Source organism: Oerskovia jenensis (genome assembly GCF_016907235.1).
GTDB classification, from domain to species: domain Bacteria; phylum Actinomycetota; class Actinomycetes; order Actinomycetales; family Cellulomonadaceae; genus Oerskovia; species Oerskovia jenensis.
This window is the reverse complement of sequence record NZ_JAFBBO010000001.1, coordinates 3,830,362-3,945,704: the sequence shown is the minus strand read 5'-3', so window position 1 is coordinate 3,945,704 and position 115,343 is coordinate 3,830,362. Positions and strand designations below refer to the sequence as shown.

The 115,343-nt window shown below is 71.5% G+C and carries 73 protein-coding genes and 3 rRNA genes (2 of these 76 only partly in view); 29 read left to right on the top strand and 47 right to left on the bottom strand.

The window, feature by feature from the left end; genetic code table 11:
- Nucleotides 1-225, bottom strand: the 5' portion of a protein-coding gene (gene ilvD / locus JOD49_RS17605; RefSeq protein ID WP_205308320.1) for a dihydroxy-acid dehydratase. The gene continues 1,476 nt to the left of window position 1, outside the view; 225 of the gene's 1,701 nt are visible here — the first part of the coding sequence; the start codon lies at nucleotides 223-225; its stop codon lies off the left edge, out of view.
- 80 nt (nucleotides 226-305) lie between these two features.
- Here ilvD (JOD49_RS17605) and JOD49_RS17600 point away from each other — a divergent pair, with 80 nt between their 5' ends.
- A complete protein-coding gene (locus JOD49_RS17600; protein ID WP_205308319.1) occupies nucleotides 306-902 on the top strand; it encodes a hypothetical protein in 597 nt (198 codons plus the stop codon).
- Nucleotides 903-1,031: 129 nt separating this feature from the next.
- Here JOD49_RS17600 and ilvD (JOD49_RS17595) read toward each other — a convergent pair whose 3' ends face one another.
- Nucleotides 1,032-2,894 carry a dihydroxy-acid dehydratase gene (gene ilvD / locus JOD49_RS17595; RefSeq protein ID WP_205308318.1) on the bottom strand — a complete coding sequence of 621 codons (1,863 nt, stop codon included), beginning with the start codon at nucleotides 2,892-2,894 and terminating at the stop codon, nucleotides 1,032-1,034.
- A gap of 399 nt (nucleotides 2,895-3,293) precedes the next feature.
- On the opposite strand from ilvD (JOD49_RS17595), the gene JOD49_RS17590 reads away from it, so the two are divergent.
- On the top strand, nucleotides 3,294-3,896 hold the full coding sequence (locus JOD49_RS17590) for a DoxX family protein (RefSeq protein ID WP_239525251.1): 603 nt from the start codon (nucleotides 3,294-3,296) through the stop codon (nucleotides 3,894-3,896).
- Between the two features lie 74 nt (nucleotides 3,897-3,970).
- Here the strand turns inward: JOD49_RS17590 and JOD49_RS17585 are convergent, their stop codons facing one another.
- Nucleotides 3,971-5,533: a peptide MFS transporter gene (locus tag JOD49_RS17585; RefSeq protein ID WP_205308317.1), complete on the bottom strand. Its 1,563-nt coding sequence runs from the start codon at nucleotides 5,531-5,533 to the stop codon at nucleotides 3,971-3,973.
- Nucleotides 5,534-5,630: 97 nt separating this feature from the next.
- On the opposite strand from JOD49_RS17585, the gene JOD49_RS17580 reads away from it, so the two are divergent.
- Nucleotides 5,631-7,019: a cryptochrome/photolyase family protein gene (locus JOD49_RS17580; protein ID WP_205308316.1), complete on the top strand. Its 1,389-nt coding sequence runs from the start codon at nucleotides 5,631-5,633 to the stop codon at nucleotides 7,017-7,019.
- A 69-nt stretch (nucleotides 7,020-7,088) separates the two neighbouring features.
- Here JOD49_RS17580 and JOD49_RS17575 read toward each other — a convergent pair whose 3' ends face one another.
- From JOD49_RS17575 to JOD49_RS17550, 6 genes are all read right to left on the bottom strand, one after another.
- Nucleotides 7,089-7,661: a GNAT family N-acetyltransferase gene (locus tag JOD49_RS17575; RefSeq protein WP_307822614.1), complete on the bottom strand. Its 573-nt coding sequence runs from the start codon at nucleotides 7,659-7,661 to the stop codon at nucleotides 7,089-7,091.
- 32 nt (nucleotides 7,662-7,693) lie between these two features.
- Nucleotides 7,694-9,202 (bottom strand): Asp-tRNA(Asn)/Glu-tRNA(Gln) amidotransferase subunit GatB, encoded by a 1,509-nt coding sequence (gene gatB / locus JOD49_RS17570; RefSeq protein ID WP_205308315.1) that lies wholly within the window; start codon nucleotides 9,200-9,202, stop codon nucleotides 7,694-7,696.
- On the bottom strand, nucleotides 9,199-10,716 hold the full coding sequence (gatA, locus tag JOD49_RS17565; RefSeq protein WP_205308314.1) for an Asp-tRNA(Asn)/Glu-tRNA(Gln) amidotransferase subunit GatA: 1,518 nt from the start codon (nucleotides 10,714-10,716) through the stop codon (nucleotides 9,199-9,201). The genes gatB and gatA overlap by 4 nt, the downstream gene beginning before the upstream one ends.
- Nucleotides 10,716-11,012 (bottom strand): Asp-tRNA(Asn)/Glu-tRNA(Gln) amidotransferase subunit GatC, encoded by a 297-nt coding sequence (gene gatC / locus JOD49_RS17560; protein WP_030152198.1) that lies wholly within the window; start codon nucleotides 11,010-11,012, stop codon nucleotides 10,716-10,718. Before gatC ends, gatA begins: the two co-directional genes overlap by 1 nt.
- A gap of 72 nt (nucleotides 11,013-11,084) precedes the next feature.
- Nucleotides 11,085-11,753: a DUF4166 domain-containing protein gene (locus tag JOD49_RS17555; RefSeq protein WP_205308313.1), complete on the bottom strand. Its 669-nt coding sequence runs from the start codon at nucleotides 11,751-11,753 to the stop codon at nucleotides 11,085-11,087.
- Nucleotides 11,750-12,376, bottom strand: a complete 627-nt coding sequence (locus JOD49_RS17550) for an SRPBCC family protein (RefSeq protein ID WP_205308312.1) — start codon at nucleotides 12,374-12,376, stop codon at nucleotides 11,750-11,752. The genes JOD49_RS17555 and JOD49_RS17550 overlap by 4 nt, the downstream gene beginning before the upstream one ends.
- 558 nt (nucleotides 12,377-12,934) lie before the next feature.
- On the opposite strand from JOD49_RS17550, the gene JOD49_RS17545 reads away from it, so the two are divergent.
- From JOD49_RS17545 to JOD49_RS17520, 6 genes are all read left to right on the top strand, one after another.
- Nucleotides 12,935-14,323, top strand: a complete 1,389-nt coding sequence (locus JOD49_RS17545; protein WP_205308311.1) for an ABC transporter substrate-binding protein — start codon at nucleotides 12,935-12,937, stop codon at nucleotides 14,321-14,323.
- Nucleotides 14,320-15,480 carry an ABC transporter permease gene (locus JOD49_RS17540; RefSeq protein ID WP_205308310.1) on the top strand — a complete coding sequence of 387 codons (1,161 nt, stop codon included), beginning with the start codon at nucleotides 14,320-14,322 and terminating at the stop codon, nucleotides 15,478-15,480. The genes JOD49_RS17545 and JOD49_RS17540 overlap by 4 nt, the downstream gene beginning before the upstream one ends.
- On the top strand, nucleotides 15,474-16,424 hold the full coding sequence (locus JOD49_RS17535) for an ABC transporter ATP-binding protein (RefSeq protein WP_205308309.1): 951 nt from the start codon (nucleotides 15,474-15,476) through the stop codon (nucleotides 16,422-16,424). The genes JOD49_RS17540 and JOD49_RS17535 overlap by 7 nt, the downstream gene beginning before the upstream one ends.
- A complete protein-coding gene (locus JOD49_RS17530; protein ID WP_205308308.1) occupies nucleotides 16,421-17,974 on the top strand; it encodes a PLP-dependent cysteine synthase family protein in 1,554 nt (517 codons plus the stop codon). The genes JOD49_RS17535 and JOD49_RS17530 overlap by 4 nt, the downstream gene beginning before the upstream one ends.
- A gap of 101 nt (nucleotides 17,975-18,075) precedes the next feature.
- A complete protein-coding gene (locus JOD49_RS17525; RefSeq protein WP_205308307.1) occupies nucleotides 18,076-18,939 on the top strand; it encodes a YcnI family copper-binding membrane protein in 864 nt (287 codons plus the stop codon).
- Between the two features lie 71 nt (nucleotides 18,940-19,010).
- Entirely contained in the window at nucleotides 19,011-20,693 is a 1,683-nt protein-coding gene (locus tag JOD49_RS17520; protein ID WP_205308306.1) for a copper resistance CopC/CopD family protein, read from the top strand.
- Nucleotides 20,694-20,847: 154 nt separating this feature from the next.
- Here the strand turns inward: JOD49_RS17520 and rrf are convergent.
- The 6 genes from rrf to JOD49_RS17490 form a co-directional block, all read right to left on the bottom strand.
- Nucleotides 20,848-20,964: ribosomal RNA gene (gene rrf, locus JOD49_RS17515) — 5S ribosomal RNA — on the bottom strand.
- An 88-nt stretch (nucleotides 20,965-21,052) separates the two neighbouring features.
- A 23S ribosomal RNA gene (locus tag JOD49_RS17510) occupies nucleotides 21,053-24,158 on the bottom strand.
- A gap of 397 nt (nucleotides 24,159-24,555) precedes the next feature.
- Nucleotides 24,556-26,076, bottom strand: a 16S ribosomal RNA gene (locus JOD49_RS17505).
- The 16S, 23S and 5S rRNA genes sit together here, the layout of an rRNA operon.
- Nucleotides 26,077-26,618: 542 nt before the next feature.
- Complete coding sequence (gene pxpB / locus JOD49_RS17500) at nucleotides 26,619-28,250, bottom strand: 5-oxoprolinase subunit PxpB (protein WP_307822613.1); 1,632 nt, start codon at nucleotides 28,248-28,250, stop codon at nucleotides 26,619-26,621.
- Nucleotides 28,247-29,032: a LamB/YcsF family protein gene (locus tag JOD49_RS17495; protein ID WP_205308305.1), complete on the bottom strand. Its 786-nt coding sequence runs from the start codon at nucleotides 29,030-29,032 to the stop codon at nucleotides 28,247-28,249. Before JOD49_RS17495 ends, pxpB begins: the two co-directional genes overlap by 4 nt.
- 82 nt (nucleotides 29,033-29,114) lie before the next feature.
- Nucleotides 29,115-29,306, bottom strand: coding sequence for a DUF1059 domain-containing protein (locus JOD49_RS17490; protein ID WP_205308304.1), 192 nt, complete (start codon nucleotides 29,304-29,306; stop codon nucleotides 29,115-29,117).
- Nucleotides 29,307-29,486: 180 nt separating this feature from the next.
- Here JOD49_RS17490 and JOD49_RS17485 point away from each other — a divergent pair, with 180 nt between their 5' ends.
- Nucleotides 29,487-30,068 carry a GNAT family N-acetyltransferase gene (locus tag JOD49_RS17485; RefSeq protein WP_205308303.1) on the top strand — a complete coding sequence of 194 codons (582 nt, stop codon included), beginning with the start codon at nucleotides 29,487-29,489 and terminating at the stop codon, nucleotides 30,066-30,068.
- Between the two features lie 177 nt (nucleotides 30,069-30,245).
- Here JOD49_RS17485 and JOD49_RS17480 read toward each other — a convergent pair whose 3' ends face one another.
- The 16 genes from JOD49_RS17480 to JOD49_RS17405 all read right to left on the bottom strand — a co-directional run bounded on the left by JOD49_RS17480 (nucleotide 30,246) and on the right by JOD49_RS17405 (nucleotide 63,789).
- On the bottom strand, nucleotides 30,246-35,765 hold the full coding sequence (locus tag JOD49_RS17480) for a ThuA domain-containing protein (RefSeq protein WP_205308302.1): 5,520 nt from the start codon (nucleotides 35,763-35,765) through the stop codon (nucleotides 30,246-30,248).
- Between the two features lie 179 nt (nucleotides 35,766-35,944).
- Nucleotides 35,945-36,751 carry a hypothetical protein gene (locus tag JOD49_RS17475; protein WP_205308301.1) on the bottom strand — a complete coding sequence of 269 codons (807 nt, stop codon included), beginning with the start codon at nucleotides 36,749-36,751 and terminating at the stop codon, nucleotides 35,945-35,947.
- Between the two features lie 157 nt (nucleotides 36,752-36,908).
- A complete protein-coding gene (locus JOD49_RS17470; RefSeq protein ID WP_205308300.1) occupies nucleotides 36,909-43,004 on the bottom strand; it encodes a ThuA domain-containing protein in 6,096 nt (2,031 codons plus the stop codon).
- A 109-nt stretch (nucleotides 43,005-43,113) separates the two neighbouring features.
- On the bottom strand, nucleotides 43,114-43,977 hold the full coding sequence (locus JOD49_RS17465; protein ID WP_205308299.1) for a sugar phosphate isomerase/epimerase family protein: 864 nt from the start codon (nucleotides 43,975-43,977) through the stop codon (nucleotides 43,114-43,116).
- A 218-nt stretch (nucleotides 43,978-44,195) separates the two neighbouring features.
- Nucleotides 44,196-45,416: a substrate-binding domain-containing protein gene (locus JOD49_RS17460; RefSeq protein WP_205308298.1), complete on the bottom strand. Its 1,221-nt coding sequence runs from the start codon at nucleotides 45,414-45,416 to the stop codon at nucleotides 44,196-44,198.
- 105 nt (nucleotides 45,417-45,521) lie between these two features.
- Nucleotides 45,522-46,631 carry an ABC transporter permease gene (locus JOD49_RS17455; RefSeq protein ID WP_205308297.1) on the bottom strand — a complete coding sequence of 370 codons (1,110 nt, stop codon included), beginning with the start codon at nucleotides 46,629-46,631 and terminating at the stop codon, nucleotides 45,522-45,524.
- Nucleotides 46,628-47,755: an ABC transporter permease gene (locus JOD49_RS17450; RefSeq protein ID WP_205308296.1), complete on the bottom strand. Its 1,128-nt coding sequence runs from the start codon at nucleotides 47,753-47,755 to the stop codon at nucleotides 46,628-46,630. The genes JOD49_RS17455 and JOD49_RS17450 overlap by 4 nt, the downstream gene beginning before the upstream one ends.
- Nucleotides 47,752-49,365, bottom strand: coding sequence for a sugar ABC transporter ATP-binding protein (locus JOD49_RS17445; RefSeq protein WP_205308295.1), 1,614 nt, complete (start codon nucleotides 49,363-49,365; stop codon nucleotides 47,752-47,754). Before JOD49_RS17445 ends, JOD49_RS17450 begins: the two co-directional genes overlap by 4 nt.
- Nucleotides 49,362-50,624 (bottom strand): Gfo/Idh/MocA family protein, encoded by a 1,263-nt coding sequence (locus JOD49_RS17440; RefSeq protein ID WP_205308294.1) that lies wholly within the window; start codon nucleotides 50,622-50,624, stop codon nucleotides 49,362-49,364. Before JOD49_RS17440 ends, JOD49_RS17445 begins: the two co-directional genes overlap by 4 nt.
- 275 nt (nucleotides 50,625-50,899) lie before the next feature.
- Entirely contained in the window at nucleotides 50,900-51,904 is a 1,005-nt protein-coding gene (locus JOD49_RS17435; protein WP_205308293.1) for a sugar phosphate isomerase/epimerase family protein, read from the bottom strand.
- A gap of 77 nt (nucleotides 51,905-51,981) precedes the next feature.
- Nucleotides 51,982-52,677 (bottom strand): hypothetical protein, encoded by a 696-nt coding sequence (locus JOD49_RS17430; RefSeq protein WP_205308292.1) that lies wholly within the window; start codon nucleotides 52,675-52,677, stop codon nucleotides 51,982-51,984.
- A gap of 383 nt (nucleotides 52,678-53,060) precedes the next feature.
- Nucleotides 53,061-58,592, bottom strand: a complete 5,532-nt coding sequence (locus JOD49_RS17425) for a ThuA domain-containing protein (protein ID WP_307822612.1) — start codon at nucleotides 58,590-58,592, stop codon at nucleotides 53,061-53,063.
- 160 nt (nucleotides 58,593-58,752) lie between these two features.
- Nucleotides 58,753-59,928 carry a Gfo/Idh/MocA family protein gene (locus JOD49_RS17420; protein WP_205308291.1) on the bottom strand — a complete coding sequence of 392 codons (1,176 nt, stop codon included), beginning with the start codon at nucleotides 59,926-59,928 and terminating at the stop codon, nucleotides 58,753-58,755.
- Nucleotides 59,929-60,015: 87 nt separating this feature from the next.
- Nucleotides 60,016-61,077, bottom strand: a complete 1,062-nt coding sequence (locus tag JOD49_RS17415; RefSeq protein WP_205308290.1) for a substrate-binding domain-containing protein — start codon at nucleotides 61,075-61,077, stop codon at nucleotides 60,016-60,018.
- Between the two features lie 133 nt (nucleotides 61,078-61,210).
- On the bottom strand, nucleotides 61,211-62,266 hold the full coding sequence (locus JOD49_RS17410; RefSeq protein WP_205308289.1) for an ABC transporter permease: 1,056 nt from the start codon (nucleotides 62,264-62,266) through the stop codon (nucleotides 61,211-61,213).
- Nucleotides 62,263-63,789, bottom strand: a complete 1,527-nt coding sequence (locus JOD49_RS17405) for a sugar ABC transporter ATP-binding protein (RefSeq protein WP_205308288.1) — start codon at nucleotides 63,787-63,789, stop codon at nucleotides 62,263-62,265. Before JOD49_RS17405 ends, JOD49_RS17410 begins: the two co-directional genes overlap by 4 nt.
- A 429-nt stretch (nucleotides 63,790-64,218) precedes the next feature.
- Between JOD49_RS17405 and JOD49_RS17400 the strand changes: the two genes are divergently transcribed.
- Together JOD49_RS17400 and JOD49_RS17395 are read left to right on the top strand one after the other, a co-directional pair.
- A complete protein-coding gene (locus tag JOD49_RS17400) occupies nucleotides 64,219-65,352 on the top strand; it encodes an ROK family protein (protein WP_205309070.1) in 1,134 nt (377 codons plus the stop codon).
- A 17-nt stretch (nucleotides 65,353-65,369) separates the two neighbouring features.
- The gene (locus JOD49_RS17395; RefSeq protein ID WP_205309069.1) at nucleotides 65,370-66,035 is read left to right on the top strand and encodes a ThuA domain-containing protein; all 666 of its coding nucleotides are present in this window, start codon (nucleotides 65,370-65,372) and stop codon (nucleotides 66,033-66,035) included.
- A 168-nt stretch (nucleotides 66,036-66,203) separates the two neighbouring features.
- On the opposite strand, the gene JOD49_RS17390 is transcribed toward JOD49_RS17395, so the two are convergent.
- Nucleotides 66,204-67,322, bottom strand: a complete 1,119-nt coding sequence (locus JOD49_RS17390; RefSeq protein ID WP_239525250.1) for a hypothetical protein — start codon at nucleotides 67,320-67,322, stop codon at nucleotides 66,204-66,206.
- Between the two features lie 80 nt (nucleotides 67,323-67,402).
- On the opposite strand from JOD49_RS17390, the gene JOD49_RS17385 reads away from it, so the two are divergent.
- Nucleotides 67,403-68,398, top strand: coding sequence for a dihydrodipicolinate synthase family protein (locus JOD49_RS17385; RefSeq protein WP_205308287.1), 996 nt, complete (start codon nucleotides 67,403-67,405; stop codon nucleotides 68,396-68,398).
- Nucleotides 68,399-68,506: 108 nt separating this feature from the next.
- Here JOD49_RS17385 and ligA read toward each other — a convergent pair whose 3' ends face one another.
- Both ligA and adhE read right to left on the bottom strand, forming a co-directional pair.
- Nucleotides 68,507-71,050 carry an NAD-dependent DNA ligase LigA gene (gene ligA, locus JOD49_RS17380; protein WP_239526660.1) on the bottom strand — a complete coding sequence of 848 codons (2,544 nt, stop codon included), beginning with the start codon at nucleotides 71,048-71,050 and terminating at the stop codon, nucleotides 68,507-68,509.
- Between the two features lie 451 nt (nucleotides 71,051-71,501).
- Complete coding sequence (gene adhE, locus JOD49_RS17375; RefSeq protein ID WP_205308285.1) at nucleotides 71,502-74,231, bottom strand: bifunctional acetaldehyde-CoA/alcohol dehydrogenase; 2,730 nt, start codon at nucleotides 74,229-74,231, stop codon at nucleotides 71,502-71,504.
- A 188-nt stretch (nucleotides 74,232-74,419) separates the two neighbouring features.
- Here adhE and JOD49_RS17370 point away from each other — a divergent pair, with 188 nt between their 5' ends.
- Nucleotides 74,420-76,585, top strand: a complete 2,166-nt coding sequence (locus JOD49_RS17370) for a prolyl oligopeptidase family serine peptidase (protein ID WP_205308284.1) — start codon at nucleotides 74,420-74,422, stop codon at nucleotides 76,583-76,585.
- A gap of 171 nt (nucleotides 76,586-76,756) precedes the next feature.
- Here the strand turns inward: JOD49_RS17370 and JOD49_RS17365 are convergent, their stop codons facing one another.
- From JOD49_RS17365 to JOD49_RS17340, 6 genes are all read right to left on the bottom strand, one after another.
- Nucleotides 76,757-79,234, bottom strand: a complete 2,478-nt coding sequence (locus JOD49_RS17365) for a glycoside hydrolase family 65 protein (RefSeq protein WP_205308283.1) — start codon at nucleotides 79,232-79,234, stop codon at nucleotides 76,757-76,759.
- Nucleotides 79,234-79,974 carry an HAD family hydrolase gene (locus JOD49_RS17360; RefSeq protein ID WP_205308282.1) on the bottom strand — a complete coding sequence of 247 codons (741 nt, stop codon included), beginning with the start codon at nucleotides 79,972-79,974 and terminating at the stop codon, nucleotides 79,234-79,236. The genes JOD49_RS17365 and JOD49_RS17360 overlap by 1 nt, the downstream gene beginning before the upstream one ends.
- A gap of 194 nt (nucleotides 79,975-80,168) precedes the next feature.
- The gene (locus JOD49_RS17355; RefSeq protein ID WP_068707225.1) at nucleotides 80,169-81,359 is read right to left on the bottom strand and encodes an ABC transporter permease; all 1,191 of its coding nucleotides are present in this window, start codon (nucleotides 81,357-81,359) and stop codon (nucleotides 80,169-80,171) included.
- Nucleotides 81,356-82,045, bottom strand: a complete 690-nt coding sequence (locus JOD49_RS17350; RefSeq protein ID WP_205308281.1) for an ABC transporter ATP-binding protein — start codon at nucleotides 82,043-82,045, stop codon at nucleotides 81,356-81,358. Before JOD49_RS17350 ends, JOD49_RS17355 begins: the two co-directional genes overlap by 4 nt.
- The gene (locus JOD49_RS20850; RefSeq protein ID WP_205308280.1) at nucleotides 82,042-83,145 is read right to left on the bottom strand and encodes an efflux RND transporter periplasmic adaptor subunit; all 1,104 of its coding nucleotides are present in this window, start codon (nucleotides 83,143-83,145) and stop codon (nucleotides 82,042-82,044) included. The genes JOD49_RS17350 and JOD49_RS20850 overlap by 4 nt, the downstream gene beginning before the upstream one ends.
- Nucleotides 83,142-83,624, bottom strand: a complete 483-nt coding sequence (locus JOD49_RS17340) for a hypothetical protein (RefSeq protein ID WP_205308279.1) — start codon at nucleotides 83,622-83,624, stop codon at nucleotides 83,142-83,144. The genes JOD49_RS20850 and JOD49_RS17340 overlap by 4 nt, the downstream gene beginning before the upstream one ends.
- 195 nt (nucleotides 83,625-83,819) lie before the next feature.
- Between JOD49_RS17340 and JOD49_RS17335 the strand changes: the two genes are divergently transcribed.
- Both JOD49_RS17335 and JOD49_RS17330 read left to right on the top strand, forming a co-directional pair.
- On the top strand, nucleotides 83,820-84,485 hold the full coding sequence (locus tag JOD49_RS17335; protein WP_205308278.1) for a response regulator transcription factor: 666 nt from the start codon (nucleotides 83,820-83,822) through the stop codon (nucleotides 84,483-84,485).
- Entirely contained in the window at nucleotides 84,475-85,746 is a 1,272-nt protein-coding gene (locus JOD49_RS17330; RefSeq protein WP_205308277.1) for a sensor histidine kinase, read from the top strand. Before JOD49_RS17335 ends, JOD49_RS17330 begins: the two co-directional genes overlap by 11 nt.
- A gap of 82 nt (nucleotides 85,747-85,828) precedes the next feature.
- Here the strand turns inward: JOD49_RS17330 and JOD49_RS17325 are convergent, their stop codons facing one another.
- Nucleotides 85,829-86,893: a uroporphyrinogen decarboxylase/cobalamine-independent methonine synthase family protein gene (locus JOD49_RS17325; protein WP_205308276.1), complete on the bottom strand. Its 1,065-nt coding sequence runs from the start codon at nucleotides 86,891-86,893 to the stop codon at nucleotides 85,829-85,831.
- Between the two features lie 217 nt (nucleotides 86,894-87,110).
- Between JOD49_RS17325 and JOD49_RS17320 the strand changes: the two genes are divergently transcribed.
- Nucleotides 87,111-87,671 carry an ester cyclase gene (locus JOD49_RS17320; RefSeq protein WP_205308275.1) on the top strand — a complete coding sequence of 187 codons (561 nt, stop codon included), beginning with the start codon at nucleotides 87,111-87,113 and terminating at the stop codon, nucleotides 87,669-87,671.
- A gap of 22 nt (nucleotides 87,672-87,693) precedes the next feature.
- Here the strand turns inward: JOD49_RS17320 and mnmA are convergent, their stop codons facing one another.
- Nucleotides 87,694-88,983: a tRNA 2-thiouridine(34) synthase MnmA gene (mnmA, locus tag JOD49_RS17315; protein WP_205308274.1), complete on the bottom strand. Its 1,290-nt coding sequence runs from the start codon at nucleotides 88,981-88,983 to the stop codon at nucleotides 87,694-87,696.
- A complete protein-coding gene (locus JOD49_RS17310; RefSeq protein WP_205308273.1) occupies nucleotides 88,980-90,254 on the bottom strand; it encodes a cysteine desulfurase family protein in 1,275 nt (424 codons plus the stop codon). The genes mnmA and JOD49_RS17310 overlap by 4 nt, the downstream gene beginning before the upstream one ends.
- A 258-nt stretch (nucleotides 90,255-90,512) precedes the next feature.
- Between JOD49_RS17310 and JOD49_RS17305 the strand changes: the two genes are divergently transcribed.
- Nucleotides 90,513-91,586 (top strand): phosphotransferase family protein, encoded by a 1,074-nt coding sequence (locus JOD49_RS17305; RefSeq protein WP_205308272.1) that lies wholly within the window; start codon nucleotides 90,513-90,515, stop codon nucleotides 91,584-91,586.
- Nucleotides 91,587-91,766: 180 nt separating this feature from the next.
- Here the strand turns inward: JOD49_RS17305 and JOD49_RS17300 are convergent, their stop codons facing one another.
- Together JOD49_RS17300 and JOD49_RS17295 are read right to left on the bottom strand one after the other, a co-directional pair.
- A complete protein-coding gene (locus JOD49_RS17300) occupies nucleotides 91,767-92,744 on the bottom strand; it encodes an electron transfer flavoprotein subunit alpha/FixB family protein (protein ID WP_205308271.1) in 978 nt (325 codons plus the stop codon).
- An 11-nt stretch (nucleotides 92,745-92,755) separates the two neighbouring features.
- The gene (locus JOD49_RS17295; RefSeq protein WP_205308270.1) at nucleotides 92,756-93,565 is read right to left on the bottom strand and encodes an electron transfer flavoprotein subunit beta/FixA family protein; all 810 of its coding nucleotides are present in this window, start codon (nucleotides 93,563-93,565) and stop codon (nucleotides 92,756-92,758) included.
- 182 nt (nucleotides 93,566-93,747) lie between these two features.
- Here JOD49_RS17295 and glgX point away from each other — a divergent pair, with 182 nt between their 5' ends.
- A complete protein-coding gene (glgX, locus tag JOD49_RS17290) occupies nucleotides 93,748-96,075 on the top strand; it encodes a glycogen debranching protein GlgX (RefSeq protein WP_205308269.1) in 2,328 nt (775 codons plus the stop codon).
- A gap of 89 nt (nucleotides 96,076-96,164) precedes the next feature.
- Nucleotides 96,165-97,937 (top strand): FAD-binding dehydrogenase, encoded by a 1,773-nt coding sequence (locus tag JOD49_RS17285; RefSeq protein WP_205308268.1) that lies wholly within the window; start codon nucleotides 96,165-96,167, stop codon nucleotides 97,935-97,937.
- 43 nt (nucleotides 97,938-97,980) lie between these two features.
- On the opposite strand, the gene JOD49_RS17280 is transcribed toward JOD49_RS17285, so the two are convergent.
- Complete coding sequence (locus JOD49_RS17280; RefSeq protein ID WP_205308267.1) at nucleotides 97,981-98,742, bottom strand: hypothetical protein; 762 nt, start codon at nucleotides 98,740-98,742, stop codon at nucleotides 97,981-97,983.
- 64 nt (nucleotides 98,743-98,806) lie between these two features.
- On the opposite strand from JOD49_RS17280, the gene JOD49_RS17275 reads away from it, so the two are divergent.
- The 3 genes from JOD49_RS17275 to JOD49_RS17265 all read left to right on the top strand — a co-directional run bounded on the left by JOD49_RS17275 (nucleotide 98,807) and on the right by JOD49_RS17265 (nucleotide 101,501).
- A complete protein-coding gene (locus JOD49_RS17275) occupies nucleotides 98,807-99,970 on the top strand; it encodes a hypothetical protein (RefSeq protein WP_205308266.1) in 1,164 nt (387 codons plus the stop codon).
- Nucleotides 99,967-100,401: a hypothetical protein gene (locus JOD49_RS17270; protein WP_205308265.1), complete on the top strand. Its 435-nt coding sequence runs from the start codon at nucleotides 99,967-99,969 to the stop codon at nucleotides 100,399-100,401. The genes JOD49_RS17275 and JOD49_RS17270 overlap by 4 nt, the downstream gene beginning before the upstream one ends.
- 173 nt (nucleotides 100,402-100,574) lie before the next feature.
- On the top strand, nucleotides 100,575-101,501 hold the full coding sequence (locus JOD49_RS17265; RefSeq protein WP_205308264.1) for a hypothetical protein: 927 nt from the start codon (nucleotides 100,575-100,577) through the stop codon (nucleotides 101,499-101,501).
- 54 nt (nucleotides 101,502-101,555) lie between these two features.
- Here JOD49_RS17265 and glgP read toward each other — a convergent pair whose 3' ends face one another.
- Entirely contained in the window at nucleotides 101,556-104,141 is a 2,586-nt protein-coding gene (gene glgP / locus JOD49_RS17260; RefSeq protein ID WP_205308263.1) for an alpha-glucan family phosphorylase, read from the bottom strand.
- A gap of 190 nt (nucleotides 104,142-104,331) precedes the next feature.
- On the opposite strand from glgP, the gene JOD49_RS17255 reads away from it, so the two are divergent.
- The 6 genes from JOD49_RS17255 to glgB form a co-directional block, all read left to right on the top strand.
- Nucleotides 104,332-106,473, top strand: coding sequence for an alpha-1,4-glucan--maltose-1-phosphate maltosyltransferase (locus JOD49_RS17255; protein WP_372441335.1), 2,142 nt, complete (start codon nucleotides 104,332-104,334; stop codon nucleotides 106,471-106,473).
- Complete coding sequence (gene treS / locus JOD49_RS17250; protein WP_205308262.1) at nucleotides 106,470-108,323, top strand: maltose alpha-D-glucosyltransferase; 1,854 nt, start codon at nucleotides 106,470-106,472, stop codon at nucleotides 108,321-108,323. The genes JOD49_RS17255 and treS overlap by 4 nt, the downstream gene beginning before the upstream one ends.
- A gap of 33 nt (nucleotides 108,324-108,356) precedes the next feature.
- Entirely contained in the window at nucleotides 108,357-109,922 is a 1,566-nt protein-coding gene (locus JOD49_RS17245; RefSeq protein ID WP_307822611.1) for a phosphotransferase, read from the top strand.
- Nucleotides 109,923-109,992: 70 nt separating this feature from the next.
- Nucleotides 109,993-110,682: a leucine-rich repeat domain-containing protein gene (locus tag JOD49_RS17240; RefSeq protein WP_205308261.1), complete on the top strand. Its 690-nt coding sequence runs from the start codon at nucleotides 109,993-109,995 to the stop codon at nucleotides 110,680-110,682.
- A gap of 89 nt (nucleotides 110,683-110,771) precedes the next feature.
- On the top strand, nucleotides 110,772-113,537 hold the full coding sequence (locus tag JOD49_RS17235; RefSeq protein WP_205308260.1) for a glycoside hydrolase family 2 protein: 2,766 nt from the start codon (nucleotides 110,772-110,774) through the stop codon (nucleotides 113,535-113,537).
- A 72-nt stretch (nucleotides 113,538-113,609) separates the two neighbouring features.
- On the top strand, nucleotides 113,610-115,343 hold the 5' portion of the coding sequence (glgB, locus tag JOD49_RS17230; protein ID WP_205308259.1) for a 1,4-alpha-glucan branching protein GlgB. 561 nt of this gene lie beyond the right edge of the window; the window shows 1,734 of its 2,295 coding nt (coding positions 1-1,734); its start codon is at nucleotides 113,610-113,612; its stop codon lies off the right edge, out of view.

Below are 115,343 nucleotides of genomic sequence, written 5' to 3'. Positions count from 1 at the left end.
CCCGCCGCCGGCGTGCACGCCCTCCTTGGCTCCCTGCGCGAGCCGGTCGAGCGAGAGGTTGCACGGCGTGATCTCGTTCCACGAGCTCGCGATGCCGATCTGGGGCTTGACCCAGTCCTCGTCTCCCATGCCGACGGCGCGGAGCATGCCGCGCGAGGCCGTGGCCTCGATGCCGTCGGTCACGGTGCGGGAACGGGGCTTGATGTCGATGTCGTCGCTGGCCATACCCGAGTATCGCGCCGCACCGCGCGGCAGGCCACAAGACACCCGGAGTGGCGCCGCAGCACGTGTGGCAGGATGCCCGCGTGACTGCAACGACGCCGCACCGCGCTCGCGCCGACGCCCGCGCTCGCCGCCCCCGTCCGTGGGCCGTCCTCGGGCTGCTCCCCCTCACGCTCGCCCTGGTCGCGTGCTCCGGGGACGCGTCACCCGACACCGGCTCGACGGACGGCGCCGGAGGTGGCACGGAGCGCTCGACCCCCTCGGCCACCGCCCCGGACGCCGCTGCCGAGCCCCCCTCCCCCGGTCCCGCGGCCCCGCCCGTCCCGCAGGGAGCCGAGTCGCCGCAGGATGCCTTCCGCGCATGGCTCGCAGCGAGCCGCGCACCTGACGTGGAGAGGGCCTGCGGGTATCTCGCGCCGGCGCTCGTCGACCGGATGGTCGCGGAGATGACGTCGCAGGGGTGGCCCGGCATCACCGACTGCGCGTCGATGATCACGACCACGGCTGCGCTCTACGCCGCGGCCGGTGACGTCGCGGAGGTCGAGCTCACGGTGCGCGAGGAACGCTCCGACGCGACCGTCCTCGCGGTCGCCTACGCGGGAGGCGACTGCGGCACAGCAGTCATGGTCCCGGCAGGGTCCACGTGGGTCGTCACGGAGCAGTCCGAGGAGCAGTGCTGACCCGCCCGACCCAGCCCGCCACCACCTGTCGCCGGCCCGCCACCGCCCGTCGCCAGCCCGGACCAGCCGGTACGACGACGGGCCCGCACCCACCAGGGATGCGGGCCCGTCGTCCGAGGGGCGGCCGGGTCAGCGGCGCTTGAGCAGCGACACGTCACGCACCGCGCCGCGGTCCGCGGACGTCGCCATGGCGGCGTACGCCTGGAGCGCCGGGGACACGTAGCGGTCGCGGTCCAGCGGCTGCCACGGGTTCTCCGAAGCCTCCATCTTGGCGCGGCGCTCGGCGAGGACCTCGTCGGAGACGTTGAGGCGGATGAGGCGCGTGTCGACGTCGATCTCGATCTCGTCGCCGTCCTCGACCAGGCCGATCACGCCACCGGCCGCGGCCTCGGGCGACACGTGACCCACCGAGATGCCGCTCGAACCGCCCGAGAAGCGGCCGTCGGTGATGAGCGCGGTGACCTTGCCCAGACCCCGTCCCTTGATGAAGGACGTCGGGTACAGCATCTCCTGCATGCCCGGCCCGCCTGCGGGGCCCTCGTAGCGCACGACGACGACGTGGCCGGGCTCGACCTGCTTGGTGAGGATCTTCTCGACGGCCTCGTCCTGCGACTCGCAGACCAGCGCCTTGCCGACGAAGTGGAACACGTCGGGGTCGACGCCCGCGGTCTTGAAGACCGCCCCGTCCTCGGCGAGGTTCCCGCGCAGCACGGCCAGGCCACCCTCGACCGTGTAGGCGTTCGCGAGGTCGCGGATGCACCCGTTCTCGGCGTCGGTGTCGAGGGTCTCCCACCGGTTGGACGTGGAGAACGCCTGCGTGGTGCGCACCCCGCCGGGGGCCGCGTGGAACAGCTCGACGGCCCGTTCGGTGGCCTGGCCACCACGGATGTCCCAGTCGTCGAGCCAGGCGCGCAGCGTCGGGGTGTGCACCGAGGTCACGTCGTGGTCCAGGAGCCCGGCACGGTCGAGCTCGCCGAGCAGCGCGGGGATGCCGCCCGCACGGTGGACGTCCTCCATGTGGAAGTTCGGGTGGTTGGGCGCGACCTTGGACAGGCACGGGACCTGACGACTGATGCGCTCGATGTCGGTCAGGTCGAAGTCGATCTCGCCCTCCTGCGCGGCGGCCAGGACGTGCAGGACCGTGTTGGTCGAGCCCCCCATCGCGACGTCGAGCGTCATGGCGTTGGCGAACGCGGCCTTGGTCGCGATGTTGCGCGGTGCGGCCGAGTCGTCCTCCTCGTCGTAGTACCGGCGGGCGAGGTCGACGATGGTGCGGCCGGCCTCGAGGAACAGCTCTCGGCGCGCCGAGTGCGTCGCGAGCGTCGAGCCGTTGCCGGGCAGCGACAGGCCCAGGGCCTCGGTGAGGCAGTTCATCGAGTTCGCGGTGAACATGCCCGAGCACGAGCCGCACGTGGGGCACGCGTTCTCCTCGACCTCGGCGAGGGCCGCGTCGCTCACGTTGTCGTCCGCGGCGTAGTTGATCGCGTTGACGAGGTTGAGGGGAGTCTTGGCGACGCCGTTCGCGACGACGGCCTTGCCGGCCTCCATGGGGCCGCCCGAGACGAAGATGACGGGGATGTTGAGGCGCAGCGCGGCGTTGAGCATGCCGGGCGTGATCTTGTCGCAGTTGGAGATGCACACGAGTGCGTCCGCGCAGTGCGCGTTGACCATGTACTCGACCGAGTCGGCGATGAGGTCGCGGCTGGGCAGCGAGTAGAGCATGCCCGCATGGCCCATCGCGATGCCGTCGTCGACCGCGATGGTGTTGAACTCCTTGGAGACGCCGCCGGCCTCGCGGATCGCGGAGGCGACGAGGTCGCCCATGTCCTTGAGGTGGACGTGGCCGGGTACGAACTGCGTGTACGAGTTCGCGATCGCGATGATCGGCTTGCCGAAGTCCTCGGAGCCCATGCCGGTGGCGCGCCAGAGCGCGCGGGCACCGGACATGTTGCGGCCGTGGGTGGACGTCCGAGAGCGCAGGGGGCGACTCATGGCGGTTCAGCTCCTTCACGTGGTGCTGCGGCCTGGGAGGTGACCGCCCGGACACAGTACGCCCGCCGCGCGAGCGGGACGTCGGAAGTCCGGCTCGTGGTCCGGCAGGGAGGCAGCGCTCCCATGCGACCGGCATGTGCGATCCCCCTACGTAGCACCACCCATACGGGAAAACCCGTCAATCTGCTCAAAAGGTTGCAGCAAACTTCACCCCGGTGGGAGGTTGTCAGGGCTGCCCCGGCCGTGCTGAGACGTGCAGACGTGTCCGTCGCACGACGAATCCCCCTCGGGCACGAGGGGGCCACGGCCCCTCGCAGGCAGACCACGTTCCAGACCCCGGCGGCACCGGCGCCCCGCGCCTCCACCGGACGACCCATCATCGATCAGGGAGACCAGACCATGAGCCAGGCCACCGCTGCACCGAACAGGAACTCTCGCTCCACCCCGACCGACACCGCTGCGGGCACGGGCCCCGCCGAGGGCGCCCCGACCGACCCCTCGCTGCGCGAGCGCGTCGTGACGAGCGCCGGGGCGCGCGGCGCCCTCGCGGTCCTGCGCATCGCGATCTCGTTCGTCTTCCTGTGGCCCGTGCTCGACAAGACGCTGGGTCTGGGCTACGCGACGCCGTCCGAGCGCGCGTGGCTCAACGGCGGCTCACCGACCACGGGCTACCTGTCGTCGCTCGAGGGGCCGCTCTCCGGACCGTTCGTCGAGATGGCGGGCCCGGCGACCGACTGGCTCTTCATGCTCGGCATGGGCCTGACCGGCCTCGCGCTGCTGCTGGGTGTGGGGACGCGCGTCGCCGCGGTCTCGGGCACGCTCCTCATGGCTCTGCTGTGGCTCACGACGTGGCCCCTGGCCGCGGGCTCGAACAACCCGGTCGTCGAGGACCACGTCGTGACGGCGCTCGTCGTGATCGTCGTGGCCGCGACCCGCGCGGGCGAGACGTTCGGGCTGGGCGGGGTCGCGGCGCGCGTGGGCGTGCCGGCCTGGATGCGCTGAGCCCCTCCCGCACGACGGCGCCGCGCGCCCGGGTGCGCGGCGCCGTCGGGCACGGGCGTCACGCCGCGCGACCGTCAGGCGAGGGCCGCCGCCTCCTCCTGCTCGTCCGCGTGGCGGATGTGGCGCGTGACCCACGGGGCGATCGCGAAGAGGATCAGCGCGAACGCCATGGTGATGCCACCGACAGCGCCGAAGTACGCGGTGTCCGAGGCCCCCTCGGTGACCTGCACGATCTGGGCCGTGATCGCCTGCCCCGCGGCCGGCGCGAGGAACCACAGCGCCATGGCCTGGCTCCGGAACGCCCGGGGCGCGAGCAGCGTCGTCGCGGCCAGTCCCACGGGAGACAGGCACAGCTCACCGAGCGTCTGGATGACGTAGACCGTGACGAGCACCCAGGCGGGTGCCTTCTGGTCCGCGAAGATCGCCGAGGCGCCCGCGAGCCACACGAACGACAGGGCCGCCAGGGTCAGGCCCATGGCGAACTTCACGGCCGTCGGCGGGCGGTCCTTGGTCTTGACCCAGATCCACGCGAACACGGGTGCCAGGATCACGATCGAGAACGGGTTCACGGACTGGAAGAAGGCCGGCTCGATCGGGATCCCGAAGAACGAGAGCTCGGTACGGTTCTTCGCGAAGCTCGAGAGCGTCGTGGCCGCCTGCTCGAAGATCATGAAGAACAGCATCGCGGCGACGAACAGCGGGATGTAGGCCGTGAGCCGCGAGCGCTCGGGCGCGCTGACCTTGGGCGAGCGGAACATCACGATGAAGTAGGCGATGGGGGCCGCGAACGCGACGTAGGACAGCGTGTCGATGAAGGTCGAGATCCCGAACGACCCCGAGACCGCCCACGCGACGAGCGTCGCGACCACGAGCCCCGCGAGGATGACGAGCCCGATCCGGACGAGCTTCGGGTACTCGTCGGAGCTGATCGGGTTCGGCACCGAGTCGCCCGCGCCGCCGAGGTACTTGCGCCCCGCGACGAAGAAGACCAGGGCGATGGCCATGCCGACCGCGGCGACCGCGAAGCCCGCGTGGTAGCCCCACTGCCGGTTGACGAACCCGACGATGATCGGGGAGACCAGCGAGCCCAGGTTGATGCCCATGTAGAAGATCGAGAAGGCCGAGTCACGCCGCGGGTCGTTGCGCGCGTACAGCTCGCCGACCATCGAGGACACGTTGGGCTTGAGCAGGCCCGTGCCCAGGGCGACGAGCGCGATGCCGAGCATCGAGAAGCCGGCCCCCGGGATCGTCAGCGCGACGTGCCCCGCCGCGATGACGATGCCGCCGTAGAGCACCGAGCGTCGCGAGCCGATGACGCGGTCCGCGAGCCAGCCGCCGACGACCGAGAGCAGGTACACGCCCGTGCCGTAGATCGAGACCAGCGCGAGGCCCGTGACCTCGTCGAGGGCCAGGCCACCGTTCGCGATGGTGTCCGTCAGGTAGAACAGCAGGATGGCGCGCATCCCGTAGTAGCTGAACCGTTCCCACAGCTCGGTCGTGAAGAGCGTCATGAGCCCGATCGGGTGCCCGAAGAACGCGTGGTCGCGTGGGACCCTGCCTGCCACGGGGGCCGTCTGGGCCTCGAGCCGGGGATCCGGGAGGTCGGGCTGGACGGGCCTCTCGTCGTTACCGCTCATGGATCGATGCTGCCACCGGCGGTGGCCACCGGCGAGCGCTGGGCGCGCGACGAGACGCATCTGCGCAGGCCCGTGAGACACGGGCTAGCGTGGGCGGATGTCCTCCCCCGCACCGACCGTCCTGTGGTTCCGTCGCGACCTGCGCCTGGCCGACAACCCCGCTCTCGGCGAGGCCGTGGGCGAGGCGCGCGCGCAGGGGAGCGACGTCGTCGGGCTGTACGTCCTGGACCCCGCGCTGTGGGCGACCGCAGGGCCCGTGCGGCAGGCGTACCTGGCCCGCAGCCTGCGTGCGCTCGACGCCTCGACGGGCGGTCGGCTCGTGGTGCGCCACGGCGACCCGCGCGAGGTGGTGCCCGCGGTCTGCGCCGAGGTCGGCGCGCGGAGCGTCCACGTCGCCGCGAGCTACGAGCCGTACGGTCGCCGCCGGGACGACGCGGTCGAGGCGGCGCTCGCCGCCCAGGGGGTCCGGCTGTGTCGCACGGGCTCGCCGTACGCGGTCGCGCCCGGGCGCGTCGTGACCCGGGGCGGGACGCCGTTCCAGGTCTTCACGCCGTTCCGCACCGCCTGGCTCGAGCACGGGTGGCGCGCCCCCGCTCCCCTGCCCGACGACGTCGCGTGGGCCGCGCTCGCATCCGACGGTCTCCCGGACGCGCCCGAACCGGGGGCGCGGCTGCCCGAGGCGGGCGAGGCCGCGGCCCTCGACCGCTGGCACGCGTTCCTTGCCGACGGCCTCGCGGACTACCCGACGGACCGCGACCGCCCGGACCTCGCCGGGACCTCGTACCTGTCCCCCGCGCTCAAGTGGGGAGAGATCCACCCGCGCACGCTGCTCGCGGACCTCGCGTCGGCGGCGCGCTCGGGTGCGGTGCCCGAGGAGGCCGCCGCGTCGTACCGCTCCGAGCTCGCGTGGCGCGAGTTCCACGCCGACGTCCTGTTCCACCACCCCGGGGCCGCGAAGCGGTCGCTGCGCGCGGTGGTCCCCGAGGACGCGTGGGCGACGGGGCCCGACGAGGACGCGCTGCTCGACGCGTGGCGCGCGGGCCGCACGGGCTACCCCGTGGTCGACGCCGGGATGCGCCAGCTCCTCGGGACGGGCTGGATGCACAACCGCGTGCGCATGATCGTCGCGTCGTTCCTCGTCAAGGACCTGCACGTGCGCTGGCAGCGCGGGGCCGAGCACTTCATGGCGCACCTCGTCGACGGCGACGTGTCGCAGAACCAGCTCAACTGGCAGTGGGTCGCGGGCACCGGGCGCGACGCCGCGCCCTACTTCCGGATCTTCAACCCCGTGACGCAAGGGCAGAAGTTCGACCCCGAGGGTGCGTACGTGCGCGAGTGGGTGCCCGAGCTGCGCGGCATCGCGGGCAAGGCCGTGCACGAGCCCTGGAAGCTGGCCGGTGCCGCGCCGGAGTACCCCGGGCGGGTCGTCGACCACGCGGTCGAGCGCAAGGTGTCGCTCGAGGACTTCGAGCGCGGCCGGAGGTGATCCCCCGGACGTGTCAGAACGAGCGTGACCCGGAGGTCACGCTCGTTCTGACAGACGGTGGAAGACGGCTCAGAGCCCTGCGCGGAACTCGTCCTCGAGGATGCTCATGACGACCGCGTCCGCCCAGCCGTCGCCGTCCCGGAACGCGTCCCGGAGACGGCCCTCCTCACGGAAACCCAACGACTCGTAGAGCATGCGTGCCCGCGGGTTGATGCTGAGCACGTCGAGGCTCACCCGGTGCAGGTGCGGCCCCTCGGGGTGGTCGAACGCGAAGCGCAGCACCTCGAAGATCGCCTCGCGCCCATAGCCGCGCCCACGGTAGTTCGTGAGCAGGACCAGGCGCAGGTTGGCCGAGAGCGCGTGCTCGTCGATGTCGTTGAGGACGATCTCGCCGATCATCTCGTCGCTCACGAGCTGACCGTCCCGCTGGGCCGCCGAGGTGATGGCCCAGTCGTAGCGGCCCTCGCGGTCGCTGATCGTCGCGGCCCACTCGTCGATCTGCTCGCGCGTGAACTCCGCCGTCGTCCCCGTGAGCCGGTTCGACTCCGGGTCCTGGACGGACTCCCACATGCGTTCGGCGTCGCGAGCCTCGATGGGCCGCAGCCGCATCATCTCACCGACGAGCTCCGGTCCGCGCGTCACGCGACCACCTCCGTCGTCCTCCGGGGCACGGATCAGCCGATCCGCTCGATGACCAGCTCGCGGACGCGACCGGCGTCGGCCTGCCCCTTGGTGGCCTTCATGACCGCACCGATGATCGCACCGATCGGCCCCAGGTTGCCCGAGCGCACCTTCTCGACGATGTCGGGCTGCGCCGCGAGGGCTGCGTCGATCGCGGTGAGGAGCGCGCCGTCGTCCGACACGACCTCGAGCCCCCGCGCGACCACGACGGCCTCCGGGTCCCCCTCGCCCGCGAGGACGCCTTCGAGGACCTGGCGAGCCAGCTTGTCGTTGATCCGCCCCGAGTCCACGAGGGCCTGGAGCTGAGCGATCTGCGTCGGCGTGACCGCGATCTCCGCGAGCTCGGTCTCGCTCGTCTTGGCGTAGCGGGCGAGCTCGCCCATCCACCACTTGCGCGCGGCCGCGGGGCTCGCACCGGCCGCGACCGTCGACTCGATGAGGCCGAGCGCACCCGCGTTGACGACGTCGCGCATCTCGGCGTCGGCGTAGCCCCACTCGCCCTGCAGGCGGTTGCGGCGGGCCACGGGAAGCTCGGGCAGCGTCGCGCGGATCTGCTCGACCCAGTCACGGCTCGGCGCGACGGGCACCAGGTCCGGCTCCGGGAAGTAGCGGTAGTCCTCGGCGTCGGACTTCACGCGACCGGCCGTCGTGATCGAGGTGTCCTCGTGCCAGTGGCGCGTCTCCTGGATGACCGTGCCGCCCTCGTCGAGGACCGCGGCCTGGCGCGAGACCTCGTAGCGGACCGCGCGCTCGATCGACCGGAACGAGTTCACGTTCTTGGTCTCGGTGCGCGTGCCGAGCGGCGACTCGGGGGTCGCGCGCAGCGACAGGTTCACGTCCGCGCGGACGTTGCCGCGCTCCATGCGCGCCTCGGACACGTCGAGCGCACGGAAGATGTCGCGCAGGGTCTGGACGTATGCGCGAGCGACCTCCGGGGCGCGCTCGCCCGCGCCCGTGATGGGCCGCGTGACGATCTCCACGAGCGGGATGCCCGCACGGTTGTAGTCCACGAGCGAGTACTCGGCACCGTGGATGCGACCGGTCGCACCACCCACGTGGGTGTTCTTGCCCGCGTCCTCCTCCATGTGCGCGCGCTCGATGTCGACGCGGAAGATCGTGCCGTCCTCGAGCTCGACGTCCAGGTAGCCGTCGAACGCGATGGGCTCGTCGTACTGCGACGTCTGGAAGTTCTTGGGCACGTCCGGGTAGAAGTAGTTCTTCCGGGCGAAGCGGCACGACTCGGCGATCTGGCAGTTGAGCGCGAGCCCGATCTTGATCGCGTACTCGACGGCCTTGCCGTTGACCACGGGCAGGGCGCCGGGCAGGCCGAGGCTCACCGGGGTCACCTGCGAGTTGGGCTCGCCGCCGAACTCGACCTCGGCCGCGCAGAACATCTTGGTCCTCGTGCCGAGCTCGACGTGCACCTCGATGCCGATGACCGGGTCGTAGCGGCGGACGGCCTCGTCGTAGTCGACCAGGTCCACGGTTGCGTGTGCGCTCATCGCGCGACCTCCAGCTCCGGGGCCTTGGCCAGCAGCGGCCCGCCCCACGTGTTCTCCAGGGCGGCCTCGAGGGCGGCACCCACGCGGTACAGACGGTCGTCGGCCTTGGCCGGCGCGAGGATCTGGAAGCCGACGGGCAGGCCGTCGTCCGAGAGTCCGTTCGGCAGCGACATGCCCGGGACGCCCGCGAGGTTCGCGGGGATCGTCGCGACGTCGTTGAGGTACATCGCGAGCGGGTCGTCGAGCTTCTCGCCGAACTTGAAGGCCGTGGTGGGGGCCGTCGGGGAGACCAGGACGTCCGCCTGGGCGAACGCCGCGTCGAAGTCGCGCTGGATGAGCGTGCGGACCTTCTGCGCGCTGCCGTAGTAGGCGTCGTAGTAGCCCGCCGACAGGGCGTACGTGCCGAGGATGATGCGGCGCTTGACCTCGTCGCCGAAGCCCTGGCCGCGGGTCGCGGACATGACGCGCTCTGCGGTGATCGGGCCGTCCTCGGGCTCGACGCGCAGGCCGAAGCGCATGCCGTCGAACTTGGCGAGGTTGCTCGACGCCTCGCTCGGCATGATCAGGTAGTAGGCGCCGAGCGCGTACTTGAAGTGCGGGCACGAGACCTCGATGATCTCGGCACCGAGCGAGCGCAGCAGGTCGAGCGACTCCGCGAAGCGCGCGCTCACGCCCTCCTGGTAGCCCTCGCCCGAGAGCTCGGAGACGACGCCGACGCGCAGGCCGCGCAGGTCGCCGATCGCACCCTGGCGGGCCGCGTCGACGAGCAGCGGGAGGTCCTCGTTGATCGAGGTCGAGTCGCGGGGGTCGTGGCCGCCGATGAGCTCGTGCAGGAGCGCCGAGTCGAGGACGGTGCGCGTGACGGGGCCCGCCTGGTCGAGCGAGGACGCCATGGCGATGAGGCCGTAGCGGGACACGCCGCCGTAGGTGGGCTTGACGCCGACCGTGCCGGTCACGGCGCCGGGCTGACGGATCGAGCCGCCCGTGTCGGTGCCGATCGCGAGGGGGGCCTCGTACGCGGCGACGGCCGCGGCCGAGCCACCGCCCGAGCCGCCGGGGATGCGGTCGAGGTCCCACGGGTTGTGGGTGTTCCCGTACGCGGAGTGCTCGGTCGAGGAGCCCATCGCGAACTCGTCCATGTTGGTCTTGCCGAGGATCGGCAGGCCCGCGGCGCGGATGCGCTCGACGATCGTCGCGTCGTACGGGGGGATCCAGTCCTCGAGGATCTTGGAGCCGGCCGTCGTCGGGAGGCCCTTGGTGACGACGACGTCCTTGACCGCGATCGGCACGCCCGCGAGGGGGTGCAGGTCCTCGCCCGCGGCGCGGCGCGCGTCGACGTCACGAGCGGTCGCGAGGGCGTCCTCGGTGCTCACGTGAAGGAACGCGTGGACCGCGGGGTCGACGTCGCCGATGCGGTCGAGGTGCGCCTGCGTCGCCTCGACGCTGCTCACCTCGCCCGAGACCAGGTGCGCGGCGAGGTCCGCGGCGCTCAGCCGCGTCAGGTCGTTGCTCATCATTCCTCCCCGAGGATCTGCGGGACGCTGAAGCGTCCGTCTTCGCTGGCCGGTGCTGCGGCGAGGACGTCCTCGACGGGCAGGGGCGGCACGGGGACGTCGTCACGGAAGACGTTGGTCAGCGGCAGCGGGTGGCTCGTGGCGGGGACGTCGGGAGTGGCGACCTCGCTCACCTGGGCGATCGCATCGACGATGACGTCGAGCTCGCCGGCGAGGCGGTCGAGCTCCTCGGGCCGGAGGTCGATGCGGGCCAGCACGGCGACGCGCGCGACCTCATCACGGGAGATGGTGGACATGCCCGCCAGTCTAGTGCCCGACGACGGCGCTCACCGGGGTGTCCCGGCCCACCTTCCGGCGGGTCGGGCGGGTCAGGCCCGCTGCTCGTGCCGCCGGGGCTTGAGCCGGTCCGGCGCGTCGTGCGCGGAGGTCCACTCACACGTGAACGACCCTCGGTACCCGAACAGGAACCCGAACCGGTCGTTGGTCACCTCGAGGTCGACCCGGAAGACGTCGTCGACCTCGTCGTACCACTCGTGGAGGCGGGCGCGACCGCTCAGCAGCAGGGGGAACCGGAACCCGACGGGGCCCTCGTAGAACCGTTGCGCACCGGACGTGAGGATCAGGCCGCCGCGCTCGTCGGCCCGCAGGTCGAGGTCGACCGCGAGGTGCTGGTGCGTCCCGAGGTAGTCGACGACCGTGTCCCCCGCGAGGACCATCGTGGCGTCGAACCGTCTCCGGCGACCCCGGATCGCGTACTCCCGGACGAACGTCACGGTCTCGCGGCCGAGCGGGTCCCGGTACGGGTAGTTCTCGATCGTGAACGGCACGTCCGTGCCCGTGTCCGGCACGAGGATGTTGCGGAGCCGGCCGAGCTGGAGGAACGGCACGGTCCACCACGGACCACGACGGACCTCGGACATCACGCCACGGCCCGTGCACGCCTGGCCGCTGTCGAGCCCGACCGAGAACCGCCGCTGCAGCATGGGGTGCAGGCGCTCGAAGTCGGGGCCCATGGCCTCCTGGAACATCGACGTCATGGGGTCCTTCCCGGTGCGGGGAGCGTGGCCAGGGTCGCGGGCGCGTCGCGCAGGTGGTCGTCGCGGCGTCGGCCGCCGTCCGGTGCCCGACGGCACCGGGCGGCACGCGGTCGCTCGGGGCGCCAGAACCACAGGACGCTCACGAGCGGCCACCGCTCGGGTGGTTCGTCCCGCTCGGCCCAGATGCGCAGGCGGTCGAAGCTCCACGCCGTGGCCCAGCCCAGCGCGGGGCGCGCGAGACGGTCCAGGGCGCTCCCCCAGCCGGGGGTGTAGTCGTAGCCCGTGACGAAGCGGACGCCGTCGCCGTCCGGCACGTAGCGCCAGTAGCCGCGACCCGAACGGATGGGGGACACGGGGTCCGACGTCGCGAACCGCAGGGCCGAGGTCCGCGAGCCGTCACGACCCCCCGTCTCCCCGAGGCTCACGCCGTCCCCGGCGACCGTGCGGAACAGGACGCGGCGGGTGTACGTGAACCGGGTGGCGCCCGACTCCGTGGTCCCGGTCGGCACGATCCGCGAGAACCGGACGTCCCACCGCACGTGCTGCTCGGGGTCCTGCGTGAGCGACCACACGACGTCGAGCGAGGCGGAGATCGGAGTCTCGACGTAGATCCCTCGTGCCATCCGGTCAGGCTAGCGGGCCCGGCGTCGAAGCTCTTCCTGCCCCGCGGCGCGTCCCGGGTGACTCTCGCAGGACCGTGGTGACGCCCCGCCCGCCATCGAGACCGGACCGCTGTGCGGAACGACCGGCGGAACTCCTTGCGGAACCGACGTGCTGCCCCTACTCTCTGCGGCATGTCGGCCACGACCACTCCTCCTGGCCGGGCACAGAGCCCGGTCCACGCCCCCTGCGCTGCGACGTCGGCCGTGGGCGCGCGCTGTTGTCGCGGCTGACCGCAGGCGCCTGACGCCCTTGGCGTGACCCGACGCGTCGGGTCCTTACCCTGTGACACCGGCCGCGTCGTCGACCCCGGGACGAACCGCCGACGGCGCGCACCCCGCGACAGCGACCGCGCCGACGAGCGCGGCCGCACACCGTCTGCCATCTCGCACGGTCCCCTTCCTCGACGTCTGCAGCCCGCTCCCGCGCGGTCGGCTCCTGGCGTCACGCGTTCTCCCGATCTCCTTCTCGACGCACCTGCGCCCGTGCACGTCCTCGACCACCCTTCCGAGAGGCCCCTCATGACCGACCGCACCTCCCCCGACCAGCCGGGCACGCCCGACGACGCCCCGACGCCGAGCGCACCGGCTCCCCGGACGCCCGCGCCCGACCCGGCCACGGGTGAGCGCCAGGACGACCGCACGGCGCAGGCTCCGCCGTCGGGCGTCGACGACCTGCGGCACGAGACCCCGGGCGACAGGCGTGCCACGCCCGCCGCGGTCGGCGGGCCGGTCGCCCCCGGCGCCGACGACACCGACCTCCCCGCCGGACAGCCGCACCCGGGCCCGCCCGCCGAGCCCTACGACCCCTCACTCCTCCACGACGACGACGCGACCGACGGGCCCCTGATCTCCCGGCGGCACCTGCTCGTCGGCGGCGTGGCCGTCGGCGCGCTGCTCCTGGGCGGCGCGGGTGGCTACCTCCTGGGGGCGTCCCGGTCGGCCGCGGTCTCCCCGGCGGGGGCCGTGGCCGGGGGCGCCTCACCCTCGCTCGGCCCGACCCTCCTGACCACGAAGGTCCTGCGGATCGTCGAGGGCGGCGGCATCTGCGAGGCCCCGCTGTACGCCGCGCACCACCTCGGGATCTTCAAGGACTACGGCCTGAACGTCGAGGTCGTGCGCAGCGCGGCGGGCGAGGACACCAAGGACGGCATCTCGTCCGGGACCTACGCGGGCGGGCCGGGCATCTTCTTCAGCTGGCTCAAGCCCATCGAGCAGGGGCTCGACGTCAAGCTCACGACGGGACTGCACGAGGGCTGCCTGCGCCTCGTGGTGCTGAACGACTCGCCGTACGACGACGTCGCGCTGCTGCGGGGCAAGAAGATCGGGGTGTCCTCGATCGGGAACTCCGCGATGTCCTTCTTCTCGCTCGACCTGCTCGACGCCGGGATCAACCCCGACCCGGCGGCCGGTGAGGTCGAGTGGGTCGTGTACGACAACGACATCCTGCCCCAGGCCCTGCAGGACGGTGAGATCCAGGCCATCGCGGCCTCCGACCCCGTGGCCCTCCTGCCCACGCTCGGTGGCTACGCCCACGAGCTCGCGAACAACCAGCAGGGCCTCAACGCCCAGACCTACTGCTGCGCGACGGCGATCAACGGCGCCCTCGTCCGTGACGAGCCCGAGGTCGCCAAGGCCCTCACCGAGGCGTGGGCCGAGGGCGCCCGGTACGTGGGTGCGAACATCGACGAGATCGCCCAGCTCGAGGTCGACAAGCAGCTCGTCGCGGCCGACGTCGAAACGGTCAGGTCGGTCCTCACGACCTACGGCTTCAGCCCGTCGGCCGTGGGGCTGCGACAGGAGATCGAACCGGGGATCGCGAAGTTCGCGAAGACCGGGTACCTGGACCAGGGCACCGACCCCAAGAAGCTCGCGGACCTCGTGTACGCCGACCTCGGGCTCACCTGGTGACCTCGTTGACGCGCGTCCCGGGCAGGCGTGCCACGGGCACGCCCGCCCGCGGGAGCGCAGACCGCCAGGACGGGGCAGGCGGGCCCGAGGGTCACGCCCCGGCCGCCCAGGACGGCTCCTCCGTCGCCGAGGGTCACGGACCCTCCGCCGAGGGTGACGAGGTCCCCGGTGACGGGGGCGCCACCCGCACAGCGACCCCACGTCCGACGACGCTCCGGCGCGGACTGCTCGTCGTCGCGTCGTGGATCGTCGTGCTCGCCGTGACCTGGTGCGTCCCCGACGTCCCCGACCTCTCCCCGCTCGCCGGCAGGACGGCCTTCCTCGCGGTCCTGGGTGGTGTGGTCCTCGTGGTCTCCGTCTGGCTCGCGCTCGCGCTGAGCGTCGCGGGGGCCGCGACCCGGCTCCGCCACTGGTCGTGGTGGTACGTCGCCGTCGCGGCGTGGTTCGTGGTCTGGGAGGTCACGACGGCCAAGACCGGCTGGCTCCACGCGCCGCACTTCGCGCCGCCGGAGACGCTCCTGTCCGACTTCTGGGAGGACCGCAGCCTGCTCTGGGGCAGCTTCTGGGCCTCGACCCGGCTGCTGCTCGTCGGTTTCGCGGTCGGTGCGGTGAGCGGTTTCTTCACGGGCCTCGCGATGGGGTGGAGCAAGGTGGCCAACTACTGGATCCACCCGGTGCTCCAGTCGATCGGCCCCGTGCCCGCGGGCACGCTGCTCCCGCTCGTCTTCGTCATCGTCCCGACGCCGCAGCTCGGCTCGATCTTCATGATCGCGTTCGGCGTGTGGTTCCCCATGGCGGTCCTGACCCGTGCGGGGATCGCGTCGGTCGCCCGCGGGTACTTCGACGTCGCGCAGACGCTCGGCGCGAAGGCCCGCTTCCTCGTGTGGCGGGTCGCGATCCCGGGGGCGCTGCCGAGCATCTTCACGGGTCTGTTCATGGGCCTCGGCGCCTCGCTCGGGGCGCTCGCGCTCGCCGAGCTGCTGGGGGTCCGCAGCGGTCTCGGCTGGTACATCTCCTGGGTCAAGGGCTGGGCCGACTACCCCAAGATGTACGTCGCCATCCTCATCATGGTGCTGCTGTGCCGCACCCTGATCGTCCTGCTGTTCCGGGTCCGGAACGCCGTGCTGTCCTGGGAGAAGGATCTGGTCCGATGGTGAGTCCTGCGCAGCACGCCCCCGCCCCGGCCGCGGCCCCTACGGACGTCCGGCCTGCGGCACCCCTGCGCGGCGGGCACGTGCGGATCGAGGCGGTCAGCCATCACTTCGACCTCGCGGGTCGCCGCGAGCGCGGCTGGGCGAGCCGCGCACTGGGTGCGGTGACAGGACGGGGCGCGGGCCGCCGTCGGGCAGGCCGGGATGCCGGCGAACCCGCACGCACGACCCTGCCCGTGCTCGACGACGTGAGCCTCGACGTCGCCCCGTCCGACTTCGTCGCGCTCGTCGGCCCGTCCGGCTGCGGCAAGTCGACCTTGCTCCGCCTCCTCGCGGGGCTCGCGGACCCGGCCGCGGGGAGCGTGTCCGTCGACGGGACCCCGATCGTGGGTCCTCACCCGAGCCGGGCCCTGGTCTTCCAGGACCCGAACCTGTTCCCGTGGCGGACCGTCCGCCAGAACGCCGAGCTCGGTCCTCAGGCTCGCCACCGGTCCCGGCTCGACGCCGACCGGGTCGACTGGGCGCTCGACCTCGTGGGGCTCACCGACTTCGCCGACGCGCTGCCCGCCACGCTCTCGGGGGGCATGGCCCAGCGCGCGGCCCTGGCCCGCGGGCTGGTCAACCGGCCGCGGGTCTTCCTGCTGGACGAACCGCTCGGCAAGCTCGACGCCCTCACGCGCCTGACCATGCAGGACGAGCTCCTCCGCCTGTGGCAGACCGAGCGGTTCACCGCGCTCCTCGTCACGCACGACGTCGACGAGGCCCTGCGCCTCGCGAACCGCGTCGTCGTCTTCTCCGACCGGCCCGCGCGCGTGCTGGCCGACCTGACCGTCCCGTTCGACCGACCCCGCGACCACGCAGCGCCCGAGTACCTGGCGCTGCGCCGCCAGATCCTGCACCTGCTGGGCCAGGACGGCGCAGCAGGGACCCTTCCTGGAGGAACCTCATGACCGCCTACGACTCCCTTCTCGACGCGGTCGGCGGTACGCCGATCGTGCGGCTGAACCGGCTGGGCGCGGATCTCGCGCCCACGATCTACGTCAAGCTCGAGTACCTCAACCCGGGCGGTTCCGTGAAGGACCGCGCCGCGCGCTGGATGGTGCTCGGCGCGATCCGCTCGGGTGCCCTCGCCCCCGGTGGGACCATCGTCGAGGGCACGTCGGGCAACACGGGCATCGGTCTCGCGCAGGCCGCCGCCCAGCTCGGGTACCCGATCGTCGTCGTGCTGCCCGACAAGACGAGCCAGGAGAAGCTCGACACGCTGCGCGCGTACGGGGCGCGCGTCGTGGTCACCGCGTCCGGGCTGCCGCAGGAGCACCCCGAGTCCGTCAAGCGCATCGCCGAGCGCCTCGTCGCGGAGATCCCGGGGGCCTGGCTCGCGGGGCAGTTCGTCAACCCCGACAACCCGCAGGCGCACCGCGAGTCCACGGGCCCCGAGATCTGGGCCGACACGGCCGGGCGCGTCACGCACCTCGTGGCGGGGATCGGCACGGGCGGGACCATCACGGGCAACGGCACGTACCTCAAGGAGGTCAGCGGCGGTCGCGTGACCGTGGTCGGCGCCGACCCCGAGACCTCGGTGTACTCGGGCGGCGACGGCTCGGCCTTCTTCGTCGAGGCGACCGGCCGGTACCGGCACCCCGAGACGATCGACGACGCCTGGCCCGAGACCTTCGTGCCCGAGGTCGTCGACCGCTTCGAGCGCGTCGGCGACCGCGAGGCCATCCACGCGGTGCTGCGCCTCGCCCGCCAGGAGGGCATCCTCGTGGGCGGGTCGTCCGGGCTGGTGCTCGCGGCGGCGCTGCGGACCGCACGCGACCTGGGACCCGACGACGTGGTCGTCGCCCTCCTGCCCGACTCGGGCCGCGCCTACCTCTCCAAGTACCTGAACGAGGACTGGGTGCGCCGGTTCGGCTTCGTGGACGAAGAGGTCGAGGGTCTCGGTCCGCGCCCGGTCGCGGCGATCGTCTGGGACGTCGTCGGTGACGCCCTCTCCCGCCCGACGACGCCGCTCACCCTGAGCGCCGACGTCCCCGTGGGCGTGGGCCGGGACACGCTCGAGTCCGCCCGGCGGGACGGCCGGCTGACCGCCGAGTCCGTGGTGCCCGTGCTCCTGCCGCGCGCCCGTCGCGACCACGAGCCGTCGGTCGCCGAGGTCCTCGGCGTCGTGGACCTCGCGACCCTGCGTGCGGCCGCCACCGGTGCCCGGGCAGGCGTCGCCGTCGGAGACGTCGCCGTCCGCGGGACACCCGTCGTCGGCACGGGCGAGATCCTCACAGACGCCCTGGCCAGGTGGGACGCCGACATCGCCGAAGGACTCGTGCTGCGCGACGGGCGGGTCGTGGCGGTCGTGCGACGCGAGGTGCTCGAGGCGGCCGCTGCGACTCCGGTCACGGCTGTGGCTCCGGTCACGGCTGTGGCTCCGGTCACGGCTGTGGCTCCGGTCACGGCTGCGGCTCCGGTCACGGCTGCGGACGACTCCGCGCTGGTGACGGCGTGAGCGCCGCGGCCGCCCGGTCGACGCCGACGCGTCGTCGGCGACCCGGGCGGTCCAGAGCGGGTGGGACCGTCCTGGCCGGTACGCGCGCAGGAGGCTGGGCGGTGCGCATCGGTGTGGTCGGCCTCCTCGCCACGGCGTCCTCGCTCGTCGCGACGCCTGCCGGAGCGCACGCGACCGCTGTCGCGGAGACCCCCGTGCAGGGAGGGTGGAGCATCGTCTCGGTACGCGTCCCGACCGAGTCCGAGACCGCCTCGACCGTCCGGATCGAGGTCGCGTTCCCGCTCGACACCCCGGTACCGGCCGTGCGGACCTCGCCGCTCCCCGGCTGGACGGCCACCGTGAGGCTCGAAGACCTCCCCGAACCCGTCACGAACCCGCACGGCGGGCAGTACACGCAGGCCGTGAGCCGGGTCGTGTGGGAGGCGACCGACCCGGCCGCCGCGATCGGCCCCGGCGAGTACGGGGAGTTCACGGTGCAGGCCGGTCCGCTCCCCGCGGTGGGAGAGCTCGTGCTGCCCACGATCCAGACGTACGACGACGGGACCGAGTCCCGGTGGATCGACCGGTCGACCGACGGCACCGAGGCCGAGCACCCGGCGCCGAGCATCGCGCTCGCCGCCGAGGTCGGCCCGCCGGGCACGAACGGTGCGGCAGGTGCGGCTGGGGCGGCTGGGGCGGCGCACCACGTGAGCACAGGACCCGACGGACTCGCCGGCGACGAGGTGGCCTCCGTGGCCGGGATCGCGGTCGTCGCTCTCGTCGCCCTCGCAGGAGCCCTGGTCGCCCTGGTGGCCGTGGCCCTGGTGTGGCGCAGGTCCGAGGCGGGGACGACGCCGTCGGGCGGGAGGCCTGTGGGTCCCGACCCCGGCGCCGCGCCCGACCACGACGGGCTCGGCGAGGACCCCGCGAGCCGACCGCCGAGCCCCCGCACCGCGCACAGCCCGATCGGGCTGCCCCCGCTGTGACCGCCCTGCCCGTCCGGTCCGGCCTCCCCCCGAGGCCGGACCGCTCCGGTCAGCGGCTTCGCGCCGCGGCCATGCTGCTCGTGCTCCTGGCAGGGCTCGGGACGGGCGCGCTCGCCGGCGCCGCCCCGGTCGCTGCGCACGCGATCCTCGTCGACACCTCGCCACGCCAAGGGGCGACCTCGGACACCTCCCCCGAGCGCGTCGTCCTCCGCTTCGACGAGCCCGTGACCGTGCTGGACGGCTCGCTCGTGGTCTCGGACCTCCGGGGCGAACGGTGGGACCTCGAGCAGGTCACCACGACCGACGGCGGGCACACCGTGAGCGTCGCCCTCCCGCCCGATCTCCCGGACGGGCAGTACCTGGCCTCGTGGCGGCTGCTCTCCCTCGACACGCACGTGACGGGTGGCTCGATCGACTTCACGGTGGGAACGAGGCACGGCGCACCAGGGACGCACCCGACGGGCCCCGAAGCCCCCGGGACCTCGCCCCTCGGTGCCTCGGCCCGTGGGATCGTCGCCGTGGGAACGAGCCTGCTCGCCGGGGTCGCCCTGAGCGTGCTGGCCATCGGCCGGGGGCGTGCCTCAGGGCTGGCGGCGAGTCCGAGGATCCGGCGGCTCGAGGTGGCCGGCCTCGGTCTGCTCGTCCTCGGGACGGGGCTGGGTCTCGCGACACAGGTCGCCGACCTCTCGGACCGGCGACCCGTCGACCTCCTGGACACCGAGGCGTGGGCGGGCGTGCTCGCCTCGAGCGGACCCTGGCTCCTCGCCAGGTCGGCAGCTCTGCTGGGTTGGGTCGGGCTGTGGATCTGGCAGTCCCGATCAGGTCGCGGCCCCCGCGACGGTCGCGACGCGACGGGGTCGCCCGCGCGACTCGCGACCGTCGCCCTCGCCGTCACGCTCGCCGCGAGCATCGCGGCAGGCGGCCACGCAGGGGCCGAGCCGGACCCCTGGCTGACCCTCACCGTGACGACAGCCCATGTCCTCGCGGCCGGGATCTGGGTCGGGGGGCTCGCGCTGCTCGCGACCCACCTTCGCGGCCCGTGGCGCACAGCGCTGGTCACGGCACTGCCTGCCTGGTCGACGCTCGCCCTGATCACCGTCGTCGTCCTCGTCGCCACGGGAACGCTGCAGGCCGCCCGGGCCCTGGGCCCTGTCGCGGCCCTCTGGTCCACCGGCTACGGCCGGCTCCTCCTGGCCAAGGTCCTGGTCGTGATCGGGCTGCTCCTCGTGGCGAACGTGGCGCGCCGAGCGGTGCCCGCGGCACGGCGGTCCGCAGGGCCCGTCGTGCGGGTGCACCGGACGGTGCTCGTCGAGATGCTGCTCGTCGTGCTCGTCTTGGCGCTCAGCGCCGCTCTGGCCGCGACCGCGCCGGGGCGCGCGACCTACTCGCCGCCCTGGGCCGGGACCGTGCAGCTCGGGCCCGTGACCGCGGCACTCTCGATCGAGGAGACGCGCAGCGGACCCCAGGTGATCAGGATCGACCTCAGCAGCGCGGACGGCACCGAGGTGCTGCCGGACTCGCTCGACCTCACCGTCACGCAGAGCGAACGGGGGATCGGGCCGCTCCCGGTCGTCCTGCGTCGCGACTATGCCCGCGCCCCAGCGACAGTGGACACCGCTGACGACGTGCCCGCCACCGTGTACGTCTCCGAGCCGACCGTCGTCCCCGCACCGGGAACCTGGGAGATCGACGTCCTGGTCACGCTCGACGAGGTGACGGCGTACTCCGCGAGGGTCACGTACGTGGCCTGGTGAGACGCGAACGTGCGCGCAGGCGTCCGGCCTGTTCGACGAAAGAGCCCCGGCACGGGTGGGTGCTGGGGCTGAGGGGGCTGGTGCGTGGCTCGCGTGAATGTTGTGGATACGCCAAAGGCCCACCCCGTGAGGGGTGGGCCTTTGGTGAATGGTTGTCCGGCGGCGACCTACTCTCCCACCCCGTCTCCAGGGCAGTACCATCGGCGCTGAGAGGCTTAGCTTCCGGGTTCGGAATGGGACCGGGCGTTTCCCTCTCGCTATGACCGCCGTAACTCTATGGAGATGTCGGGACCCTGGTTACGAAGGGTGTGCCCGTATCTCGGGAACCGCACAGTGGACGCGTAGCAAAAAGTTTGAGTGTTATCAAGTTGTCGGCTTATTAGTACCGGTCAGCTTCAGCAGTCTTTAGTCCTGCCTTACACATCCGGCCTATCTACCCAGTGGTCTAGCTGGGAGCCTCTCCCCCTTGCGGGGATGGAAACCTCATCTTGAAGCAGGCTTCCCGCTTAGATGCTTTCAGCGGTTATCCCTTCCGAACGTAGCTAACCAGCCGTGCTCCTGGCGGAACAACTGGCACACCAGAGGTTCGTCCGTCCCGGTCCTCTCGTACTAGGGACAGCCCTTCTCAAGTTTCCTGCGCGCGCAGCGGATAGGGACCGAACTGTCTCACGACGTTCTAAACCCAGCTCGCGTACCGCTTTAATGGGCGAACAGCCCAACCCTTGGGACCTACTCCAGCCCCAGGATGCGACGAGCCGACATCGAGGTGCCAAACCATGCCGTCGATATGGACTCTTGGGCAAGATCAGCCTGTTATCCCCGGGGTACCTTTTATCCGTTGAGCGACGGCGCTTCCACAAGCCACCGCCGGATCACTAGTTCCGACTTTCGTCCCTGCTCGACCTGTCAGTCTCACAGTCAAGCTCCCTTGTGCACTTGCACTCGACACCTGATTGCCAACCAGGCTGAGGGAACCTTTGAGCGCCTCCGTTACATTTTAGGAGGCAACCGCCCCAGTTAAACTACCCACCAGGCACTGTCCCTGATCCGGATTACGGACCGAGGTTAGATATCCAGAGCGACCAGAGTGGTATTTCAACGTTGACTCCACACACACTGGCGTGCATGCTTCACAGTCTCCCACCTATCCTACACAAGCCGCACCGAACACCAATACCAAGCTATAGTAAAGGTCCCGGGGTCTTTCCGTCCTGCTGCGCGTAACGAGCATCTTTACTCGTAGTGCAATTTCGCCGAGTTCGCGGTTGAGACAGCGGAGAAGTCGTTACGCCATTCGTGCAGGTCGGAACTTACCCGACAAGGAATTTCGCTACCTTAGGATGGTTATAGTTACCACCGCCGTTTACTGGGGCTTAAATTCTGAGCTTCGCCCGAAGGCTGACCCGTCCTCTTAACCTTCCAGCACCGGGCAGGCGTCAGTCCGTATACATCGTCTTGCGACTTCGCACGGACCTGTGTTTTTAGTAAACAGTCGCTTCTCCCTGGTCTCTGCGGCCGTCAACGCTCGGGAAGCTAGTTCCGTCACGCATCGGGCCCCCCTTCTCCCGAAGTTACGGGGGCATTTTGCCGAGTTCCTTAACCACGATTCTCTCGATCGCCTTAGTATTCTCTACCTGACCACCTGAGTCGGTTTAGGGTACGGGCGGCTAGAACCTCGCGCCGAGGCTTTTCTTGGCAGCATAGGATCACCCAATTCGCGCATACGCGCTATCTATCAGTTCTCAGGCTATGTGAACAGCGGATTTGCCTACTGTTCGCCCTACAACCTTGGACACGGTCAACCATCGCCGTGCTGGGCTACCTTCCTGCGTCACCCCTGTTAATACGCTTACCTAGTACCGGTTCGGGTCGCGCGCCGCTCCAGCGATGTCTCCCGAAGGAGACGGTGCTGGTTAAGGGCGCTTAGCATCACCGGGTTCGGTATGGGCGGTTCTTCGCCGGTAGGAGAATATCAACTCCTTGTCCATCGACTACGCCTGTCGGCCTCGCCTTAGGTCCCGACTTACCCAGGGCGGATTAGCCTGGCCCTGGAACCCTTGGTCATTCGGCGGACGGGTTTCTCACCCGTCTTTCGCTACTCATGCCTGCATTCTCACTCGTGTAGGCTCCACCGCTGGGTTACCCCGCGACTTCACTGCCCACACGACGCTCCCCTACCCATCCACACGCCTGGACCACGAAGGCCTAGCGTTTGTGTGAATGCCACAGCTTCGGCGGTGTACTTGAGCCCCGCTACATTGTCGGCGCGGAATCACTTGACCAGTGAGCTATTACGCACTCTTTCAAGGGTGGCTGCTTCTAAGCCAACCTCCTGGTTGTCTGTGCAACTCCACATCCTTTCCCACTTAGCACACGCTTAGGGGCCTTAGCTGGTGGTCTGGGCTGTTTCCCTCTCGACTACGGAGCTTATCCCCCGCAGTCTCACTCCCGCGCTCTCACTTACCGGCATTCGGAGTTTGGCTGACGTCAGTAACCTTGTAGGGCCCATCGGCCATCCAGTAGCTCTACCTCCGGCAAGAAACACGCGAGGCTGCACCTAAATGCATTTCGGGGAGAACCAGCTATCACGAAGTTTGATTGGCCTTTCACCCCTAACCACAGGTCATCCCCCAGGTTTTCAACCCTGGTGGGTTCGGTCCTCCACGTAGTCTTACCCACGCTTCAACCTGCCCATGGCTAGATCACTTCGCTTCGGGTCTAGACCCAGCGACTCATTCGCCCTATTCAGACTCGCTTTCGCTACGGCTTCCCCACACGGGTTAACCTTGCCACTGAGCACTAACTCGCAGGCTCATTCTTCAAAAGGCACGCTGTCACCCCTGCTAGGGAGGCTCCAACGGATTGTAGGCACACGGTTTCAGGTACTATTTCACTCCCCTCCCGGGGTACTTTTCACCTTTCCCTCACGGTACTGGTCCGCTATCGGTCACTAGGTAGTATTTAGGCTTAGCAAGTGGTCTTGCCGGATTCACACGGGATTTCTCGGGCCCCGTGCTACTTGGGATCCCCTTCGGGAGGCCGCGTCATTTCGTCTACGGGGGTCGCACCCTCTGTGCCGGGCCTTTCAATGCCCTTCGACTATAACGCGGCTTTCTGACTCCCTGACCAGGTACCAGCCCGGTCTGAAAGGTCCCACAACCCCGCCCATGCAACGCCTGGTAGCTATCACACATGAACGGTTTGGCCTGTTCCGCTTTCGCTCGCCACTACTCACGGAATATCTCTTCCTGTCGGTACTGAGATGTTTCACTTCCCGACGTTCCCTCCACACACCCTATATATTCAGGTGCGGGTCACTGGACATGACTCCAGCGGGGTTTCCCCATTCGGAGATCCTCGGATCACGGTTCGTTTGCCAACTCCCCGAGGCTTATCGCAGGCTACAACGTCCTTCATCGGCTCCTAGTGCCAAGGCATCCACCCTGTGCCCTTAAAAACTTGACAACAAAAAATTGCAGAGAACAAAGATAAATCTTTGATCTTACAAAGATGCTCGCGTCCACTGTGCAGTTCTCAAGCTACGGACGATCCCACCCGCTCCCACGGCCTACCAACACAACGGTTGGCGGTTCACCCAGGAGACGCGATGGCCCGTTCAGAGCGACCCCACCCATGCGGGCGGTTCCCTCAGGACCCAACAGTGTGCTTGGCAAACCCATCCCCCGTACCCGTGATGTTCCACCACCCACACAAGGTGGGCAGGTACTGACACGAACCGTCATGGACGAGCTCTTCGTTAATGTTCCACCCTTGAGCAACCATCCACCCACGCGTTCGGCGGGTGCCATGGCCTCTGCACAACCAGCCCCCGAGGGCGCCGGCTGTGAGTGATGCTCCTTAGAAAGGAGGTGATCCAGCCGCACCTTCCGGTACGGCTACCTTGTTACGACTTAGTCCCAATCGCCAGTCCCACCTTCGACAGCTCCCTCCACAAGGGTTGGGCCACCGGCTTCGGGTGTTACCGACTTTCGTGACTTGACGGGCGGTGTGTACAAGGCCCGGGAACGTATTCACCGCAGCGTTGCTGATCTGCGATTACTAGCGACTCCGACTTCATGGGGTCGAGTTGCAGACCCCAATCCGAACTGAGACCGGCTTTTTGGGATTCGCTCCACCTCGCGGTATCGCAGCCCTTTGTACCGGCCATTGTAGCATGCGTGAAGCCCAAGACATAAGGGGCATGATGATTTGACGTCATCCCCACCTTCCTCCGAGTTGACCCCGGCAGTCTCTTATGAGTCCCCACCATGACGTGCTGGCAACATAAGACGAGGGTTGCGCTCGTTGCGGGACTTAACCCAACATCTCACGACACGAGCTGACGACAACCATGCACCACCTGTACACCGACCTTGCGGGGCAACCATCTCTGGAAGTTTCCGGTGTATGTCAAGCCTTGGTAAGGTTCTTCGCGTTGCATCGAATTAATCCGCATGCTCCGCCGCTTGTGCGGGCCCCCGTCAATTCCTTTGAGTTTTAGCCTTGCGGCCGTACTCCCCAGGCGGGGCACTTAATGCGTTTGCTGCGGCACGGAACTCGTGGAATGAGCCCCACACCTAGTGCCCAACGTTTACGGCATGGACTACCAGGGTATCTAATCCTGTTCGCTCCCCATGCTTTCGCTCCTCAGCGTCAGTTGCGGCCCAGTGACCTGCCTTCGCCATCGGTGTTCCTCCTGATATCTGCGCATTCCACCGCTACACCAGGAATTCCAGTCACCCCTACCGCACTCTAGTCTGCCCGTACCCGATGCAAGCTCAAGGTTGAGCCTTGAGTTTTCACACCAGACGCGACAAACCGCCTACGAGCTCTTTACGCCCAATAATTCCGGACAACGCTTGCGCCCTACGTATTACCGCGGCTGCTGGCACGTAGTTAGCCGGCGCTTCTTCTGCAGGTACCGTCACTTGCGCTTCTTCCCTGCTGAAAGAGGTTTACAACCCGAAGGCCTTCATCCCTCACGCGGCGTCGCTGCATCAGGCTTTCGCCCATTGTGCAATATTCCCCACTGCTGCCTCCCGTAGGAGTCTGGGCCGTGTCTCAGTCCCAGTGTGGCCGGTCGCCCTCTCAGGCCGGCTACCCGTCGTCGCCTTGGTAGGCCATTACCCCACCAACAAGCTGATAGGCCGCGAGTCCATCCCAGACCGATAAATCTTTCCAGACACTCCCCATGCAGGGGCGTCTCGTATCCAGTATTAGACCTCGTTTCCAAGGCTTATCCCGGAGTCTGGGGCAGGTTACTCACGTGTTACTCACCCGTTCGCCACTGATCCGCCCAGCAAGCTGGGCATCACCGTTCGACTTGCATGTGTTAAGCACGCCGCCAGCGTTCGTCCTGAGCCAGGATCAAACTCTCCGTAAATGTTTGCTATCAACCCCGAAGGATTAACAACCATACGAAGCGGACCCGAAGGTCCATAATCATGGCTACAAACCGAAAACATGACGTTTTCAATTCATACCAAATAAGTAGTCTCAACACGAACACACAACACACACCGAAGGTGCGCGCCACACGCCCATGCAGGACAATTGGCATTAACTATCAAGCACACTGTTGAGTTCTCAAGCAACCGACACGCACCGACTCCAACCCCTCAGGGGCCTTCACTCGGGGCAACTTCTCCAACCTACCAGACTCATTCCCGCGTCTCAACTTCACCGTGTCCGGTCGAAGTGATCCGCCTGAGCCGGCCGCCCCGGACCGCTCTCCCGGCACACAGGTGCCTGGAGAAGGACTGAAGGGGTGGCCACCCGGGGGATCCAGCCACTTCGCGGCGGCTCCGAAGAGCTTCGCAGTGGTGTCTGTTCCTCCCTGCCGGGCTGACTTCGAGAACATTACGCGGCACCCCGCGGCTGCGTCAACTCTCGTCCCCGCGGTCGGCTCCCGACGCCGTCGGGAGCTCAGGAACGGTCCCGGCCGATCGTCTCCCGGAATCGCAGCCGGTCCCCCGGCCTGAGCTGCGCCGCGAGGTCGAGCGCCGCCGACGCGACGACTCCGATCACGGGATACCCGCCCGTGACCGGATGGTCGCGCAGGAACAGGACGGGGTGTCCGTCGGGCGGCACCTGGACAGCCCCAGGCACGAGCCCCTCGCTCGGCAGCTCACCGCTGCGTCGTGCGACCCTCCCACCCGACAGCCTGAGCCCGACCCTGTTGCTCGCGTCCGACACCTCGAACGTGGTGTCCACGAGGTCGCGCCACGCAGCGTCGTCGAACCACTCACCCCGCACGCCGCGGCGGGTCGCGAGCTCGACGACCTCCGTCGTCGCGGCGCGGGGCGGCACGAGGTCGACCACGGGCAGTCGCGCAGGACGCGGACCGATCGCCAACCGATCCCCCGCGCGCAACGGAGCGGGCCCCAGACCGGCGAGGACGTCGAACGATCGCGAGCCCAGCACGGGCGCCACGGCGAAGCCCCCGCGCACCCCCACATAGGTCCGCGTCCCGCGCGGGGCGAACCCGAGGCGCAGCTCGGCCCCGGGTCGGACCTCGAGCAGCGCCTGCATGCCGACGGGCGTCCCGTCGAGCGTCGCCGACGTCGCCGCGCCCGCGAGCGCGATCGTCGCCCTCTCGTGGAACCTCAGCGCCGACCCGCCGAGCGTGATCTCGAGCGCTGCGGCGCCGTCCTCGTTGGCGAGCAGGCGGTTCAGCAGGCGGAACGCTCCCTGGTCGGCGGCCCCCGACCTCCCGACCCCCGACGCGGCCCAGCCAGGACGCCCCCCGTCCTCGACGAGCGCCAGCGGTCCTGTGGCGAGGACCTCGGCGCCCCCGGGGAGCAGCACGTCTCCCCCGGCGGACGTACCGTCGCCCTCGGCAACCTGCCCGTCCGCTGCTGCGGACGTCCGGTCGACCGCACGAAAGCGCACCCTCGTCCCCGCGGTCAGCAGTGCGGGCGGGTCCCGGTCGACGTCGAACAGCAGGGCGTCGGTCCGTCCCAGCAAGCGCCACCCGCCCGGCGTGGCCCGGGGGTAGACCGCCGTGAGGTCGCCCGCGAGCGCGACCGAACCCGCCGGCACGCGGGTCCGCGGGGTCGCGAGGCGCGGCGCGGCGATCGTCGGGTCCACCTCGGTCAGGTAGCCGAAGCCCGGCATGAAGCCCCCGAACCCGACCACGTACTCCCGCCCGCTGTGGCGTGCCACGACCTGGGCGACGGACAGGCCGGCCCACGCGGCGACGTCGGGCAGGTCCTCGCCGTCGTAGACGACCGGGATCTCGACGAGGTTCCCCGCCCCTCGCACCGCGTCCACGGTCCGCGACGCCCACGCGCCCCGGACCGCGTCCTCGACCCGGGTCAGGTCGGCCGACGTCGCCGAGTCGTCGAGGACCACGAGCACCGTGCGGGCCGCGGGCACGACGTCGACGACGCCCGGCACGTCCGCGAGGCGCAACGCGGCGGCGAGCGCGTGCACGTCGTCGAGGGACGCGACGTCGACCAGGAGCGCGTGGTCGCCGTACGCCTGGACGCGGGGCTCGTCGGGCGCGCCGGCGGGCTCTCCCGTGGCCGGCTGCCTCTCCCCCGGCGGCACGGTCACCGCCCGATCGCGCGCACGACGACGCCGCTCGCCTCGAGCGTCCGGCGTACCGCGGTCAGGAGCGCGACCGCGCCGGGGGTGTCGGAGTGGACGCAGACCGAGTCGGCCAGGACCGTGACCTCGCTGCCGTCGGACGCGACCACGACGCCCTCGGTCACCAGGCGCAGCGCGCGGTCGGCGACCTCGGCCGGGTCGTGCAGGACCGCACCCGGCGTCCCGCGGGGTACGAGGGAACCGTCGGGCGCGTAGCCGCGGTCCGCGAAGACCTCGTGCACCACGGGCAGCCCCGCTTCCGCGGCGAGCCGCAGCACGGCCGACCCGGACATCCCGACGACGGGGAGCGTCGGGTCGTACCCCACGACCGCTTCCACGACGGCGCGCGCTTGCTCCTCGTGCCGGACGATCGCGTTGTAGAGCGCGCCGTGCGGCTTGACGTACCGGACCCGGTCCCCCGCGAGGCGCGCGAACGCGTCGAGGGCACCGAGCTGGTAGACGACGTCCGCGGTCAGCTCGGCGGGCGGCACCGCGAGGAAACGTCGCCCGAAGCCCGCGAGGTCGCGGTACGCGACGTGCGCGCCGATGCTCACCCCGCGCTCGACCGCCGCGCGCGTGGTCGCGCGCATGATCGTCGGGTCCCCCGCGTGGAAGCCGCACGCGACGTTCGCGCTGGTCACGAGGTCGAGCAGGGCGTCGTCGTCCGCGAGCGCCCACGGCCCGAACCCCTCGCCCAGGTCCGCGTTGAGGTCGATGCGGCGCGCGCCGGGCGCCGGGTGGTGTGCCATGACCTCATCATCGCCGAGAAGACGCAGGTCGGCCGTGACCTGCGCGGTCACGACCGGCTGTGCTCCAGGGCCTCCGGCCTCCTCAGGCCATCGACGGCTCGGCGTCGACCAGGTCGGCACGGATGTCCTCCCGCAGCTGGGGTGTGGGTTCGTGACCGTGCTTGCTGACCATGTGGTCGTACGCGGCGTCGAGGACTTCCTCCTCCTCGCCGGCGATCGTCAGCGTGCAGTTGATGACGCTGGGCGTGGTCCGGCAGTCGACCATCTTCCTCATGTGTTCTCACCTCCCCTCACGCGGTCCCCGTCGTCGGGGCTCCGGGCGGGGGCGGCGTCCGTGGGCTGGGCGGGCGACGTCTCCGGTCCTTCCACCGTCCTCCGGCCGGTGCGGGGTGTCAACGGCCCGACGGCGGCACGCCCCTCCCGCTCGTCGGTGCCGCCGGGTAGATTTCCGCGGGTGACGACCTCCCTGCGCACCGCGACCCCTGCCGACGCCGACCGCCTCGCGGCCCTGGCCGCGATCACGTTCCCGCTCGCGTGCCCGCCGGGTTCCGACCCCGCGGCCGTCGCCGAGCACATCCGCACGCAGCTCTCCCCGGAGAAGTTCGTCGCGTGGACCGCGAGCGCCGACCACGCGTTGCTCTTGGCCGAGTCGCCCGGGTCGCCCGCCGGGGCCGAAGGTGCCGACGAGCCCGGCGGCGCCGGCGACCTGGTCGGCTACGCGCTGCTCGTGCGCGGCGTGCCCGACGACGCGGACATCGTGGGCGTCGTGGGCGACGAGCCGACCGTCGAGCTGTCGAAGATCTACGTGCACCCCGCGTCCCAGGGCACGGGGGTCGCGAGCGACCTCCTGCGGGCCGCGCTCGACGCGGCACCGGCCCTCGTCCCGGACAAGGCCGTGTGGCTCGGCACCAACGGGGAGAACGCGCGGGCCCAGGCGTTCTACCGCAAGCACGGGTTCGCGTTCGCGGGCACGCGCACCTACGTGGTGGGCGGCGAGGCGCACGACGACGTCGTGATGGTGCGCCCGCTCGACTGAGCCCACTCTGGTCGCGTGCCGGGTCCGTTCCGCTCGCCGAGGCGCGCGGCGCCGTCGGGCAGGGGCGCGTCCCACGTGCCCGCCGGACGACGGACGGGGCGGGAACCCGAAGGATCCCGCCCCGCCCGCTGCGGTCACACCGCTGACCGGGCGCACCAGCTACCGGTCACCACCGGGTCACCCGCAGCTCGTGGCCCCGTAGGCGACGTCGAAGGTCGTGGTCCGACCCCCGGCCGTCGCCGTGACCTGAGCGACCCCTGCCTCCAGCGCGCCGGCACGCGCGCTGAAGGACTGGTGCGCGGACTTCCCCGGCAGGACGCCGAGGAAGGTCTTGGTGCCGAACGGCGTGGTCACGACGATGTCCGCGGGGACGTCCTCGTCGTTGACCACTCGCACCGAGACGTTGGCCGTGCGCCCCACGCACTGGGACTTCACGGTCGAGGTGACCTCGACCTCGGGCTCCGGCTCGACGGTCAGGTCCTTGACCTGCACGTCCCGGAACGAGACGTCGTCACCGTTGCCGTGGTTCTGCAGCCCGATGAAGCCGGACGACAGGTCGCGGGACGGCTCGGTCGAGGTAAAGTCGTTGATCAGCGTCCCGTTGAGGAACACCCGGATCCGCTGACCCTCGACCCTGATCTCGTACGCGTTCCACTCCCCCGGCGCCTTGAGGACGGCGTCGCGGGCGGCGAGGTCGGCGCTCTGGAACGTGTAGATCGCACCGGTGGTGCGGTCGTCGGCGTCCGTCGCGTCGATCTGGATCTCGTACCCCTGGTTGACCGCGACCCACGGGTCGTTCCCCGGGTCCGGGAACCCGACGAAGACGCCCGAGTTGTCGTCCCCGGCCATCTTCCAGTCGAGCGTGAGGCTGTACGCCTCGAGCTCCTCGGGGTACCAGAGCAGGCCCATGCCCCCGGTGGACCGCATCGAGCAGTCCTCCTGGAGCTCGAACCCGCCCGGGCCGGCCATCTTCCAGCCGGCGAGCGACTCGGCCGTGCCGTCGAAGAGCATGCGGTAGCCCTCCGCGGGCGTGGCCGGCTCGCAGACCTCGGGCTCGTCCTCGACGAACGTGACGTCGCCGAACGCGACCGTCGTGGGAGCCGTCTGGTTCTTGCCGAGCGCGAACGGCCCCGGCGCGATGCCCGCGAGCGTGTCGTTCGTGACCGGTGCGAGGTCCGTCCAGGTGACGCCGTCGAGCGACCAGGAGCCCGTGAAGGTGTTCCCGTCCCGCGCGAGGCGCACGTGATAGTTCTTGTCGGCCTCGCGCGGCAGGTCGGACACGCCGGGCTGCGGGTCCTGGACCACGTCGCCCTTCTCGCTGCGTGCCTCGAAGCCCACGGTCCCGGCAGCCGCCCCGTTGTGGATCACGCCCACCTTGACGTAGTTGGCCTGGTCCTTGAAGACCATGAGGCCGCCCTGGTGGTAGTTCTGCGTGAGGTCGGACGTGACGGTCGTCTCCACCGTCCACCGGTCACCCGTGACGATCTTGTTGCGCAGGATGTTCGGCACGGTCGAGTTGGTCGCGCCGAACACGTCGTCGTCCGTGGTGGTCAGGCGCAGCGCGCCGTCGCTCACCGCGAGCCTGGACGCGTCGGGGTTGACGACGTACCAGCGGCACGCGTCGAGCTCGGTGCCCTCGAACGTGTCGCTCGCCGTCGTGCCCTCGCACGTGGGCGGCGTGGTGCCGTCCACGAGACGCACGTAGTCGAACGCGACGTCGATCTGCGCCGCGCCCGCGAGCTTGCCGAGCGCGAAGACACCGACCCCGGCGTCCTTCGCCGCCGGGTTCGTCACGCCGCCCGGCAGCGCTGCCCAGGTCTGGCCGTTGTCGACCGAGACCTGGCCCGTGAACGTGTCACCGGCACGGGACAGCCGCAGCTGGTACTCGCCGTAGACCGGCTTGGCGAGGTTGTCGATCCCCGGCTGCGGGTTCTGCGTGACGTCCCCGACCTCGCTGCGCAGCTCCGCGCGCACCGAGCCGTCGTCGTTGCCGACCACGTCGAGCTTCACGTAGTTCTTCTCGTCGAGGTAGACGATGAGTCCGCCCTGCTGCGCGGACCGGGCGAGGGGCGCCGTGAACGACGTCTCCACGGTCCAGGTGTCGCCCGGCTGGTCGGTCGTGACGATGTTCGGCACGGGCGAGTTCGCCGTGCCGTAGAAGTCGTCGTCGGTCGTGGTGACGACCCACTTGCCGTCGCGCACCTCGGCGAGGTCCGGGCGGTAGCTGTGGACGTCCCAACGGCACGCGTCGATCGACGCACCGAGGAACTCGTCCTCGGGCCCGCGCTGCGGGTCCGGCTCGGTGCACTCGAGCGCACCGAACGTCGTCACCTTCACGGTGCCCGACGCCGAGGCGCCAGCCAGGTCGGTCACGGTCACCGTGGCCGTGAACGCGCCGCCCGTCGTGTAGGTGTGCGCGACCTGCGCCCCGGTACCGGTGCCGCCGTCGCCGAAGTCCCACGCGTACGTGAGGGCGTCGCCGTCGGCGTCGGTCGCCGCGGCCGTGAACGTCACGTCGAGCGGGGCGTCGCCCGTGGTGGGCGTGCCCGTGACCGACGTGATCCTCGGTGCCACGTTGTTCGCCGCACCCTTGCCCGCGAAGTGGAGCGAGTCGACGTCGAACATGTCGCCCGTGCCCCCCGACGCCGAGCGCGCCACGAAGAACAGCGTGCTGGTGCCGCCCGGGTCGGTGATCGGCACGACGTCGGACGACGCGTGCGTCTCCCAGCTGCCCGTCGAGCCCATCGTGATGGTCCCGAGGAGCGGTCCGTCCGACGCTCCGACGCGGACGTCGATCAGGCCGCCCGCGTTGCCCGACGTGTAGCGCGCCGAGATGCCCGTGATGTCCTTGAGGTTCATCCGGTCGAACGCGAACCAGTCGCCCGGGGCGATGTAGCCGAGCTGCTTGGCGCCCTCGGCCGCGGCCTTGTCGACGACCTGCACGCCCTGCTGGGCCGTGAAGTACTCGGCCTGCTTGGTGCGCGTGTGCAGCACTGCCTCGTCGTCGCCGGTCAGCGAGGGCACTCCCTCGGCCCCGCCGTCGGTGTAGGTCGCGTTGACCACGCCGAAGATGTTGGCGTCGAGACCGTGGCCCTCGTCCTTGACCGTCGTGAGGACGCCCTCGCAACCGGTCGCGCTCGAGAGCGGGTGCCCGTGGTTGTCGTGGCCGAGGATGTACTCGACGACGACGGAGTCACAGTTGACCTGCGTCCCGTCCTCGGCGTCCGTGACCGTGACCTTGAAGGGCACCTGGTCGCCGAAGTCGAAGAACTGCCCGTCCTGCGGCAGCTCGAGCGTGACCACGGGAGCGGTGTTGCCGACCGTGACGGTCGTGGTGGACACCCCCGTCTTGCCGTCGGGGGCCGTGACCGTCAGGCGGGCCGTGTACTGGCCCTTGGCCGTGTAGGTGTGGGTCACGACGGGCTCGGTCGAGTCGACCGTGCCGTCCGAGTCCACGTCCCACGCGTACGTGAGCGGCAGGTTCTCGGGATGCTTGGACCCCGAGCCGTCGAGGACGACCTCGAGCGGCACACCGCCGTTGGTCACCGACGCCTCGATCTCCGCGACCGGGGACCGCGAGCCCTTGACGTAGTCGATGCGGTAGACCGCGGAGTCCGCGGCGCCGCCGAAGTAGCCGCTGCCGTAGTCGAGCACGTACAGCGAGCCGTCCGGACCGAACTCCAGGTTCATGGGACGACGGATGTCCAGCCCCGTCAGCGCCGGGGCGAAGCCCGCCGGGCTGCCGTCCTCGTCGAGCACGGCCTCCTTGATCCAGCGCCGCTCCCACTCGTACAGCAGGGGCTTGCCGTCGTAGTACTCGGGGAACTTGGTCTCCGAGGCGAGCTCGGGGTCGTAGTCGTAGACGACCGCACCCATGGGCGACTCGCCGCCCGAGCCGAAGGCCGGGACGTTGCCGCCGTCGTAGGGCTGCCAGGCAGCGATGGCCGGAGGCAGGTCCACGAGCCCCGTGTTGTTCGGGCTCGTGTTCTTGGGGGCGGCGCAGTCGAACGCCGCGCCCGAGGTGCCCGTCGCGAAGTCGTGGTCGACGTAGGGGACGTTGTCCCCCACGCAGTACGGCCAGCCGTAGTTGCCGGGCTCGGTGATGACGTTGAACTCGACCGAGCCACCGGGGCCGCGGTTCGGGTTCGCCGCGCCCGCGTCGGGCCCGTAGTCACCGAGGTGCACGTACCCCGTGGCCTTGTCGACCGAGAACCGGAAGGGGTTGCGGAAGCCCATCGCGTAGATCTCGGGACGGGTCTTGTCCGTCCCGGGAGCGAAGAGGTTGCCATCCGGGACCGTGTACGTCCCGTCGTCCTTCAGGGTGATGCGCAGGAGCTTGCCGCGCAGGTCGTTGGTGTTGCCCGAGGAACGCTGGGCGTCGTAGGCCGGGTTGCGCGTCGCCCGCTCGTCGATCGGCGTGTAGCCGTCCGAGGCGAACGGGTTCGTGTCGTCACCCGTCGACAGGTAGAGGTTGCCCTCGGCGTCGAAGTCGATCTCGCCACCCGCGTGGCAGCACGTGCCGCGCGAGGCCTCGACCTCGAGGATCTTCTTCTCGCTCGCCAGGTCGATCGTGTTCTGGTCCGTGAGCGTGAAGCGCGAGAGCTGGTTGTGGCCGTCGAAGGCCGCGAACGACTCGGGGCCCGTCCCGTTCTCCGGGGCGTCGCCCGCGGGAGTGCTCAGCCGCGGCGCGTAGTAGAGGTAGACCCAGCGGTTCTCGGCGAAGTTCGGGTCGATCGCGACTCCCTGGAGGCCGTCCTCGTCGTGCGAGTACACCGGGATGGTGCCCGCGAGGGACGTCGACGCGTCTGCGGTCGTGTACCAGACCCGTCCGTCGCGCGAGGTGTGCAGGACGTCGCCACCCGGCAGGACCGCGAGCGCGATCGGTTCACCGGTCTTCTCGGCGCCCTTCGCGAGCGTGATCTGCTCGTACGAGCTCTCGACCGTCGCGCCGCACTCCGCGTCGACCGCTCCCGCGGCGGTCTGGATGCCGCCCAGCAGGTGCTGGACGAACGCCGGGTCGGCGTACGACTCCTGCGTGTGGCCACCACCGGTGTACCAGGAGCGGCCCCCGGCCACGTCCTGGCACCAGGCGGTCGGGTGGTCGGCACCCATGGCGCCTCCGCCCGGCGAGTACGTCGACTCGTCGAGCGTCGCGAGCACGTGCACGTCGCCGCGCGGGTTCTCGCGGAAGTTGTACCACTCGTCGTACCGCTCCCACGAGGAGGGCAGGTGCGCGGTCGAGGGGTGGTCCTTGTCGGCGACCACGACGGTCGCGGTCTGGTTCTGCGGGTGCGCCGAGAAGTACGCGCCCACGAGGTCGCCGTACCAGGGCCAGTCGTACTCGGTGTCGGACGCCGCGTGCACGCCCGCGTACCCGCCGCCGTCGGCGATGTACGCCTCGAACGCGGCCTGCTGGTCGGCGTTCAGCACGTCGCCGGTCGTCGAGAGCCACACGACCGCGTCGTAGCCCGCGAGGTTCTCCTCGGTGAAGGCCCCCGCGTCCTCGGTCGCCGTCACGGCGAAGTGGTTGTCCTCGCCGAGCTGCTTGATCGTCGCGATCCCGGCCGGGATCGCGTCGTGCCGGAACCCGGCGGTCTTGGAGAAGACGAGCACGGAGAACTCGTCGTGGGCAGCGGCGGGGGTCGCCGTCAGGGCCAGGGTCGGGGCGGCGAGCGTCAGCGCGACGAACGCGCTCACCCCTGCCCGTCTTCTTCGGTGTCGTACGGTCACAGCTTTCTCCCTTGAAAGTCGATCGTCGTCCTCCGCGGCGGCGGGGCCGCCGGTCCTGCGTCCGTCCTCACCTCCTCGTGCGCACGGTGCCCCTGGGCGCCCGCCGGGACTCGGCCCACCCGCAGGTGGTCCCGGCGGGCACCGGTCTAGTGGTCGCTCCCGCCCAGGCTCGCGGCGCCGTCGCCCGCGTCGTCCGGGTGGAGCGGGAGGAACACGTGGACGTGCCCCTGGTCGGCGCCGACGCTCAACTCGTCGAGCTGGGTCGCGGCCATGCTCCACGTGTCCGCGGCCCGCAGCCGCAGGTCGGCCGCGAGCGCCAGGAGCTCGGCGCGGGCGGGCTCGGCCGCGCCCTCGGCCAGGACGAGCGTGTCGACCGTGTCGCCCAGCAGCGCGATCGAGACGCCCAGGCCGTTGCGCGTGACGTTGTACCCCGACGCGCCGGCGGGCAGCGCCTCGGCCTCGGTCGTCAGGCCCGCGAGCGCCTCGCGCCAGGCCCGGACCTGCTCGGGGGTCGCAGGGGTGCCGGGCGAACCGTCGAGCGGCAGCGCCACGGACAGGTCGTTCATGGTCGGGACGAGGCGCTCCTGGGCGGAGAGCGCGAAGTCGGTCACGACGCCCAGGTTCTCCGCGTCGCGCGCGGCCTCGGCGGCCTCGAGCTCGGCCACGCGCGCAGGGTCCACGGCATACGCGCCGGACGCTCCGTCGTCGGGCCCTCGCGTGAGCGCCCAGACGACGACCGCGACGATCGTGGCCCCGACCAGCAGAGCCGCGGCGGCCAGCAGCGCGCGGCGGCCGCGCGAGAGGTTCCGCGGCCACCGGGCGCGCTCGCGCTCCGGCGGCCGCGGGCGGGGACGGCCGGCACCGTCCCCGGTCTGGTGGCCCGCACCCCGGGCGGTCGCGGAGCGGGCGGCGCGCTGGGCCTTGGTGCGCTGCGCGGACGTGGTCTGTGCCACGGGAGGACTCCTGGCGTCTCGGGGGCGGGAGGTCTGTGGGACGTCGAGTGCGTGGTCCTGCTGCGGCTCGCCGGGCGTGCCGCGGCCGAACCACGCACTCGACAGGACGTGCGCGGCAGGCGCCGCCCCCTGGGGGGCGACGCCTACCGTTCGTGCATCAGCCGCAGGACGCGGCCGCGTAGTCGACCGTGTACGTCGACGTCCGGTCCCCGATCGTCGCGACGACCGTGGCGGAACCCGCCTCGACCGACGTGGCGCGCGAGGCGAACGACTGCGACGCGGACTTGCCCGGGGCGACACCCGTGAAGGTCTTCGTCCCGAACGGCGTGCTCACCTTGATCGTCGCGGGCGCGTCGTCGGTGTTGACTACCCGCACGTTGACGAGCACCTTGCCCGCCGTGCACTGGGTCTTGGCCACGACCTCGGCCGTGACCCCGCCCTCGACCGGCGGCACCGAGAGGGTGAGCGGCTCGCTCACGTTCCCGGCGACGTCGACCGCGCGGTACGAGACCTCGACGGCCCCGTCCCCGACGACGACGGGCTCGGTGTACTCGAGCCACTCGTCCGCGGGGGTGTCGGCGAGGCGGTACTCGACCCGGGCGAGGCCCGAGCCGGTGTCCGCGCCGGCCAGGGTGACCGTGCGCTCGGACAGCTCGGCCGTGGCGGTCGGTGCCGTGGCGTCGATCTTCACCACGTGCACGACCTCCTGCGACACGTTGCCGGCCTCGTCGCTCGCGCGGAAGGCGAGCGAGTGCTCGCCGCCCGCCGTGAGCGCGATGGCGCCCGTGTACGGGGCCCAGTCGGCGCCCGCGACCTTCACCTCGATCGACGGCGCCTCGGAGACGTCGTCGGTCGCGGTCGCGGAGACCGTCACGGCCCCGGTGTTCCAGCCGGACGCGCCGGCTGCCGGGTCCTGGGCGACGGCCACGACCGGTGCCTGCGTGTCCTCGTCACCCGTGGTGACGTGGAACCAGTCGAACGCCACCGTGACCGGGACCTCCTGCTCGGGGCCGATGGCCACGAGACCGAAGGACGTCAGTGCGGCGTCGTTGGTGACGGGCGCCCCGAGGGACGTCCAGTTCACCCCGCCGTCGCTGACCCAGCCCTGGTAGGTGCTGCCCACCTTCTCCATGCGCAGGTACCAGTAGCCCGACTCGGTCGTGTCGGCGATCTCGAGCTGGCGGTTGCCGCCGCTCGAGGCCGCGTTCTTCTCCGACGCGAGCTCCGCACCCAGGTTGAGCGGGGTGCCCGGCTGGTTCTTGGCGACCACGTCGAGCTTGACGTAGTTGTCGTCGTCGCCGTAGGCCATCAGACCGGCGTACTGCCAGCGGTGCAGCAGCGGTGCCTTGAAGCGCGTCTCCGCGACCCAGTCGCCCTCGGGGGCTGCCTGGAGCACGAAGTTGCGCGGGCTGATCGGGTTGGTGTTGTTGATGTCGCCCGGCTGCGTGGTGATGCGCAGCTCGCCACCGGCGACCTCGACCTTCGAGGCGTCGTAGCGGACCACGTCGTTCCAGCGGCAGCCGTCGAGCGCGGTGCCGTCGAACTCGTCGGACGGCTCTCGGGTGCCGTCGTCCTCGGAGTCCGGCGTGACCTTGAACCAGTCGACCAGGGCGACCGAGTCGGCCGTCCCCGTGTCGCCCGCGGCGATGACGCCGAAGGTCGCGTTCGCCTTGACCGGGGCGGAGCCCGCGATCGCGGTCCACGTCTGGCCGTCCGCGGAGTACGCGGCCGTGATGGCCGTGCCCGTGGAGGTCAGCTTGAGGTACACCGACGACGGGAAGTCCGCGGCGACGTTCGTCTGGCCGTGCCACGTGCGCGCACCGCCGGTCTCGGTCTGGAACTCCAGGAAGCGGTTGCCGTTCTGGTTCTTCGTGAACGCGAACTTGGTGTACTCGTCGTCGTTCACGTGCACGAGGAGACCCGCGTGCTGCCAGTGCCGTGCGAGCGGGACCTCGACCTTGGTCTGGATCTCCCACGCCCCGGCGGGTGCCGGCTGGCCCAGGTAGCTGATCGGGCCCGGGACCGCCTCGTTGATGTCGCCCTGGACGACGGGCAGGACCGCCTTGCCGTCCGCGACCGTGATCGACGTCCCGGGTGCGGTGCGCACCACGGTCCAGCGACCGGTGTTGATGTCCGCGGCGTCGAAGTCGTCCGACTTCTGTGCCGCGCACTGCGGCGGGGTGTCCGTCCCGGGCTCGGTCGGGTCGACAGGGTCGTCGTCGAACGAGAAGTCCTGGAACTCGACCGCGCTCTGGTTCGAGCTGTGCGCCGTCACGAAGAGACCGACGTCCTGGACCGACGCCGCTCCCGGCAGGGACACCGGGTCGCCGATCTGGGTGAAGTTCTCGCCGTCCTTGCTCCACGACGCGGTGTACAGGTCACCGTCGCGCTCGATCCGCACCCACGCGGGGTAGCTCGTCGAGCTGGCCGCCGAGGAGGTCACGAGCTGCCCCGCGGCGTTGCCGCGCAGCCACTCGAAGCCGCCGCTCGGGCGGATGCCCAGGGCCGCGTAGCCCGGCGACTTGCCCGGCTGCGTCACGTCGTTGCGGACGATGAGACCCGCCTTGGCGGACCCGTTGGTGTTGCCCTGGCTGTTGACCTTGACCGTCGCGGACCACTTCTCGTCCGCGCCGGCCTCCTTGTAGATGGCCGAGTACTCGTCGGTGCCCTGCCACATGTTGGCACCCGCCGAGCTCACGAGGTACTTGCCCTCGGAGAGCTGCTCGAACGTGCCGTTCGCGTTGGTGAAGGTCTTCATGCCGGCGAACAGGTCACCGACCTGCGCCATGACGATGCGGGACTTCGTGGTGAGCCCCTTGTCGTTCGTGGCGACCGCGGTCAGCTTGTAGTAGTTGTCCGCCGTGGCGTTCCACGTCGTCGTGTACGGCGCGGACGTGTCCGTGCCGATCGACTGGCCGTTCACGAAGAACTCGACCTGGGTGACCGTGTTCTCTGCGTCGGTCGCGTCCGCGGTGACCGTGATCGGGCCCTGCTCGAGCTGGACGCCCGCCTCGGGAGCGGTCACGACGACCTCGGGACGGGTCGTGGCCGAGATGCCCTTGCCGTGCGCCTCGATGAAGTTCAGGCGACGCTCGCCCGCACCGGGGAACACGACGTACAGCGTGAAGCTCTCGCCCGGGTCCGCCACGTCGACGCGCACGTCGGTGAAGGTACCCAGCCCGGTCTCCGGGACGGAGGCCGTGGCGAGCAGCTCGCCGTCGGGAGCGTCACGACGCAGCTCGACGGTGCCCGCCTGGGCTGCCGAGACGCGCAGCGACAGGGCGCTGATCTGGTGGAGGTTGAACGGGTCGTACGAGGACCAGGCCCCGTCCTTGCCCGTGATGACGGACCCGCCGCCCTCGACGTCCCGGCTGGGGAGCTGGGTCGTGCCCTGGGTGGCGGTCTGGAACTCGGCCTCACGCTTCTTGCCGAACACCAGCGTCGTGTCGGAGCCGGTCAGCGCGGGCACGTCGCCCTCGCCGCCGCCGTCGGTGTACCGGGCGTCGAGCACGTAGAAGACGTTCATGTCCTCGCCGTGGCCACCGCCCAGGCCGGTCTCGACCGAGCCGGTCGTCCCGTGGAGCGGCTCCGAGGGGTGCGCGTGGGCGTCGTGCCCGAGCGCCGGCTGGATGATGACGTTCTCGTCGACGATCGAGGAGTCCTCGGCGTCGCTGACCTCGACGTCCCAGTCGATCCGGTCGCCGAAGTCGAAGAACGACCCGGTCGGCGGCAGGTTGAAGTCGACCTCGGGGCGCGTGTTGCCGACCGTGATCGGGACCGTGGCGGTACCGACCTTGCCCGACGGGTCGCTCACCGTGAGGCGGGCGTCGTAGACGCCGTTCGCGGTGTAGGTGTGGCTCGGGGCCGCCTCGGTCGAGTCGGTCGTGCCGTCACCGTCGAAGTCCCACGCGTACGTGAGCGTCTCGTTCTCGGGGTCGGTGCTCGCGGCGCCGTCGAACGTGACGGTGAGCGGGGCCGTGCCCGAGTCCGGCGTGGCGGCCGGCTTGGCGACCGGGGAGCGCGAACCGGAGATGTAGTCGATGCGGTGCAGGCCCGAGTTCGGGTTGTCACGCCCGAAGCCGCCGCCCCAGTCGAGCACGTAGAGCGCACCCTCGGGGCCGAACGTCGAGTCGATCGGTGCGAGGAACTGCTCGTTCGACAGGAACGGGTTGACCTTCTCGACAGCAGCGCCCTTGGGCGTGGCGTCCTTCAGGTCGATCGAGTACATCTTGTTGCGCGCCCACTCGTAGAAGAAGGGCTTGCCGTCGTAGTACTCGGGGAACTTGGTGTCCGACACGAGGTCGGCGTCGTAGCTGTAGAACGGGCCACCCATGGGTGCGAGCCCGCCGCCGGCGTTGATGACACCGGGGGCCGACGTGCGCTGGTAGCCGTAGTACATGTCCGCGGGCTGGGCCGCGGGGAGCTGCGTCAGACCCGTGTTGAGGATCGAGTCGTTGACGGGGTTCGCGCAGTCGAAGTTGGCGCCGACCGTGACCGGGTTGGTGCGGTAGTCGACGTCACGGAAGGGCTCGTTCTTGCCCATGCACAGGGGCCAGCCGAAGAAGCCCGGCTCCTGGATGTAGTTCCACTCGGCGATGCCCGCGGGGCCGCGGTTCGCGAGGTTGTCGGACCCGTTGTCCGGGGAGTAGTCGGCCACGCCGAGGTTGCCCGTGGCGGGGTCGATCGTGAACCGGAACGGGTTGCGGAAGCCCATCGCGTAGATCTCGGGCAGCGTCTTGTCGGTGCCCGGGGCGAACAGGTTGCCCTCGGGGATCGTGTACGTGCCGTCGGCCTCGGGGTGGATGCGGAGCACCTTGCCGCGCAGGTCGTTGGTGTTGGCCGACGTGGCGCGCGCGTCGTGCAGGCGGCCGTCGCGCTCGGAGAGCGGGGCGTACCCGCCCGAGGGCTCGGAGTGCGGGTTCACGTCGTCGCCCACGCCGATGTACAGGTCACCGGTGCGGTCGTCGAAGATCAGGCTGCCGCCCGTGTGGCCCGGCTCGTCGGGCAGACGCCCGGCCGGGACCTCGATGAGGACCTTCTCCGAGGCCGGGTCGATCACGGTGCCACCGGGACCGCCGTCGGTCACGGTGAAGCGCGAGATCCGGTTGAAGAAGTTCTCCGGGTTCGTGTCGTCGGCCGAGGCCGGCGAGTAGTACTGGTACAGGTACCCGTTGGTCGCGAAGTCCTTGTCCAGCGCGATGCCCAGCAGGCCGTCCTCACCGCCCGAGTACACGGGGATGGTGATCGCGGTCGAGGTGTTCTGGGTGCGCGGGTCGTAGACGCGGATCTGTCCGCGCACGAGCTCGGTGAAGAACACGCGGCCGTCGGGCGCGACGTCCATGCCGAACGGTGCGCTCGTGTTGGTGTCGAGCGCGACCTTCTCGAACTGGCCCCAGTCGGTGCCGCCGCAGTCGCCGGCCACCTGGCCCGACGCCCACTGGACGCCGCCCACGATGTGCTGGACCAGGTCCGGCTCGCCCGTGAAGTGCGCCCCGAAGTGACCCATGCCGGTCATCCAGGCACGTCCGCCGTCGTAGGGCTTGCACCACGAGATCGGGTGGTCGGCGCCCATCTTGTTGCCGCCGGCGTCGTAGGTCGACTCGTCCATCGTGGCGAGGACGTGCGCGCTGCCGCGGACGTTGGCCGAGTAGTTGTACCACTCGTCGGCGCGGTTCCAGCGCTGGTCGAGGTGGCTCGTCGAGGGGTGGACCCGGTCCTCGACACGGACCGTGCCCGGCAGGCCGGGGCTGTTGCCGGTCGCGGCGTGACCGGGCATGAGCGCCCCGATCATGTCGTCCCACCAGCCGTAGTTCCCGCGCATGTCGGTCGCGTTGTGGATCGCGACGATGCCGCCGCCGGCCTGCTGGTAGCGCTCGAGCGCAGCCTTCTGGTCGGCGTTCCACGGGTCGCCCGACGTCTGGAACATCACCAGGGCGTCGTACTCGGCCAGTCCCGCGTCGGTGAAGACCGAGGAGTCCTCGGTGTGGTCCGAGGCGATGCCCACGTCGGCGAACGCGGCCTCGAGCACCGGGGTGCCCTGCGTGATCGCCTCGGAGTGCCGGAACTGGGTCGTCTTGGTGAAGATGAGGACCTTGCGGTCGTCACCGGGAGCATGTGGTCCGTCGTGGGCGGCAGCCATGGTCGCGGGCGCGAGAGTGAACGCCAGAGCTCCGATGGTCAGCGCCGCGACGGCTCTTCCCCGCAGGGGAAGTCGCGCAGCCTTCATGTGTCTTGCCTCCAGGGCAGTCGGCACGTGGCGAGAGTCCGTGCCCCGCTCGTCGGTGAACGGGGCCGCACGTGCTGTGAAGAGTTACGTCGTCCCACGGCGTGCCGGCGCCGTCGGTCCTGCACCTACCGAACGGTCAGCCGCGCATCAGTCCTCTCAGGAAGTCCAGGCCATCGACAGCGATGGCGTCCTGGGTGGGGGCGAGCGGACGCCAGATCGAGGCGGCCGTCGCGATGGTCGCGTTGTCGGCGGTGAACGACTCGATGCACAGCGAGCCGTCGTAGCCGCTCGCGTCGAGCGCGCCGAGGAACGCGGTCCAGTCGAGGTGGTCCGCGCCCGGTGCGCCGCGGTCGTTGCCGCAGACCTGCACGTGCGCGATCCGGTCCCCGGCGCGCGTCACCGCGGCGGCCAGGTCCGTCTCCTCGATGTTCATGTGGTAGATGTCGAGCATGAGCCCGATCCCCTCCGAGGGAAGGGGGGCCACGAGGGCGAGCCCCTGGTCGACCGTGTTGACCAGGCTCGTCTCGTAGCGGTTGAGCGGTTCGAGCCCGATGCGCACCCCGGCGGCCATCGCGTGCTCGACGACGGGGGCCAGGTGGTCGACCAGCTCGGCGTTCGCGGCCTCGCGCTGACCGGCGGTCATCCGCCAGGTGCGCCCCACGGACGCGTACGCAGGGCCCCCGACGACCCGGGAACCGACCGCGTGCGCCATGTCGACGACCTGGCGCAGGTAGTCCTGGGTCCGGCGGATCGTGCCGGCGTCGGCCGCGACGAGCTCGCGCCCCGGGCCCATGACGAGCGAGACCGACGCGCCGAGGCCGAGGTCCGCGAGGACGCCCGCGGTCTGCTGCGGGTGCCAGTCGGTCACGTCCTCGACGGGCAGCTCGAGGACGTCGAACCCCCAGCCGGCGACGCGCGGGGCGATCTCACGCAACGAGGCGTCGGTCAGGGGCGAGGTCCACACCCAGGTGTTGACCCCCAGGGGGCGCGTGCGAGCCACGGTGCTCTCTTTCGTCGGTGGGAGTGCTGCCCAGGGCGCCCGACGCCGGAGCGCACCTTCGCGGGGAAGGTGGGCTCCGTCGTCGGGCCCCGAGGTGATGCTGGGCGCCGACCGGTCCCCCGAGGAGAGCGGGAGACCGGCCGGGCCGCTACCGGCGGCGGCGCCGGGACGAGCCCGACGTCAGCGGCCGGGGTCTGGCGCGGGGTACGCGAACCGGGTCAGCGGTCCGTCCACGCGTCGGGGAAGCCCGGCAGGTCCTCGCCACCGAACTTGGCGTAGTGCAGCGAGGGCATGTCCTTGTTGGCGTCGAGGTAGGCGTCCAGGTCCTCGCCCGTGATGGGCGACTGCGGCAGGACCCACTCGGCCGGGACCTGCTCGCCGTTCCAGATCATCTGGGCCGCGAGGATCGGGGTGCGCCACTGGAAGTTGGAGTACACGGCGCCCAGGGCGGTCATGTCCGTCTCCTTCCACTTGCGCATGAAGCTCAGCTCGTCCTCGCCCATGAACACGGGGTAGGGCTTGCCGGCGTCCTCGAACGCCTCGACCGCCGCGACGGCGCCGTCGCCGGCGTCCATCCAGATGCCGTCCACGTCACCGCGCTGCAGGTACTGCGTCACGATGTCCTTGATCTTCGCGCCGTCGCCACCCGTGAACTCCTGGCCCACGACCTCGATGTCGCTCTCGGAGAAGATCTTGTCGGCTGCGGCCCACCGGTTCTCGAGCACGTCGACACCGGGCAGGATGCGCAGCGCGAGGACCTTCGAGCCGGGCTCGAGGTTCTCGACCAGGAACTCCGCGCCGTCGGCGCCGTACGCGTAGCCGCCGATCGGGTGGATGTAGGTCACCATGCAGTCGGAGTTGACGCCGCGGTCGAACACGATGACCGGCTTGCCGGACTCGCACGCCGCCTCGACCGCGGGGGTCAGGGTCGCCGTGGTCGAGGGCGAGATGATGATCGCGTCGCAGTCACCGGCCTCGACGAACGCCTGGATGTCGGAGATCTGCTTGTTGTCGTCGTCCGCGGCGTCCGAGACGCGGAACTCCGAGATGTCGCCCGAGGCCTTGAGGACCTCGACCTGCTGCTGCATCGTGATGAAGCCCGTGACACGCCACGGGTTGGAGACCGAGGCGTTGGAGAAGCAGAGCTTCTTGCCGCCCTCCTTCTTGTACTGCGCGGTGTCCACGTACTCGGGGTCGATCGCCTGCAGCCACGGCTGCTCGCCCGGCCCCTCGGGGACCGCGGTGCGCTGCGCGAGCTGACGGTCGTAGTCGGCCTGCACGAACCACTGGCTGTTCGCGCCCGACTCGTTCGACTCCTCCCCCGCCTCGGCAGCGGTCTCGCCCCCGGCGGGGGCGTCGGGCACGTCGGTGCTGCACGCAGCGGTGAACAGCAGGGCCGCGGTCGCGGCCCCTGCCATGAGAACTCGAGAGCGTCGCATGTTCCTTCTCCTGTGATCGGAAGACTTCGTTGTCCTGCCCGTCGCGACTTCGCGACGGTCTGTCGGGGACGGATCTGTGTGGCGTTCCGGGTGGTGGCCGGAGGACTAGGGCGCTGCTGGCTGGGGCTCCTTCGGGACGGTGGGTTCGGTGACCCCTGCCGGGGTGGTGGGAGGGTGCGGGCTGCCCGTGGGAGCGGCCCTGGACCGGCGCGGCATCGCGGCGTAGGCCACCGCGGCGATGATGATCACGCCCTGGACCGCCGGGCGGATCGTCGACGGCAGGCTGAGCTGGTTGAACAGCGTGAACAGGGCCTCGAGGGTCAGGGCGCCGGCCATGGCCGCGACCACCGAACCCCGGCCGCCGCCCAGGACGACACCGCCCAGGACGACCGCGGTGATGGCCATGAACTCGAGCCCCTCGCCCACCTGGGCCGTCACGCCGGCGTAGCCGCCGATGAGGATGCCCGCGACCGTGGCCATGAAGCCGGAGAACAGGAAGGCCCGCGTACGCACCCACCAGACCGAGGCGCCCGAGAACGCCGCGGCCACGTCGTTGTCGCCCGTCGCGACGAGCGTGCGTCCGAACGGGCGCCGCATGACGACCACCGCGATCACGCCGAGCACGACCGTGATGAGCACCGCGTACGGGACCTGGAACTGCCCCGGGGTGTCGGGCAGGCCGCCCCGGCCCCACTGGCGGAAGCCGTCCGTGAGGGACCCCGTGGGCGCCCCGCCGGTCCAGAGCCGGATCGCGCCGTAGAGCACGAGCATCATGCCGAGCGTCGTGATGAACGACGGGACCTTGAGGAGCGTGACGATCAGGCCGTTGACGAGACCGACCGCCAGGCCGAACAGGACCATGAGACCGATCACGGGCCAGGTCATGGAGTCCTCGCCGTCGATGAGCTTGGCCGCGATGACGACCTGTGCCCCGACGAGCGAGCCGACCGAGAGGTCGAACTCCCCCGACACGATGACGAAGTACTGCCCGATCGCCAGCACGATGAGCGGCGCTGCCTTCTTGAGGAAGGCCATGAGCGACATGGGCTCGCCGAACGACGGGTTCATCACGAGGATCGCGACGAACACCACGATCAGCAGCGCGTAGACGGTCCAGGTGCTGCCCGAGGTGACGCGCCGGACCCAGCCGGAGAAGCTGTTCCGTGGGGCGGCCTGCGTGCCGCCGGGGCGTGTCGCAGACGTGCTCTCGCTCATCGGGTGGCCTCCTTGCCGGTCGTGGCGGACGGGTTCTGGGGGTCCGCTGCGGGCGCTCGCCCCGCCGGGCCGGAGCCCGGGCGGACCGACTGCGCCAGCGCGCGGAACCTCGCCCTGCTGCTCGCGGGGTCGATCTGACGGCGGGCGTACATGGCGACCGCGGCGATGATGATCGCGCCGCGCAGGACGTCCTTGAAGAACGGGCTGACGTCGAGCACGTTGAACACCGTGTCGAGCGAGGCGAGGATCAGGACGCCCGCGATGGTGCCGAGGATCGAGCCGCGGCCTCCCATGAGCAGCGTCCCGCCGAGCACCACGGCCGCGATCGAGTTGAGGTCGTAGCCGTAGGTGTAGACCAGGGCGTTGCCCGTGCCGAAACGTGCCGCGATCAGGAGGCCGGCGACCCCCGCGCACAGCGAGCACAGGACGTGGGCCAGGATGATCGACCGGTCCGTGCGGATCCCCGAGAGGCGGGCGACGTCGATGTTCCCGCCCACCGCGAACATGTGATAGCCCGGGCGGGTACGGGTCAGGAGCACGACGCCGAGCACCATGACCACCGCGAGCACGATGACCGAGACGGGCACCGGGCCGATGCGCGTGTACCCGAACCCCTGGAAAGCCTTGGGGACCTCGCCCGACGGACCCTTGAACTGCGTGTCGAGGTAGCCCTTGATGATGAGGCCGACGCCGAGGGTCGCGATGAACGAGTTCACGCGGAGCTTCGAGATGACGAGCCCGTTGACGAGCCCGACGCCCGCGGCGACCGCGAGCGCCGCCACCACACCGAGCCAGATGCGCGACGGGTCGCCGGCCATCGTGGTGGCGGCGACCAGCGAGGACCAGGCCACGACGTACCCGACCGACAGGTCGAGCGACTTGCACAGGATGACGAACGTCTGGCCGATCGCGACGAAGCCCAGCAGGCTCGTCTGGGACAGCAGGTAGAACAGGTTCCCCTGGCTGAAGAAGCTGCCGCCCTGCGCCGCGACGAGGCCGGCCGAGACGACCAGGATGCCCACGAGCGCGAGGTAGACGATCCCCGTCGAGCCGAGCCGGCGGCGTCGGGGGCCGGAGGTCGCGCTCCCTGCCCGGGGCGAGGTGGTGCTCACCGCGGTGCTCATTTCTCCTCCTGAAGGGTGTCGCTGTGCGCGGGGCGGGGTGGTCGGATGGTCGAGCCGACGGGGACGTCGAGCGCGGAGAGGTCGACCTCGACGTGCTCGGAGGTGTCCCCCGCCCCGGTCGCGAGCGCCATGATGGTCTCCTCGTCGCTGCCTGCGGGGAGCTCCCCGGCCAGGCGGCCGTCGCGCATCACGAGGATGCGGTCGGCCATCGCGACGACCTCGGGGAGCTCCGAGGAGATGAGCAGGATCGCGACCCCACGGGCCGTGAGGGTGCGCATGAGGTCGTACACCGCACGCTTGGCGCCGACGTCGATGCCGCGCGTGGGTTCGTCGAGGACGATGACGGACGGCTCGGTCACGAGCCACTTGGCCAGGACGACCTTCTGCTGGTTCCCGCCCGAGAGGTACTGGACCTCGGCGTCCTTGGAGCGCGAGACCAGGTCGAGCGACGACAGGATGCCGGGGATCGCCTTGGCGCGGCGGTCGGAGGATCCGGGGGTCACGGCGTCGAGCACGAGCCGCGCGTTCGCGGAGATCGACTGCTCGAGGGCCAGGCCCTCGGCCTTGCGGTCCTCGGTCACGAGCGCGAGCCCGAGGCGGACGGCCTCGCGTGCGGAGGTGACCGTGACGGGCCTGCCGTCGAGCTGGACCGCCCCCCGCGTGAAGGGGGCGACGCCGAACACGCCGTGCGCGATCTCGGTGCGCCCGCTGCCCTGGAGCCCTGCGAGCGCCACGATCTCCCCGGCGCGGACCTCGAGGTCGATGCCGTCGACCTGGGTGTTCCCGGCGCCCGAGAGCGCGAGCTTGACCTCGCCGGGCACCGTGCCCGGGTCCTTGTCCGGGTAGTAGCCCGCGAACTCGCGGCCGACCATGGTCCGCACGAGCTGGTCCGGGCTGATGTCGGCCGTCGCGGTCGTCAGGACGAAGTCGCCGTCCTTGAGGACCGTGATGGTGTCGCAGAGGTCGAAGATCTCCTTGAGGCGGTGCGAGACGTAGAGGATCGCGACGCCGCGCGAGCGGAGCTGGGTGACGAGCGCGTAGAGCAGCTCGACCTCCTGGTCGGCGAGCGCCGCGGTCGGCTCGTCCATCGAGATGATGCGGGCGTCGTAGGATACGGCCTTGACGATCTCGACGATCTGCTGCTCGGCCACCGACAGCGACCCGACGCGCATCCACGACGCGAGGCCGTGCAGGCCGAGGTCGGCGAGCAGCGCGTCGGTGTCGCGGGCCATGCGTCGGGCGTCGACGATCCCGAACCGGCGCGGCTCACGCCCGAGGTACACGTTCTCCGCGACCGTGCGCTCGGGCAGGAGGTTGAACTCCTGGAAGACGGTCGAGACCCCGGCGGCCTGCGCCGCGAGCGGGGACGCGAACGTCGCGGGCGCGCCGTCGAGCTCCATGGTGCCCGCGTCGGGCTGGTGGACCCCGGCGATGATCTTCATGAGCGTGGACTTGCCCGCGCCGTTCTCCCCGACGAGGGCGTGGACCTCGCCGGGTCGCACGTCGAGGTCGATGCCGCGCAGGACCGAGTTGCCGAAGAAGACCTTGCCGATGCCCCGCAGCCGCAGGAGGGGCGCGCTCGCGCCCTCGCCCGCCGTCGGTGCTGTCATGCCTCTACCTCCACCCAGGTGCCGGTGCGTGCGGAACGGGCCACGGCCTCGGCGAGGTGAGCGGCCCGGAGACCGTCGGCGAACGTGGGCAGCCCGTCGGGCGTGGGCCCGGCGATGGCTGCGGCGGTGTCGCCGACGAGAGCGTTGAAGCAGTCCTGGTATCCCTGGGGGTGTCCTGCGGGGAGCCGGGAGTAGCGCGCGGCTGCGGGCGCGAGGGCGCCGGGGTCGCGGACGAGCAGCCGGCTCGTGTCACGGCGGCCCTCCCAGAGGCTCTCGGGGGCCTCCTGGTCGAACGCGAGGGTCGACTCCGAGCCGGAGATCTCGAGGAAGAGGCGGTTCTTGCGGCCGGCCGAGACCTGGCTGATGACGGCCGAGCCGAGCGCTCCGCCGTCGGTCTCGTACTGGAGCGTCACGGCGTCCTCGGTGCGGACCGCGGTGGGCCGCCCGTCGGCGCCGAGCCGCTCGGCGTTGACGGTCGCGGTCTGCGCCACGAGGCGCACGATGCGCTGGCCGGTCGTGAACTCCAGGAGGTCGCAGAAGTGCGAGCCGATGTCGCCGAACGCGCGGCTGGCCCCGCCGAGCGCGGGGTCGACGCGCCAGTTGTCGTCGCTCGCGCGCAGCAGCCAGTCCTGGAGGTAGGACCCGTGGACCAGGCTGATCGTGCCGAGCGCACCGCTGCGGACCCGCTCGCGCGCCTCGCGCACCATGGGGTGGAAGCGGTAGGCGAAGGGCACGACGGCGACGCGGCCGTCGGCGGCGGAGGCCCGCGCGGCGAGCTCGGCGAGCGCGACGGCGCCGGCGAGGTCGGTGGCGAGGGGCTTCTCGCACACCACGTGCTTGCCGGCCGCGAGCGCCGCGGTCGCGAGGGGCACGTGCAGGAAGTTGGGGGTGCACACGTGCACGACGTCGATGTCCGGGTCGTCGATGAGCTCCTGCGCGGTGGCCGCGTAGCCCTGGGCGCCGAGGTCGGCTGCTGCCTCGCGGGCGACGTCGGGGTCGATCCCGGCGACCGAGACGAGCTCTCCCCCGGCGGTGCGGATCGCACGGGCGTGGACCTCGCCGATGAAGCCGGTGCCGATGATCCCCGCGCGGTAGCCCGCGGCGGGCAGGCGACTGGGCAGCAGGTCGGTCGCGGAACGGTCAGGGACGGGGGTGGTCGCGGCCCCCAGAACGGCTCGGCCGTTCAGGTCGGACGGCTCCGTCCTGGTGGTGAGGGCGTCGATGGCCCCGTGGTCTCGCGCGACTTCTTCGGCTCGCATGTCCCATACCGTAGGGGGACTTATGTCGAGGGTCAAGCAAAAGCCGAATGTTAGATGTCACCGTTTAGTAACTCCATCGGTTAAACAATTGCCGAGGCCCGTCGTTCCGCGGCATACCGTCTCCCGCCCGCCACAGCACCGCGCCCTGCGGGCCGCAGGACGGCGCCTCGGACGCGCCCCAGGACGACCCCGCAGCCTCTGTCACCGGCGCCGCGTCGCGCACGCCGAAGGGCGCCCTCCCGGGTGGGAGGACGCCCTCACGGTGAGCTCCGGGACTACTCCTTGGTCGAGAACGCCGCGTCGAACGCGGCCTCAGGAGCCTCGAACGCGTACTGCTTGACGAAGGCCAGCGCCTCGGGCGCACCCACGAGCCGGTCCATGCCCGCGTCCTCCCACTCGACCGAGATCGGCCCCTCGTACCCGATGCTGTTGAGCATCCGGAAGGCGTCCTCCCACGGCACGTCGCCGTGGCCGGTCGAGATGAAGTCCCACCCACGGCGCGGGTCCGCCCACGCCAGGTGCGACCCCAACCGCCCGTTGCGACCGTTGTGCATGCGCTTCTTGGTGTCCTTGCAGTCCACGTGGTAGATCCGGTCCTGGAAGTCCCACAGGAACCCGACCGGGTCCAGGTCCTGCCACACCATGTGGCTCGGGTCCCAGTTGAGGCCGAACGCCTTGCGGTGCCCGATCGCCTCGAGCGTGCGCACCGTGGTCCAGTAGTCGTACGCGATCTCGCTCGGGTGCACCTCGTGGGCGAAGCGGACCCCGACCTCGTCGAACACGTCGAGGATCGGGTTCCAGCGGTCCGCGAAGTCCTGGTAGCCCGCGTCGATCATGTCCTGGGACGCCGGCGGGAACATCGCGACGTACTTCCAGATCGACGAGCCCGTGAAGCCGACCACGGTCTCGACGCCCAGCTTCGCCGCAAGTCGCGCGGTGTTCTTCATCTCCTCGGCAGCGCGCTGCCGCACGCCCTCGGGGTCGCCGTCGCCCCACACACGGTCCGACAGGATGTCCCGGTGCCGCTGGTCGATCGGGTCGTCGCACACCGCCTGCCCCTTGAGGTGGTTCGAGATCGCGTAGACCTTCAGCCCGTGCGCCTCGAGCAGCGCGAGCTTGCCCGCGACGTACTCCTCGTCGTCCCAGCGCCACGGGTCCAGGTGGTCGCCCCAGCAGGCGATCTCCAGGCCGTCGTAGCCCCAGCCCGAGGCGAGTCTCACGACCTCCTCGAAGGGCAGGTCGGCCCACTGGCCGGTGAACAGGGTGATGGGTCGTGCCATGTCGATGTCTCCTTCGTTCCGACGCCCGTGGTTCGGGAGGTCTGGGTGGTTCGCTGGGGCCCGGTGGGTGCGCGGGCTCAGGGACGCCTGGCGGCCGTCGCGCGGCGACGGACCACGAGCACGGCCCCCGCTGCGAGGAGCAGGACCGCGCCGCCCACGGCGAGCGCCGTCGTCGGGATCCCTGATCCCTCCTCGTCCGCCCCCGCGGCCGAGGTGCCCTCCCCCGAGCCGTCGCCCTCGACGCCGTCTTGGCCGCCGTCCTGCGCGGGATCGGGCGCGGGCGCGGCGGGCGGCGGGACCACGTCGATCTGCGAGGTCGCGGTCGTCGCGACGGGCGTGGTCGTCGTCGCGGTCACGGTCCAGTGGCCGTCGGTCAGGACGTCGGGGGCGGACGTGTACCAGCCCACGCCCTCGGAGGCCGACGAGAGCTGGAGGGGGCCGATCTCCGTCCCGGCGTCGGACACCGCCGTCACCATGACGTCGACGATCGCCTCGACCGGGTGCCCGTCCGTCTTGTAGGTGACGTTGACCGAGATGCCACCGGCGCCGTCACCGCCGATCGACAGGATGATGTCGCCTCCGTGCGCGCTCGCGGGGACCGCGCCGAGCACGGTCGCGAGCAGCGTCCCGAGCAGCAGGGCCATGCCGGCGGCCGCGGCCGTGCGCACGCGCCCGAGGGCGCGGGTCAGGGGGCCCGAGCGGGCGCGAGGGCGCGGGGTGCGCGCCCGGTCGGGACCGGGGTGCCGGTTCTCCTGCTGAGTCATGTCGCTCATCACCTCGTCGTGAAGAAGGGTCGTGCGTCGGGCTGCGCGGCCCGGTGGGCCGAACGGTACTGCTGGACGTGCGGTCGTGCGTGGACGTGCGGTCGTGCTCGCCCGCGGGACGCGAGTCCTGCGGGCGGTTCGGTCCGTCCCCCGGAAGGGGGTGGCTCCCGGCACCGGCCGGAGCACCGGGGTTCCGGTGCCGGGGGCCGGTGCTCCCGGGACGCCGACTCGCGTCGTCGCCCCGGGAGCACCCGGGTGTGCGCGGCCTTCGACCATGCTGGCGAGGTCCCGGCCGAAGGGCCCTCGTCAGCACTCGTCGGTCGACGCTCCACGGCACACCGGTCGTTGCCGGTGAGGTCGCGGCGTGGTCGCCACGACCTCACCGGGGCCGGTCAGCCGCAGCTCGCCGCGGCGTGGTCGACCGTGTAGGTGGTGGTCCTCCCCTCGGCGTCCGTCGCGGTGACCGTGACCTGTCCGGCGCCGATCGACGCCGCACGGGTCGCGAACGACTGGTGGGCGGACTTGCCCGCCGCGACGCCCGTGAAGGTCTTGGTGCCGTAGGCCGAGCGGACCACGATCGTGACCGGGGCGTCGCCCGAGTTCACGGCCGTGACCGCGAGCGTCACGCGGTTCGCGACGCACTTGGGGGCTGCCGAGACCGTCACGGGGACGGTCTCGCCGGCGGGCACGTCGACCGACTGCGTCGTGACGTTCCCGGCCAGGTCGCTCGCGCGGTAGCCGAACGTCACGGCCTCGTCACCGACGGCGACCGGGGCGTCGTACGCGGCCCAGGTCGTCCCGTCGAGCGAGTACTCGACCGAGGCGACGCCCGAGACGGCGTCCGTGGCGACCACCTCGACCGTGCGGTCCTCGCGCAGCGTCGCCGCCACGCTCGGGCCGTCGGTGTCGATCCTGACCACCACGTCGGCGCCCGTCACGTTCTCGGTGCCGGCCGAGGCCCGCACCTTGAGCGTGTGCTCGCCCGGGGCCGACACGACCACGGGGGCCGTGTACTCGGCCCACGCGCCGCCGTCGAGCTGGTACTCGCGGTAGACCTGCTGGCCCGCCGCGCCACCCGTCGTGGCGACCGTGACGGTCACCGGACCGGTCCACCAGCCGTTCGCGCCCGACGGCGAGGCCGGGTCGAGCGACCCGCTCACCGTGAGCGGCTCGGCTGCCGGGCCCACGACCTTGAAGTGCTCGAAGGTCGCGGTCGCGGAGGCCTGCTGGCCCGCGCCCAGGGCGTACAGACCGATCTTCGCGTCCGCCAGCCTCGGGTTGGTGACCTTCTCGGCCATCTCGGTCCACGTCACGCCGTCGGCGCTGTACGAACCCGTGTAGGTCGTACCCACCTTGGCCAGACGTAGCCACCAGACGCCCTGCGTCAGGCTGTTGACGTTGGGCTGCGGGTTGAGGACGGTCGCACCGGCCTCGCTGCGCATCTCGATCCCACGGTCGACCGCCGCGCCCGGCTGGTTCTTCGTGATGAAGTCCAGCTTGACGTAGTTGTCGTCGTCGCCGTAGAGGATCAGACCACCCTGCTGGTACTGCTGGTCGAACGTCGAGCCGTCGACCGTGGTCTCGACGGTCCAGTCACCGGCGGGCTGGTCCTGCAGGACGATGTTCGGCACGTCGGTGTTGCCCGTGCCGTAGATGTCCGTGGGCGTCGTGTCGATCTCGAGCTTGCCACCGGCCACCCGCAGGCCCGACGCGTCAGGACGGACCACGCTGTTCCAGCGGCAGCCGTCGAGCGACGTCCCCTCGAACTCGTCGTCCGGCCCGGCCGCGGTGGCCGTGTCGTCCGGCGTGATGTGGAACCAGTCGAACTTCGCGTCGACCACGTCCGGGACGGATCCGTCGTTCGCGAACGCGACGAGCCCGATCTTCGGGTTCACGAGCCCGTGCAGCGACTTGGTCTCGGACATGGCCGTGAAGTCCAGGCCGTCGGCCGAGTAGTACGCCCGCAGGTTCGACCCGTCGCTCGTGTAGCGCACGTAGAACGTGTCCGGGAAGTCCGTCGTGATGTTCACGTTGGACGCGGCGACCTCGTTCGGCGCGCCGTTCTCCTCGCGGATGAACTGGAAGACGCGCGAGTTCGGGTCGGCCCCTGTCCCACGGCCCTGGATGACCATCTTGGCGTAGTTGTCCCCGTCGCCCCACAGGAGCAGACCGGCCTGCTGGTACTGCGCGCGTGCCGGGAAGGTGACCTTGGTGGTCGCCGTCCACGGGCCCGAGGGCAGGTCCTGCAGGACGATGTTGGACACCGGTCCCTCGCCCTGGCCGTAGAAGTCCGCCTTGCTCGCGGGGATCACCAGGTGACCGTCCGCGACCGCGAGCTTCTGGTCCCGACGGATGATCGTGGACCAGCGGTCCTCGTCCACCGCGGTGCCCGTGAAGTCGTCCGAGCGGCCCGAGAAGCACATGACCGGACCGGCCTCGTTGACCTTGATGTTCACGTACTTGACCGTGTAGGCGCCACCGGCGTCGGTCACGCGGACCTGGAGCCGGTAGGTGCCCGCGGCCGTGTACGTGTGCGAGAACTCGGGACCGCCGTCGACGAACCCGCCGCCCAGCCCGTCGTCCCACGCGTAGACCAGGTCGGACGCCTCGCCGTCGGGGTCGGAGCCCGTCGCGGTCGCGGTGACCGTGAGCGGCGCCGGACCGACCAGGGTGGGCACGTCGAGCTCGACGTCGGGACGGATGTTGTCCGTCACGCCGCGCCCCTCGATGTCCATCCAGTTGACGTTGATGCCGCCCGAGAGCAGGACGAAGTAGAGCGTCCCGCTGCCTTCCGGCACGTTCGTCAGCTGCGTCGACACGTCGCGGTAGACCTGCCAGTCGCCCGTGCTCGGCACGGTGATCCGGCCGATCTCGGGGCCGTCCGCCGCGTCCCAGCGCAGCGAGACCACGCCGTTCGCGTTGGGCGAGGCCACGCGCAGGCTGATCGCCTCGACGTTGGCCAGGCTCACGGGCGCGTGCGCCCACCAGTCACCGGGCTCGATGTAGCCCAGGTTCTGACCGCCGCCCGCGGAGTCCGAGGTGGTCTCCTTCTGGACGCCGGGGGTGCCGCCGGTGCCGATCGAGGTCTCACGACCGGTCGAGGTGTAGAACTCCGACTGGACGCGCTTGGGCTGGAGCACCTGGAGCGCGTTGCCCGTGAGGGGCACGCCGGCGTCGCCGCCGTCGTCCGTGTACGAGCCCTCGATGACCCAGAAGATGTTCGACTCGATGCCGTGCCCCTCGTCGCGAGCGGTCTGGAGCACGCCCTCGCAGCCGTACAGCTCCTCCATGGGGTGTGCGTGCGAGTCGTGGCCGAGCGAGGTGCGCAGCGCCACGGTGGAGCAGTCGACCTCGCCGTCGGGGTCGTCGACCGTGATCCGGTAGCGGACCTGGTCGCCCCACTCGAAGAACCCGCCGTTGTCCGGGAACTCGATCTTCACCACGGGTGCCTGGTTGCCCACGACGATCGTGACGTTCGCGACCGCGAGCTTGCCGTCGGAGTCGCTCACCGTGAGCTGCGCCGTGTAGGAGCCGTTCTCGGTGTAGGTGTGGGTCGGGTTCGCCTCGGTCGAGGGCGCGGAGCCGTCGCCGAACGTCCACTGCAGCGAGATGGGCTCGCCCGCCGGGTGGCGGGTGCCCTCCGAGGAGAACTGGACCGTCAGGGGCGCGGAGCCGCTCGTCACGTCCGCCTGGGCGTGCGCGATGGGCGACGGGTCACCCTGGACGTAGTTGACCTTGTAGACCGCGCTCGAGTCGTTGTTGCCGCCGAAGCCCGAGCCCCAGTCGATCACGTACAGCGCGCCGTCGGGACCGAAGTCGAAGTCCATCGGACGGTCGAACCCGTTGGACGGGTCGAGCACGCCCGGCAGCACCCGGTTGATGTCGACGATCTGGTCACGCTTGTCGCCGTCGAGCTGGATCGAGAACATCGTGCCGTGGTTCCACTCGCCGAACAGCGCCTTGCCGTCCCAGTACGCGGGCCACTTCACGTCGGAGTCGAGCTCGGGGTCGAACTCGTACACGGGGCCGCCCATGGGCGCGCCGCCGCCACCGATCTCGGGGAACTGCGGGTTGGCCGCGCCGGTGTACCAGATCTCGGCAGGCGTGGCGGCCGGCAGCTTCTGGATGCCCGTGTTGTTGGGCGAGTCGTTGGTCGTGCCCGCCGCGCAGTCGAACGACGCACCGGACTGGCCGGTCGCGAAGTTGAAGTCGACGTAGGACGTGTTGGCGCCCGTGCAGTACGGCCAGCCGTAGAAGCCCGGCTCGCTCACGACGTTCCACTCGACCGCGCCGCGAGGGCCGCGGGCCGGGTCGGCCGCCCCCGAGTCGGGACCGTAGTCACCGACCAGGACGTTGCCCGAGGCGGGGTCGATCCCGATCCGGAACGGGTTGCGGAAGCCCATGGCGTAGATCTCGGGGCGGGTCTTGTCCGTGCCCGGGGCGAACATGTTGCCCTCGGGGACCGTGTACGTCCCGTCGTCCTGCGGCGTGATGCGCAGCACCTTGCCGCGCAGGTCGTTCGAGTTCGCCGACGTGCCCTGGGCGTCGAAGTTCTTGCGCCCCGCACGCTCGTCGGTCGGCGTGAAGCCGCCCGACTCGAACGGGTTGGTGTTGTCGCCCGTCGCGAGGATCAGGTTGCCGTCCTCGTCGAAGATCATGTCGCCGCCCGCGTGGCAGCACGTGTCCCGCTGCGTCGTCACGGTCAGGAGCTTCTTCTCGCTCGCGAGGTCGAACGTCTTGGCGGCCGGGTCGTACGTGAAGCGTGAGATCCGGTTGTGCGGACCGTCCGCCCCCGCGTTCGCCGGGGACCAGTAGGCGTAGAGCCAACCGTTCTCCCCGAAGTCCGGGTCGAGGACGAGTCCGAGGAGACCGTCCTCGTTGGCCTGCGTCACGCCCAGGGTGAGCGCCGTCGTCGTGACGTTGGCGTCGTGGTCGATGCGGCGGACGCGCCCGTCACGCTCGGCGTAGAACACCGTGCCGTCGGGGGCGACGTCGAGCATCATGGGGTTGCTCGTGTCCTCGTCGAGCGCGACGCGCTCGAAGCTCGCGCTCTGCGTCGCGTTGCAGTCGGAGTCGACGACGCCCGCGGCGGTCTGGATGCCGCCCAGCAGGTGCTCGACGAAGTTCGGCTCGGTGTAGCTGGCCTGGGTGTGCCCGCCGCCCGTGTACCAGGAGCGGCCACCCTCGTAGGTCTGGCACCACGCGATCGGGTGGTCGGAGCCCATCTTGGCGCTGCCCGCGTCGTAGGACGTCTCGTCGAGGCTCGCGAGCACGTGGACCGTGTCGCGCGGGCTCGTGCGGAAGTTGTACCACTCGTCGTGCCGGTCCCACCGCGAGGGCAGGTGCGCGGTCGAGGGGTGGACCCCGTCCTCGACCTTGATCGTGGCGTCCTGGTTCTGCGGGTGACCCGAGAAGTAGGCGCCCACGAGGCCGCCGTACCAGGGCCAGTCGTACTCGGTGTCGGACGCCGCGTGCACGCCCGCGTAGCCGCCGCCGTTCGCGACGTACCGCTCGAACGCGCCCTGCTGGTCGGTGTTGAGCACGTCGCCGGTCGTCGAGAGCCAGATCACGACCTCGTACTGCGCGAGGTTCTCGTCGGTGAAGGCACCCGCGTCCTCGGTGACGTCGACCGTGAAGCCGTTCTCGGTCCCGAGCTTCTCGATGGCCGCGATACCGGCCGGGATGGCGTCGTGCCGGAACCCGGCGGTCTTGGAGAAGATCAGGGCGTCGAAGGGCGCCGCGGCGGCCTCCGGGGCTGCCGCGACGGACGCGGCGGGCTGGACGGAGCTGAGGGCGGCTGCGGGCGCGGCGGCGAAGGCCGCCGCCCCGGTGGCCATGGACAGTGGGAGGGCCACCGCGGTAGCGGCGACGGCCGCGACCGTGCGCATCGTTGCGCGCGGTGCTCTCCAGAGCACGTTTCTCACCAAGGACTCCTTGTGATGATGGGACAAGGGTGCTGCGCTCCGGGGCGACGACGGCATCGGCCATGACCCGTCGTCACCGGCGACGGACCTGCTCCGCCGGGCATCTCGCACCACGTTCCACGTGGCTCCCCCGCCGGTGGCGGGGCGGTCGACCTCCTCTCTAGACCTGCTGCCAGTCGCTGTCGGACGCAGCACTGCGCTCGACGGCGTGAAGGATCCGCTGGACGGCGAGGCCGTCCGCGAAGGACGGGGTGGGCTGGGTGCCGGCCGCGACGTCGCGCACCAGGTCGACGGCCTGGTGCGTGAACGCGTGCTCGTAGCCGAGGCCGTGCCCGGCGGGCCACCAGCTCGCGATGTACGCGTGCTGCGGCTCGGTCACGACGATCCGCCGGAAGCCCGCGACCTGCGGGTCGTCGGACGCGTCGAAGAAGTGCAGGACGTTCATGTCCTCGAAGTCGAACGCCACGGACCCGCGCGAGCCGTTGACCTCGAGGCGGATCGCGTTCTTGCGACCGTAGGCGAAGCGCGTGGCCTCGAAGACCCCGAGCCCGCCGCCCGTGAGCCGCGCGAGGAAGACCGCGGCGTCGTCGACCGTGACGGGGCCCTTCTCGGTGCCGGCGGTCCCGGACAGGCCCGAGAACCCGGTCGCGACCGGTCGCTCGTCCACGAACGTCTCGAGGATGCCCGAGACCCCGGTGATCGACTCGCCCGTGATGAACTGCGCGAGGTCGATGATGTGGGCCCCGATGTCGCCGAGCGCCCCGGACCCCGCCTTGGTCTTGTCGAGGCGCCACGAGAGCGGGACGCTCTCGTCGGCGATCCAGTCCTGGAGGTACTGGGCGCGCACGTGGCGGATCGTGCCGATCCGGCCGTCGACGACGAGCTGTCGCGCGAGCTGGACCGCGGGGACCCGACGGTAGGTGAAGCCCACCGTGGAGAGCACGCCGCGCTCGGCCGCGGCCTCGGCCGCGGCGACCATGAGCTCGGCCTCGGCGACCGTGTTGGCCAGCGGCTTCTCGCACAGCACGTGCTTGCCCGCCTCGAGCGCCGCGATCGCGATCTCGGCGTGCGTGTCGCCGGGGGTGCAGATGTCGACCAGGTCGACGTCGTCGCGCGCCACGAGCTTGCGCCAGTCCGTCTCGACGTCGCGCCAGCCGAGCTTGTGCGCTGCCGCCGTGACCGCGGTGGCGTCGCGGCCCGCCAGCACGCGCATCTCGGGCGCGAGCGGCAGGTCGAAGAACCGCGGTGCGGTGCGCCATCCCTGCGAGTGGGCAGCCCCCATGAACGAGTACCCGACCATGCCGATCCCGAGGGTCGGGTGACCGTTTTCTGCCATCTCAGGCACTTCCTTTCGTGGTGGACGGCGCAGGCGGGGCACCGGCCGGGGCGCAGCGCCCCGCCCGCGACGTCGAGGAGTGCGTGCTCAGGACTCGAAGGCCGACGGCAGGTACTCGTCGACGTTGTCCTTGGTCACGACGGGCGCGTAGAGCTGGATCTGACGGGGCACGCCCATCGAGGCGAGGTCGCTCATCGACTTGCCCTGGACGGCGAGTCGGGCGAGCTTGATGCCGTCGGCGGCCTGCGTGGACGGGTAGACGACCGTGGCCTGCAGGACCGTGTCGCCCGCCTTGATGTCCTCCATGACGTCCTTCGAGCCGGCCCCGCCGACCATGAAGAACTCGTCACGGCCCGCCGCGTCGATCGCGGAGAGGACGCCGATGCCCTGGTCGTCGTCGTGGTTCCAGATCGCGTCGATCTTGGGTGCGGCCTGCAGGAGGTTGGACGCTGCCTGCTCGCCGCCCTGGACCGTGAAGTCGGCCGCGACACGGTTGCTCACGTCGAGCCCGCAGCCATCGAGCGCGTCGGCGAAGCCCTTGCTGCGGTCCTGGGTCAGGGGCAGCGAGTCGATGCCCGCGATCTCGGCGACGACCGCGTCCTTGTTGTCCCCGAGCTGCTCGCAGATGTACGTCCCGGCGCTGACTCCCATGCCGTAGTTGTCCCCGAGGACGGTGGCACGGGCGGCGAACGGGCTGGAGAACTCGCGGTCGACGTTGATGACGGTGATCCCGGCCTCCATGGCGTCGGTCGCGACCTCGGTCAGCGCGGCGCCGTCGAAGGGCAGGATCACGATCGCGTCGACGCCGTCGTTGATGAACGTCTCGATCTGGCTGATCTGGAGGTTGACGTCGTTGGTGCCCTCGGCGACCTTGAGCTCGACGTCGGGGTACTTGGCGGCCTCGGCCTGGGCGGCCTTGGTGATGGCACCCATCCAGCCGTGGTCCGCCGCGGGGGCCGAGAACCCGATGACGACCTTGTCGCCCGACGCGTCGTTGTCGGACGAGGCGACGGGGGCGGCTGCGGCGCCCGTCTCCTCGGCCTCCGGGGTGTTCGAGGTGCACGCCGAGGCGAACAGCGCGACCGAGGTGAGCGCCACGGTGGCGAGGGTCAGGCGGCGACGCACCGAGGTGCGGGTACGAGCGGACATGAGGATCTCCCTTGATTCTGGTCCTGCTGGTGCTGGTTGGGACGTGCTGGGGTCCGGCCCCTGGGGGGCGGGGCCGTGGTGCGGTCGTGCGATGGTGCGGTGGTGCGGTGCGAGAGGCCCCGACGGCGGGGCGTCAGGCGGATCTGGCGCGCGAGGCGAAGCGCTGCTGGAGGAGCACGGCGACCACGATGATCACGCCCTTGGCGACGGCCTGGGCCGACGTCGACATGTTGTTCTGCGTGAAGACGTTGGTCAGCGTGGTGAAGATGAGGACTCCGAGCACGGTGCCGACGATCGTGCCGCGACCGCCTACGAGGAGCGTCCCGCCGACGACGACCGCGGCGATGACGTCGAGCTCGTAGAACAGGCCGTTCGTCGAGGACCCGGCCGTCGTGCGGGCGAGCATCATGACGGCCGCGATACCGGTCGTCAGACCGACCAGGCCGTAGAGGTACATCGTGTGTCGCTTGACCTTGATGCCCGCGAGCCGGGCTGCCTCGGGGTTGCCACCGACGGCGACCGTGCGGCGGCCGAACGTCGTGCGGTTGAGGAGGAACCAGCCCGCGACGGCCACGGCCGCGAACATCCACACGAGCACGGGGACGCCGAGCAGGTCCGCGCGGAAGAACGTGAGGAACGCGTCGACCTCGGTGACGCGCTGGGTCTGCCGGTTGGAGATCATCTCGGCGAGGCCGCGGGCGCCCACCATCATGGCGAGGGTCGCCATGAACGCGACGACCTTGCCGTAGGCGATGAGGACGCCGTTGATCAGGCCGCACGCCGTGCCGACCGCGAGCGCCACGCCGACCATGACGATCCAGTGGGTGTCGGCAGCCATGGTCTGGGTCGCGAGCGTGCTCGCCCAGACCGTGGCCAGTCCCATGACGGACCCGACGGACAGGTCGATCCCGCCGCCCGTGATGACGAAGGTCATCCCGACGCTCAGGACTCCCAGGACGGCGGCCAGGCGCAGGATCGTCAGGAGGTTGTTGACGTTCGCGAAGTTCTCCCCCGCGGTCGCGTACCCGACGATGCACAGCGCGACGAGCGCCACGACGAGGCCGATGTTCCGCCCCACCGATCCACTGAACAAATTGCGGCGCGACCGTCTGCCGTCGGGCACCTCGGAGCTCGGGGCGTGCCCCGGTCCGTCCACGACGGCGGCGCGAGCCACCTCCTGCTCGCTCATGCGGCACTTCCTTCCATGACGAGGTCGAGCACGCCGTGCTCGTCGATCGAATCTGCTGGGCCTTCGTGCACGACGCGTCCCTCGGAGATCACGAGGACGCGGTCGGAGAGACCGAGCACCTCGTCGATCTCGCTCGAGACCACGAGCACGGCCGCACCGGACGCCGCGAGGTCGCGGATCAGTGCGTAGATCTCGGCGCGGGCCCCGACGTCGACTCCCCGGGTGGGCTCGTCGAGCAGGAGGACCCGGCACCCGTGCACGAGCCAGCGCGCCAGGAGCGCCTTCTGCTGGTTGCCGCCGGACAGCGTCCGGGCGTTCCGCTCGACCCCGGCGGGGCGCAGGTCGAGCGAGACGGCCTGCTCCTTCGCCGCGGCCCGCTCCGCCCTCTCGTCGAGGAAGCCCGCCTTCGCGAAGCGAGCGAACGTCGAGAGCGTGATGTTGCGGTAGACCGGTTCGTCGAGCAGCAGGCCCTGGCTCTTGCGCTCCTCGGGGCACAGGCCGATGCCCGCGTCGACCGCGGCGGCGACCGAGCCGCCGCGGAGCTTCTTGCCGCCGACCGCGACGGTCCCCTGGGTCGCGCGACGCGCCCCGTAGACGGTCTCGAGGATCTCGGACCGGCCCGAGCCGACGAGCCCGGCGAAGCCGAGCACCTCACCGGCGCGGACCTCGAAGGAGACGTCCGCGAACTTCCCCTCGAGCCCGAGCGACTCGACCGCGAGCAGCACGTCCGCCTCCTCGGCGACGGGCTCGCGCCCCGGGAAGACGTTGTCGACCGCGCGACCCGTCATGAGCTTGATGAGCTCGGCGGTCGGTGTCTGCGAGACCGCGAGGTTCTGCGCGACCGTGCGCCCGTCCTTGAGGACCGTGATCCGGTCGCCGATCGCCCGGATCTCCTCGAGGCGGTGGGAGATGTAGACGATCGCGACCCCGCTCCCGGTGAGCTGGCGGACGACGCGGAACAGGTTCTCGACCTCTTCGCTGTCGAGCACCGCGGACGGCTCGTCCATGACGATGACCCGTGCGTCGTGCGAGAGGGCACGGGCCATGGACACGATCTGCTTGCCCGCGGCGGACAGCTCACCCACCTCGCGGTGGGGCGAGATCTCGGGGTGCCCGAGGCGCTTCATGAGCTCGCGGGTGTTCCTGGCCGCGGTCCGACGGTTGGAGAATCCCGCCGTGGAGAGCTCGTGCCCGAGGTAGATGTTCTCGGCGACGGTCAGTCCGTCGACGACGTCGAGCTCCTGGTACATCGTGGCCACCCCGAGCTTGAGCGCGGCGACCGGGTGCGGGATCGTGACGACCTCGCCGTCGATGAGGATCTGCCCCTCGTTGGGCTGGTGTGCGCCGGCGAGCACCTTGATGAGGGTGGACTTGCCGGCACCGTTCTGACCGAGGAGGCAGTGGACCTCTCCGGGGAGGATGTCGAGATCGACGCCGTCGAGTGCTCGGGCGCCGGGGAACTGCTTGACGATGCCCCGCATCTGCAGGAGCGGCCGGGTGGGCTGTGGGTCTGCGTTGACCATGTGAGAGAAACTAACCGACCTTTTGACGATCGTCAATCAGAAGGTCTCGATCTTCTGCTTCGTTACCACGTCGTGACCGACAAAAGTGGGCATGACCGCCCGAACCGGCGACCGCACCTTCCACGTGACCCAGGTCACTCGCGAGCGCCGACGACACGGCACCGAGGGCGGTGCATAGAGGAGGAAACGGTCGAACGACCAGGATTTCGGAGTACCGACACGCGGAGCGCGAGCTTCCGCAGGACCCCGGCGCCCTTGCCGCAGCAAACCACACGGTAGGTCGGCTTCTGTCGATCGTCAAGCAAAAGCCGAAGATCGCAGTACGCTAGACGGATTGTCACCACTGCGTAGCAACGAGAGGCTCCGTGATACATCGTGCCCACCGAGGAACTGCTGAAGTTCGCCCCCCGCCCGACCGGCGCCGGGGACATGTTCCAGCTGCTCCGCGACGGCCAACCCCGCACCCGGGCTGACCTCGCCGCGATCACCGGGCAGGCGCGGTCCACGATCGCCGCCCGCATCGACCTGCTCATGGCCTCCGGGCTGATCGCGCCCGCGGGCGAGGCGAGCTCGACCGGCGGCAGACCGCCCGTGACGTTCGCCTTCAGCCCCGGCGCACGCATCGTGCTCGCCGTGGACCTGGGCGCGACGCACGCGCGCCTGGCGGTCACGGACCTCGCCTCGAACATCCTCGCGGAGGTCGACGCGCCGCTCGCCATCTCCGACGGGCCGGAGAACGTCCTCGCGTGGGTCGCCGAGACCGGCGAGAAGCTCATCGCGACGACCGGGCGCGACCTCAAGGACCTGGTGAGCGTCGGCGTCGGGCTCCCCGGACCCGTCGAGCACTCGACCGGACGTCCCATCAACCCTCCGATCATGCCCGCGTGGGACGACGTCGACGTCCCCGCGCTCCTCAAGCGGACGTTCGACGCCTCGGTCCTCGTGGACAACGACGTCAACATCATGGCCCTCGGCGAGCACCGGACCGCGTGGCCCGGCGTGAGCGACCTGCTCTTCGTCAAGGTCGCCACGGGGATCGGCGCAGGCGTCATCTCCGACGGTGAGCTGCGGCGCGGTGCCCAGGGCGCCGCCGGGGACATCGGCCACATCGCGGTCCCCAACGCCACGGACACCCCCTGCCGCTGCGGCAACATCGGGTGCCTCGAGGCCGTCGCGAGCGGTCAGGCCATCGCGGGAGCCCTCTCGAAGGAGGGGCTCGACGCCGTCAACAGCGGCGACGTCGTGTCCCTCGTGCGCGGCGGCGACCTCATGGCGAGCCACGCCGTGCGCCAGGCCGGACGCGACATCGGAGCCGTCCTCGCCGCGTGCGTGAGCCTGCTCAACCCGTCCATGATCGTGGTCGGCGGCGTCATCGCGGACGCGGGAGAGCACCTGATCGCGGGTATCCGCGAGATCGTCTACCAGCGCTCGCTGCCGCTGGCCACCCAGCACCTGCGCATCGTCACGTCCCAGGCCCGCGGCCAGGCGGGCGTGCTCGGTGCGAGCGCCATGGCGATCGATCACGTACTCTCTCCCGCAGCGATCGATGCCCTGATCGCGTGAGCGCCAACGGAGGACTCATGAGCGTGCCGGACCGTCGGGCCCTGATCGTCCGGGGAGGATGGCCAGGCCACTCCCCGGAGGAGAGCACCGATCTCTTCCTCCCCTTCCTCAAGGAGTCGGGCTTCGACGTCGTCGTCGAGTCGTCCCTCGAGGTGTACGCCGACGCCGAGTACATGGCCGACGTCGACCTGATCGTCCAGTCCTGGACCATGGGCGAGATCCTGCCCGACGAGATGCGTGGGCTGCGCCGGGCCGTGACGAACGGGACGGGCCTCGCCGGCTGGCACGGCGGGATCATCGACTCCTACCGCATGGCGACCGACTACCTGCAGATGCTCGGCGGCCAGTTCGCCGCGCACCCGGGCGACCTCGTCGACCACATCGTGGAGATCGCCCCCGAGCACGCCGACCACCCGATCGTCGCGGGGCTCGGACCGATCACGCTCCACTCCGAGCAGTACTGGGTGCTCGCCGACTCACTCAACGAGGTCCTCGCGACCACGACCATCGAGCCCACGGCCGACTCGCCGTGGCGCTCGCCCGTGGTCTCCCCCTCGATCTGGACCCGCCGGTGGGGCCAGGGGCGCATCTTCGTGTGCGCGCCGGGCCACCAGCTCGCCGACCTCGAGACCCCGGGGCTGCGCACCGTGATCGAGCGCGGCCTGCTCTGGGCCGCCCGGTGACGCTCCCCCGCGCCTAGCGGGCGCGGGACGACGAACGGTCGACGACCCGCCGGGGTCGTCGACCGTTCGTGCTCCCGACGGCGCCACGCACCGCGCCGGGCCGGAGCGCGGAGGTGCGCGGCGCCGTCGGGCCCCGTGCCCGGTGGACCTATCGGGCGCGCGCTGGACCTACCAGGCGCGCGCGACCGCCGTGTGCACGTCGAGCAGCGGGCCCGTGCGCTCGCTCGGACCGCGCCCGAACCCGCACTCCGTGCCCACCCCGACCGGACGGTCGAGGACCTGGGCCGCGGCCGCGAGGCGACGCAGCGCACCCTCGGCCCCGTCCTCGTGGTGCACCACACCGAGGTAGAGCTCGGTCGCGTCGTCGATCGTGAGGTCGGCGAGCGGCGCGACGTACTCCACGTCGTCGCGCTCGATCGGCACGGGCAGGTGGAACCACGCGATCTCGCGCGTCACGGTCGCGGCCAGACCGTTCGCGACCTCGACCAGGCGACGCGTGTCGGACGGCTCGACGAAGTGCTTCTCGGCGACGTCCCCGTAGCAGAGGTGGAAGCCGAGCTCGACGCCCGCAGGCACCGCGGAGGCCACGCGCGCGGCGCGCGCGACGCAGCCCGCGAGCACCTCGTCCGAGTCGACGGCGAACCAGGCCTGGGACGGTCCGGCCCCGAGGTTCGCGCCCTCGATCAGTGCGAACTCGCTCGCGAGGTCGAGCTGGATCGCGAGGTCGCCCGCAGGGACGGCGGCCACGATCGCCTCGATCTCGCGCAGCATCGCGGCCTCGTAGGCCGTGTGGACGGCCTCGCGCGCCTCCGGGACGACGAACGCCACGACGGGAGCGAGCGGCGTGGGCAGGCACACCTGGAAGCGGGTGCCCGCGGCGATCACGCCCTCGGCTCGCAACGCCACGAAGTCCGCGTACGACGCCGTCGCCGCGGCCGCGTAGCCCAGCTCGCCGAAGACCAGCTCGTCGGCCGGGACCGAGCCGTCGAGCACGTGCGGGCGCACGTCGAACCCGGCGACCACCACGGGTTCGATCGGCAGCCGCGCGAGCCCCGGTACGGCCTCGAAGCGCTCGCCCTGGAACAGGATCCAGTGGAAGCGCTCGCCCACCTCGCCGTCGGGGATGCGCTTGAGGTGGGCCCCCGCGTGAGCGGCGACCGTGCGGAACGTGTCCTCGGCCGTGGGGAGGTTCACGGAGCCGACCAGGTGCGCGCCGCGCACCTGGGCGGCGGCCTGCGTTCGGGTGTCGTGCGGGGAGGGCTGGGTCGTGGGGGTCGCCTGAGTCATGATCGCATCGTAGACGCGGGTACCACTTCGCTGGCCGGGCAGCCCACCCCTCGGCGGTCGGCCTGTGGCACCCTCTCGGGATGACGTTCCCGTCGCCCTTCACCGGGCTGCTCGCCTACCCGATCACGCCGATGGGCCCTGACGGGCTCCCCGACCTGAGCACGACGACGCGCCTCGTGCAGGCCGCGGTCCGCACCGGGGTCGACGGCGTCACGGTCCTCGCGTCGTCGGGTGCGGGCACGTCGTTCTCGCCCGAGGAGCGCGCCGCCGTGGTGGGCGCCGCGGTCCGTGCGGCGCACGACGCCGGTCCCGCCCCCTCGGGTCGGCAGGTCCCGGTGCACGTCGCGGTCGCGGCGCCCGCGACCGCCGAGGTGCTGCGCCTCGCGGCCGCCGCCCAGGCGGGCGGTGCGGACGGGCTGGTGCTCACGCCGTTCTCGTACGTCCCGCTCGTCGACGACGAGGTCGTGGCGCTGTTCGAGACCGTGGCCGCCGAGACCGACCTGCCCGTGTGCTTCTACAACCGGCCCGCCCAGAACGGTTACGACGTGACGCCCGAGGTCCTGGCCCACCTCGCCCGCTCCGCCCGGCTCCGGGGACTCAAGGACCCGGCGGGGCGGACGGACGTGGTCGCCCGCCTGGACGCCGTCCGTGCCGCGGTCGCGGGCGAAGCGTTCGCCGTGGGGCTGAGCGGCGACCTCGCGATGACCGAGGGGGCCTTCACGCCCCTGCCGCCGAGCGACGCCTGGCACACCGGGGTCGCAGCCCTCGTCCCCGACGAGTACGTCGTGATGCGCCGCGCGCACCTCGACCGCCGACCCCTCGACGCGGTCGTGGAGCGGTCCTGGCTCCTGGCCCTCGTCCGTGAGCTGGCCCTCCTCCGGCCCGTCGCCGGACTCCACGCGCTCGCCGGGCTCCTGGGAGTGCCGACCGGTCCACCGCGGGCACCGCTCCTGGCGACACCTCCCGAGCAGACCGAGGGGCTGCGGACCGTGCTGGCCCGCCGACCGGGGCCGGTGCCGGGGCCAGGGCCGGGGCCGGGGCCGGGACCGGGAGGTAGAGGGTTTGCGTCGAGGTAGAGGGCCACAGCCCTCTACCTCGACGGGAAACCTCTACCTCGACGGCGGGCGCCTCGGCGGGCCATCTCGGCGGGACATCGCGAGGCCCGCCGGGAACCGCGACGGCCCTCAGTCGGTCGTCGGTCCCTCGGAGGTCTCGGCGGCCTCCGGCTCCGTGTCCTCCACCTTCGTGTTCTCCGCCTTCGTGTCCTCCGGCTCCGTGTCCTCCGCCTTCGTGTCATCGGGCTCCGGCACGTCGCCGACCGCCGCCGGACCGCCCTCGAGGAGCGCCACGAACCCGGCCTCGTCGAGGATCCGCAGGCCCAGGTCCCGCGCCTTGGTCTCCTTCGAGCCCGCGTTCTCGCCCACGACCACGTAGTCGGTCTTCTTGGACACCGACCCCGAGGCCTTGCCGCCCGCCGTGAGGATCGCCTCCTTCGCGCCGTCCCGCGAGAACCCGTCGAGGCCACCGGTGACCACGACGGTCAGGCCCGCGAGGGGGCCGACCGGCTGCTGACGGGCGCCGGGGCCGGGGTGGCCGGGGGTCTCGAACCGGACCCCGTCCCGCTGCCACTGCTCGACGATCTCCCGGTGCCAGTCCACCTCGAACCAGGCCAGCACCTCGTCGGCGATCACCGGTCCGACGCCCTCGACCGCAGCGAGCTCGTCGCGGCTCGCCGCCCGGATCGCGTCGAGCGACCCGAACCACTCCGCGAGCGCCCGGGCTGCGACCGGTCCGACGTGCCGGATGTTGAGGCTCACGAGGATGCGCCACAGGTCCTTGGTCCGCGCGATCCGCAGCTCGTCCACGAGCGTCTGCGCGGTGGTCGACGGGCCGTACACCGGGAAGTCCTTGCGGACGCCCGCGGCCCGTCGCTCGGCGGGGGTCGCGTCCTCGAAGCCCGGCGGGTAGGTGCGGGCGGCGACCTTCTGGAAGGGCCGGACGACCTTGGCCAGCAGCACCGAGCCGTCGGACATCTCCACCTCGCCCGACTCCCCCACGCCTTCGAACGGCCGAGGTAGCCCCGTTTCCGGGTCGCGGACGACCACACGGATCGGGGCGAGCTGGTCGACCGTGAGGCCGAACAGGTTCTTCTCGGTGCGCAGCGGCGGCTCGGCGGGCTCGTAGGGCTGCGTGAGCGCGGCCGCGGTGACCTCGCCCAGCGCCTCGATGTCGAGGCCGCCGCGCGAGCCGATGTGCTCGACCCGACCGCGGACCTGCGCGGGGCAGCTCTCCGCGTTGGGGCAGCGCAGGTCGACGTCGCCCTCCTTCATGGGGCGCAGCGGTGTCCCGCACTCGGGGCACTCGGCCGGCATGACGAACTCCGTACGCTGCACGCCGTCCTCGCGCAGCGCGACGACCGGTCCGAGGATCTCCGGGATGACGTCCCCGGCCTTGCGCAGCACCACGACGTCCCCGATCAGCACGCCCTTGGCGCGCACGACGTCCTGGTTGTGCAGCGTCGCCTGGCGCACGGTGCTGCCCGCGACGAGCACGGGCGCCATGACGGCGTACGGGGTTGCCCGGCCGGTCCGGCCGACCCCGACCTGGATCGCGAGCAGGCGGGTGTTGACCTCCTCGGGCGGGTACTTGTAGGCGATGGCCCACCGGGGTGCGCGGCTCGTGGCCCCGAGCCGGCGCTGGAGCGCGAGCTCGTCGACCTTGACGACGATCCCGTCGAGCTCGTGCTCGATGTCGTGCCGGTGCTCGCCGAAGTACGTGATCATCTCCTGCACGCCCGCGACCCCGTCCACGACCCGGTTGTGGGGCGAGACGGGGATGCCCCACTGCTCGAACAGCGCGTAGGCGTCCGACTGGCGCGCGAGCTCGGCGTGCTCCCCCTCGTCCCACTGGAGCGCCCCGACGCCGTGCGCGTAGAGCCGGAGCGACTCCACCCGGGCGAGGCCCGCCTCGAGTTCGAGGCCGGACTTCTTGTCCAGCAGCTGTCGCAGCCCCCCTGCCGCGGCGTTGCGAGCGTTCGCGAAGGCGGGGAACCGTCGCAGCGCGGCGTCCTTCGCGCGCTCCTCGTCGAGCTCCGCTCTCCGGTCCGCCGCGCGCTGCCGGGACTCCTCGACCGCGCGGTCGCGCATCTCGACCTGCAGCGCGTTCAGGCGGTCGAACGCTGCCACGGGGATGAAGACCTCTCCTCGCACCTCGACGACGTCCGGGTGACCGTCACCGCGCAGACTCTGCGGGATCTCCGCGATCCGCAGCGCGTTCTGCGTGATGTCCTCCCCCTCGCGCCCGTCGCCGCGCGTCGCGGCCCGGACGAGACGCCCCTTCTCGTACAGCAGCGCGATCGCGAGACCGTCGATCTTCACCTCGGACAGGTACTCGACGGATTCGTCGGCCGCGACCCCCAGGTCACGGTGCACGCGCGCGTCCCACGCCCGCAGCTCGTCCGTGCTGAACACGTTGTCGAGCGAGAGCATGCGCTCGAGGTGCTCGACGGTCGCGAAGCCCGTCGCGGCCCGCCCGCCGACGCGCTGCGTGGGCGACTCGGGGGTCTGGAGCGCGGGGTGGGCGGCCTCGAGCGCCTCGAGCTCGCGCATGCGCGCGTCGTACTCGGCATCCGAGGACACGGGGGCGTCGGCCTCGTAGTAGGCGCGCTGGTCGGCCTCGACCTGGGCGACGAGCTCTGCCCAGCGGCGCTGCGCACCGGCCTCGTCCAGCGCCGGTGCGGCGTCAGGGACGACAGCGGTGTCGGAGGCGACGGCCTCGAGGTCCGGGCTCGTGCTGTCGGGGCGGGCTGCGGGGTGCGGCGGGGTGGCGTCGTTCACGTGCCCATCATCGCTCGCCCCACCCACAGCCGCCTGCCCCGGTGGCGGCGCGTCCCGCCCGACGGCGGCGCTCACCCCTGCCCACCGGCGCACCCGGGAGCCCGGGCCGGACGCACCAGGCGCACTCCGCCGTCGGACCGTCGCGTGCCCGGACGCAGAGCAGCGCCCCCGCGCTGGAGGACGCGGGGGCGCTGCGAGCGGGACCGAGGCCAAGGGGGATGCCTCGGGCCCGGGATGGGTGGCGCCACCCGGCAGGACGCGCCACCCGACCGTGACCCGTACCGCTCGGGTCGTCGTGCGGGCTACCGGCGTCCGGGCTGCTCCCCGGACGCCGGTGCCCAGCTCACTTCGAGGGCTCGTCCGCGGCGGGGGCCGCGGCCTTCTTCTCGGCAGTCTCGCGGGTTGCCTCCTCGGTGGCCCTGCGCTCGGCACGGACCTCCTCGCGGCTCGTGCCGTAGTACGCCGCGACCATGATGTCCTTCATGTCGTCGAGCATCGGCAGACGGGGGTTCGCGGGGGCGCACTGGTCCTCGTAGGCCCGCATCGACAGGGCGTCGAGGCCGCCGATGAACTCGCGCTCCGAGACACCCTGCTCCTTGAACGAGCGCTCGATCCCGACCTTGGCGCGCAGCTCCTCGACCGCCCGGGCGTAGGACTCGACGGCCTGCTCGGGCGTCGAGGCCGGCAGGCCCAGGTGCTTGGCGATCTGCTGGTAGCGCTCGTGCGCGATGTACTTCTCCGCCTTGGGCCAGCCCGTGACCTTGGTCGGGATCTGCCCGTTGTAGCGGATCGCGTGCGGCAGGAAGATCGCGTTCGTGCGTCCGTGGACCAGACCGAACGTCGAGCCGACCGTGTGGGCCATCGCGTGGACGATCCCGAGGAACGCGCTGCCGAACGCCATGCCGGCGATCGTGGCCGCGTTGTGCATCTTCTCGCGGGCCTCGGGGGCGGCCGCCCCCTGCGTGACGGACGCCTCGATGTGCTCGAAGACCAGCTTGATCGCGTGCAGCGCCAGGCCGTCGGTGAAGTCGTTCGCGTAGACCGACACGTAGGCCTCGGTCGCGTGCGTCAGGGCGTCGAAGCCCGAGTCCGCGGCGAGCTTCGCGGGCATCGTCGCGGTCAGGACCGGGTCGATGATCGCGACCGACGGGGTCAGCGCGTAGTCGGCGAGGGGGTACTTGTACCCGGTCGCGTGGTCCGTGATGACCGCGAACGGCGTGACCTCCGAGCCCGTGCCCGACGACGTCGGGATGCAGACCAGCTTGGCCAGGTCACCCAGGGTGGGGAACTTGAACGCGCGCTTGCGGACGTCGAAGAACTTCTCGCGCAGGTCCGAGAACGCCATCTCCGGGTGCTCGTACTTGAGCCACATGACCTTCGCGGCGTCCATGGGCGACCCGCCGCCGATCGCGACGATCGTGTCGGGCTTGAAGTCGCGCATCATCTCCGCGCCCTTCTCGACCGTCTCGACGCTGGGCTCGGGCTCGACCTGGTCCATGATCTGGATCGAGACCTTGTTGGGCCTGCGGTTCAGGACGTCGAGGACCTTGTCGACGATCCCGATCTGGCTCATGACCTTGTCCGTGACGATGGTGACGCGCTCGACGTCGGGCATCTGGGTCAGGTACTGGATCGAGTTCGGCTCGAAGTACGTCTTCGGCGGGATCTTGAACCACTGCATGTTGTTGTTCCGACGTCCGATCCGCTTGACGTTGATGAGGTTGACGGCCGACACGTTGTTCGACACCGAGTTGTGCCCGTACGAGCCGCACCCGAGGGTCAGCGAGGGGATCAGCGCGTTGTAGATGTCACCGATGCCGCCGAGCGCCGAGGGCTGGTTCCACAGGATGCGGACGGCCTTGACGCGCCGGCCGAACTCCTCCGCGACGTCCTTGTCCTCGGTGTGGATCGCACCCGAGTGGCCCAGGCCGTCGAACTCGACCATCTGCTCGGCGAGCGAGATGCCGTGGTCGGTCGACTCGGCGCGCAGCACCGCGAGGACGGGGCTGAGCTTCTCGCGCGTCAGGGGCTCGGCGGGGCCGACCTGGCTGCACTCCGCGAGGATGATCGAGGTCCCGTCGGGGACCGAGAAGCCTGCCTGCTCGGCGATCCACTGGGGGCTCTTGCCGACGATCGACGCGTTGAGCTTGGCACCGGCGCAGTTCGCCCCGCCGGCCTCGACGCCGAAGATGAAGCGCTCGAGCATCGCCTTCTCCTCGGGGTTCGCGAGGTAGGCGTGCATGTGGGCGAACTCGGCGAGAGCCGCGTCGTAGATCTCGGCGTCGAGGATGACGGCCTGCTCCGAGGCGCACACCATGCCGTTGTCGAAGCCCTTGGACAGGACCACGTCGTTGACCGCGCGGCCGAGCTTGGCGGTCTTCTCGATGTAGGCGGGGACGTTGCCCGCACCGACGCCGAGGGCCGGCTTGCCCGCCGAGTAGGCGGCGCGGACCATGGCGTTGCCGCCCGTGGCGAGGATCAGCGAGACGCCGTCGTTGTTCATGAGTGCCGACGTGGCCTCGAGCGAGGGCTGCTCGACCCACTGGATGCAGTCCTCGGGCGCCCCTTCGGCGACGGCGGCGTCCCGCACGATGCGGGCTGCGGCGACCGAGCACTTCTGGGCGCTGGGGTGGAACGCGAAGATGATGGGGTTGCGCGTCTTGAGCGCGATGAGCGACTTGAAGATCGCGGTCGAGGTCGGGTTCGTGACCGGGGTGATGCCCGCGACCACGCCGACCGGCTCCGCGATCTCGACGATGCCCGTGAGCTCGTCGCGCCCGATGACGCCGACCGTCTTGAGGTTGGCCATCGAGTTCGGCACGTGCTCGCACGCGAAGATGTTCTTGGTGGCCTTGTCCTCGAAGACGCCGCGACCGGTCTCGGAGACCGCGAGCTGCGCGAGGCGGCCGTGCTCGTGGAGCGCCGCGACGGACGCCTTCTTCACGATGCGGTCGATGTCCTCCTGGGTGAAGGCGTCGTACTGCTTGAGCGCCTTGAGGCCACGGTCGACGAGGGCGTCGATCTCGGTGACTCCGGCGGGGGCCTTGGCGGGGGCCTTGCTCGTGCTGCTCACGTTGCTCCTCCAGTGACCCGAGCGGCCGGGTCTGCGTGGTGTCTTTCCCTTGCTTGTGAATACTTTCACAAGGTACGGATAGATGCAAGTGATTCCCGGAGATGTCCTGGAACGCAGCCCGTGCGAGCCGGTCGCCCCCACGATCTCTGCATGCCCGGTCCCGCGGATCGGTCGCCTAGTGTGTTCGCATGAGTGCTGAGAACGCCGTGACCGAGACGCCCACCGGACAGCCGACCACGCCGCACGACCCGTACCTGTGGCTCGAGGAGGTCGAGGGCCGCGAGGCGCTCACCTGGGTCCAGGGCCGCAACGCCGAGACCGCCGCGACGATCGAGGCCACGAGCGAGTTCACCGCTACCGAGCAGGCGATCCGCGAGGTCCTCGACTCCGACGACAAGATCCCCGACGTCTCGAAGATCGGCGAGCACTACTACAACTTCTGGCGCGACGCGCAGCACGAGCGCGGCGTCTGGCGCCGCACGACGCTCGACTCGTACCGCACCGACCACCCCGAGTGGGAGCTCGTGCTCGACCTCGACGCGCTGGGCGAGACCGAGGGGCAGAGCTGGGTCTGGCACGGCGCGAGCGTCCTGCGCCCCGCCCCCGGCGGCGAGTGGCGCCACGCCCTGGTCGACCTGTCCCCGGGCGGCTCCGACGCCGACGTGACCCGCGAGTTCGACCTCGTCACCAAGCAGTTCGTCGCCCCCGAGCACGGCGGGTTCTACCGCGAGGAGTCCAAGGGCGGGCTCGGGTGGATCGACACCGACACGGTGTACGTCTTCACGGACTTCGGACCGGGCTCGATGACCCCCTCGGGGTACCCCCGGATCGTCAAGCGCTGGCGCCGCGGCACCCCGGTCACCGAGGCCACGGTCGTGTACGAGGGCGAGCCCGAGGACATGTACATCTTCGGCTGGCGCACCCACTCCCCCGGCTTCGAGCGCGACTTCGTGGGCCGTTCGATCGCGTTCTACGACAGCGAGACCTACCTCGTCCAGGACGCGGGCACGCCCGACGAGCACCTCGTCAAGATCGACGTCCCGCGCTCGGCCGAGGTCGGCGTCAAGCGCGAGTGGATGCTCGTCGAGCTGCGCGACGACTGGACCGTCGGCGGCTCGACCTACCTCGCGGGGTCGTTGCTCGCGGCCCGCTTCGAGGACTTCCTCGCCGGGGCGCGCGGCTTCACCGTCCTGTTCGAGCCCACGCCCACGACGTCGCTCGCCGGGGCCACCTGGACCGCGCACCACCTCGTGGTCAACGTCCTGGAGGACGTCAAGAACCGCCTGCACGTGCTGACGCCGCCTCCGCGCGCCGAGGACCTGTCCGTACCGTGGACCCGCAGCGAGCTGCCCGGTCTGCCGACCATCGGCACGGTCGTCGTGGGTGCGGTCGACTCCGAGGAGAGCGACGACGTCTGGCTCGTGACGACCGACTACCTCACGCCCTCGACGCTCTCGCTCCTGACGGTGGGCGCGGGCACCGAGCCCGAGGTGCTCAAGTCGAGCCCCACCTTCTTCGACGCCGCGGGCCTGGTCATCGACCAGCACTTCGCGGTGTCCGACGACGGCACGCGCGTCCCGTACTTCGTCGTCGGGCGGGAGGAGCTCGTCCGCCCGGAGGCCGCCGGCGCCGCCGCCGGGACGGACGACGCCCCCGTGGGCGCCGCACCCACGCTGCTCTACGGCTACGGCGGCTTCGAGGTCTCGCTCACCCCTGGCTACTCGGGCGGGCTCGGACGGGCCTGGCTCGCCGACGGCGGCGTGTACGTCGTCGCGAACATCCGCGGCGGCGGCGAGTACGGCCCGGCCTGGCACCAGGCAGCCCTCAAGGCCAAGCGCCACAAGGCGTACGAGGACTTCGCGGCCGTCGCGCGCGACCTCGTCGCCCGCGGCATCACGACCCCCGAGCACCTCGGCATGGAGGGCCGCTCCAACGGCGGCCTCCTCGCGGGGAACATGCTCACGCAGTACCCCGAGCTCTTCGGCGCCGTGATCGTCGGTGTCCCGCTGCTCGACATGCTGCGCTACACGCACCTGCTCGCCGGGGCGTCGTGGGCCGCCGAGTACGGCGACCCGGACGACCCCGAGCAGTGGGAGTTCATCAAGACGTTCTCGCCCTACCACCTGTTCGACGCCGACCGCGAGTACCCGCCCGTGCTCTTCACGACGTCGACCAAGGACGACCGGGTCCACCCCGGTCACGCCCGCAAGCTCGCCGCCAAGATGCTCGCGGCCGGCAAGGACGTGACCTACTACGAGAACATCGAGGGCGGCCACGGCGGCGCCGCGAACAACGCCCAGGCCGCCCACATGGCCGCGATCCACTACCGGTTCCTGCGGGAGCAGCTCGGCTGACCCTGCGGGCTCTGCGGGCTCTGCGGCTGTGCGGGCCGTACGACGTCCGGTACGCGATCGCACCGAGGGGGCGGGTCCCCGTGGGACCCGCCCCCTCGCCAGCGCACGGCGCCCTTCCCCCGGCCCCGGTTCGCCGAGCACCAGGCGCCGGCAGGAACACCAGCCGCAGACCTACGAGTGCGGCACCGTGGCCGTGATGAGCGTCCCGTCCTCACGACGGTTCCCGGTCAGGTCCCGCAGGCTTGGCGTTCCTTCGAGCACCGGGCCCTGACCGTCGAGCGGCACGATCACGGGCTCGCCCGCGGCGACCCGCACGTCCTTGCCCCGCACGACCACCTCGGCGCTCTCGCCCGTCTCGCACACGAACGTGATCGCGTCGGCCGTGACCGTGACCTTGAGCCGTGCCGAGCGCAGCGTGACGCGGAACGTCAGGGACTCCCACGACTGCGGCAGGCGCGGGTCGAAGCTGATGCGACCGCAGTCGTCACGCATGCCGCCGAACCCGAACGCCAGCGCCGACCAGGTCCCGCCGGCCGAGGCGACGTGCACGCCGTCGGACGCGTTGGCGTGACGGTTCTCCAGGTCGACCAGCAGCGAGGACGTGAAGTACTCGAGCGCGAGCTGGTGGTAGCCGACCTCGGCCGCGATGATCGACTGGACCACGCCCGAGAGCGTCGAGTCCCCCGTGGTCAACGGGTCGTAGTACTCGAAGTCGGCGAGCTTCTCCTCGGGCGTGAACTCGGCCCCCTGCAGGAACAGCGCGAGGACGACGTCCGCCTGCTTGAGCACCTGGTAGCGGTAGATGACGAGCGGGTGGTAGTGCAGCAGCAGGGGCCGCTTGTCCGCGGGGGTCGCCGCGAGGTTCCAGATCTCGCGCTCGAGGAAGTGCGAGTCCTGCGGGTGGATGCCCAGGTGCTCGGCGTACGGGATCGACATGCGCTCGGCCGCGTGCTCCCACTCCGCGGTCTCCTCCTGCGAGACCCCGAGCCGGATCGCGAGCCGCTCGTACTCGTGCGGCGCGTCACGTCGCATGGTCTCGAGCGTCTCGGCCGCGACGCGCAGGTTGAAGCGCGCCATGACGTTGGTGAAGAGGTTGTCGTTGACGACCGTCGTGTACTCGTCGGGCCCCGTGACGCCGTGGATGTGGAAGTGGTCGTCCCCGTTGGCCCGCCAGAAGCCGAGGTCGGCCCACATGCGCGCGGTCTCCACGAGGATGTCGACGCCCTCGCGCTCGAGGAAGTCGAGGTCCCCCGTCGCCCGCACGTACTGCATGAGGGCATAGGTCACGTCGGCGTCGATGTGGTACTGCGCGGTGCCCGCGGCGTAGTAGGCCGAGGCCTCCTCGCCGTTGATCGTGCGCCACGGGAACAGCGCACCCTCCTGCGAGAGCTGGCCGGCGCGGCGGCGGGCGGCGTCGAGCATCTGGTAGCGGAAGCGCAGCGCGTTGCGCGCGTACCGCGGGCTCGTGTACGTCAGGAACGGGAGCACGTAGATCTCGGTGTCCCAGAAGTAGTGGCCGCCGTACCCGGTGCCCGTGAGCCCCTTCGCGGGGACACCGTTGCCCTCGGCGCGGGCCGTGGCCTGCGCGAGCTGGTAGATGTTCCACCGCACGGCCTGCTGGATCTCGGGCTGACCCGGGATCTCGACGTCGGAGCGTGCCCAGAACTCGTCGAGGAACTCGCGCTGCTCGGCGTGCTGGAACGCGATGCCCTCGTCGCGCACGCGGTCGAGCGTGCGACGGCACCGGTCGATGAGCTCGCGCGCGGGCACCCCGCGCGACGTGTGGTACGCCACGGTCTTGGTGAGCCGGACCGGCTTCCCCGGCTCTGCCTGGACCCGGTAGACGTGCTTGGCCAGGTCCTCGTCCACCTGGGTGCGCACGTCGTATGTGTTCTCCGTGACCAGGTCGTCGTCCGCGGCGACCGCGATCGTCATGCCCGAGTTGGTGCAGCGGTAGGACAGCACGAGGCGCTCGTCGTCCCCCCACTGGGCCTGCGGCTGCAGGACACGCTCGGTGAACTGGTTGGCCTTGCGGGGGTCGAAGCCCTGCCCCATGGCGGCCGACGGGACGTGGTACTCGTCCTGCCCGTCCTGCCGGTTGAGGATCTGGGACGAGATCGCGATGGGCGCCGGGTCGTCGAGCATCGTGACCTCGAACGTGATGACGGCCAGGTGGCGCTCGACGAACGAGACCATGCGCTCGGACTTCACCAGGACGCGCTTGCCCGACGGCGTGCGCCACAACAGCTCGCGCCGCAGCACTCCGTCGGCCATGTCGAGCGACCGCTCGTAGGAGACGAGGTCAGCGACGGGCAGCAGGAGCGGCTCGTCGTCGACGTAGAGCCGGATGATCTTGACGTCCGGGACGTTGACGATGGTCTGCCCGACCTCGGCGAACCCGTACGCCTCCTCCGCGTGGTGGATGCGCCACGTCTCGTGGAAGCCGTTGATGAACGTGCCCTGCGTGTGGGACTCGCGCCCCTCCTCGACGTTCCCCCGCATGCCGAGGTACCCGTTGCCGACCGAGAAGAGGGTCTCGGTGACCCCGAGGTCGTGCGCGGAGTAACGGTTCTCGGTGAGCCGCCACGGGTCCGCGGGGAAGCGGCTGCGGTCGACCGTGCCGTCGAAGCCGTGCTCGAACCCGGCCATCAGCGGGCCTCCTCGTGCGCCGGGCGGTCCAGCACCGTCGCGTCGAGCTCGCCCAGGTCGGCCACGACCACGTCGGCACCGTGCTCGGTCAGGACGTCGGCCCCGACCCCACGGTCCACCCCGACGACGAGCCCGAAGTCCCCGGCGGCTCCCGCCTGGACCCCCGAGATCGCGTCCTCGATCACGATCGCGGCCGTCGTCGGGACGCCCAGGAGCTGGGCCGCGTACTCGTAGGTCGCGGGCGAGGGCTTGCCGTCGAGTCCCTCCGCGGCCGCGACGGCGCCGTCCACGACGACCTCGAACCGGTCCGCGATCCCCGCGGCCGCGAGGACCGACGGGGCGTTGCGCGACGACGAGACGACCGCGACGAGCGCCCCGGCCGCGGTCACGGCGTCGAGGAACGCGATCGACCCCGGGTACGGGTCGATGCCCTCCTGGACGAACATCGCGTTGACGATCTCGTTCTTCTTGTTGCCCAGCGCGCAGACCGTGCCCTCACCGGGGGCGTCGTCGATCGTGCCCCACGGGAGCTCGATCCCGCGCGAGGCGAGCATCGTGGCGACCCCGTCGAAGCGGGGCTTGCCGTCGATGTGCGCGAAGTAGTCCGCCGAGGTGTACGGCGCGACTCCCCGCTCGGCGCACAGCGGCGCGAACAGGCGCTCCCAGGCGCGCATGTGGACCTCGGCGGTCGGTGTGAGGACCCCGTCGAGGTCGAAGAGGACGGCGTGCAGAGCGGGCATCGCGCTCCTTCGGGAGAGTAGGTGGAGGGAGCGCCGCGAGACATCGGCACCTCTCTCCGAGCCTACGCACCAGAGAGCGTCACAGCGAAAACGGGGGTGAGGGGCGGGTGCCCCGGTCCCCGTCCTGCGGGAGGACCCGGTCGAGCCCCCTCGCGCGCCGTGGGCTGCGCGCGAGGGGGGCTCGTCCGCGACCGTCAGCTGCTCAGCGCCGCGGTCGGCGAGGTGCGGGACGCACGCACGGCGGGCAGGACGCCCGCAACCGCCCCCACGAGGATCGTGACGACGACCCCCAGCACAGGGACCTCGGGGGGGATCGCGAGGCTCCACCCGTTCGTCCTGGCGACGACGGCCGTGATGACCCACCCGAGGGCGGCGCCGGCGACCCCGCCGAGGGCCGAGAGCAGCATCGCCTCGAAGAGGAACTGCACCCGGATGTGCTTGCGCGTGGCACCCAGGGAGCGCCGCAGACCGATCTCCTGGCGACGTTCCAGGACCGAGATGACCATGGTGTTGGCCACCCCGATCCCGCCGACGAGCAGGGCGATCGAGCCCACCCCGACCAGGAGCCCGGTGAAGGCCTGGTCGACCGTGTTCTTCGCGGCGAGGGCGTCCGAGGGGCGGCTGACCTGCACCTGGCTCGGCGAGTCGGGGTGGATCGTCGGCGGCAGAAGCTTGCGCACCTGGGCGACGCTCTCCTCCGTGGACCGCTCGTAGATCGTCGTCGGCGCACCGTCGTGGTCGAAGAGGTCGGAGGCGATCGGTTCGCCGACGAGTGCCGTCGAGTCGAGCTCCGGGGCGAGGGGCGACGACTCGAGGATGCCCACGACGGTGAACGGGTGACCGCCCACCCACACGAGGCTGCCCACCGTGCCGATCCCCAGGCGTTCGGCCGTCCCGCGGCCCAGGACGACGGCCGGGTACTGCGCGGTCGACTCGTTGAGCCACGACCCGTGCATGAGCCGGGCACCGGTCGCCTCGAGCAGGTCGAGGTCGGCGGCCGCCACGGTCAACCCTCCGGTGCGGCCGGGATCGACCTCGGAGCTGCGGAAGATCGTGATCGTGTCGAGCGTGCCGATCGAGCTCACGTGCAGGACGTCCGGGATGCGCCGCACGAGCGCGACCGCGTCCGGTGGGAGGGGCGCGTCCTGGCCGAGGACGTCCGTGCCGGCCGTGACCGTGAGCAGGTTGGTACCCAGCGCGGACAGCTTGTCCTTGATGAGCGCCTGGCTCGAGGTCGAGATGCCGATCACGGAGATCATGGCGGCGATACCGATCGCGATGCCCAAGGACGAGAGGATCGCGCGCATGGGGCGGGCGCGCAGTCCGTGCAGGCCGAGGCTGAAGAGGTCGCCGGGCCGGAGCCTGGAACGGCGGTCGAGGCTCATCGGCTGTCCTCCCGGTCGTCGGAGAGGATCTTGCCGTCGCGGATGCGGACCTGCCGGGGCAGGCGGTCGGCGAGCTCCTGGTCGTGGGTGATGACCACGACCGTGGTCCCGGACCTGTTCAGGTCGTGGAGGATCTCGACGACGCCCTCGCCGGAGGCGGTGTCGAGGCTGCCGGTCGGCTCGTCCGCCAGGAGCAGGCGAGGTTCGCCGACGACGGCGCGCGCGATCGCGACGCGCTGGCGCTCTCCGCCCGACATCTGCCGCGGGTGGTGGTGCAACCGTGCGCCGAGGCCCACGCGTTCGAGAGCAGTGCGCGCCCGGCGACGGCGCTCGCGGGGCGCCAGGCCGGTGTACAGCAGACCGGTCGCGACGTTGTCGAGGGCCGTGACGCCGTCGGACAGGTGGAACTGCTGGAAGATGAACCCGATCGTGTAGGCCCGCAGGGCCGAGAGGCTCGCGTCGCTCATGGCGGTCACGTCGTTCCCGGCGATCCTGGTCGCGCCCGAGGACGCGCGGTCCAGGGACCCGATGATGTTGAGCATGGTCGACTTGCCGGACCCGCTCGGGCCGACGATCGCGACCATCTCACCCTCGTCGATCTTCAGGGTGACTCCACCGAGCGCGACTGTCGGTGGTGACCCGTAGGTGCGGGTCACGTCCTCCAGGTCGATGATCGCGGTGCTCACTTGGCCACCACGATCGTGTCGCCCACCTCGAGGTCGCCCCCGGTCACCTCGACCAGGCCGTTGGCGAACGTGCCGAGCTCGACGGGCACCAGGTGAGTGCTGTCGCCGTCCGAGGTCTCGACGGCGAAGCCGCCCCCCGGCTGCGCGAGCAGGGCCAGGACGGGCACGGTCAGGACGTCGGTCGCGCGGGTCTGGGTGAGCAGGAGCGTGACCGCGACGTTGTCGAGGGACTCGGCCGCAGCCGGGTCGTCGAGCGTGAGGGTCACGGGCACCTTGAGCGTCTTGCCGTCGCCGCCCTCCTGCTCGACGGGTGCCCCCACCTCGGCGACCGTCCCTGTCGTGGAGACGCCTCCCGGGAGGGTGATCGCCACGTTGGTGCCGACGGGGGCGATGGGTGCCTGTGCCTGGTCGAGAAAGGCCTGGACCTGCTTGTCCGGTCCCGTGACGGAGAGGATCTCGGGACCGGCGGTGTCGCCGACCTGCGCCTTGTGCGACTGGACACGGACGTCGACGAGCGAGAAGACGACCCGGCCCAGGTCGATCGTGCCGGTCTGCTCGACCTTCAGCGACTTCTGCCACTTCTTGATCGCGGCCGTCGTGCTCTCGCTGAACGTGGAGTCGGGCTTCGCGACGAAGAAGCCCAGCTGGGCGAGGTTCTGCTCGAGCTGGAGGACGTCGTTCCCCGGGGACATCCCGGCGGTGAACGTGCGCCAGGCGGGCAGGGTCCCTCGCAGCAGGGTCACGGGGAGGTCGTCGATCCGGAACAGCTCCTGACCCACGGTGACCACGGTGCCCGGCGCGGGGAGCCCGGTGATCACCCCGGTGAGCTCCGTCCCCAGGTCGCGTTGCGCGTTGTGGGCCAAGGTGCCCTGGCTCCGGACCTGCTCCGTGAGGTCACCCCGGGTCACGGTGACGGTCTCGAGCTCGAGCCGGGTGCTCGTGGGGTCGGCGGCCGCGGGCGGACGCGTGAGAGCGACCACGCCGACGACGGCCGCGACGGCCGCGAGGGCGCCGAGGGTCGTCAGGATCCAGCGTCGTGCTCGACGAGGGCGGGCGGTGGTGGTCGCCGAGGACTGGTCAGTGGTGGTGGGAGCGCTCACTGGACGGCTTCCTGGCTCTTGGCGTAGCAGGTGTCGACGACGTCGGGGTCGATCTCAGGACCGAGCGCCTCGCTCATGCCCGATCCCTTGACGGGGTCGGGGTAGTCGTAGCCGGCGTCGCGCATGCACGCGGCGAAGGCCAGCTGGGCCTCGAACATCTCGTCCTCGGAGGGCATGTTCTCGTCGACGGGCACCTCGCCGATCTCGTCGATGCAGGCCGTGTACGCGGTGTCGAACGCCGCCGACTCCTCGCTCGTCATCGACGGCGTGGTGCCACCCCCCTCGCTCATGGCGACGAGGTCGTAGCCGGCGTCGAGCATGCAGTCGTCGACGTCCTGCCGCCACTCCTCGATGGTCATCTTGGCGGCTCCCGTGTCGAGCTCGGGGTCGGAGTCCGCAGCAGGGGAGCAGGCCGAGACCGCAAGGAGCAGGCCCGTCCCGAGGACCGCGGTGAGGGAACGGATGGTTGTCGAGCGCACAGTGGTGTCCTTTCGTCGCGTCGAGGTCGGGCGACCTGACGTGCTGCGCCGATCTCATCAAGCCCCTGGTTGCGGAAACGTAAGGTCCGCGCCTTACCTCGACGCAACCTTCTCCGTGGTCTCCTGAGGGTGGGAAGGTCGACGACCGACGAGCACGGTCGCCCGACGCCATGACGGGACGAAGGGTGGACGCAGGTGAGAGTGCTGATCGTGGAGGACGAGGAATACCTGGCCGACGCCGTCAGGACGCGCCTGGCCATGGAGGCGATCGCCGCCGACGTGGCCCCGGACGGGAACGCGGCGCTCCTCGCCGTCGAGCTGTACGACTACGACGTGGTGCTGCTCGACCGGGACATCCCCGGCGTGCACGGGGACGAGGTCTGCCGTCGACTGGCCGCAGACCCGGTCGCGCCCGCGGTCCTGATGCTCACGGCCGCAGGCACGCTCGACGACCGCGTGGACGGTCTCGGTCTCGGCGCCGACGACTACCTGGCCAAGCCGTTCGAGTTCCCCGAGCTCATCGCCCGGCTCCGCGCCCTGAACCGACGCAGCTTCACGTCCCGACCGCCGGTGCTCGAACGACGCGGTGTCCGTCTGGACCCGTTCCGCCGCGAGGTGACGGTCGCGGGCAGACCCGTCACGCTGACCCGGAAGGAGTTCGCGGTGCTGGAGGTGCTCCTGCAGGCGGACGGCGCCGTGGTCAGTGCGGAGACGCTCCTCGAGAAGGCCTGGGACGAGAACGCCAACCCGTTCACGCACGCCGTCAAGGTGACCGTCAGCACGCTGCGGCGCAAGCTCGGCGATCCTGCCGTGATCAGGACGGTGCCGGGTGCGGGGTACGTGATCAGCGATGGCGACTAGTCACGAGCCGACCCCGCGGCCGTCGGACGTCGACGGCGCCGACCCGGAGATCAGGCGCTATCGCCTGACGGTCCGGGCGCGGCTCGCGCTGACCTACTCGATCCTCCTGACCGGCGCCGGCATCGTCCTGCTCGGGATCGTCTACGTCTTCATGCGCTACGTCCCCACCTACGACTTCGCCACGGCCACGACCCCGTCGACCGATGCGACCTCCGCGGTCTCCGGAGCCTCGCCGTTCCCGACCGGTGGCCCGACGGCGCCGGCGGCCGTGGTCGCCCCCGCGTCCGAGCTCGTGGTGACGTCGAGCGACCAGCTCCTCGATCTCCTGCTCGTCATCTCGATCGTCGTCCTCGTCCTCCTGGCGGTGGCGGGCACCGTGGTCGGCTGGGCAGTCGCCGGGCGGATGCTCCGGCCGTTGCGGCACATCAACGCGGCCGTGCATCGTGCCAGCGAGGGCGACCTGGAGCAACGGATCAGGCTCGCCGGTCCGCGGGACGAGATCTCGGAGCTCGCGGAGAGCTTCGACGAGATGCTCGTCCGCCTCGAGCGGTCGTTCACGGCGACGCGACGTTTCGCGGCCAACGCGTCGCACGAGCTGCGGACTCCGCTCGCGACGACCCGAGCCATGCTCGACGTCGCCCTGGCCCAGCGCGACGACCCGCAGGAGCGGGTCGTGTTCGAGCGTCTGCGGTCCATGAACGAACGGAACATCGAGACCGTGACGGCGTTGCTGGACCTCGCCAGGATCGACTCCTCACCTCCCGAGCTCGAGCGGTTCGACCCGACCCAGGTCGTCGCCCAGGTGATCGAGTCGTGCGCCGAGGAGGCAGCGACCCGCGGTGTGCGGATCGAGAACCGTCTGACCGGGACGTCGATCGACGGCGAACCCGTCCTGCTCCGCCAGCTCGTCACCAACCTGGTGCAGAACGGGATCCGGCACAACGTGCCAGGTGGGGTGCTCACGGTCGTCGCCTCGCCCTCCGAGCTTCCCGGAGGAGTGGTGATCGAGGTGGTCAACTCGGGTCCGGTCCTCGATCCCGAGGCCGTCGAGCGACTCACCGATCCCTTCACCCGTGGAGCCGGGCGCACGAGGAGCACGACATCGGACGGACAGGGGCTGGGGTTGTCCATCGTCGTGGCGATCGTCGAGCGATTCCGCGGCGAGCTCCGTCTCACCCCGCGCCCGGAAGGTGGGCTGAGGGCAGTCGTCCTCCTCCCACCCACCTTCCCGACGAGACATCACGACGCTCAGCAGACCTGACTCGCCCACGTCGCCTGTCGGCCTCGACCTGGCGCCCGGTGGAGCCCTCGGGCAGAGAGTCCGCCCGTCCCCGGGCTGCCGCTCAGTCCTGCGCCCGCTCCGCGAGCATCTCCGCGACCCGGCCGAGGTTGCCGAGCATCGCGCGGTTCTCGTCGATGCTCCCGAGCCGTTGCCCCGACCCGAGCCCCACGCCTCCCGGACGCGGCGCGGCGAGGAGCGTGACGTCGTCGAGCCCCGCGGCGGGCAGCCCGATCCGGCGCCACGGCACGGTCACGAGCGACGCGAGCTCGCCGAGGTTCGGCCCCGAGCACTGCGAGACCTTCGCGGGTGGCAGTCCGGCCCAGACCCCGACACCGCGCTCGACCGCGCGCGCGGCCAGCTCCCAGCCCTTCTCGTCCCAGCCGTCGGCCCGGGCCGCGAGGTCCAGTCCCACGGCGTCGGCCCCGGCCAGGACGACGGGAGCGATCCCGACCCACGCGGGCCCCACGTGCACGACGCTGCGCGCGCCGCCGTCGCGCACCGCGGCCAGGACCGCCTCGAGGCCCTCCACGATCGCGGGCCCCTCGACAGGCCGCAAGCGCGAGAACCCGGAGAACGTGGGCAGGACGCCCGCGTTGATCTGACCCAGCAGCGGCTCGGAGACCTGCACCACGAGCTCGGCCCCCGGGACCTGTCGACGCACCTCGTCGAGGTGCGCCCGCACCCCGACGGCGAGCGAGACCGCCAGGTCGGCCCGCGCGCCGCGGTCGGCGAGGACCCGGTCGCCGCGCGTGAGGTACAGCTCCGCGGCGAGCGTCCAGGGCCCCACGACCGACACCGCGAGCGGCCCGACGTAGCCGTGACCGGCGATCGCGAGCGCCCCGAGGTCGTCCCGGAGGAAGGCGCGCGCCCTCCGTTCGTCCATGCCGGGCCGGTCGGCGAGCTTCCAGCCGTGCGGTCCGATCTCGACGGGCAGGTCGGCGAGCAGGGTCGCGGTGCGGCCCACGCCGTCGGCTCCCGGACCCCGCTGGGGCAGGCGTGCCAGGAACGGGACGGGGGTCACGCCCGTGGGGACCTCGGCGAGGTCCCCGAAGATCATCTGCTGCGCCTCGAGGACGTCGGTGCCCTCGCCACCGGGCCACGGCCCGTGGCCGCTGACTGACGTCATGTCCAGGTCTCCTTGCTGTTCGACGTGCTCCCTGACCGGTCCGATGGTCGGACCCGTCCACTGACTTCCCTGACGCTCCCCGCAGAACTCACCCGTGCATCACCCGCACGAACTCTTGCGGTGTCCCTCTCTCCGAGTGAAGGCTGATGAGTATGCACCACAGACCGTGACGACGCGGTGGCCGCTGGACCGACCCCGCCGGACGAGCGAGGCGGACATGAGCAGCAGCAAGCACGAGGCGACCGGGACCACCCTTCCCGGCGACCAGCACCACGAGGCGGCCACGACCGCCGCCACGGCGACCAACAAGGCCACCGCGATCGCGGTCCACACCCAGGCCATCCCCGGGAACCACGCCCAGGCGCTCGCGGCGCTCGTCGCCGCCGACTTCCACAACCACGACCCGGCCCCCGGGTCCTCGGGGGGGCTCGAGGGCCTCGTCGCGACCATGCACTGGTTCTCGGACGCCTTCTCCGACCAGCACGTCGAAGTGTTGCACGCGGTGGCCGAGGGGGACCTGGTCGCGCTGCACGTCGCGTTCAGCGCCCGGCACACGGGGTACTTCCGTGGCCTGGCCCCGACCGGGCGCCACTTCACGGTCCGCGAGATGCACATGCTGCGCTTCACGGACGGGCGCGAGGCCGAGCACTGGGCCGTGCGCGACGACGCCTGGCTCGTGCGCGAGCTCAGCGAGCACGCCGTGGTCCCGACGAGCGCGGTCCTCGCGGCGACGGTCCCCGGTGCCGCGGTGGGGAGCAACGTCCCGGTCGTGGTGTGACGAGAGCACTCGTCCCGGGGGTTCAGCGGACGGTCTGCGCCACGCGCTGCGCCCGGTAGGCCCGCTGGACGGTCGACTGCCCGATCACGCGTGTGCCCTGGTACACGACGAGCGACTGTCCTGCGGCCACGCCGCGCAGTGTCTCGCCCGTGAGCTCGACCTCCATGCGGGCCCCGTCGGCCTGCGCGGCACCGTGCTGGGCGTCGGCCGCGTCGTCGGCCACGTCGTCGGACCTGTCGGCCACGGGCCCGACGACGGCGCGCACCCGCGCGGGCACCGGCACCCCGTGGGCGCGCACCTGGACGGACGCGTCGAACCAGCCGGAGGTACGGACGCGGTCGCCGTCCGGCTCCGACCCCCCGAGCGCGGGCTCCCACCCGGCGGCCGCGAGGACGTCGTCCGCGAGCCACACCGAGCGGTCCCCCTCGATGCGGTCGACCGTGAGCAGCTCGGCCGGACCCACGACGACCCGGTTGGAGACCGGCTCGACCTCGAGCACGTAGCGCGGCTTGCCGTCCGCGGCCGGGCGTCCCAGGGACAGGCCCTTGCGCTGGCCGACCGTGAACGCGTACGCCCCCTCGTGCTCCCCGAGGACCTCGCCCTCGGTGTCGACGATCTCGCCCGTGCGCGCGCCGAGGCGCGCCTTGAGGAATCCCTGGGTGTCGCCGTCGGACACGAAGCAGATGTCGTAGGAGTCGGGCTTGTTCGAGACCGACAGGCCTCGGCGCTCGGCCTCCGCGCGCACCTCGTCCTTGGACGCGAAGCCGCCGAGCGGGAAGATCGACCGGGCCAGACGCTCCTGGCCCATGACCGCGAGCACGTAGGACTGGTCCTTGGCCTCGTTGGGCGAGCGGTGCAGCTCGCGGACGGTGCGTGTCACGGCCTCGCCGTCCGGCCCGGGGACCGTGACCTCACGCGTGAGGACCTGCGCGTAGTGGCCCGTGGCGACCGCGTCGAAACCGAGGGCCGTGGCCTTGTCGAGCAGTGCCTCGAACTTGATGTGCTCGTTGCAGCGCACGCACGGGTTGGGCGTGCGCCCGGCCTCGTACTCGGACAGGAAGTCCGCGACGACCGTGTCCTCGAAGCGCTCCGAGAGGTCCCACACGTAGTACGGGATTCCCAGCACGTCGGCGGCGCGGCGTGCGTCGCCCGCGTCCTCGATCGAGCAGCAGCCGCGCGAGCCCGCGCGGAACTGCTCGCGGTTGCGCGACAGGGCCATGTGCACGCCGACCACCTCGTGGCCGGCCTCGACGGCCAGGGCCGCCGCGACGGCGGAGTCCACACCGCCGGACATCGCTGCCAGGACTCTCATGCCGACCTTCCCTTCGTGCTGATCGCTTCTCGCGCGCCCGGTCGTGTCACCGCACGGGCCGACGACGCGAGCCCGGCGGCCTGGGCGCGCGCCACGACCTGGGGCAGCGCGTCGAGGAGCCGCGCGACGTCGTCGTGCGTCGAGGTCGCGCCGAGCGAGAAGCGCAGCGCGCCACGCGCGTCCTCCTCCGAGACCCCCATCGCGAGCAGCACGTGCGAGGGCTGGGGCACCCCGGCCTGGCAGGCGGAGCCCGTGGACGTCTGCACGCCCGCCGAGTCGAGCAGGTAGAGCAGCGAGTCGCCCTCGGAGCCGGGGAACGTGAAGTGCGCGTTGCCCGGGAGCCGCAAGGACGGGTCGGCCAGGGGGTCGGGGCCGCGCAGCACCGCGTCGGGCACGGTCGCCCGCACGCCCCGGACCAGCTCGTCGCGCAGCCGTGCGAGGTGCTCGGCCCGCTCGGCGCGGGCCGCCGCGACCTCGGTCACGGCGACCGCGAACGCTCGGATGGCGGGGGTGTCGAGCGTGCCCGACCGCACGCCCCGCTCCTGCCCGCCGCCGTGCAGCACGGGCGTGAGGGGCAGTCCGCGCTTGGCGATCAGCGCGCCGACGCCCATGGGTCCCCCGAGCTTGTGGCCCGTGAGCGTCAGGGCGTCGAGGCCGCTCGCCGCGAAGTCGACCGGCACCTGCCCGACGGCCTGCACCGCGTCGGAGTGCACGGGGATGCCGTAGGGGCGCGCGATCTGCACGATCTCGTGGACCGGCTGGATCGTGCCGACCTCGTTGTTGGCCCACATGACCGAGATGAGGGCGACCTCGTCCCCCCTGGTCGCGAGCTCGGCGCGCAGGGCGTCGAGGTCGAGCCGGCCGTCGTCACCGACGGGCAGCAGGACGATCTCCGCCCCCGCGTGCTCGGCCATCCAGAAGGCCGGGTCGAGCACGGCGTGGTGCTCGACGGCCGAGACCAGGATGCGCCGACGGTGCGGCTCGGTGGTCCGTCGGCCCCAGAACAGGCCCTTGATCGCGAGGTTGTCCGACTCGGTACCCCCCGCGGTGAAGATCACCTCGCTCGGGCGCGCGCCGAGCGCGGCGGCCACGGCTTCGCGCGACTCCTCGACGACGCGGCGCGCAGCCCGCCCCGCCGCGTGCAGCGACGACGGGTTGCCGGTCTGGGTGAGCTCCGCGACGAAGGCCTCGAGCGCGGCCGGCGACATGGGTGTCGTGGCGGCGTGGTCGAGGTAGGCGCCGTGCGAGGGCTCGGCGGGCGTGGCGGTCATGAGGCGATCACAGTCGTCCAGTCTACGAAGGTATTCGCGGGCCGCCGCCGCCACAGTGCGGACGAGGCCCGTGAGATCTGTGGAACATTGCTGGACAGCACAGGAAAAACCGATATCTTGACAGATGCTCGTTCGCCCCCAGGATCCCCGCCGACACCCTGCGCCGCCACGCCGCGCAGCCGGGGTCCGCTCGTGAACGGCGACACCTCGATCGCCCCGCCTCCCGTCCCTCCTCACCCCGTGCGAGCGTTCTGCCCCATGCCCGACGACGTCGCGACCTCCCGCGTGGTCCTCTCTCCGCAGGACCCGCGTGCCCATGCGAGCGACCGCCTGCGGTGGGCCATGCTCCCGCGCGAGCTCCGCGACGAGATCGAGGCCACGATGGAGGCGCACGTGGTCGAGGAGATCAGCGTGGTGAGCGGCTTCAGCCCCGGGATGGGGTCGTTGCTGCGTCTGTCGACGGGCGGGCAGGTCTTCCTCAAGGCGGCCCGCTCGCGCGACGAGCGCGAGTGCGCCGACCTGCACCGAGCCGAGGCCCGCATCGCGACCCGCCTGCCCGCGGCCGTGCCCACGCCGCGCTTCCTGTGGGGTCACGGCGACGGCGACTGGATCGTGCTCGCCTACGAGGCGATCGACGGCTACCCGCCGCAGGTCCCGTGGGAGCCCGCCGTGCTCGCGCGAGTTCTCGGAACCCTCGACGACCTGGCACGCATCCCCGGTGCCCGGCAGATCCCGCTCCCCCCTGCCGGACCACAGCTCGCGTCCGCCGCGGTCGGGTGGGGGCGCATGCTGCGTGACCCGTGGGAGCACCTGGGGGCGCTCGCGCCGTGGGCTGCCCGCCGGCTCGTGTCGCTCGCCGAGCTCGAGCTGGGCGTCCTCGTCGCGTGCGAGGGCGAGTCGCTCGTCCACGGCGACATGCGCGCACGGAACCTGACCGTCACGGACGACGCGGTCTACGTCCTCGACTGGCCCTACGCGATGCGCGGGGCCGGCTGGCTGGACCTCGCGCACCTGCTGGTCACGGTCGGGGCGCAGGGCGTGGACGGGATCTTCGACCCGCCCGAGGTGTCCGTCCCGGTCGACGGCGGTCCACCCGCCGTGACCTGGGACGACGCCGAGCGCGCGGGGGCGTGGCTCACGGCGGTGTTCGACGATCATCCGCTCGGTGCCGAGGTGCACCCCGGCGACCTGCGGTCGATCGTCGGCGGGTTCGCGGGCTACAGCCTGGACGTCGCGCGCAAGCCCGCGCCGCGTTCCGACCCGTGCCGGCCCACCGCAGCGCTCGGGCAGGCCGTCTCGGCCCTCGCCTGGCTCGAGCACCTGGGCCTCTGACCCGTCCGGCACCCGACGCACCGCGTCCGCCGGGACGCCCGCCAGCTCCAGGGCGAGCCCGCACGACCGGGGACGTGACGGCGTCGGGCAGGCCACGACTCCGTCTCGACGGGTGCGCCCGGACGCGCGAACGCCCCGGCGGGCCGAGCCCGCCGGGGCGTGTCGAAGGTGCGTCGAGCGTCAGCCCTTGTGCTCCCGCAGGACCTGCGCGGCCTGCGGCAGGACCTCGGCCAGGTCGCCCACGACCGCGAAGTCCGCGATCTCGAACAGCGGGCTGTCGGAGTCGTTGTTGACGGCCACGATGACCTGCGACGCCTGCATGCCGCCACGGTGGTGCGGGGCCCCCGAGATCCCGGCGCCGATGTACAGGCGCGGCGCGATCGTCACACCCGTCTGGCCGATGAAGGTGTCGAACCAGCCCTCGTAGACCGCGTCACGCGTCGCCCCGACGGCCGCGCCGAGCACGTCGGCGAGATCCTCGATCGGCCCGAAGTCGCCGTCGGTGCCGCGACCGCCCGCGACGACCGTCGCGGCCTCGGCGAGCGCGGGACGTCCGCCCTCTACGACCGGCTTCTCCTCACGGGACACGACCGTGACCGTGGTCGCCGACGCCGGCACCTCGACGGGGAACCCGATGACCTCGGTCTGGACCGAGGACTCGGCGGGCTCCGGGACGACGGAGTTGGCGCGGACCGTGAACACGGCCTGCTCGGTGACGACCTCGCACGAGGTGTCCCACGAGCCCGCGAAGACCCGCTTGTAGCCGACGGCCTTGCCGTCCTCGGCCCGGACGGCTGCCGCGTCGATCACGAGGCCGGCACCGAGCGCGTAGGCCAGGCGGGCGGCGGCCTCCTTGTTGGGGAACGTCGCCGAGAGCAGCACGATGTCCGCGTTCGCACGGCGCACCGCGGTCTCGAGGGTCGCCGACACGACGGCCGTGAGGTGCGCGGCGTCCGAGCTCACGGACGTGGGGAGCTCGGCCTGGAGGACCGTGTCGACACCGTAGGCGCCGAGCTGGGCGAGCGTCGTGACGCTCGGGCTGCCGAGCGTCACGGCCTTGGGCCGACCGAGGCTGCGGGCGATGGTCAGGAGCTCGAGGGCCGCGGAACGCAGCTGCGTCTCCGGGGAGTCGAGCAGGACGAGGACGTTGGTGGTCACGGTGTTCCCTCTCAGACCAGGTCGTTACGGATGAGGAACTCGGCCAGCGCGCGGCCGCCCTCGCCCTTGTCGACGACGACCTCGACCTCGGGGCGCGGCGGGCGCGGGGTGGCGGCCAGGACACGGGTGCGGGCTCCGGCGTCACCCACGGTCGCGGGGTCGAGCCCCAGGGTCGCGAGGTCCCAGACCTCGATCGGCTGCGTCCGCGCAGCCATGATGAGCTTGAAGTTGGGGAAGCGCGGCCAGTTGGCGTGGTCGGTCACGCTGACCACGGCGGGCAGCGGGGCCGAGAGCACCTCGAGCGCGTCGTCCAGCTCACGCGTGACCTGGGCCGTGCGGGCCTCGGTGTCGACCTCGAGCTTGCCCGCGAGCGTGAGCTGCGGCAGGTCGAGCTCGGCCGCGAGCAGCACGGGGACCACGGACCCCAGCCCGTCGAGGGCCGCCATGCCCGTCAGGACGAGGTCGACCTGCCCCTCCTCCTCGATCTTGCGGATCGCCGCGGCGAGCGTCGCGACCGTCCCGAAGTAGTCCGAGCCCGCGAGCGCCTCGTCGCTCACGCGCACGCCGCGGCCGACGCCCATCTGGTACGCCTTGCGGATCGCGGTGTCGGCCTCGGGGCCGGCCATGGTCAGCACGACGACCTCGGAGGTCTCCTGCTCGGCCGCCGGCAGCGACTCGACGATGCGCAGCGCGGCCTCGATGGCGTTCTCGTCGAGCTCGTTGAGGGTCCCCTCCTCGGACGATCGCACCACTCGTCCGGCGTCGAACCGCCGGTCGGCGTGGATATCGGGAACGTACTTGACGGCGACGACGATCCTCATCGTGATGTGCTCCGTGGTTGGGACGACGGTGGACCCGGGTGGTACCCGCACGCCACAGCCCTTCGGAGAAAGGTGTGGCACAGGCGAAACCCTACCGGCCAGCGCCGCGCAACCGGGTGAGATCTCGCGCACGACCACCTGGTGAGCACAAGCCGTCCACAGGCGGGCCGCACAATGGAGAGGTGCAAGCGCTTGCCCCTCCCCCACGCCCCCGCCCCACGCCCGGACCGGTCCCGCCGCTCGGCGTGCATCTCGCCGGTGACGGCGTCGACGTCGCCGTGCTCGCCTCGCACGCGAGCGCCGTCGACCTGTGCCTGCTCGACGTCTCGTCCGACGGCGAGATCCACGAACGTCGCGTCGCTCTCGGCGGCCCGACCCACGGGGTCTGGCACGGGCACGTCGCCGGCGTGCGCGAGGGGCAGCGCTACGGCTTCCGGGCCCATGGCCCGTGGGACCCGGCGGCCGGCTTCCGGTACAACCCCGCGAAGCTCCTGCTCGACCCGTACGCACGGGGGATCGTGGGCGAGCTCGACGACGACCCGTCCACACGCGGCCACGTCGTCGAGCGCGACGCCTCCGGTGCGCTCGTGGGTGACGCCCGTGGGCCGGCCGACCCCCGCGACTCGGCGGCGCACGTGCCGCACTCGGTCGTCGTCGCCCCCCGCACGGGGCACGAGCCCGTACGCAGGCCGCACGTGCCCTGGGCGGACACGGTCGTCTACGAGGCCCACGTCCGTGGCCTGACCCAGCAGCTCGACGCCGTGCCCGAGGACCTGCGCGGCACGTACGCGGGGCTCGCGCACCCCGCCACGATCGCGCATCTGAAGTCCTTGGGCGTCACGACCGTCGAGCTCCTGCCCATCCACGCGTTCCTGACCGAACCGCACCTCCTGGCCAAGGGACTCACCAACTACTGGGGCTACTCGACCGCGGGGTTCTTCGCCCCCCACGCCCCGTACGCGACCCGCGCCGCACAGGAGGCCGGGGCGGGCGCCGTCGTCGACGAGGTCCGCGGCATGGTGCACCTGCTGCACGAGGCAGGGCTCGAGGTCCTCCTCGACGTCGTGCACAACCACACGTGCGAGGGCGGGGTCGACGGGCCGCACCTGTCGTGGCGCGGCCTCGACAACCCCGTCCACTACCTGCACGACGGCGCGTCCCCGGCCGTGCTCGCGGACGTCACCGGGACGGGGAACAGCCTCGACTTCCGCCGCGCCCGCGTGGTGCAGCAGACCCTCGACTCGCTGCGCTACTGGGCGCAGGAGATCGGCGTCGACGGCTTCCGCTTCGACCTCGCCGTGACCCTGGGCCGCGGACCGGCCGGGTTCGACCCCGACCACCCGTTCCTCGTCGCGCTCCAGACCGACCCGGTCCTGAACGGTCTCAAGCTCGTCGCGGAGCCGTGGGACGTCGGCCCCGGCGGCTGGCGCACAGGCCAGTTCCCCGCGCCGATGGCCGAGTGGAACGACCGCTTCCGGGGAGCCGTGCGTCAGTTCTGGCTCGCCGACCCGCGCGAGGCCTCGCACGGGCGCCCCGGCCAGGGTGTGCGCGAGCTCGCGACCCGGCTGGCCGGCTCCGCGGACCTCTTCGGGCACAGCGACCCCCCGCTCATGCGCGGCCCGGTCGCCTCGATCAACTTCGTCACGGCGCACGACGGGTTCACGCTCGCCGACCTCGTCGCCTACGAGCACAAGCACAACGAGGCCAACGGCGAGGGCAACCGCGACGGCAGCGACGACAACCGGTCGTGGAACCACGGGTTCGAGGGGCGCGTCGAGACCGAGGAGGCGACCGTCCCGGGCGAGGGGCTCGACCCGGGGCTCGAGATCGCCCCTCTGCGCCGCCGCTCGATCCGCAACCTCATGGCGACCCAGGTCCTGGCGGCCGGGACGCCCATGCTCACGGCGGGCGACGAGATGGGACGCACCCAGCGCGGCAACAACAACGCGTACTGCCAGGACGGCCCGCTGTCGTGGGTGAGCTGGGACCTGTCGCCCTGGCGCAAGGACCTGCTCGCGACCACGACCCATCTCCTGGGCCTGCGTCGCGAGCACGCCGCGCTGCGCAGCGAGACGTTCTTCCACGGCCGCCCCCGGCACTCGGCGCAGGACGCGGTGCCGGACCTCGCGTGGTTCGACGCCGCGGGGCGCACCCTCGACCACGCGGCCTGGCACGACCCCGGGTTCCGGGTCCTGCAGATGCTGCGCACCGGGCCGCGGACCGGTGACCGTGACGTGCTCCTGGTGCTCAACGGTGCGCTCGACACGGTCGAGGTCGCGCTCGCGGAGGTGCCGGGGCGCGCTGCCCCCGGGAGCGCCGAGGAGGGCGCGACGACCGGGGCCGACGGGCCGACGGGGAGCACCGGACCGGCCGGGACGCCCGCCTGGGAGCTCGTGTGGGACTCCGACTGGGAGCACCCGGCCGAGTCCGGCGGGGACGCGACCGGCGCCCCGGTGGCGACGGCGCTCCTGGAGCCGCTCAGCCTCCAGGTCTACCTCTCACCGAGGTAGAGGGGTCTCGTCGAGGTAGAGGGCCGCGGACCTCTACCTCGACGACTGCCCTCTACCTCGCGGCGGCGCACGGGGTCTAGTCTCTGCGCATGAGTGACAACGACGTCAGCACCTCCTCCCCGAGCAACGCCGTCCCCGCGGGCACGCCCGCCCACGGGAGCGCTCCCAGCCGGTCCGGGCACGACCACGCCGAGGTCATCGTGGTCGGCGCAGGGCTCTCGGGCCTCGTCGCGGCCACCGAGCTGACGGCTGCGGGGCGCCGCGTGATCCTGCTCGACCAGGAACCCGCCGCGAGCCTGGGCGGCCAGGCCTTCTGGTCGTTCGGCGGCCTCTTCCTGGTCGACTCCCCCGAGCAGCGCCGCATGGGCGTCAAGGACACGCCCGAGCTCGCGCTCGACGACTGGCTCGGGTCGGCGAACTTCGCCCCCGGCGCCGCCGACGGCGAGGGCCCCGACCGTTGGGGCCACGCCTGGGCGCGCGGCTTCGTCGAGTTCGCCGCAGGCGACATGCGTTCGTGGCTGCACGCCAAGGGGGTGCGCTGGTTCCCGCTCGTCCAGTGGGCCGAGCGCGGCGGCCACCCCGCGGGCGGCCACGGCAACAGCGTGCCTCGCTTCCACGTGACCTGGGGAACCGGCCCCGGCATCCTCGAACCCTTCGTCCGCGCGGCCCTCGACGCCCGGGCAGCCGGACTGCTCGACATCCGCTTCCGCCACCGTGTGACAGGACTCGTCGTGACCGACGGCGCCGTCACGGGAGTCCGGGCCGAGGTCCTGGCCGACGACCCGGCCGAGCGCGGCGCCCCCTCGGTGCGCGACGTCGTGGGCGAGGTCGAGCTCTCGGCGAGCGCCGTCGTCGTCGCCTCCGGGGGGATCGGCGCGAACCACGACCTGGTCCGCGCGCACTGGCCCGCGTCGGCCGGCGTGCTGCCCACGCGCATGCTCTCGGGCGTCCCGGACTCGACCGACGGGCTGCTGCTCGGCATCACGCGCGACGCGGGCGCGGCCCTGGTCCACGAGGACCGCATGTGGCACTACCCCGAGGGCATCGCGAACCACTCGCCCGTCTGGACGAACCACGGCATCCGCATCCTGCCCGGCCCGACGTCGCTCTGGGTCGACGCGCACGGCCACCGGCTGCCCTCGCCCCTGTTCCCCGGCTTCGACGCCCTGGGCTCGCTCCAGCACGTCACGGCCCGCGGCGACGACCACTCCTGGTTCGTGCTCAACAAGGCTGTCATGGAGAGCGAGTTCGCCCTGTCGGGCTCGGAGCAGAACCCCGACCTGACCGGCAGGAGCGTGCGGCTCCTGGCGCAGCGGGTGCTGCCCGGGGCCGTGGGTCCCGTGGCGCGGTTCGCGGCCGAGTCGCCCGAGTTCGTGTGGGGAGCGAACCCGACCGAGCTCGCGGCCGGCATGAACGCCCTGACGGCGGCGACCCCGGGCTCGCAGGGCCACATCGACACGGCCGAGCTCGAACGGCTCGTGCGGCTGCGCGACGACCAGGTGCGCTCAGGGCTCGGCAAGGACCACCAGGTCGTCGCGACGGCCATGGCTCGCAAGTTCTTCGTGGACCGCGTCATCCGGGTGTCGCCGCCGCGCCCGCTCACTACACCCAAGGACGGCCCGATGCTCGCGGTACGGCTCTCCGTCCTGACCCGCAAGACGCTCGGCGGCCTGCACACCGACACCGACGGGCGCGTGCTGCGTCCCGACGGCTCGGTCTTCGAGGGCCTGTACGCCGCGGGCGAGGCGGCCGGGTTCGGGGGCGGCGGCGTGCACGGGCACCGGGCCCTCGAGGGGACGTTCCTCGGCGGGTGCCTGTTCTCGGGTCGGACCGTGGGGCGGGCGCTCGCGCGGAGCCTCTAGGCCGGCGGGACGGCCCGGTTCCGGGGCAGGAGGACCGCGCCCGTCACCAGTCCGCGGGCATCTGCACCGGGTCGTCCGGGCTCACGCGCGACGCGCGCAGCCCGGGCACCCCGAGCAGGGCGGCGACGATCTCCTCGCTGCCCCCGAGATCGGTGGCCACGGTGTCGAGCTCGGTGCACACGAACCACGACCGGTCGTCCGGCCACCACAGCGTGGGCGACTGGTCGAGCGACGCGAACGCCGCCGCAGCCGTGAGCGGGCCGTGCCACAGGTGGTAGTCGCGGTGCGGCAGCGCGAGCGTCGGTGCCGCCGGCCGCTCGACCTGGTGCGCGGCCCGCAGCGCTCGCACCCGGGCGTCGGCCTGGGCCTGGGCCAGCGCGAACGACGAGCCGGGCGCGTCCCCCTCGCCCACGTCGTCGATCCCGAACGAGAGCAGGGCGAACGACGTCGAGTCCTCGGGACGTGTCCCGTGGTCGTACAGCCACCCGTACCCGGTCCACAGCGCGAAGTGGCACAGCTGGTCGCCCGTGAACGGCGCGAGGGCGGCGAGGAGAAGGTCCATCTGCTCGGGCCTCGACCGCCTGCCCCCCAGGTAGAGAGACCCCAGAGCCTCGTCCTCGTCGGACCACTCGGGCACGTCGGGGACGCGCACGTACGCGGCATAGCCCGACGGGACGCACGCCCCGACGGTCCCCCACTCGCCCAGGCGAGGCCCGATCCAGTCGCCGGCCGACGCGTCCTCGTCCCACGCGACCCCGCCGAAGGGCGGGGGAAGGTCCGGGAGGTGAGCGGCGTCGTCGGGCATGAGGCGAACGTAGCCGCGGCGAGGCCGCCCGGCCACCGGTCGCACGCGCCGGTACGCTCCCCGCATGACCCCGCCCGACGACGCCGCTCCCCCCGGTCCCCCGGCCGCCGGGCCGGCGGTGGCCCACCTCGACGTCGCCGGGTGCGAACGCGTGCTGCGACGCAACGGCCTGCCCCTGCTCCTCGAGGACCACTCGGCGCGGCGCGACGTGTTCGGGCGGTCGGCGCCCTTCCTCGTGGTCGTGCTGCTGCTCGAGCTCACCGGCGCCGTGAGCCTCGGATGGCCCTGGTGGGGCAACGTGCTCGCGGTGGTCGGCGGGGCGGCGCTGGTCGCCGCGGCCTACGCGGGGCTCAACGCGCTGCGCGGCCGACGCTGGTCGATGCTGCCGCAGGACGTCGGCGGACCCGAGCTCGCGTTCTTCGTGCTCGTGCCCGCGGTGCTGCCCGTGGTCTTCGGGGGCGCGTGGCAGGCCGCCCTGGTCACCGCGGGCGGGAACCTGGCACTCCTGGGGCTCGTGTGGGTCGTGGTCGCCTACGGCGTCGGCTCGTCGCTGTGGTGGGGGCTCGCGCGCATCGCCGACGAGCTCGGGGCCTCGCTGATGCGGCTCGTGCGGCTCCTGCCGCTGCTCATGGTCTTCTCGCTCGTGCTGTTCTACAACGCCGAGGTGTGGCAGGTCTTCAGCCGGGTCGGCGGGGCGGCCGGGCTGATCCTCGGGGCGTTCTTCGCTGGCCTCGTCGTGCTGTTCGTGGGGCTGCGCCTGCCGACCGAGGCGCGCAACGCGCTGCGCACGGCAGCCGAGGGGGTGCCGGGGGCCTCGGACCTGCCGCCCCTGACCCGCAGCCAGCGGTTCAACGTGGCCGCGATGATCGGTGTCTCCCAGCTCCTGCAGGTGCTCGTGGTCAGTGCGGGTATGGGGATCTTCTTCGTCGCGCTCGGGACCCTGACCGTGACGCCCGAGGTCATGGACCTGTGGGGCATCGACGGGCAGCGCGTGCTGCTGACGTTCGACCTCTCCGGGACGACGCTCGTGGTCACGCAGGTGCTCGTGCGCGTGTCCGTGGCCATCGCCACCTTCACCGGGCTGTACTACGCGATCTCGGTGCAGGTCGACGCGGTGTACCGCGAGGAGTTCGTCGAGGGGATCGGGGAGCAGCTCCGGGAGGTGCTCGCGACGAGGGTGCGGTACGTGGGGCTGCTCGACGGTGCGTCCCGGGTGGCCGGGTCGTGAGGCGCGCACTCCGCACGTCGCTGCTGACTGCGGCTCTCGTCCTGGTCGCTGCAGGATGCAGCGGGAAGGAGGCCGACGCGCCGAGACCGCAAGGGGCCGCTGACCTCAGCGAGGCCATCATCGACACCGCCGGGGCCGGGGGACCCCTCGTCCTCGCGGACGCGACGGACTTCACCTGGGACGAGGTCGCGCTCTTCCACCAGGGAACGACGGTCGAGGAGATCGAGCGGGTCGTGGGCGACACGGGGCTCGACGGGAAGCGCTTCACCGATCCGACGGACCTCTTCGTCTTCCGCGACGGAGGGCAGGTCGTGCGTCTCCTGGTCACCCACCCGGACGTCTTCACGGGGGACTACGGGGTGCTGGTCGACGAGAGCGCGGTCGTGGAACAGGACCCCTCACGCCCCGGCTACGTGCGACTGGCCGGCTGAGTACGCGCCGCGAGGTGCGCGCCGCGGTGTGCGCGCCCGCGAGATAGAGGCCTGACGTCGAGGTAGAGGTCTGCTGGCCTCTACCTCGACGAGATCCCTCTATCTCGCGAGCGGCTGTCCACAGATTCGTCCGGGGGCCTCCACCAGCCGCAGCCGACCACCACAGTGGGCGCATGCTCTCGACCTCTCGGCCGGCACTTCCCCGGCTCCACCCCACTTCCGCGTTCACGCGCGCGGACCTCCAGGCCGGACTGGCCGACGGCACGCTCGTGCGCGTGCGGCGCGGCATCGTCGCCAGGACGAGCCCGGGTCCCGGTCGCCGGGAACGGTTGGTGCTCGCTCGGGGGGCCGCGTTCGCCCGAGCCGCCACGACCGACTTCTGGCTCAGCCACTCGACGGCGGCCGTGCTCTGGGGATGCTGGACCTACCGCCTCCGAGACCGAGCAGACGTCATCCAGCTCACCCCGCCGAGCACCGTGCGCCGGGGCGGCGACCCGGTCCACCTGGTCGCGAGGCACTGGACCCGACTCCCCGAGCGCGACCGCACAGTTCTGAAGGGCCTCCCGGTGACGACGCTCGAGCGCACGGTCGTGGACTGTGCACGCACGCTGCGCGGGGCCGGGGCCCTCGTCGTGGCCGACTCGGGCTTGGGGCTCGGCGCGGATGCCGCGCTCGTCGACGAGGTCCTCGCCGAGGCGGCCGGACGACGAGGCGTCCGGCAGGCACGCACCGTCCTCGCCCTCGCCGACGGAGCATCCGAGTCGCCCGGAGAGTCGGTCGTGCGATGGCTCGTCCACGAGGCAGGCCTTCCGGCCCTCGATCTGCAGGTCCCGGTGAGCACGTGGGCGGGCTCGTTCCGGCTCGACCTCGGCTGGCCGGACCTCAAGGTCGCCATCGAGTTCGACGGCGCGGTGAAGTACACGGTCCTGGCCGACGGCGACGCGACCGCCCGGTTCATGGCCGAGAAGCAGCGTCACGACGCCCTCGTCGAGGCCGGGTGGCTCGTGCTCCGGGTGACGTGGGCCGACCTCGCGCACCCCGACCGGTTGATCGGACGGATCGTCCACGCCCGTCGAGGTAGAGGCCTGCCGTCGAGGTAGAGGCCTGCAACCCATGGTTCGGGTGGCAGACCTCTACCGCGGCAGCCAGCCAGGTCAGGCGTTCGCGACCAGCCCCAGCTCCGCGACGCTCGCCAGGCCCTCGTGCTTGGGCACGATCCGCACGGTGTACCCGAACGGTCCCGACGCCTCGAGGCGCACCGACCCGGCGAACGCCGCCCGCCCGGCCTCGTACGTCTCGGCGAGCGCGAGCGGCTCGACCGTGAAGGACTCGATCACGTCGGCCTCGGTCACGCGGCCGTGGACCACCTGCACCTCGACGTCGTCGGGCGCCAGGTCTCCCAACGACACGTAGGCCCTGACCGACAGGAGGTCGCCCACCTGGGGCACCTCGCGCACCCCGCTCGACTCGACGTGGTCGACGCGCACGTGCGACCAGTCGCCGCGCACGTGCTGCTTCCAGGCCGCGAGCTCCCGGGCGGGCTCGAAGCCCGGCCCGTTGAGCGTGCGTCCCGCGACCGCGGCGGGGCCGTACAGGCGGTGCACGTAGTCGGCGACCATGCGCGTGGCCTGGACCTTGGGGCCGAGGGTCGCGAGCGTGTGCCGCACCATCTGGAGCCAGCGGACCGGCACACCCCGCTCGTCACGGTCGTAGAAACGAGCCGCGACCTGGGTCTCGATGAGGTCGTACAGCGCGGCGGCCTCGAGGTCGTCGCGGCGCTCGGTGTCCTCGACGCCGTCGGCCGTGGGGATGGCCCAGCCGTTCTCGCCGTCGTACCACTCGTCCCACCACCCGTCGAGGATCGACAGGTTGAGCCCGCCGTTGAGCGCGGACTTCATGCCCGACGTGCCGCTGGCCTCGAGCGGGCGCAACGGGTTGTTGAGCCACACGTCGCAGCCCGGGTAGAGGGACTGCGCCATGCCGATGTCGTAGTTCGGCAGGAACACGATGCGCCCGCGCACGTCGTGCTCGTCGGTGAACCGGACGAGCTGCTGGATGAGCCGCTTGCCCTGGTCGTCGGCGGGGTGGGACTTGCCGGCGACGATGAGCTGGACGGGCCGCTCGGGGTCGAGCAGCAGCGAACGCAGCCGGTCGGGGTCGCGCAGCATGAGCGTCAGGCGCTTGTACGTGGGCACGCGGCGCGCGAACCCGATGGTCAGGACGTCGGGCGAGAGCGCGTCGTCGACCCAGCCGAGCTCGGCGGGGCTGGCCCCGCGCTCGCGCCAGGACCTGCGCAGCCGGTTGCGGGCCTCGTCGACGAGCTGTCCACGCAGCTCGCGGCGCATGCCCCACAGCTCCTCGTCGCTCACGCCCGCAGGGTCGAGCCAGCCCGACGACGCAGCGTCGGCCGTGAGCTCGTCGAGCCCGAGGCGCTCGGCCTCGAGGGTCGCCAGGCGCGGGTCGACCCAGGTGGGTGAGTGCACGCCGTTGGTCACGGACGTGATGGGGACCTCGCGCTCGTCGAATCCCGGCCACAGGCCGTTGAACATGCCGCGCGAGACCTCGCCGTGCAGGAGCGAGACGCCGTTGGCGCGACCGCCCAGGCGAAGGCCCATGACGGCCATGTTGAACACGGTGGGGTCGCCGCCGTCGTAGTCCTCGGCGCCCAGCGCGAGGACCTGGTCGACGTCGATCCCGGGGATCTGGTTGTCGCCGCCGAAGTACTGCCCGATGAGGTCGCGGCCGAACCGGTCGATGCCCGCGGGGACGGGCGTGTGGGTCGTGAACACGGTCGCGGCGCGCACGGCCTCGAGGGCCGCGTCGAACGTCAGTCCCGCGCCGGTCACGAGCTCACGGATGCGCTCGACGCCGAGGAACCCGGCGTGGCCCTCGTTGGTGTGGTAGACCTCGGGCTCAGGGGCTCCGGTCAGGCGCGACCACAGGCGCAGCGCCCGCACCCCGCCCACGCCGAGCAGCAGCTCCTGCTGGAGCCGGTGCTCGCCGCCGCCACCGTAGAGGCGGTCGGTGACCTTGCGTGCGGCCTCGTCGTTGCCGGGCACGTTCGAGTCGAGGAGCAGCAGCGGCACGCGGCCGACCGCCGCGACCCACACGTGCGCGTGCAGCACGCGACCGCCCGGCAGGTCGATCGAGACGCGCGCGGGGGTGCCGTCGTCCTCGCGCAGGATCGTCAGGGGCAGACCGTCGGGGTCGAGCAGCGGGTAGGTCTCGACCTGCCAGCCGTCGCGCGTGAGGGACTGACGGAAGTAGCCCGCGCCGTAGAGCAGCCCGACACCGACGATGGGCACGCCCAGGTCGGACGCGCTCTTGAGGTGGTCGCCCGCGAGGATGCCGAGGCCGCCCGAGTACTGCGGCAGGACCGAGGTGATGCCGTACTCCGGGGAGAAGTAGGCGATGGCCTCCGGGAGCGCCTCGCCGCCCGCGGCCTGCTCCTGGTACCAGAGCGGTTCCTGGAGGTAGCGGTGCAGGTCGGCTGCTGCCGCGCGGACGCGGCTCACGAACTCCTCGTCGGCCGCGAGCGCCGCGAGGCGGTCCGGCCCCAGTGCGCCGAGGAGCGCCACGGGGTCGCGCTTCACGGACTCCCACAGCTGCGGGTCGATCCCGGAGAAGAGCTCGCGCGTGGCGGTGTGCCAGGACCAGCGCAGGTTGAGGGACAGCTCGTCGAGGTCGTGCAGCTCGGCGGGCAGGACGGTGCGGACGGTGAAACGTCTGATCGCTCTCACGGGTCCGACAGTACGCAACTGCGGGCTGCTGTACACCCTTTACCTACCCTGTGCGCAGGATGCTCGGACGCTCTTTCACCCGTCGGCAGCCCGTCGGCGGCCGGTCGGCCGAGGCGGCCGAGGCCGCGGGTTGTGCGCCACACCCGCTCAGCGGGTGCCGCACCTGGCCCGCGCTCGATACCTTGTGCTCGTGCCTGAGAACTTCACGACCCCTGTGCCCCCCGCACGGTCGACCACGTCGACCGCTCCCTCGCTCGTGTCCTCCCCCGCTCCCGCGACGGCTCCGCCGGCCGCAGCGGCGCTCGGCCCCGTGACCGCTCCTCCCATCGCTCCGGCCGCCCCGATCGGGCGCATCCCGGTCGTCGAGGTGTCGCCCGTGGTCGAGGGGGGCCGCTGGCCCGCGAAGGCCGTGGTCGGGGAGGTCGTGCCGGTCGAGGCCACGGTGTTCCGCGAGGGGCACGACGCCGTCGCGGCGACCGCGGTGCTCGTCGCCCCGGACGGCAGCGACCACTCGTGGGCACGCATGGTCGACGTCGCGCCGGGCCTCGACCGGTTCCGCGCGACGCTCTCCCCCGATGCCCCGGGCGCGTGGTCGTTCCGCGTCGAGGCGTGGTCCGACCCGTACGGCACGTGGGCGCACGACGCGGCGATCAAGGTCGCGGCGGGCATCGACGTCGAGCTCATGCTCGCCGAGGGCGTCGCGCTCTTCGGGCGCATCACTGCCCTGGAGGGCCTGAGCCCGCAGGACGCGAAGACCCTGCACGACGGCGCCGCGGCCCTCGCGGACCCGTCGCGCCCGTCCCCGGCGCGGCTCGCGGCAGCCCTGTCGCCCGAGGTGCGCGACGCCCTGGGCCGCACTCCCCTGCGGGACCACGTGACGCCGTCGGGCACGTATCCCCTGCAGGTCGACCGGCCGCTCGCGCTCGCCGGTGCCTGGTACGAGATGTTCCCGCGCTCCGAGGGCGCACGGCGCCTCAAGGACGGGACGTGGCGGTCCGGGACGTTCACGACCGCGGCCCGGCGCCTGCCCGCGATCGCCGCGATGGGCTTCGACATGGTCTACCTGACGCCCGTGCACCCCATCGGGACCACGCACCGCAAGGGCCGCAACAACTCGTTGACCGCACTGCCGGGCGACCCGGGGTCGCCCTACGCGATCGGCTCGAAGGACGGCGGGCACGACGCGATCCACCCCGAGCTGGGCAGCGAGCGCACGTTCAAGGCGTTCGTGAAGGAGGCCCGGCGCCTGGGCATGGAGGTCGCTCTCGACCTCGCGCTCCAGTGCTCGCCGGACCACCCGTGGGTCACCGAGCACCCCGAGTGGTTCACGACGCGCGTCGACGGCTCGATCGCGTACGCCGAGAACCCGCCCAAGAAGTACCAGGACATCTACCCGCTCAACTTCGACAACGACCCGGCGGGCATCTACGCCGAGGTGCTGCGCGTCGTGCGGGTGTGGATCGCACGCGGCGTCACGGCGTTCCGCGTCGACAACCCGCACACCAAGCCCCTGCCGTTCTGGGAGTGGCTGCTGGCCGAGGTCCGTGCGACGAACCCCGAGGTGATCTTCCTGTCGGAGGCGTTCACCAAGCCCGCGATGATGCACACGCTCGCGCGCATCGGGTTCCACCAGTCGTACACGTACTTCACGTGGCGCAACGAGAAGACCGAGCTCGCGGAGTACCTGGCCGAGGTCTCGGGGCCCGCGGGGTCCTACATGCGCCCGAGCTTCTGGCCCACGACGCACGACATCCTGCCGCCCTACCTGCAGCACGGCGGGGTCGCGGGCTTCGCGGTACGCGCGGTGCTCGCGGCGCTCGGCTCGCCCACGTGGGGCATCTACTCGGGCTACGAGCTCGTCGAGAACGTGCCTCGCCCCGGGGTCGAGGAGCAGATCGACAACGAGAAGTACGAGTACAAGCCGCGCGACTGGGCGCGCGCCGAGGAGATCGGCATCTCGACGCTCCTGACACGGCTCAACGAGGTGCGTCGCGAGCACCCCTCGCTGCGCCAGCTCCGCAACCTCACGGTCCACCCCACGAGCAACGACCGGGTCCTCGCGTTCTCCCGGCACCTGCCCGAACGGGTGTCCGGGACCGGGGCGGTCGAGCCCGCGGACACCGTGATCGTCGTCGTGAACCTGGACCCGTGGGGCACGCAGGAGTCGATGGTGCACCTCGACCTCGCGGCCCTGGGCCTTGCCCCCGAGCACGGGCAGTTCGTGGCGCACGACCTGCTCGCGGGCGTCTCGTACGGGTGGGGCGAGGACGTCTACGTCAAGCTGGTCCCGCAGGAGCAGGTGGCGCACGTCATCCACGTGAGCACACCATGAGCAGCTCGCCGTTCTCGGCACGGGCGCCCGGGCCCGCGGGGGCCACGTCCCCCGCAGGGGCCGTCGGCTCCTCAGCGGGCCCGGGGCCGACCGCGCGCGCCACCGGCCCTGCCGCGGGACCGGCCCCGGTCGCCCCGACGACCGCACCCCTGCCCGTCGGCGCCCTGCCCCCCCGCCGTCAGCCCGCAGCCCCTTCGGCGCAGCGCTCGGGGCTCTCGGCGGACCCGTCCTGGTACAAGACCGCCGTGTTCTACGAGGTCCTGGTCCGCGCGTTCTCGGACTCCTCGGGCGACGGCTCGGGCGACCTGCGCGGGCTGATCGACCGGCTCGACTACCTCCAGTGGCTCGGGATCGACGCCCTGTGGCTGCCCCCGTTCTACCCGTCGCCGCTGCGCGACGGCGGGTACGACGTCGCCGACTACACGGCCATCGCGGGCCAGTACGGCTCGATGGCCGACTTCACCGAGCTCATCGCCGAGGCGCACGCGCGCGGCATCCGGATCGTGATCGACCTCGTCATGAACCACACGAGCGACCAGCACCCGTGGTTCCAGGCGTCGCGCGCCGACCCCGAGGGGCCGTACGGCGACTTCTACGTGTGGAGCGACGACAACACCCGGTACGAGGACGCGCGCATCATCTTCGTGGACACCGAGACGAGCAACTGGACGTTCGACCCGGTCCGGCGCCAGTTCTTCTGGCACCGGTTCTTCTCGCACCAGCCGGACCTCAACTTCGAGAATCCCCGGGTCGCGGACGCGATGCTCGACGTGACCCGGTTCTGGCTCCAGGTGGGCGTCGACGGGTTCCGTCTCGACGCGGTCCCCTACCTGTTCGAGGCCGAGGGCACGAACTGCGAGAACCTGCCCCAGACGCACCGGTTCCTGCGGCGGGTGCGCCAGATGGTCGACGCCGAGTTCCCGGGCCGCATCATCCTCGCGGAGGCGAACCAGTGGCCCGCCGAGGTCGTGGACTACTTCGGCTCCGAGGAGGAGCCCGAGTGCCACATGTGCTTCCACTTCCCGGTCATGCCCCGCATCTTCTACGCGATCCGCGACCAGCGGGCCAACCAGATCGTCGACATCCTGCGCGACACCCCGCCCATCCCGGCGGGCGCGCAGTGGAGCACGTTCCTGCGCAACCACGACGAGCTCACGCTCGAGATGGTCTCGACCGAGGAGCGCGCGTCGATGTACGGGTGGTACGCGCAGGACCCGCGCATGCGTGCGAACGTCGGCATCCGGCGCCGCCTCGCGCCGCTGCTCGACAACTCGCGCAAGGAGGTCGAGCTCGCGCACGCGCTGCTGCTGTCGCTGCCGGGCAGCCCGTGCCTGTACTACGGCGACGAGATCGGGATGGGCGACAACATCTGGCTGCCGGACCGCGACGCGGTGCGCACGCCCATGCAGTGGACCCCGGACCGCAACGCGGGCTTCTCGACCGCCGACCCGGGCAAGCTGTACCTGCCGCCCATCCAGTCGCTCGTGCACAACTACGGGTACGTCAACGTGGAGAACCAGCTCGCGCAGCCGACGTCGTTGCTGCACTGGGTCCACGGCATGCTCGCGGTGCGCAGGCTGCACCCGGCGTTCGGCGACGGCGAGCAGGTCACGCTGAGCACGGACAACGAGTCGGTCCTCGCGTTCCTGCGCCGCAACGCGGCCGAGACGATCCTGTGCGTCGCGAACCTCTCGGCGACCGCCCGCACGGCCACGATCCACCTGCCCGAGCACACGGGCGCGACCCTGACCGACGTGTTCGGCGGGGCCTCGTTCCCCTCGGTGGGCGAGGACGGCGCCGTCGTGATGACATGGGGTTCGAGGGACTTCTACTGGCTCACGGTGTCGTAGGACGCCCTGACCTGCCCGGCAGAAGGAGCTGACGTGGTGCCCAAGACCGTCTCGTCCTCGCCCGTCGTGTCGCACCCCGGGCCGCTCGGGTCGGCGCAGCGCGCGCCGGTCCCCGACGACCGGCTGCTCGGTCTGCTCGACGCGTGGCTGCCCGCGCAGCGCTGGTACCCCGTCAAGGGGCTCACGGTGCGGCACGTGCCGTGGATGAGCTTCGCGCTCACGGACCGTTGCACGCTGCACCTGCTGCGCATCGTGGGCGACGGGGTGGACCTGGTGATCCAGGTCCCGCTCGTGCTCACGCCCGCGGGCAGGCTCGCCGAGTCGTCCGCGCAGACCCCGCCGGCGGGGCCCACGGGGGAACGCGCTGGGCGCGTCCGCCCGGACGAGGCGGGCGGGGCACGCACGCCGCTCCCGGGCCTCGTGGGCTTCGTCCCCGGGGCTCCGGGGCGTCCCGGGGAGCGCCTCGACGCGCCGTTCGCGGTGCACGACGGCGCCACCCACCCCGACCTGTGGGTGGCCCTCCTGGCCGCGGTCGAGCAGGCGGCGGGCGCCTACGCACCGGGCACCCTCGGGGGCCGCACCGACCCCGAACCCATCCCCCTCGACCTGACGGGAGCCCGCACGGTCGGCGGCGAGCAGTCCAACTCCTCGGTGATCCTCCCCGGGGTCGCGGGCGGGTCGATCCTCAAGATCCTGCGGACGATCGCGATCGGCCCCAACCCGGACGTCGTCGTCCCCGACGCGCTGGCCCGCGTCGGCTGGACGGGCGTGCCTCGCCCGCTCGGCTGGGTCGAGGCCACGTGGGACTCGCACGACGTGCCGCAGGACGCTCACGGGCTGGGACCGGACCGGACCGCGCACCTCGCGGTCCTGAGCGAGCTCGTGACGGATGCTCGGGACGGGTTCGAGCTCGCGTGCGCCTACGCGGCCCAGGACACCTCGTTCGCCGACCTCGCAGCCGACCTCGGCCGGACGCTCGCGAGCATGCACCGGGCTCTGCGCGAGGCCCTGCCGACCGGGCCACCGCTCGAGGCGGGCTGGCTGCTCGGCGACCTGCGTCGTCGGGCGCGTGAGGCGTGCGCGTCCTCCGCACCCCTCGGGCGGCGCGCTGCGCAGATCGAGGTGTTCCTCGACGGCGTGGCCGACCGCCTGGACCGCGAGGACGCCGCACCACCCCTGCTCCAGGCGATCCACGGCGACATGCACCTCGGCCAGGCCCTGTACGCACGCGGCGACGGATGGAAGATCCTCGACTTCGAGGGCGAGCCCCTGCGGCCCGTGGCCGAGCGCACGCGCCCGGACCTGCCGCTGCGCGACGTCGCGGGCATCGTGCGTTCGTTCGACTACGCGGCGGCGGTCGGCGGTGCCCGTTCGCCCCGGTGGACGACGACGGCGCGCACCGCGTTCGTCGAGGCGTACCGCCGCGAGATCGGCGAGGACGACGGGACCGCGGGCCTCTCGGTCGCCACGACCGAGGCCCTGCTCCGGGCGCTCGTGCTCGACAAGGCGCTGTACGAGGTCGTGTACGAGTCGCGGAACCGGCCGGCGTGGGAGCCGATCCCGCTGACCGCGGTGGACCGGCTGCTGGGCGGGCGGTAAGGGGGCCTGCGGAACGCTTGCTGGTGGCCTCCCGGCGCACATCGTGGGTGGTTCGTGGTCTGCTGGCGCCATGACGAGCAGCATCGACAGGCACGGTGAGACCGCCTGGTGGGAGTCGCCCGACGTCCTGGTGCTCGACCGTGCGCGCCTCGACCTCTCGGACACCTCGTGGATGGCTCGTGCCCGAACGATCGACTCACGATGGACGCGCGCACCGAAAGGTCTGTACGCGGCGCTGCCTCGCCTCGAACGACTCAGGATCATCGACGGCGCGACGCCGGACCTCGACGAGCTGCAGGGCTGCCGGAGGCTGCGCGGCCTCGAGGTCCAGGGCGTCCGCCGGCTGGTGGACCTGTCGGCCGTGGCCGGGCTCGTCTCGCTCGAGGCCCTGTCCCTCTACGGTCTCAAGGACCTGCGGGTGGTCCCGTCGCTCGCACGGCTGACCCGGTTGTCGTGGGTCGACCTGGGGCGTCTGCCGAGCCTCGAAGGGATCGAGGGACTCCTCGCGGCGCCGCACCTGACCGACCTGTCCTTCGTCCGCGCCGTGGGGGTCACCCCGGGCGACGCGACGAGGATCGCCGCGTCGTCCGTCGAGCGGTTCGAGTGGTTTGCCGAGGACGTTCCGGACAGGGAGTGGGTGCCGTTCCGCGCGGCCGTCGGCCTGCCGAGGCTCTCACCGACGACCATGGACGGCTGGTTCGCGGCACGCGACCTGCCGTCGTCGCCCGCTGCGCCGGAGACCCACCGCCACCAGGCATGATGGTGCCGCGGTTCGACGACGACCCCTCACCTCTCTGGAGCTTCCCCGTGACCTCGGCCCCGGCCTCTGCAGACCTCGCGCCCTCGACGATGACAGCGCTGACATCCCCGCTCGGCCCGACCCCGGACGCCACCACCGACGCGCGGAGCCTGACCCGCCGTGAGCTGCACACGGGCTGGACCGTCCGCGCCGTCGCCGGCCCCGTCCCCGCACACCTCGCCGAGCAGGTGCACGCGCCCGTGCCCGCGTCCGTGCCGGGGACGGTCCATACCGACCTCCTCGCGGCCGGGATCGTCCCCGACCCCTACCTCGACGACAACGAGCGCGTGCTCGCCTGGATCGGGCGCTGCGACTGGGAGTACCGCACCACGTTCGAGTGGGCCCCCGACGGGCACGAGCGCCACGACCTCGTCGCCGACGGCCTCGACACCGTCGCGGCCGTGACCCTCAACGGGCACCTGCTCGCCGAGACCGCGAACCAGCACCGCACCTACCGCCTGCCCGTCGACGAGCACCTGCGGCCCGGTGCCAACGAGCTCGTCGTGCGCTTCTCCTCGCCGCTCGCGTACGCCGCCGCGCAGAACGTGGCCCTGGGCTACCGCCCCCACACCAACCCCCACCCGTTCAACGCGATCCGCAAGATGGCGTGCAGCTTCGGGTGGGACTGGGGCCTGGAGACCGCGACGTCGGGCATCTGGCGTCCGCTCGCGCTCGAGGGGTGGTCGGGCGCGAGGCTCGCGTCGGTGCGGCCCGTCGCGACGGTCACCGGGCCGTCCGCCGACGCACCGCACGCCGAGGCCACGGCCTCGCCCGACGCCCCCGTGCCGGGCCGCCTCACGGTCCACGTCGACCTCGAGCGCTCCCCCGACGTCGACGGCCCGCTGGACGTCGCGGTCCACGTCGACGGCCTCGTCACGACCGTCCAGGTCCCGGCCGGCGAGACCGCGGTCGTCGTCGACGCCGATCTCCCGCAGGTGCGTCGATGGTGGCCCCGCGGGTACGGCGACCAGCCGCTCTACGAGGTCACGGTCGAGCTCCTCGGCTCCCCCGGCACGACGCCCGAGGAGACCGAGGAGCGCGCGCCGCGCGCCGCCGTCGGGCCCCTCGACGTGCGGCGCCACCGCGTGGGCTTCCGCACCGTGCGCCTCGACCTGCTGCCCGACGAGCACGACGGCGAGCCCGGCACGTCCTTCGTGATCGTCGTCAACGACCAGCCCGTGTTCGTGCGCGGAGCCAACTGGATCCCCGACGACGCGTTCCCCCACCGCGTCACGCGCGAGCGGTACGCCGCACGCATCGCCCAGGCCGAGCAGGCGAACGTCAACCTCCTGCGGGTCTGGGGCGGCGGGATCTACGAGGCCGACGACTTCTACGACCTGTGCGACGAGCGCGGCATCCTCACCTGGCAGGACTTCCTGTTCGCCTGCTCGACGTACGCGGAGGAAGAACCGCTGCGCAGCGAGGTCGAGGCCGAGGTGCGCGACAACGTGACCCGCCTGGCCCCGCACCCGAGCCTCGTGCTGTGGAACGGCAACAACGAGAACCTGTGGGGCTTCCACGACTGGGACTGGCAGCCGCGCCTCCAGGGCCGCACCTGGGGCCTGGGCTACTACACCGGGCTGCTGCCCGCGCTGCTCGCCGAGCTCGACCCGGGGCGCCCGTACACGCCGGGCAGCCCGTGGTCGGGCTCGCTCGACCTGCACCCCAACCTCGACGCGCACGGCTCGGTGCACGTCTGGGACGCGTGGAACCGCAAGGGGTACGAGGTGTACCGCGACCACGTCGCGCGCTTCGTCGCCGAGTTCGGCTGGCAGGGCCCGCCCACGTGGTCGACGCTGCGCGACGCCCTGTCCGACGACCCGCTCACGCCCGAGTCCCCCGGGATGCTCGTGCACCAGAAGGCCGCGCAGGGCAACGACAAGCTGACCGACGGCCTGCTCCCCCACTTCCCGCTGCCCGACGACATGGACGACTGGCACTGGGCCATGTCCCTCAACCAGGCGAACGCCATGACGGTCGGGATCGAGCACCTGCGCTCGTGGAGCCCGCGCTGCGCGGGCGCGATCGTGTGGCAGCTCAACGACTGCTGGCCCGTCACCTCGTGGGCCGCGGTCGACGGCGCGGGCCGTGCCAAGCCCACCCTGTTCGCGCTCGCCCACGCGTACCGCGACCGCCTGGTCACGGTCCAGCCCCGCAGGCCCGACGGCGGCGCGCCCGTCCCCGGCGGCCCCTCGGCGCTCGCGGTGGTCGTCGTCAACGACTCGCCCGACCCGTGGAGCGGGACGCTCGTCCAGCGCCGCGTGCGCTACGACGGGACGGTCCTCGCCGAGATGAGCACCGCCGTCGGTCTGGCGCCGCGCGAGACGCGCACGCTCCTGCTGCCGGACGCCGTCGCGACGGCCGCGAGCGCCCGCGACGAGCTGGTCGTCGCGGCCCTGGGTGACGAGCGCGGGCTGTGGTTCTTCGCCGAGCCGCGCGACAGCGCGCTGGTCGAGGGCGGGCTGGACGTGGAGGTGCGGCAGGTCGCCTCCGGCGCCCCGGTGACGTCGCCCGTGCCGGGCTCGATCCGCACGCCCGCCGCAGTCGGTGGGCCGGGAGAAGGTCGCCGGTACGAGGTCACCGCCACGGCCCGCACGCTCGTGCGCGACGTGACCCTGCTGGTCGACAAGGTGCACCCCGACGCGAGCGTCGACGACCAGCTCGTCACCCTCCTGCCCGGGGAATCGGTGACCTTCACGGTGTCGGCCCCCGAGCCGCTCGGGAGCGCCGGGAAGTCCGCGCTGACCACGCGACGGGTGCTGCGCACCGCGAACCAGCTCGTCGCGGGACCGTCGACGCCGGGTGTGAACCCGTGAGGGCCGGGTGAGCGCACGCCCGTGCGGCGCGGGGAGTACGCACGCACCCCGGCGACGTGGAAAGGTTGGGCCATGACCGGGTCATCGACACCTCCGAGCAGCTCCCTCCCACCGCTCCCCGTGGTGCCGGCCGATCCGGTGGCGCTCGCGGCCGTCGCCCAGGGCCGGGCCGTCGACCCCCACGCGGTGCTGGGTCCGCACCTGACAGCGGTGCCCCTCCCGGGCGGCCGGACCGGGGGCGCCGCCACGGTGCGCGTCCTGCGCCCGCTCGCGGACGAGGTCGCGATCATCACGCTCGACGGCGAGTTCTCCGCGACGCACGAGCAGGACGGGATCTGGGTCGCGGTCGTGCCCGCGGCGGTCGACGAACCCGCGCCCGGCGCCTCGACCCCGCCCGTGCTGCACGCCCCCGACTACCGCGTCCGCGCACGCTACGGCGAGACCTCCACTCTCCTCGACGACCCCTACCGCTTCCTGCCGACCCTCGGCGCGATGGACCAGCACCTGATCCGCGAGGGGCGCCACGAGGAGCTGTGGACCGTCCTGGGAGCCAACCCGCAGGTCTATCCGAGCGTCCTCGGCGAGCCCGGCGAGGTCGGGACCACGAGCGGCACGGCGTTCGCGGTGTGGGCGCCCAACGCGCGCGCGGTACGGGTCATCGGCGACTTCAACCACTGGCAGGGCACCACGCACGCCATGCGGTCGCTGGGCGACACGGGCGTGTGGGAGCTGTTCGTGCCGGGCATCGGTCCCGGGACGCTCTACAAGTACGAGATCCTCACGGCCGGTGGCGCCTGGCTCCAGAAGGCCGACCCCCTGGCCAAGGGCACGCAGGTGCCGCCCGCCAACGCGAGCGTCGTCGTCGCGTCCGAGCACCGGTGGACCGACGACGACTGGCTCGCCGAGCGCGCGGCCCGCGACCCGCACTCGGGCCCCGTGAGCGTCTACGAGGTGCACCTGGGCTCGTGGCGCCAGGGCCTCGGCTATCGCGACCTCGCCGAGCAGCTCACCGCGTACGTCCTGGAGACCGGGTTCACGCACGTCGAGCTCATGCCCGTCGCCGAGCACCCCTACGGCGGCTCGTGGGGCTACCAGGTCACGAGCTACTACGCCCCGACCGCGCGGTTCGGGCACCCCGACGACTTCCGGTACCTCGTCGACACCCTGCACCGCGCCGGGATCGGCGTGATCCTCGACTGGGTCCCCGCACACTTCCCCAAGGACGAGTGGGCCCTCGCCCGCTTCGACGGGACCCCGCTCTACGAGCACCCCGACCCCCTGCGCGGCGAGCAGCCCGACTGGGGCACCTACGTGTTCGACTTCGGCCGCAACGAGGTGCGCAACTTCCTCGTCGCCAACGCGACGTACTGGTTCGAGGAGTTCCACGTCGACGCGCTGCGCGTCGACGCCGTGGCCTCGATGCTCTACCTCGACTACTCGCGCGGTCCGGGCCAGTGGCACCCCAACGTCCACGGCGGGCGCGAGAACCTCGAGGCCATCGCGTTCCTCCAGGAGACCAACGCGACCGCCTACCGCCGCACGCCGGGCGTCATGATGATCGCCGAGGAGTCGACTGCCTGGCCCGGCGTCACGCGCCCCACCGACGCGGGCGGCCTCGGGTTCGGCCTCAAGTGGAACATGGGCTGGATGAACGACTCGCTGCGCTACATCGCCGAGGAGCCCATCAACCGGCGCTACCACCACCACGAGATCACGTTCTCGATGGTCTACGCGTACTCCGAGCAGTTCGTCCTGCCCATCAGCCACGACGAGGTCGTGCACGGCAAGGGGTCGCTCTACGGCAAG

Bases quoted from the DNA above. Each gene is read 5' to 3' on its own strand.
- JOD49_RS17355 (WP_068707225.1), bottom strand. From the start codon at position 81,359: ATGAGCCTCGACCGCCGTTCCAGGCTCCGGCCCGGCGACCTCTTCAGC.
- JOD49_RS17520 (WP_205308306.1), top strand. From the start codon at position 19,011: ATGCTGCTCGTGCTCCTGGCAGGGCTCGGGACGGGCGCGCTCGCCGGC.
- JOD49_RS17495 (WP_205308305.1), bottom strand. From the start codon at position 29,032: ATGGCACACCACCCGGCGCCCGGCGCGCGCCGCATCGACCTCAACGCG.
- JOD49_RS17530 (WP_205308308.1), top strand. From the start codon at position 16,421: ATGACCGCCTACGACTCCCTTCTCGACGCGGTCGGCGGTACGCCGATC.
- JOD49_RS17325 (WP_205308276.1), bottom strand. From the start codon at position 86,893: ATGACGTCAGTCAGCGGCCACGGGCCGTGGCCCGGTGGCGAGGGCACC.
- JOD49_RS17395 (WP_205309069.1), top strand. From the start codon at position 65,370: ATGAGCGTGCCGGACCGTCGGGCCCTGATCGTCCGGGGAGGATGGCCA.
- JOD49_RS17555 (WP_205308313.1), bottom strand. From the start codon at position 11,753: ATGACGTCGATGTTCCAGGAGGCCATGGGCCCCGACTTCGAGCGCCTG.
- JOD49_RS17295 (WP_205308270.1), bottom strand. From the start codon at position 93,565: ATGAGGATCGTCGTCGCCGTCAAGTACGTTCCCGATATCCACGCCGAC.
- JOD49_RS17440 (WP_205308294.1), bottom strand. From the start codon at position 50,624: ATGCGAGCCGAAGAAGTCGCGCGAGACCACGGGGCCATCGACGCCCTC.
- JOD49_RS17280 (WP_205308267.1), bottom strand. From the start codon at position 98,742: ATGCCCGACGACGCCGCTCACCTCCCGGACCTTCCCCCGCCCTTCGGC.
- JOD49_RS17450 (WP_205308296.1), bottom strand. From the start codon at position 47,755: ATGAGCACCGCGGTGAGCACCACCTCGCCCCGGGCAGGGAGCGCGACC.
- JOD49_RS17365 (WP_205308283.1), bottom strand. From the start codon at position 79,234: ATGGCCGGGTTCGAGCACGGCTTCGACGGCACGGTCGACCGCAGCCGC.
- JOD49_RS17435 (WP_205308293.1), bottom strand. From the start codon at position 51,904: ATGGCACGACCCATCACCCTGTTCACCGGCCAGTGGGCCGACCTGCCC.
- treS (WP_205308262.1), top strand. From the start codon at position 106,470: ATGAGCAGCTCGCCGTTCTCGGCACGGGCGCCCGGGCCCGCGGGGGCC.
- JOD49_RS17400 (WP_205309070.1), top strand. From the start codon at position 64,219: ATGTTCCAGCTGCTCCGCGACGGCCAACCCCGCACCCGGGCTGACCTC.
- JOD49_RS17455 (WP_205308297.1), bottom strand. From the start codon at position 46,631: ATGAGCGAGAGCACGTCTGCGACACGCCCCGGCGGCACGCAGGCCGCC.
- JOD49_RS17410 (WP_205308289.1), bottom strand. From the start codon at position 62,266: ATGAGCGAGCAGGAGGTGGCTCGCGCCGCCGTCGTGGACGGACCGGGG.
- JOD49_RS17285 (WP_205308268.1), top strand. From the start codon at position 96,165: ATGAGTGACAACGACGTCAGCACCTCCTCCCCGAGCAACGCCGTCCCC.
- JOD49_RS17305 (WP_205308272.1), top strand. From the start codon at position 90,513: ATGCCCGACGACGTCGCGACCTCCCGCGTGGTCCTCTCTCCGCAGGAC.
- JOD49_RS17240 (WP_205308261.1), top strand. From the start codon at position 109,993: ATGACGAGCAGCATCGACAGGCACGGTGAGACCGCCTGGTGGGAGTCG.
- gatC (WP_030152198.1), bottom strand. From the start codon at position 11,012: ATGTCCACCATCTCCCGTGATGAGGTCGCGCGCGTCGCCGTGCTGGCC.
- JOD49_RS17265 (WP_205308264.1), top strand. From the start codon at position 100,575: ATGCTCTCGACCTCTCGGCCGGCACTTCCCCGGCTCCACCCCACTTCC.
- JOD49_RS17275 (WP_205308266.1), top strand. From the start codon at position 98,807: ATGACCCCGCCCGACGACGCCGCTCCCCCCGGTCCCCCGGCCGCCGGG.
- JOD49_RS17385 (WP_205308287.1), top strand. From the start codon at position 67,403: ATGACGTTCCCGTCGCCCTTCACCGGGCTGCTCGCCTACCCGATCACG.
- mnmA (WP_205308274.1), bottom strand. From the start codon at position 88,983: ATGAGAGTCCTGGCAGCGATGTCCGGCGGTGTGGACTCCGCCGTCGCG.
- JOD49_RS17420 (WP_205308291.1), bottom strand. From the start codon at position 59,928: ATGGCAGAAAACGGTCACCCGACCCTCGGGATCGGCATGGTCGGGTAC.
- gatB (WP_205308315.1), bottom strand. From the start codon at position 9,202: ATGAGCGCACACGCAACCGTGGACCTGGTCGACTACGACGAGGCCGTC.
- JOD49_RS17320 (WP_205308275.1), top strand. From the start codon at position 87,111: ATGAGCAGCAGCAAGCACGAGGCGACCGGGACCACCCTTCCCGGCGAC.
- JOD49_RS17535 (WP_205308309.1), top strand. From the start codon at position 15,474: ATGGTGAGTCCTGCGCAGCACGCCCCCGCCCCGGCCGCGGCCCCTACG.
- JOD49_RS17330 (WP_205308277.1), top strand. From the start codon at position 84,475: ATGGCGACTAGTCACGAGCCGACCCCGCGGCCGTCGGACGTCGACGGC.
- JOD49_RS17415 (WP_205308290.1), bottom strand. From the start codon at position 61,077: ATGTCCGCTCGTACCCGCACCTCGGTGCGTCGCCGCCTGACCCTCGCC.
- JOD49_RS17585 (WP_205308317.1), bottom strand. From the start codon at position 5,533: ATGAGCGGTAACGACGAGAGGCCCGTCCAGCCCGACCTCCCGGATCCC.
- JOD49_RS17360 (WP_205308282.1), bottom strand. From the start codon at position 79,974: ATGCCCGCTCTGCACGCCGTCCTCTTCGACCTCGACGGGGTCCTCACA.
- JOD49_RS17590 (WP_239525251.1), top strand. From the start codon at position 3,294: ATGAGCCAGGCCACCGCTGCACCGAACAGGAACTCTCGCTCCACCCCG.
- gatA (WP_205308314.1), bottom strand. From the start codon at position 10,716: ATGAGCAACGACCTGACGCGGCTGAGCGCCGCGGACCTCGCCGCGCAC.
- JOD49_RS17580 (WP_205308316.1), top strand. From the start codon at position 5,631: ATGTCCTCCCCCGCACCGACCGTCCTGTGGTTCCGTCGCGACCTGCGC.
- JOD49_RS17545 (WP_205308311.1), top strand. From the start codon at position 12,935: ATGACCGACCGCACCTCCCCCGACCAGCCGGGCACGCCCGACGACGCC.
- JOD49_RS17310 (WP_205308273.1), bottom strand. From the start codon at position 90,254: ATGACCGCCACGCCCGCCGAGCCCTCGCACGGCGCCTACCTCGACCAC.
- JOD49_RS17550 (WP_205308312.1), bottom strand. From the start codon at position 12,376: ATGGCACGAGGGATCTACGTCGAGACTCCGATCTCCGCCTCGCTCGAC.
- JOD49_RS17370 (WP_205308284.1), top strand. From the start codon at position 74,420: ATGAGTGCTGAGAACGCCGTGACCGAGACGCCCACCGGACAGCCGACC.
- JOD49_RS17235 (WP_205308260.1), top strand. From the start codon at position 110,772: ATGACAGCGCTGACATCCCCGCTCGGCCCGACCCCGGACGCCACCACC.
- JOD49_RS17405 (WP_205308288.1), bottom strand. From the start codon at position 63,789: ATGGTCAACGCAGACCCACAGCCCACCCGGCCGCTCCTGCAGATGCGG.
- ilvD (WP_205308318.1), bottom strand. From the start codon at position 2,894: ATGAGTCGCCCCCTGCGCTCTCGGACGTCCACCCACGGCCGCAACATG.
- JOD49_RS17390 (WP_239525250.1), bottom strand. From the start codon at position 67,322: ATGACTCAGGCGACCCCCACGACCCAGCCCTCCCCGCACGACACCCGA.
- JOD49_RS17430 (WP_205308292.1), bottom strand. From the start codon at position 52,677: ATGAGCGACATGACTCAGCAGGAGAACCGGCACCCCGGTCCCGACCGG.
- JOD49_RS17460 (WP_205308298.1), bottom strand. From the start codon at position 45,416: ATGCGACGCTCTCGAGTTCTCATGGCAGGGGCCGCGACCGCGGCCCTG.
- JOD49_RS17445 (WP_205308295.1), bottom strand. From the start codon at position 49,365: ATGACAGCACCGACGGCGGGCGAGGGCGCGAGCGCGCCCCTCCTGCGG.
- JOD49_RS17490 (WP_205308304.1), bottom strand. From the start codon at position 29,306: ATGAGGAAGATGGTCGACTGCCGGACCACGCCCAGCGTCATCAACTGC.